105 protein-coding genes and 2 tRNA genes (2 of these 107 running past the window's edge) are annotated in these 115,343 nt (G+C 36.7%); 38 read left to right on the forward strand and 69 right to left on the reverse strand.

The window, feature by feature from the left end:
• A protein-coding gene (pruA, locus tag RNZ47_RS09895; protein WP_311939462.1) for an L-glutamate gamma-semialdehyde dehydrogenase crosses the window boundary here: on the reverse strand, nt 1-1,543 show its 5' portion. It extends 86 nt beyond the left edge of the window; only the first 1,543 of its 1,629 coding nucleotides appear in the window; it begins with the start codon at nt 1,541-1,543; its stop codon lies beyond the left edge, outside the window.
• Nucleotides 1,544-1,690: 147 nt separating this feature from the next.
• Between pruA and RNZ47_RS09900 the strand changes: the two genes are divergently transcribed.
• Complete coding sequence (locus RNZ47_RS09900; protein WP_311939465.1) at nt 1,691-2,416, forward strand: NRDE family protein; 726 nt, start codon at nt 1,691-1,693, stop codon at nt 2,414-2,416.
• The gene (locus RNZ47_RS09905; protein ID WP_311939467.1) at nt 2,409-3,398 is read left to right on the forward strand and encodes a DUF6695 family protein; all 990 of its coding nucleotides are present in this window, start codon (nt 2,409-2,411) and stop codon (nt 3,396-3,398) included. The genes RNZ47_RS09900 and RNZ47_RS09905 overlap by 8 nt, the downstream gene beginning before the upstream one ends.
• Before the next feature lie 18 nt (nt 3,399-3,416).
• On the opposite strand, the gene RNZ47_RS09910 is transcribed toward RNZ47_RS09905, so the two are convergent.
• From RNZ47_RS09910 to RNZ47_RS09930, 5 genes are all read right to left on the reverse strand, one after another.
• Nucleotides 3,417-3,836, reverse strand: a complete 420-nt coding sequence (locus RNZ47_RS09910; RefSeq protein WP_311939469.1) for a hypothetical protein — start codon at nt 3,834-3,836, stop codon at nt 3,417-3,419.
• A gap of 3 nt (nt 3,837-3,839) precedes the next feature.
• A complete protein-coding gene (locus RNZ47_RS09915) occupies nt 3,840-4,055 on the reverse strand; it encodes a hypothetical protein (protein ID WP_311939472.1) in 216 nt (71 codons plus the stop codon).
• 219 nt (nt 4,056-4,274) lie between these two features.
• A complete protein-coding gene (locus RNZ47_RS09920; protein WP_311939475.1) occupies nt 4,275-5,450 on the reverse strand; it encodes an aspartyl protease family protein in 1,176 nt (391 codons plus the stop codon).
• Between the two features lie 357 nt (nt 5,451-5,807).
• Entirely contained in the window at nt 5,808-6,194 is a 387-nt protein-coding gene (apaG, locus tag RNZ47_RS09925) for a Co2+/Mg2+ efflux facilitator ApaG/CorD (RefSeq protein ID WP_311939478.1), read from the reverse strand.
• A gap of 117 nt (nt 6,195-6,311) precedes the next feature.
• Complete coding sequence (locus RNZ47_RS09930; protein ID WP_311939480.1) at nt 6,312-7,559, reverse strand: type IX secretion system plug protein; 1,248 nt, start codon at nt 7,557-7,559, stop codon at nt 6,312-6,314.
• Between the two features lie 170 nt (nt 7,560-7,729).
• Between RNZ47_RS09930 and RNZ47_RS09935 the strand changes: the two genes are divergently transcribed.
• The 6 genes from RNZ47_RS09935 to nqrF all read left to right on the forward strand — a co-directional run bounded on the left by RNZ47_RS09935 (nt 7,730) and on the right by nqrF (nt 13,880).
• Nucleotides 7,730-9,085 (forward strand): Na(+)-translocating NADH-quinone reductase subunit A, encoded by a 1,356-nt coding sequence (locus RNZ47_RS09935; protein WP_311939483.1) that lies wholly within the window; start codon nt 7,730-7,732, stop codon nt 9,083-9,085.
• A 54-nt stretch (nt 9,086-9,139) separates the two neighbouring features.
• Entirely contained in the window at nt 9,140-10,366 is a 1,227-nt protein-coding gene (locus tag RNZ47_RS09940; RefSeq protein WP_311939485.1) for an NADH:ubiquinone reductase (Na(+)-transporting) subunit B, read from the forward strand.
• A gap of 2 nt (nt 10,367-10,368) precedes the next feature.
• Complete coding sequence (locus RNZ47_RS09945) at nt 10,369-11,112, forward strand: Na(+)-translocating NADH-quinone reductase subunit C (protein WP_311939488.1); 744 nt, start codon at nt 10,369-10,371, stop codon at nt 11,110-11,112.
• Between the two features lie 3 nt (nt 11,113-11,115).
• Nucleotides 11,116-11,763: an NADH:ubiquinone reductase (Na(+)-transporting) subunit D gene (locus tag RNZ47_RS09950; protein WP_311939490.1), complete on the forward strand. Its 648-nt coding sequence runs from the start codon at nt 11,116-11,118 to the stop codon at nt 11,761-11,763.
• Nucleotides 11,764-11,845: 82 nt separating this feature from the next.
• Nucleotides 11,846-12,568 carry an NADH:ubiquinone reductase (Na(+)-transporting) subunit E gene (nqrE, locus tag RNZ47_RS09955; protein WP_311939493.1) on the forward strand — a complete coding sequence of 241 codons (723 nt, stop codon included), beginning with the start codon at nt 11,846-11,848 and terminating at the stop codon, nt 12,566-12,568.
• 1 nt (nt 12,569) lies between these two features.
• On the forward strand, nt 12,570-13,880 hold the full coding sequence (gene nqrF, locus RNZ47_RS09960; RefSeq protein WP_311939496.1) for an NADH:ubiquinone reductase (Na(+)-transporting) subunit F: 1,311 nt from the start codon (nt 12,570-12,572) through the stop codon (nt 13,878-13,880).
• Between the two features lie 94 nt (nt 13,881-13,974).
• On the opposite strand, the gene RNZ47_RS09965 is transcribed toward nqrF, so the two are convergent.
• Both RNZ47_RS09965 and RNZ47_RS09970 read right to left on the reverse strand, forming a co-directional pair.
• The gene (locus RNZ47_RS09965; RefSeq protein ID WP_311939499.1) at nt 13,975-14,433 is read right to left on the reverse strand and encodes a Na(+)-translocating NADH-quinone reductase subunit F; all 459 of its coding nucleotides are present in this window, start codon (nt 14,431-14,433) and stop codon (nt 13,975-13,977) included.
• Nucleotides 14,434-14,758: 325 nt separating this feature from the next.
• On the reverse strand, nt 14,759-15,322 hold the full coding sequence (locus RNZ47_RS09970) for a DUF6090 family protein (RefSeq protein WP_311939501.1): 564 nt from the start codon (nt 15,320-15,322) through the stop codon (nt 14,759-14,761).
• A gap of 149 nt (nt 15,323-15,471) precedes the next feature.
• Between RNZ47_RS09970 and RNZ47_RS09975 the strand changes: the two genes are divergently transcribed.
• Both RNZ47_RS09975 and RNZ47_RS09980 read left to right on the forward strand, forming a co-directional pair.
• Nucleotides 15,472-15,849, forward strand: a complete 378-nt coding sequence (locus RNZ47_RS09975) for a DUF8840 domain-containing protein (protein ID WP_311939504.1) — start codon at nt 15,472-15,474, stop codon at nt 15,847-15,849.
• Between the two features lie 7 nt (nt 15,850-15,856).
• Nucleotides 15,857-16,873: an FAD:protein FMN transferase gene (locus RNZ47_RS09980; protein WP_311939507.1), complete on the forward strand. Its 1,017-nt coding sequence runs from the start codon at nt 15,857-15,859 to the stop codon at nt 16,871-16,873.
• Between the two features lie 74 nt (nt 16,874-16,947).
• On the opposite strand, the gene RNZ47_RS09985 is transcribed toward RNZ47_RS09980, so the two are convergent.
• From RNZ47_RS09985 to map, 3 genes are read right to left on the reverse strand one after another with little or no spacing between them, the layout of a single operon-like run.
• On the reverse strand, nt 16,948-17,712 hold the full coding sequence (locus tag RNZ47_RS09985) for a class I SAM-dependent methyltransferase (protein WP_311939509.1): 765 nt from the start codon (nt 17,710-17,712) through the stop codon (nt 16,948-16,950).
• 37 nt (nt 17,713-17,749) lie between these two features.
• Nucleotides 17,750-18,127 carry a GxxExxY protein gene (locus tag RNZ47_RS09990; RefSeq protein ID WP_311939512.1) on the reverse strand — a complete coding sequence of 126 codons (378 nt, stop codon included), beginning with the start codon at nt 18,125-18,127 and terminating at the stop codon, nt 17,750-17,752.
• Between the two features lie 51 nt (nt 18,128-18,178).
• The gene (gene map / locus RNZ47_RS09995) at nt 18,179-18,997 is read right to left on the reverse strand and encodes a type I methionyl aminopeptidase (RefSeq protein WP_311939514.1); all 819 of its coding nucleotides are present in this window, start codon (nt 18,995-18,997) and stop codon (nt 18,179-18,181) included.
• A 122-nt stretch (nt 18,998-19,119) separates the two neighbouring features.
• Between map and RNZ47_RS10000 the strand changes: the two genes are divergently transcribed.
• Entirely contained in the window at nt 19,120-20,385 is a 1,266-nt protein-coding gene (locus RNZ47_RS10000; RefSeq protein WP_311939517.1) for an acetyl-CoA hydrolase/transferase family protein, read from the forward strand.
• 12 nt (nt 20,386-20,397) lie between these two features.
• Here the strand turns inward: RNZ47_RS10000 and RNZ47_RS10005 are convergent, their stop codons facing one another.
• The gene (locus tag RNZ47_RS10005; RefSeq protein WP_311939519.1) at nt 20,398-20,805 is read right to left on the reverse strand and encodes a BT0820 family HAD-type phosphatase; all 408 of its coding nucleotides are present in this window, start codon (nt 20,803-20,805) and stop codon (nt 20,398-20,400) included.
• A 105-nt stretch (nt 20,806-20,910) separates the two neighbouring features.
• Nucleotides 20,911-22,428, reverse strand: coding sequence for a 2,3-bisphosphoglycerate-independent phosphoglycerate mutase (gene gpmI / locus RNZ47_RS10010; RefSeq protein ID WP_311939521.1), 1,518 nt, complete (start codon nt 22,426-22,428; stop codon nt 20,911-20,913).
• A 259-nt stretch (nt 22,429-22,687) separates the two neighbouring features.
• On the opposite strand from gpmI, the gene RNZ47_RS10015 reads away from it, so the two are divergent.
• Nucleotides 22,688-23,071 (forward strand): ankyrin repeat domain-containing protein, encoded by a 384-nt coding sequence (locus RNZ47_RS10015; RefSeq protein ID WP_311939524.1) that lies wholly within the window; start codon nt 22,688-22,690, stop codon nt 23,069-23,071.
• 74 nt (nt 23,072-23,145) lie between these two features.
• On the opposite strand, the gene RNZ47_RS10020 is transcribed toward RNZ47_RS10015, so the two are convergent.
• On the reverse strand, nt 23,146-23,913 hold the full coding sequence (locus tag RNZ47_RS10020) for a M48 family metalloprotease (protein ID WP_311939528.1): 768 nt from the start codon (nt 23,911-23,913) through the stop codon (nt 23,146-23,148).
• Nucleotides 23,914-24,101: 188 nt separating this feature from the next.
• Here RNZ47_RS10020 and RNZ47_RS10025 point away from each other — a divergent pair, with 188 nt between their 5' ends.
• Nucleotides 24,102-24,527, forward strand: coding sequence for a GNAT family N-acetyltransferase (locus tag RNZ47_RS10025; RefSeq protein WP_311939531.1), 426 nt, complete (start codon nt 24,102-24,104; stop codon nt 24,525-24,527).
• 49 nt (nt 24,528-24,576) lie between these two features.
• Nucleotides 24,577-24,649, forward strand: a tRNA-Gly gene (locus RNZ47_RS10030).
• A gap of 335 nt (nt 24,650-24,984) precedes the next feature.
• Here the strand turns inward: RNZ47_RS10030 and pepE are convergent.
• Complete coding sequence (gene pepE / locus RNZ47_RS10035) at nt 24,985-25,692, reverse strand: dipeptidase PepE (protein WP_311939533.1); 708 nt, start codon at nt 25,690-25,692, stop codon at nt 24,985-24,987.
• 115 nt (nt 25,693-25,807) lie between these two features.
• Between pepE and RNZ47_RS10040 the strand changes: the two genes are divergently transcribed.
• From RNZ47_RS10040 to RNZ47_RS10065, 6 genes are all read left to right on the forward strand, one after another.
• Nucleotides 25,808-26,608: a BamP family beta-assembly machinery protein gene (locus tag RNZ47_RS10040; RefSeq protein WP_311939536.1), complete on the forward strand. Its 801-nt coding sequence runs from the start codon at nt 25,808-25,810 to the stop codon at nt 26,606-26,608.
• The gene (locus RNZ47_RS10045) at nt 26,595-27,395 is read left to right on the forward strand and encodes a peptidase associated/transthyretin-like domain-containing protein (RefSeq protein WP_311939539.1); all 801 of its coding nucleotides are present in this window, start codon (nt 26,595-26,597) and stop codon (nt 27,393-27,395) included. The genes RNZ47_RS10040 and RNZ47_RS10045 overlap by 14 nt, the downstream gene beginning before the upstream one ends.
• A gap of 194 nt (nt 27,396-27,589) precedes the next feature.
• Entirely contained in the window at nt 27,590-28,093 is a 504-nt protein-coding gene (locus tag RNZ47_RS10050) for a DUF6702 family protein (protein ID WP_311939542.1), read from the forward strand.
• A gap of 107 nt (nt 28,094-28,200) precedes the next feature.
• Entirely contained in the window at nt 28,201-30,504 is a 2,304-nt protein-coding gene (locus RNZ47_RS10055) for a M1 family metallopeptidase (protein ID WP_311939547.1), read from the forward strand.
• Between the two features lie 69 nt (nt 30,505-30,573).
• Nucleotides 30,574-30,861: a Sec-independent protein translocase subunit TatA/TatB gene (locus RNZ47_RS10060; RefSeq protein ID WP_311939549.1), complete on the forward strand. Its 288-nt coding sequence runs from the start codon at nt 30,574-30,576 to the stop codon at nt 30,859-30,861.
• Between the two features lie 131 nt (nt 30,862-30,992).
• Nucleotides 30,993-33,260: an ATP-binding protein gene (locus RNZ47_RS10065; RefSeq protein ID WP_311939551.1), complete on the forward strand. Its 2,268-nt coding sequence runs from the start codon at nt 30,993-30,995 to the stop codon at nt 33,258-33,260.
• A 3-nt stretch (nt 33,261-33,263) separates the two neighbouring features.
• Here the strand turns inward: RNZ47_RS10065 and RNZ47_RS10070 are convergent, their stop codons facing one another.
• The 8 genes from RNZ47_RS10070 to kynU form a co-directional block, all read right to left on the reverse strand.
• Nucleotides 33,264-33,908, reverse strand: coding sequence for an O-methyltransferase (locus RNZ47_RS10070; protein WP_311939553.1), 645 nt, complete (start codon nt 33,906-33,908; stop codon nt 33,264-33,266).
• Nucleotides 33,908-34,990 carry an amidohydrolase family protein gene (locus RNZ47_RS10075; RefSeq protein WP_311939555.1) on the reverse strand — a complete coding sequence of 361 codons (1,083 nt, stop codon included), beginning with the start codon at nt 34,988-34,990 and terminating at the stop codon, nt 33,908-33,910. Before RNZ47_RS10075 ends, RNZ47_RS10070 begins: the two co-directional genes overlap by 1 nt.
• Nucleotides 34,990-35,526 carry a 3-hydroxyanthranilate 3,4-dioxygenase gene (locus tag RNZ47_RS10080; protein WP_311939557.1) on the reverse strand — a complete coding sequence of 179 codons (537 nt, stop codon included), beginning with the start codon at nt 35,524-35,526 and terminating at the stop codon, nt 34,990-34,992. Before RNZ47_RS10080 ends, RNZ47_RS10075 begins: the two co-directional genes overlap by 1 nt.
• Nucleotides 35,527-35,640: 114 nt before the next feature.
• Entirely contained in the window at nt 35,641-36,423 is a 783-nt protein-coding gene (locus tag RNZ47_RS10085) for an SDR family oxidoreductase (protein ID WP_311939559.1), read from the reverse strand.
• A gap of 84 nt (nt 36,424-36,507) precedes the next feature.
• Nucleotides 36,508-37,950 (reverse strand): aldehyde dehydrogenase, encoded by a 1,443-nt coding sequence (locus tag RNZ47_RS10090; protein WP_311940565.1) that lies wholly within the window; start codon nt 37,948-37,950, stop codon nt 36,508-36,510.
• 7 nt (nt 37,951-37,957) lie between these two features.
• The gene (locus tag RNZ47_RS10095) at nt 37,958-38,401 is read right to left on the reverse strand and encodes a RidA family protein (RefSeq protein WP_311939561.1); all 444 of its coding nucleotides are present in this window, start codon (nt 38,399-38,401) and stop codon (nt 37,958-37,960) included.
• Nucleotides 38,402-38,753: 352 nt separating this feature from the next.
• Complete coding sequence (locus RNZ47_RS10100; protein WP_311939563.1) at nt 38,754-40,196, reverse strand: FAD-dependent oxidoreductase; 1,443 nt, start codon at nt 40,194-40,196, stop codon at nt 38,754-38,756.
• Between the two features lie 110 nt (nt 40,197-40,306).
• A complete protein-coding gene (gene kynU, locus RNZ47_RS10105; RefSeq protein WP_311940567.1) occupies nt 40,307-41,575 on the reverse strand; it encodes a kynureninase in 1,269 nt (422 codons plus the stop codon).
• Nucleotides 41,576-41,692: 117 nt separating this feature from the next.
• Between kynU and RNZ47_RS10110 the strand changes: the two genes are divergently transcribed.
• Complete coding sequence (locus RNZ47_RS10110) at nt 41,693-42,112, forward strand: (4Fe-4S)-binding protein (protein ID WP_311939565.1); 420 nt, start codon at nt 41,693-41,695, stop codon at nt 42,110-42,112.
• Nucleotides 42,113-42,459: 347 nt separating this feature from the next.
• On the opposite strand, the gene RNZ47_RS10115 is transcribed toward RNZ47_RS10110, so the two are convergent.
• On the reverse strand, nt 42,460-43,128 hold the full coding sequence (locus tag RNZ47_RS10115) for a hypothetical protein (protein WP_311939567.1): 669 nt from the start codon (nt 43,126-43,128) through the stop codon (nt 42,460-42,462).
• A gap of 33 nt (nt 43,129-43,161) precedes the next feature.
• On the opposite strand from RNZ47_RS10115, the gene RNZ47_RS10120 reads away from it, so the two are divergent.
• Nucleotides 43,162-43,962, forward strand: coding sequence for a class I SAM-dependent methyltransferase (locus RNZ47_RS10120; protein ID WP_311939569.1), 801 nt, complete (start codon nt 43,162-43,164; stop codon nt 43,960-43,962).
• 158 nt (nt 43,963-44,120) lie between these two features.
• Here the strand turns inward: RNZ47_RS10120 and RNZ47_RS10125 are convergent, their stop codons facing one another.
• The 4 genes from RNZ47_RS10125 to RNZ47_RS10140 form a co-directional block, all read right to left on the reverse strand.
• On the reverse strand, nt 44,121-44,597 hold the full coding sequence (locus tag RNZ47_RS10125; RefSeq protein WP_311939571.1) for a hypothetical protein: 477 nt from the start codon (nt 44,595-44,597) through the stop codon (nt 44,121-44,123).
• A gap of 178 nt (nt 44,598-44,775) precedes the next feature.
• A complete protein-coding gene (msrA, locus tag RNZ47_RS10130; protein WP_311939572.1) occupies nt 44,776-45,435 on the reverse strand; it encodes a peptide-methionine (S)-S-oxide reductase MsrA in 660 nt (219 codons plus the stop codon).
• A gap of 525 nt (nt 45,436-45,960) precedes the next feature.
• Nucleotides 45,961-46,740 carry a zinc ribbon domain-containing protein gene (locus RNZ47_RS10135; protein ID WP_311939574.1) on the reverse strand — a complete coding sequence of 260 codons (780 nt, stop codon included), beginning with the start codon at nt 46,738-46,740 and terminating at the stop codon, nt 45,961-45,963.
• A gap of 3 nt (nt 46,741-46,743) precedes the next feature.
• On the reverse strand, nt 46,744-47,838 hold the full coding sequence (locus RNZ47_RS10140; protein ID WP_311939576.1) for a Nif3-like dinuclear metal center hexameric protein: 1,095 nt from the start codon (nt 47,836-47,838) through the stop codon (nt 46,744-46,746).
• 53 nt (nt 47,839-47,891) lie between these two features.
• On the opposite strand from RNZ47_RS10140, the gene lpxK reads away from it, so the two are divergent.
• On the forward strand, nt 47,892-48,899 hold the full coding sequence (gene lpxK / locus RNZ47_RS10145; protein ID WP_311939579.1) for a tetraacyldisaccharide 4'-kinase: 1,008 nt from the start codon (nt 47,892-47,894) through the stop codon (nt 48,897-48,899).
• On the opposite strand, the gene RNZ47_RS10150 is transcribed toward lpxK, so the two are convergent.
• From RNZ47_RS10150 to RNZ47_RS10200, 11 genes are all read right to left on the reverse strand, one after another.
• Nucleotides 48,886-51,123 carry an ATP-binding protein gene (locus RNZ47_RS10150; RefSeq protein WP_311939581.1) on the reverse strand — a complete coding sequence of 746 codons (2,238 nt, stop codon included), beginning with the start codon at nt 51,121-51,123 and terminating at the stop codon, nt 48,886-48,888. The genes lpxK and RNZ47_RS10150 overlap by 14 nt on opposite strands.
• Before the next feature lie 28 nt (nt 51,124-51,151).
• Nucleotides 51,152-52,168: a type I glyceraldehyde-3-phosphate dehydrogenase gene (gap, locus tag RNZ47_RS10155; protein WP_311939583.1), complete on the reverse strand. Its 1,017-nt coding sequence runs from the start codon at nt 52,166-52,168 to the stop codon at nt 51,152-51,154.
• A gap of 1 nt (nt 52,169) precedes the next feature.
• Nucleotides 52,170-53,048, reverse strand: a complete 879-nt coding sequence (gene lipA / locus RNZ47_RS10160) for a lipoyl synthase (RefSeq protein WP_311939585.1) — start codon at nt 53,046-53,048, stop codon at nt 52,170-52,172.
• A 51-nt stretch (nt 53,049-53,099) separates the two neighbouring features.
• On the reverse strand, nt 53,100-54,344 hold the full coding sequence (locus RNZ47_RS10165) for an NRAMP family divalent metal transporter (RefSeq protein ID WP_311939587.1): 1,245 nt from the start codon (nt 54,342-54,344) through the stop codon (nt 53,100-53,102).
• Nucleotides 54,337-54,888: an RNA polymerase sigma factor gene (locus RNZ47_RS10170; protein ID WP_311939589.1), complete on the reverse strand. Its 552-nt coding sequence runs from the start codon at nt 54,886-54,888 to the stop codon at nt 54,337-54,339. Before RNZ47_RS10170 ends, RNZ47_RS10165 begins: the two co-directional genes overlap by 8 nt.
• Nucleotides 54,879-55,991 carry a glycosyltransferase gene (locus tag RNZ47_RS10175; protein WP_311939591.1) on the reverse strand — a complete coding sequence of 371 codons (1,113 nt, stop codon included), beginning with the start codon at nt 55,989-55,991 and terminating at the stop codon, nt 54,879-54,881. Before RNZ47_RS10175 ends, RNZ47_RS10170 begins: the two co-directional genes overlap by 10 nt.
• 6 nt (nt 55,992-55,997) lie before the next feature.
• Nucleotides 55,998-56,201: a membrane or secreted protein gene (locus RNZ47_RS10180; protein ID WP_311939593.1), complete on the reverse strand. Its 204-nt coding sequence runs from the start codon at nt 56,199-56,201 to the stop codon at nt 55,998-56,000.
• A gap of 122 nt (nt 56,202-56,323) precedes the next feature.
• Nucleotides 56,324-57,112 carry an anti-sigma factor gene (locus RNZ47_RS10185; protein WP_311939595.1) on the reverse strand — a complete coding sequence of 263 codons (789 nt, stop codon included), beginning with the start codon at nt 57,110-57,112 and terminating at the stop codon, nt 56,324-56,326.
• Between the two features lie 11 nt (nt 57,113-57,123).
• Nucleotides 57,124-57,654 (reverse strand): RNA polymerase sigma factor, encoded by a 531-nt coding sequence (locus RNZ47_RS10190; RefSeq protein WP_311939597.1) that lies wholly within the window; start codon nt 57,652-57,654, stop codon nt 57,124-57,126.
• 68 nt (nt 57,655-57,722) lie between these two features.
• On the reverse strand, nt 57,723-58,736 hold the full coding sequence (gene murB, locus RNZ47_RS10195; RefSeq protein WP_311939599.1) for a UDP-N-acetylmuramate dehydrogenase: 1,014 nt from the start codon (nt 58,734-58,736) through the stop codon (nt 57,723-57,725).
• Complete coding sequence (locus RNZ47_RS10200; protein WP_311939601.1) at nt 58,736-59,926, reverse strand: pyridoxal phosphate-dependent aminotransferase; 1,191 nt, start codon at nt 59,924-59,926, stop codon at nt 58,736-58,738. The genes murB and RNZ47_RS10200 overlap by 1 nt, the downstream gene beginning before the upstream one ends.
• 124 nt (nt 59,927-60,050) lie before the next feature.
• On the opposite strand from RNZ47_RS10200, the gene RNZ47_RS10205 reads away from it, so the two are divergent.
• Complete coding sequence (locus RNZ47_RS10205) at nt 60,051-61,385, forward strand: retropepsin-like aspartic protease (RefSeq protein WP_311939603.1); 1,335 nt, start codon at nt 60,051-60,053, stop codon at nt 61,383-61,385.
• Between the two features lie 56 nt (nt 61,386-61,441).
• Here RNZ47_RS10205 and RNZ47_RS10210 read toward each other — a convergent pair whose 3' ends face one another.
• Nucleotides 61,442-61,867, reverse strand: a complete 426-nt coding sequence (locus RNZ47_RS10210; RefSeq protein ID WP_311939604.1) for a DUF1573 domain-containing protein — start codon at nt 61,865-61,867, stop codon at nt 61,442-61,444.
• Between the two features lie 325 nt (nt 61,868-62,192).
• On the opposite strand from RNZ47_RS10210, the gene RNZ47_RS10215 reads away from it, so the two are divergent.
• Nucleotides 62,193-64,826 carry a valine--tRNA ligase gene (locus RNZ47_RS10215; protein WP_311939606.1) on the forward strand — a complete coding sequence of 878 codons (2,634 nt, stop codon included), beginning with the start codon at nt 62,193-62,195 and terminating at the stop codon, nt 64,824-64,826.
• Nucleotides 64,827-64,929: 103 nt separating this feature from the next.
• On the opposite strand, the gene RNZ47_RS10220 is transcribed toward RNZ47_RS10215, so the two are convergent.
• Nucleotides 64,930-65,232: a hypothetical protein gene (locus RNZ47_RS10220; protein WP_311939608.1), complete on the reverse strand. Its 303-nt coding sequence runs from the start codon at nt 65,230-65,232 to the stop codon at nt 64,930-64,932.
• 493 nt (nt 65,233-65,725) lie between these two features.
• On the opposite strand from RNZ47_RS10220, the gene RNZ47_RS10225 reads away from it, so the two are divergent.
• Both RNZ47_RS10225 and RNZ47_RS10230 read left to right on the forward strand, forming a co-directional pair.
• Nucleotides 65,726-66,202: an Hsp20/alpha crystallin family protein gene (locus tag RNZ47_RS10225; protein ID WP_311939610.1), complete on the forward strand. Its 477-nt coding sequence runs from the start codon at nt 65,726-65,728 to the stop codon at nt 66,200-66,202.
• Between the two features lie 96 nt (nt 66,203-66,298).
• Nucleotides 66,299-66,790, forward strand: coding sequence for a hypothetical protein (locus RNZ47_RS10230; RefSeq protein ID WP_311939612.1), 492 nt, complete (start codon nt 66,299-66,301; stop codon nt 66,788-66,790).
• Nucleotides 66,791-66,878: 88 nt separating this feature from the next.
• On the opposite strand, the gene lpxD is transcribed toward RNZ47_RS10230, so the two are convergent.
• The gene (gene lpxD, locus RNZ47_RS10235) at nt 66,879-67,874 is read right to left on the reverse strand and encodes a UDP-3-O-(3-hydroxymyristoyl)glucosamine N-acyltransferase (protein WP_311939613.1); all 996 of its coding nucleotides are present in this window, start codon (nt 67,872-67,874) and stop codon (nt 66,879-66,881) included.
• A gap of 62 nt (nt 67,875-67,936) precedes the next feature.
• Nucleotides 67,937-69,109, reverse strand: a complete 1,173-nt coding sequence (locus RNZ47_RS10240) for an LETM1-related biofilm-associated protein (RefSeq protein ID WP_311939614.1) — start codon at nt 69,107-69,109, stop codon at nt 67,937-67,939.
• A gap of 153 nt (nt 69,110-69,262) precedes the next feature.
• Here RNZ47_RS10240 and RNZ47_RS10245 point away from each other — a divergent pair, with 153 nt between their 5' ends.
• The 3 genes from RNZ47_RS10245 (at nt 69,263) to RNZ47_RS10255 (ending at nt 71,930) form a co-directional block, all read left to right on the forward strand.
• Nucleotides 69,263-69,910 carry a DUF4331 family protein gene (locus tag RNZ47_RS10245; protein WP_311939616.1) on the forward strand — a complete coding sequence of 216 codons (648 nt, stop codon included), beginning with the start codon at nt 69,263-69,265 and terminating at the stop codon, nt 69,908-69,910.
• Nucleotides 69,911-70,025: 115 nt separating this feature from the next.
• Nucleotides 70,026-70,544 (forward strand): DUF4331 family protein, encoded by a 519-nt coding sequence (locus RNZ47_RS10250; RefSeq protein WP_311940569.1) that lies wholly within the window; start codon nt 70,026-70,028, stop codon nt 70,542-70,544.
• Between the two features lie 93 nt (nt 70,545-70,637).
• A complete protein-coding gene (locus RNZ47_RS10255; protein WP_311939618.1) occupies nt 70,638-71,930 on the forward strand; it encodes a tetratricopeptide repeat protein in 1,293 nt (430 codons plus the stop codon).
• A 242-nt stretch (nt 71,931-72,172) separates the two neighbouring features.
• Here the strand turns inward: RNZ47_RS10255 and RNZ47_RS10260 are convergent, their stop codons facing one another.
• Genes RNZ47_RS10260 through RNZ47_RS10275 form a run of 4 tightly spaced genes read right to left on the reverse strand, consistent with a single transcriptional unit; the run spans nt 72,173 to nt 74,904 of the window.
• Nucleotides 72,173-72,928, reverse strand: a complete 756-nt coding sequence (locus tag RNZ47_RS10260; protein WP_311939620.1) for a DJ-1/PfpI family protein — start codon at nt 72,926-72,928, stop codon at nt 72,173-72,175.
• Nucleotides 72,929-72,959: 31 nt separating this feature from the next.
• Nucleotides 72,960-73,760, reverse strand: coding sequence for an anti-sigma factor (locus RNZ47_RS10265; RefSeq protein WP_311939622.1), 801 nt, complete (start codon nt 73,758-73,760; stop codon nt 72,960-72,962).
• A 1-nt stretch (nt 73,761) separates the two neighbouring features.
• Entirely contained in the window at nt 73,762-74,292 is a 531-nt protein-coding gene (locus tag RNZ47_RS10270; protein ID WP_311939624.1) for an RNA polymerase sigma factor, read from the reverse strand.
• Between the two features lie 45 nt (nt 74,293-74,337).
• Nucleotides 74,338-74,904, reverse strand: a complete 567-nt coding sequence (locus RNZ47_RS10275; RefSeq protein WP_311939626.1) for a superoxide dismutase family protein — start codon at nt 74,902-74,904, stop codon at nt 74,338-74,340.
• A 126-nt stretch (nt 74,905-75,030) separates the two neighbouring features.
• Here RNZ47_RS10275 and hemN point away from each other — a divergent pair, with 126 nt between their 5' ends.
• Entirely contained in the window at nt 75,031-76,395 is a 1,365-nt protein-coding gene (gene hemN, locus RNZ47_RS10280) for an oxygen-independent coproporphyrinogen III oxidase (protein ID WP_311939628.1), read from the forward strand.
• A gap of 83 nt (nt 76,396-76,478) precedes the next feature.
• Entirely contained in the window at nt 76,479-77,312 is an 834-nt protein-coding gene (locus RNZ47_RS10285) for a universal stress protein (protein ID WP_311939630.1), read from the forward strand.
• Nucleotides 77,313-77,599: 287 nt separating this feature from the next.
• Here the strand turns inward: RNZ47_RS10285 and RNZ47_RS10290 are convergent, their stop codons facing one another.
• The 8 genes from RNZ47_RS10290 to RNZ47_RS10325 form a co-directional block, all read right to left on the reverse strand.
• Nucleotides 77,600-78,301, reverse strand: a complete 702-nt coding sequence (locus RNZ47_RS10290; protein ID WP_311939632.1) for a sulfite exporter TauE/SafE family protein — start codon at nt 78,299-78,301, stop codon at nt 77,600-77,602.
• A gap of 11 nt (nt 78,302-78,312) precedes the next feature.
• On the reverse strand, nt 78,313-78,759 hold the full coding sequence (locus tag RNZ47_RS10295) for a FixH family protein (RefSeq protein ID WP_311939633.1): 447 nt from the start codon (nt 78,757-78,759) through the stop codon (nt 78,313-78,315).
• Between the two features lie 102 nt (nt 78,760-78,861).
• Nucleotides 78,862-80,286, reverse strand: coding sequence for a cytochrome c oxidase accessory protein CcoG (gene ccoG / locus RNZ47_RS10300; RefSeq protein ID WP_311939635.1), 1,425 nt, complete (start codon nt 80,284-80,286; stop codon nt 78,862-78,864).
• A 97-nt stretch (nt 80,287-80,383) separates the two neighbouring features.
• The gene (locus tag RNZ47_RS10305) at nt 80,384-81,268 is read right to left on the reverse strand and encodes a cbb3-type cytochrome c oxidase N-terminal domain-containing protein (RefSeq protein ID WP_311939637.1); all 885 of its coding nucleotides are present in this window, start codon (nt 81,266-81,268) and stop codon (nt 80,384-80,386) included.
• A complete protein-coding gene (locus tag RNZ47_RS10310) occupies nt 81,265-81,450 on the reverse strand; it encodes a CcoQ/FixQ family Cbb3-type cytochrome c oxidase assembly chaperone (protein WP_311939638.1) in 186 nt (61 codons plus the stop codon). The genes RNZ47_RS10305 and RNZ47_RS10310 overlap by 4 nt, the downstream gene beginning before the upstream one ends.
• 5 nt (nt 81,451-81,455) lie before the next feature.
• On the reverse strand, nt 81,456-83,630 hold the full coding sequence (gene ccoN / locus RNZ47_RS10315) for a cytochrome-c oxidase, cbb3-type subunit I (RefSeq protein WP_311939641.1): 2,175 nt from the start codon (nt 83,628-83,630) through the stop codon (nt 81,456-81,458).
• Between the two features lie 5 nt (nt 83,631-83,635).
• Nucleotides 83,636-83,824, reverse strand: a complete 189-nt coding sequence (gene ccoS / locus RNZ47_RS10320; protein ID WP_311939642.1) for a cbb3-type cytochrome oxidase assembly protein CcoS — start codon at nt 83,822-83,824, stop codon at nt 83,636-83,638.
• 200 nt (nt 83,825-84,024) lie between these two features.
• Nucleotides 84,025-86,400, reverse strand: a complete 2,376-nt coding sequence (locus RNZ47_RS10325) for a heavy metal translocating P-type ATPase (RefSeq protein ID WP_311939644.1) — start codon at nt 86,398-86,400, stop codon at nt 84,025-84,027.
• Nucleotides 86,401-86,506: 106 nt separating this feature from the next.
• Here RNZ47_RS10325 and RNZ47_RS10330 point away from each other — a divergent pair, with 106 nt between their 5' ends.
• Nucleotides 86,507-87,184 (forward strand): Crp/Fnr family transcriptional regulator, encoded by a 678-nt coding sequence (locus RNZ47_RS10330; protein ID WP_311939646.1) that lies wholly within the window; start codon nt 86,507-86,509, stop codon nt 87,182-87,184.
• A 35-nt stretch (nt 87,185-87,219) separates the two neighbouring features.
• Here the strand turns inward: RNZ47_RS10330 and RNZ47_RS10335 are convergent, their stop codons facing one another.
• The 11 genes from RNZ47_RS10335 to RNZ47_RS10385 all read right to left on the reverse strand — a co-directional run bounded on the left by RNZ47_RS10335 (nt 87,220) and on the right by RNZ47_RS10385 (nt 103,662).
• Nucleotides 87,220-89,163 carry a S9 family peptidase gene (locus RNZ47_RS10335; RefSeq protein ID WP_311939648.1) on the reverse strand — a complete coding sequence of 648 codons (1,944 nt, stop codon included), beginning with the start codon at nt 89,161-89,163 and terminating at the stop codon, nt 87,220-87,222.
• A gap of 2 nt (nt 89,164-89,165) precedes the next feature.
• Complete coding sequence (locus RNZ47_RS10340) at nt 89,166-92,384, reverse strand: WD40/YVTN/BNR-like repeat-containing protein (RefSeq protein ID WP_311939651.1); 3,219 nt, start codon at nt 92,382-92,384, stop codon at nt 89,166-89,168.
• 70 nt (nt 92,385-92,454) lie between these two features.
• On the reverse strand, nt 92,455-93,003 hold the full coding sequence (locus RNZ47_RS10345) for a PepSY domain-containing protein (protein ID WP_311939653.1): 549 nt from the start codon (nt 93,001-93,003) through the stop codon (nt 92,455-92,457).
• Between the two features lie 76 nt (nt 93,004-93,079).
• On the reverse strand, nt 93,080-93,652 hold the full coding sequence (locus RNZ47_RS10350; RefSeq protein WP_311939655.1) for a YdeI/OmpD-associated family protein: 573 nt from the start codon (nt 93,650-93,652) through the stop codon (nt 93,080-93,082).
• Between the two features lie 5 nt (nt 93,653-93,657).
• Nucleotides 93,658-95,310, reverse strand: a complete 1,653-nt coding sequence (locus tag RNZ47_RS10355; RefSeq protein ID WP_311939658.1) for a M1 family metallopeptidase — start codon at nt 95,308-95,310, stop codon at nt 93,658-93,660.
• 47 nt (nt 95,311-95,357) lie between these two features.
• Nucleotides 95,358-96,692, reverse strand: a complete 1,335-nt coding sequence (locus RNZ47_RS10360; RefSeq protein ID WP_311939660.1) for a M28 family peptidase — start codon at nt 96,690-96,692, stop codon at nt 95,358-95,360.
• A gap of 34 nt (nt 96,693-96,726) precedes the next feature.
• Entirely contained in the window at nt 96,727-97,470 is a 744-nt protein-coding gene (locus RNZ47_RS10365; protein ID WP_311939662.1) for a nuclear transport factor 2 family protein, read from the reverse strand.
• 107 nt (nt 97,471-97,577) lie between these two features.
• Nucleotides 97,578-99,380, reverse strand: coding sequence for an acyl-CoA dehydrogenase FadE (locus RNZ47_RS10370; protein WP_311939664.1), 1,803 nt, complete (start codon nt 99,378-99,380; stop codon nt 97,578-97,580).
• Nucleotides 99,381-99,485: 105 nt separating this feature from the next.
• A complete protein-coding gene (locus RNZ47_RS10375; protein ID WP_311939667.1) occupies nt 99,486-100,676 on the reverse strand; it encodes an acetyl-CoA C-acyltransferase in 1,191 nt (396 codons plus the stop codon).
• A gap of 117 nt (nt 100,677-100,793) precedes the next feature.
• The gene (locus tag RNZ47_RS10380; RefSeq protein ID WP_311939669.1) at nt 100,794-103,202 is read right to left on the reverse strand and encodes a 3-hydroxyacyl-CoA dehydrogenase/enoyl-CoA hydratase family protein; all 2,409 of its coding nucleotides are present in this window, start codon (nt 103,200-103,202) and stop codon (nt 100,794-100,796) included.
• 10 nt (nt 103,203-103,212) lie between these two features.
• Entirely contained in the window at nt 103,213-103,662 is a 450-nt protein-coding gene (locus tag RNZ47_RS10385; RefSeq protein ID WP_311939672.1) for a MarR family winged helix-turn-helix transcriptional regulator, read from the reverse strand.
• Nucleotides 103,663-103,849: 187 nt separating this feature from the next.
• Between RNZ47_RS10385 and RNZ47_RS10390 the strand changes: the two genes are divergently transcribed.
• Nucleotides 103,850-104,833, forward strand: coding sequence for a glycosyl hydrolase family 18 protein (locus RNZ47_RS10390; RefSeq protein WP_311940571.1), 984 nt, complete (start codon nt 103,850-103,852; stop codon nt 104,831-104,833).
• Nucleotides 104,834-104,854: 21 nt separating this feature from the next.
• Here RNZ47_RS10390 and RNZ47_RS10395 read toward each other — a convergent pair whose 3' ends face one another.
• Entirely contained in the window at nt 104,855-106,624 is a 1,770-nt protein-coding gene (locus tag RNZ47_RS10395) for an AMP-dependent synthetase/ligase (RefSeq protein WP_311939674.1), read from the reverse strand.
• Between the two features lie 452 nt (nt 106,625-107,076).
• Here RNZ47_RS10395 and pflB point away from each other — a divergent pair, with 452 nt between their 5' ends.
• From pflB to RNZ47_RS10410, 3 genes are all read left to right on the forward strand, one after another.
• Nucleotides 107,077-109,302, forward strand: a complete 2,226-nt coding sequence (pflB, locus tag RNZ47_RS10400) for a formate C-acetyltransferase (RefSeq protein WP_311939676.1) — start codon at nt 107,077-107,079, stop codon at nt 109,300-109,302.
• Nucleotides 109,303-109,416: 114 nt separating this feature from the next.
• Nucleotides 109,417-110,130 carry a pyruvate formate-lyase-activating protein gene (gene pflA, locus RNZ47_RS10405; RefSeq protein WP_311940573.1) on the forward strand — a complete coding sequence of 238 codons (714 nt, stop codon included), beginning with the start codon at nt 109,417-109,419 and terminating at the stop codon, nt 110,128-110,130.
• Nucleotides 110,131-110,166: 36 nt separating this feature from the next.
• On the forward strand, nt 110,167-111,435 hold the full coding sequence (locus RNZ47_RS10410) for an L-lactate MFS transporter (RefSeq protein WP_311939679.1): 1,269 nt from the start codon (nt 110,167-110,169) through the stop codon (nt 111,433-111,435).
• A 156-nt stretch (nt 111,436-111,591) separates the two neighbouring features.
• Here RNZ47_RS10410 and RNZ47_RS10415 read toward each other — a convergent pair whose 3' ends face one another.
• Together RNZ47_RS10415 and RNZ47_RS10420 are read right to left on the reverse strand one after the other, a co-directional pair.
• Nucleotides 111,592-113,157: a sulfatase family protein gene (locus RNZ47_RS10415; protein ID WP_311939681.1), complete on the reverse strand. Its 1,566-nt coding sequence runs from the start codon at nt 113,155-113,157 to the stop codon at nt 111,592-111,594.
• Nucleotides 113,158-113,164: 7 nt separating this feature from the next.
• Nucleotides 113,165-115,012, reverse strand: a complete 1,848-nt coding sequence (locus tag RNZ47_RS10420) for a sulfatase-like hydrolase/transferase (RefSeq protein WP_311939683.1) — start codon at nt 115,010-115,012, stop codon at nt 113,165-113,167.
• Between the two features lie 299 nt (nt 115,013-115,311).
• Between RNZ47_RS10420 and RNZ47_RS10425 the strand changes: the two genes are divergently transcribed.
• A tRNA-Pro gene (locus RNZ47_RS10425) sits at nt 115,312-115,343 on the forward strand; it runs 43 nt beyond the window's last position.

Genomic DNA, 115,343 nt, shown 5'->3' on the forward strand with positions numbered 1-115,343 from the left:
TTTGGGCGCTACCTGCTTTATCGTTTGTCCCAGATGCACGTGCCCCACCAAACGGTTGTTGCCCAACTACGGCACCCGTTGGTTTGTCGTTAATATAAAAATTTCCGGCGGCGTTTTGCAACGCTTCCGTAGCCTCGATAATCGCATATCTGTCGGTTGAAAGAACAGCGCCCGTTAAAGCGTATTCGCTAGTTTCGTCAACTAATTTTAAGGTTTCAGAATATTTGTTTTCATCATACACATAAATAGTTATAATCGGGCCAAATAACTCAGTACACATGGTTTCGTACTTGGGGTTTGTGGTAACAATAACGGTTGGCTCAATAAAGTAGCCTTTGCTCTTATCGTAGTTTCCACCTGCAATAATTTCGGCATCCGCATCATTTTTGGCAGCGTCGATATAAGAGGCTAATTTATCAAAAGACCCTTCGTTAATAACGGCTGTGATAAAGTTGCCCATATCTTCTGGCGATCCCATTTTGAAAGACTTCACATCTTCAAGCACGAATTTTTTAACATCGTCCCATAAATTAGAAGGAATATAAGCTCTTGAAGCGGCACTACATTTTTGACCTTGAAACTCGAAAGCACCTCTGGAAATAGCCGTAGCTACTTGTTTTGCAACGGCAGATTTATGTGCGATAATAAAATCCTTTCCACCAGTTTCGCCCACTATTCTTGGGTAGGTTTTATAGTTTTCAATGTTATTTCCTATTTGTTTCCATAAGTTTTGAAAAACAGGGGTGGAGCCCGTGTAGTGCAATCCAGAAAAATGTGGACTCGCCATAACCGTATCGGTAATCATACCTGGGTTACCAAAAACCACATTGATAACACCGGCAGGAACGCCAGCTTCTTTAAAAACATCCATAATCACTTTAGCCGAATATATTTGATTGTTACTTGGTTTCCACACCACAACATTCCCCATTAGCGCCATACACGCCGGTAAGTTTCCAGCAATGGCCGTAAAGTTAAAAGGCGTAACCGCATAGGTAAATCCTTCAAGTGGACGGTATTCAATACGGTTCCAAGCATCGCTTGTGCTTTCTGGCTGATCGAGGTAAATATCGGTCATAAATTGCACGTTAAAACGTAAAAAGTCAATGAGCTCGCACGCCGCATCAATTTCCGCTTGATAAATATTTTTAGATTGCCCAATCATGGTCGCCGCATTTATTTTGGCACGGTAAGGGCCAGCAATCAATTCGGCTGCTTTTAAAAATATACCAGCACGTTGTTCCCATGGCATTTGGCTCCAGCTTTTTCTGGCTTCAAGCGCGGTTACAATGGCTTCGTCAACGTGTTTCTTTTCTGCTAAATGATAAGTTCCAACGATGTGTTTATGGTCGTGCGGAGGCGACATGGTCCTGGTGTTGCCCGTGGTTACATCTTTTCCGTTAATGTACATAGGTACATCAACTTGACTGTTAAACATGTCTTTGTATGCTTTTAAAACAGCGTCGCGCTCGGGCGTTCCCGGTGCATAGCTTTTAACTGGTTCATTTATAGCAACTGGTACGTTAAAAAATCCTTTTCCCATTATTGTGTGTTTTTATTGGATTGTCAAAAAATTGAGCTGCAAATTTACGAATTTTATAGGCATTTTTAAATAGCATCGGTATTAAATTGAAGTTAATATTTATTTATTTTTTGTAAGTTGCCAAACCGTTTTAAGACTACAGCTTTTATGTGTACAGTAACTTTAATTCCTAAAGGTGAAAATAATTTTGTGCTCACTTCAAATCGAGATGAAGCACCGAATAGAGTATCCTTAAAACCTGATTTTTACACTGTTAGCAATACCAAGCTATTGTTTCCAAAAGATGAATTATCCGGAGGCACATGGATTGGTGCGAGCGAAAAAAAAAGGGTGGTTTGTGTGCTTAATGGCGGATTTACTTACCATGAACGAAAAGCACCATACAGGTTGAGCAGAGGCGTAGTTGCTAACCACATTATGGTTGCCGACGATTTATATGATACCATTAATACATATAATTTTGTAGCCATTGAACCGTTTACCATGATAATTGTAGATTGGAGTAAGGGTTTGAAATTTTACGAGCTGGTTTGGGATGGCACCGATAAACATTTTAAAACATTGCCTTTAGAGCCTCAAATTTGGTCGTCGTCATCGTTGTATTCCGAAGCTATGAAAACCGAACGTGTACAGTGGTTTGAAGGTTTTAAGGCGGAGCATGATTTGGATAAAGAATCATTGTTAATCTTTCATACAACAGCTGGAAAAAATAATGATGATTATGGTGTTATTATGGATCGTGGATTTGTAAAAACTACCAGCATCACACAAATTGAAAAGCTGAACAACACTGTAAAAATGCACTACGTAAATCTTTTAAACCATAGCGTTTCATCAAAAACATTTCATATCCCACAAACCGTTAATGAGTAATTCCGGTATTATTTTAACCCTCGCTTATCCAGAAACCGTTGTTATGATTTCTGAAGAGTGGTTCTCGCCATATCTACGCTTTATTGGGGTTGGTAAAAAGAATTATTTGCGCGCAGGACATGCCGCTTTGGTGTTGATTAACAAAGAAACGGGTGTTTTGGAATACCACGATTTCGGACGCTATATTACGCCCGAACCCAACGGACGCGTGCGTGGAAACGATACCGATAACGAATTGCATTTTCCATTAAAAGCCGAGATTGAAGAGGATAGCATTGTAAATTTAGATGCAATATTGGAGTTTTTGGGCACACACCCCAAATTAACACATGGTGATGGTAAAATGATCGCTTCGGTTTGTAATGCCATAAATTACCAAAAGGCTCGAATCCATATTACCAACAAGCAAAACAAGCATTTTATTAAATATGCGGCATTTATTAAAAACGGTTGCAATTGCGCACGTTTTGTAACCGATACCTTGATTGCTTCGATAACGGATTCTAAAATTAAAAAGACACTAAAAAACTCGAAGTGGTTTACACCAAGTACGGTGGGCAATGTGTTGTTAGCTGATACTGAAAATCAGGTTTTTGAGGTATCGGAAACTGGTAATATCTCAAAATTTAAAGGCTCGCAACAAAGCGAAAATGTACGCTGCTTTTTAGACAAATTGAAAGACCATAAAGTCAATTTAGTTGGCACCCAAATACCAAAACCTGTTGATGGTTTACATGAAAAAGCGCAATGGCTTTCCGGAATTGCTGCCGGGGCGTGGTTTGAGCTGCATGATTTGGGAAGTAAAACCGAATATCGTTTTAGGCGTATTTCACCTTATGGGCATATCGACTGCGACGCCGTTTTTAAAGTTGAAGACAGGGCTTTTGATTGCAACTCAGCGTACCAATTTGTGCATTATTCCAATTGTAAGTTTTTCAATGTGGAGCAAAATGGACGGGTTTTTAGGTTTGAAAAATTATAGTAATTAAGTTGTGCTTTTTTAAATAACAAGTAGGTAGTCAGAGATGATTTCACAAAGTCTTTCTGACCATACAAAGCCTGTAGACGAAGCATCAAGACCAAACCAGCCTAACCCAACAGATAAATATAACTGCTTTCTTATGTGCTCAATTTTGTTTAAGTCAGTTTCTCTCCAATATATAATTGCATTGATATCGCTCATTGGCAATTTTTCAATAATAAATGTAGTTCTCCAAAATTCGTCTTTTGAAATTAAATCATTTCCAAATAGATAGATTGCCTTACCAACTAATTGTGCTTTGGATTTTGTTTCTAAGTTGTCAATTATGGAAATTAACTTTTCACCAGCATCTTTTTGATACTCATCATCTTGAAGATTCTTAATTAAATTCTCTCTTTGTTTAGCAGATAATTTTGCAGATTCATTTAAGAAATGCAATAATTAATTAAGAAATCTATAATCTCTGATAGCTATGCCCGCTTTCCAAAATCCTGTTGCAACATTTATAATTGGGATTTCTTTTAAGATTCCATCTGATAAGATTTTATCAATTCCCATTTCTAATACATCCGCTCCAATTTCTTTTAATTCAGTTTTTGAAATAGTGTCAACTAATGATGTAGATAGCTCTTTTTTTTCTTCGTTTTCTGATTCCAAATTTATATTAGTTATTTCGCAACTAAGATATGTTAAAGAATTTCAAAAAGAAAATTTGGATATTATTTTTCCGTGTTAAGGATTGATGCCCTTCGACAAGTTCAGGGTAAACTCATCCTTTTTAAAAATTGAAGAGCTATTAATATTGCTCTGAAGTAAGCATTAACAGATTACCATATCGCTCACCCCTCACAATGATGATGTGTTTGGTTTTTTTAGCTATTCGAAAACTATCTTCTCTAATTCAATAGACTTTTTAACACTTTGATTGTTTAAAAATACAACCGTTATTCTCTGTTTGTTTTTAAAACTGTACCCATTCAAATAGCCAAAACAGTCTTCGTTAATGTTGTTGGTAGAAACATTATTAATTGATAAAATTTTATCGCCAGAGCGCATTCCTAAATGATATGCTTCTGAGTTATCCAGCACCCACTTTACTTTGTAACACCTATTTTGTATGGCAACATCAAATCCAAATGTTTTAAATGGTTCAATATTTTGGTTTGGTTTGTAAGGTTTAAAATAAAACCACCCGTTTTTATAATCGAGAGTTACAGCACCATATTTTAAAATGCGTGCTCCAATTCGTGGTGCGCTAATTTTAGAAAATTGCGAATAAAAGTTAATAAATGTTGTACTGCCTAATTGTAAACTTTTCACTTTTTCTTTGTAACGGTTGGAGATTTTTATATCGTCCATTGAAACGCCAAAAGAGAATTCTCCAGTAAATTTAAGAGCTTCGTTTGGGTTTGATTTAGTTAGCCTTTTTTCCACGTCGCTAGTTTTTGGGCTGTAAAAATCGCCAGAACCAGAATCGAATTCTATATATTCTTTTTTGCCATTTAGTCTTAATTGTAGGTTAGGCAATCCGCGATGGCTTAATTTTAATTTTGTTCTGTTGTTTTTATTAACATCAACAGCCTTTTCATTTTCTTTAAGTCGAAAGGTTTTTGTAGCATAATTAAAATGTAAAATGACTTTATCGAAAAAATCTCGCCCAATCATTCCGTCTAATTCAAAACAGCTGTAAGGATATTTACTATGCAAATCGCTTACAATGGCTTTTCGGTTTTTAAATGACCAGTTGCCAAGTTTAATTTCTGGAACCGTTACTGATTTTATTTCAACTTCTTTTCTGTTAATGTCTACAATAGTGATAGATTTTGTTTGGTTGAAATTAAATTGGTTTTGAACCTCTTCTGAAATTTCAAAAATGCCTCCCGTGTCGACAAGAAATCTGAACGTTTTATTGCCAATTTGAACGGGAATAATTATTTTTTCTTTAATGAGCTCGAAAGACATTTTTCCGGTGTCATTATTTTTTTCAATTTTTTGGGTGTTTGCTTTTTGAATAACAAAACATAGTGCTATAAGAAAAGTTGCTAATTTCATTTTTTGAATTTAGGATGTAATTATTCAAACATATTGATAAATACATTTATGACGTATTTACTGTAGGATATGTTCAATCTCAAATATAAACAAATGCTAGTTAAAAAATTATTGATAAGAATTAAACGGATTTGAAAACGGCTGCAAACTGAAAACTGTTCACTACAAACTAACCCGCGTTAGGGATTGAGGTATTTGTTGGAGCTCGCCGACGCAGGAGGAAGCGACTACCGAAAGCCCGACCACTTGCCCTGAGCGCAGTCGAAGGGTTGTGGTAACGCCCAAATGCTTGATATTTTAAACTGAAATGGATAATGAAGACCCTTCGACTGCGCTTAGGGTGACATTGCGAATACGTTAGTTTATCGCAAAAGGCGCACTTAACTTAAAGGTTGGAATGGTAACCTGAAACTTTTTTGTGGTGGTGAAGTTTACCATGTTGTAATGGCCTTTCATAGCGCCAAAAGGCGAAGTTAACAAACAGCCCGAAGAATAGGTGTGCGATTCGCCCGGTTTTAAAACGGGTTTTTCGCCAATTACGCCTTCGCCGGAAACGATTTCAACATTGTTTAAGGCATCCATAATTTCCCAATGGCGCGCGTTAAGCTGCACCGAATCTTTACTTTGATTTTCGATGGTTACGGTATAGCCAAAGGCGTACTGGGTTTTATAATTTTTATAAAATGAGCCTTCGAAATTGGTTTCGACCGAAATTTTTATGCCACTCGTAACTTGTTGAACCATGTTAACTATTGATATACAATGCGTTTAGTCGGCTAAAATAATGAATATTACACGAGAATAACAAAATTTAACATCAACGATTGAAAATATTAGTTGAATGGTATTTTAATCGGGCTGTTAGTTGGAGATATTTACGGAGTTGCCTTCGCCCAAACCGATAATTTTATCGTAGCGTGCACCCAAATCGCGGTAATATACAATAACTTTATAATTGTTTTCGGTTTGGTAAAAATTGCCGCTTATGGCACCTTCGTCCAGCTTGTTGTTATTTACAGCCACGTATTTGTAGTTGTAAAATCCTTGTTTTAGTAATAGCGGTTTTGTGAATACTTTATTGTACTCATCGTAAATCATTTTGGTGCTTTCATTAATAGCGTAATTGTTAAAGTTACCGTATATATGTATGGTTTTGTCTTTTAAGCCCTCATTTGCCAATAACGAAAAATGCACCCAAACATAATCGGCCTCAATACTCGGATCGTCGGCATCAATATTGGTTATTAAATAATTGCCGTTAATATCGGGGTTATAGGTGTAGGGTTTGCTGGCTCTTTCGGTATTTGTAAATAAATAGTTGTGGTACAGGTCTTGTAAATCTATTTGCCTTACACCTATATTGGCGGCCCTAATATCCTTGTTTTCAAAATACAGATATTCGTTTCCGCCCCAAAAACTAGACTCGGTATCGTATTTGTAAATCAGTTTGTTGCCAATGGTGTATTGTGGTTTTAAATCTTGAATGGCCGTATTTAAATTGTTGTTTTGCACAACCAAGGTTTTTACATTTTGCTTGGGGTTGTTAAATTGCATGCTGTTTGATAAAATAACAATATCCACACGCTGTTTTTCTTCAATAAACTGTACATCCCTTGAGCGTTTTATGCTAACGCCAACATTGGTTTTGTCTTCGTAAATCATAAATTTTCTTGAGAAAACAAGCGCGTCGTCATCATTAAAAACACTTAACAGATAATTGCCGGAAACCTTTAAGCGTTTGGTTTGTGCGTTAGGAATGGTGAGTTTATAGTGCGAGTATATTTGATAGGTGTTTAGGGAATTCTCGTAATTTCGGATGCGCTGATTGTCGAACCCATCCAAATATTCAGATTTTACTAAAATGGAAGGTGTCCAATCAAAATTAAAATGCTCGATTTTATAGTAATAATCTTCTTCATCGCCATTTAGCGCATCAAATTCCAACACTACGTATTCCCCAAGTTTTAAAATTGGGAGTTGACTTTCTTTTGTGTTGCTTTTAAAAGCAATGGTTTTAATATAATCTGGTGGGTGAACTTCCTGTATTTGACCAAAGTGATTTTGGGGAAACCATGTGATAATTAAAAATAGGATAAGATTAAATCTCATTTTTTGCAGTAGTTTTTCGTAAATATAAACAAATTTAATGCCTGAATATTGCGATTGAACTTTAAGTAAACGTTTGCGTGCAAAATTATGTTTAAATTATTATGAAAACTGTATATTTAATTTGTATTTTTGCCCCGATTTTTAGACAACTAACTTCAATAAAAATAAATATGTCAAACGACATTCATATTAAAAAAGGTCTGGACATTAAACTTAAGGGTGAAGCTGAAAAAATCGTTGAACAAGCGGTAATAAGTAACTACTACACCATAAGACCAGAAGATTTTCACAGTGTTATTCCAAAACTTGTCGCAAAAGAAGGTGCCACGGTTAAAGCTGGAGGCACTTTGTATTTTGATAAATCTAACGAGGACATCAAATTTTCCTCACCTGTATCGGGGAAAGTCTTGGAAATAGTTCGCGGACCCAAAAGACGCATTGACGCCATTAAAATTCAAGCTGATAAAGCACAGTCTTATCAAGATTATGGAACCTTTAACTTGGATGCTGCAACTTCAGATTCGGTTAAAGCACATTTATTGGCATCGGGTTGTTGGCCGTTTGTAAAACAACGTCCGTACGATGTTGTTGCAAACCCAGACAAGTCGCCAAAAGCGATTTTTATTTCGGGCTATGCAAGCGCACCATTGGCAGCCGATTTAGATTTTACCCTACAAGGCAAAGAAGCAGAATTACAAGCCGCAGTTACAGCACTTGCTAAACTTACAGAAGGCAAAGTGCATGTATCGGTTGGAAAAAAATCCAATTCACCATTAGCGGGTTTATCTGGTATTACGTTACATAAGGTTTCTGGCCCTCATCCTTCGGGAAATGTGGGAACCCAGATTAATAAAATAGACCCTGTAAATAAAGGCGAAGTGGTTTGGACGGTAAATCCGCAAGACTTGGTTATTATAGGAGAATTGTTGCTTACCGGGAAGTTTAATGCCGAACGCATTGTAGCTCTAGTAGGCTCTTCAGTTGAAAAACCAAGATATTTCAAAACTAAAATTGGTAGCGAAGTGGCTACTATGGTTTACGATAAAGGCATTTCAAAAGACGCCAATGCACGTATAATTTCCGGTAATGTTTTAAGCGGAAAACAGGTAGAGCCAGATGGTAGTTTAGATTATTACAGCAATGTGATTTCAGTAATTCCAGAAGGAGACGATTATGAGTTTTTTGGATGGAACAAACCAATCTTCAACAAAATTTCCACATCGAGAGCCATGACATTTTCTTGGTTAAATCCGAAGAAAAAATACGATTTAAATACCAACACCAATGGCGAGCATCGTGCTTTTGTAATTACAGGAACTTACGAAGCCGTTTTTCCTTTGGATATTTTTCCGATGCAAATACTAAAAGCGTGTATGTATCAAGATTTAGATGAAATGGAAGCTTTAGGCATGTACGAAGTGGCTCCTGAAGATTTTGCGTTAACAGAATTTGTTTGTGTGTCTAAACAACCACATCAAAAAATTATAAGAGAAGGTTTAGACTTAATGCTTAAAGAAATTGGATAATAAAGTGGTCGCTGAGGTTCTCGAAGCGACATTTTAAAATAATAAACTTGAAAAATGGGTTTAAAAAACAGTTTACATAATTTTAAGGAAAAGAATAAAAACAAAAAGTGGATACCGGCATTTAATGCTATCCATACGTTTTTATACTTACCAAACGAGACCACACATAATGGGACTCATATTAAAGTTGCCGACGATTTAAAACGTACCATGAATACGGTTATTATGGCCATGGTGCCATGTTTAATTTTTGGTATGTTTAATGCAGGCTATCAGCATCATTTAGCTTTAGGCGAAATTCAAGCCGTTACCGGAAGTTTCTTTAGTTCAGAATTTTGGACCATGGATAATTTCTTAATCGGTTTCTGGAAAATATTACCATTGGTAATAGTGTCTTACGGTGTTGGTTTGGGTATTGAATTTATATTCGCCATAATTAACGGACACGAGGTTGAAGAAGGCTATTTGGTAACCGGTATGTTGGTACCGCTTATTGTACCGGTTGATATTCCGCTTTGGATGTTAGCAGTAGCCGTAGTTTTTGGTGTTGTAATCGGAAAAGAGGTTTTTGGTGGCACAGGAATGAATATTCTTAACCCCGCATTAACTATACGTGCCTTCCTTTTCTTTGCATATCCAACTTGGATGAGTGGCGATAAAGTGTGGGTTCACGGTGCTGTGGAGCGCGACCAAATGATTGCCGCTGGCGAGAATTTAGATGCCATTTCGGGCGAAACTATTTTAGGAGCTTTAGCACAAGGTAAAGAATTTGCTTATTCGGTCTCGGATATGTTTATAGGATTTATACCAGGCTCGATTGGAGAGACGTCTACCTTATTGATTCTCCTAGGAGGCTTGTTTTTAATATTTTCCAAAGTAGGAAGCTGGAGAATTATGTTGTCATCAGCCTTAGGCGCTATCGCGATGGGATTAATATTTAATGCTGTTGTAGATGCTGGCTGGATTACCGAAAGCAGTAAGTTTTACGGATTAATGAGCACGGTATGGTGGCATCATTTACTCATTGGTGGATTCGCCTTTGGTGCGGTGTTTATGGCTACAGATCCTGTAACCGCGTCGCAAACCACCAAAGGAAAATGGATATATGGTTTCTTAATAGGGTTTATTTCCATACTAATTCGTGTATTCAACCCAGCATACCCAGAAGGTGTTATGCTAGCTATATTATTAATGAATGTGTTTGCACCAACAATCGATCATTATATAGTAAAAGGTAATGTTAAGAAAAGAATGAAACGTGTAAAAGCTAAAGTTGCATAACGATGGAAAATAGAACAGATAAAAATTCATATACTATAATGTTTGCCATAATCATGGTAATAGTAGTTGGTGCTTTATTAGCATTTTTGGCATCGTCATTAAAGCCAAGAATTACTGAAAACGAGCGTTTAGAAAAGCAACAAAACATTTTGTATGCTATGGGTGTTAACGATAACGACGAAACCAGCGCCAATTTTGTGTCGACCAAAGACGCCCCGGGATTATTCGAAAAATATATCAAAAAACAATTGGTAATTCAGGACGGACAAGTAACTGAAGACGACCAAGCCTATTTAATTGATGTTAAAAAGGAACAAGCAAATGCCAAAGCAGGTATCGCAAGACGCCTACCATTGTTTGTTGGAGAAAAAGACGGTAAAACATATTACATAGCACCCATTAGAGGCAAAGGGCTTTGGGACGCTATTTGGGCCTATATAGCTATGGATAAAGACATGGTTGTGAAAGGTGCATTTTTTGACCATGCTGCCGAAACGCCAGGGTTAGGAGCCAATATTAAACAACGTTATTTTATGGACGATTTTATTGGTGAGCATCTAATGAGCAACGGTACTTTTAAAGGTATTAACGTGGCCAAAGGGAATGCCGATCCAAGAAATGAAGATAAAACAGATAATGCCGTAGATGCCATTGCGGGAGCAACCATTACAGGTGATGGTGTATCAGCAATGATAAGAAACGATTTGAAGCTTTACGTGCCTTATTTTGAAAATTTAAAACAATAAAGAATGGGACTATTATCAAAAAAAGACAGCAGATTAATATTAGATCCATTAGCAGATAACAACCCAATTACCATTCAAGTATTAGGTATTTGTTCTGCTTTAGCAATTACTGCAGAGTTAGAAGCATCTATCGTAATGTCTATTTCTGTACTATTTGTAATGGGGGTTGGTAACGTGGTAATCTCGTTAATGCGTAATGTAATACCATCAAAAATCAGAATTATTGCGCAACTTATTGTGGTTGCTACATTGGTAATTATAGTAGATTTAGTGCTAAAGGCCTTTGCATACGAATTAAGTAAAACGCTTTCGGTATTCGTCGGATTAATTATTACCAACTGTATCATTATGGGACGTTTTGAAGCTTTTGCTTTGGCCAATGGAACATGGAGATCTTTCCTTGATGGTATTGGAAATGCATTAGGCTATGCCGTAATACTTATTATTGTTGGATTCTTTAGGGAATTACTGGGATCCGGAACTCTATTGGGAATACCGGTTTTAGGAGATCCAATTGAAAAAACAGGCTTATATGCTATTGGTTATGAAAATAACGGATTTATGTTATTATCGCCAATGGCGCTTATAGTGGTAGGTATCATTATTTGGGTACAACGTACAAAAAACAAAGCATTAGTAGAAGATCATTAAATAAGTTGGCAGGAAGCCGTCAGCGGTGGGCAGTTAAATGCTAACCGAAGACTGAAAACTGAGAACTGAAGACTAAAAGAATATGGAACATATAGAATTATTTTTCAAATCAATATTTATTGACAACATGGTATTCGCTACATTCTTGGGAATGTGTTCTTACCTTGCTGTATCTAAAAAGGTGAGTACAGCAGTTGGTCTGGGCGCTGCGGTAATTTTCGTATTAGCTATAACAGTACCATTAAACTGGCTGCTTGATCAGTATCTTTTACAACCTGGCGCATTAACCTGGTTAGGTGAAGAATTTGCAGATTACGATTTAAGTTTCTTATCATTCATCATGTTTATTGCTACCATAGCCACCATGGTGCAATTGGTAGAAATTGTAGTAGAAAAGTTTTCACCAGCATTATATAACTCACTTGGTATTTTCTTACCCTTAATTGCCGTAAACTGTGCTATTTTGGGAGGTTCGTTATTTATGCAATCTCGTGAAATTGCAACCTTAGGCTTGGCGTTAAACTATGGTGTAAGTTCAGGAATAGGGTGGTTTTTAGCTATTTTAGCTATCGCAGCCATTCGTGAAAAAATCAGATATTCAAACGTGCCACCGGCATTACGTGGATTGGGAATCACGTTTATTATAACAGGCTTAATGGCCATAGGTTTTATGAGTTTTGGCGGGATGTTAACTGGAGGCGACGAAGAAGCGCCTGTTGAAGAAACGACGGTAAAAGTTGAAGAACCCCAAAAGGATTCGGAACAAGAAAAAGTAGTAGCTAACAACATAAAAGTAAACGAGTAATATGATTTTGGCAGCAGGTACATTAGGAACAATTATAGCAACAGTAACAGCCTTTTTGGTTATTACTTTGTTGTTGGTAACATTACTATTAGTTGTAAAACAAAAATTATCGCCATCTGGTCCAGTTAAAATAACCATTAATGGCGAAAAAGAAATTGAAGTGGCTTCTGGAGGCACTTTATTAACCACTTTGAGCGCACAGAAAATATTTTTACCATCGGCTTGTGGTGGCGGCGGAACATGTATTCAGTGCGAATGCCATGTATTGGAAGGCGGCGGAGAGGCTTTACCTACCGAAACCCCTCATTTTACTCGTAAAGAGTTAAAAGATGGCGCACGTTTATCATGTCAGGTAAAAGTAAAACAAGATATGGTTATTACCATTCCGGAAGAAGTGTTCGGAATTAAAAAATGGGAAGCCACCGTTGTGCGTAATTATAACGTGGCATCTTTTATAAAGGAATTTGTTGTTGAAATTCCAGAAGATATGGGATATAAAGCGGGTGGCTATATTCAAATTGAAATACCAGAATGTGAAATTAAATATTCTGATATTGATATTACGGCGCATCCAGAAGAGCATGATTCACCAGATAAGTTTCAAGAAGAATGGGATAAATTTGGACTTTGGCCATTGGTAATGAAAAACGATGAAACAGTAGAACGAGCCTATTCAATGGCGTCCTATCCTGCTGAAGGTCGAGAAATTATGCTAAATGTGCGTATTGCAACCCCGCCATGGGATCGCAATAAAAACGGTTGGATGGACGTAAACCCAGGAATAGCATCATCGTATATATTCGCTCAAAAACAAGGTGATAAGGTAACTATTTCAGGACCTTACGGCGAGTTCTTTATCAACGAATCCGATTCCGAAATGCTTTATGTTGGTGGTGGAGCAGGTATGGCGCCCATGCGTTCACATTTATACCACTTATTCAAAACCCTAAAAACGGGCAGAAAAGTGACTTATTGGTATGGTGGTCGTTCAAAACGTGAACTGTTCTATATTGAGCATTTCAGGGAATTGGAAAAGGACTTTCCTAACTTTAAGTTCTATATGGCATTATCTGAACCTATGGAAGAAGATAACTGGAAAGTGAAAAAAGATATAAATGACGAAGCAGGTGATGGTTTCGTTGGATTTATTCACAACTGTGTGATTGATAATTATTTAAACCATCACGAAGCTCCTGAAGATATCGAGTTATATTTCTGTGGTCCGCCATTAATGAACAAAGCCGTTCAGAAAATGGGAGAGGATTTTGGTATACCAGACGAGCATATTAGATTTGATGACTTTGGAGGATAGATCGCTAAGCGATATTTGATTATAAATAAAACCCAATGCGAAAGTGTTGGGTTTTTTGTTTAAATGGGTGCTTTAAAACAGGGAGATTAATATTCTAAAAGGAAAGTTCTAACTCATATTTTGGGCTATCATTTTCAAGCTCAAAACACTTAGTGTAATCCATGGTATTTGAGACACCATCCAGTTCGCATAAAAAGCCAATCACTGCAATTAAACCATCAAACAACACATCGTTATCGTTTGGGATTTTAGGTTTGTTGTTTTTATGATGAAGTGGTAATTGATAACCACAAGCAGTTAAAAAAACAGCTTCAATCTGCAATAATTCCAAAGGCGAATAACCATTGAACTTCCTCCCTAAATTTTGATGTACCCTTCCTATGTAATTTAACTGCAATGCACCGTGGTAATCAGACAAATGTTGCCATCCATCGGTCTTGTCCAATATATTTCCAACGGCACACTGTTTACAACATTCAGGAAACAGTTGGTTGCTGTAATAGGCCGTATAAAGTTTTTTAATTGCAGATTCTAATCGATTAGAAGTTTTCATAAATTGAAAATTTGGTATATAAATTACAAAAATAATCTGAATTAATAATGTTAAAATTGAAAATTGGCCAACCGTTTTTAAGTGAGATTCATATCGTTTTTCGATTAAAACCTTGTTGAAAGGGTGTAGAAATTAATGTTTCCGCTAGCGGATTAAATAGTTTTAATATACTTTGTTAATCAGTTTTTGAAAGCCTAACAATTTCTTTTAAGTAATCTTCAATCGAGTTTTCTACAAGCATCTCATTAACAATTCTTTCTGTGTAATGCTGTTTTCTTTTAAGCATACTTAAAAAAACAGTGTCTTGTATAAGTTTAAGTTGGCGCTACGTGTCTGGTTTATAAAACAAGCCCTTTTTTATCATATATGGTTCAATAGCAGTATGCCATAATCGTTGGGAAATTATTTCTTCTTCGCTATAATCTTCCAACACATCTTTCCAAGAAACCAAATAGTTTTTTAAAGTATCGTTTGTAATTAAATTAATATCTCCAGAGCTAATTAAAGATTCTATGGTACCGTTTGATGCATTATAGGTATAACCACCAAACATGTTTTTTCCATAATTAAAAATAGAATCGATGGCTTTGGGATTAGGAAATTTATCAATATTCCTTAAAACGATGTTTTGCTTGTTTAATGTGTTAATATGCAATTCTTTTATTCTGTTAAAATCATTCAGATTATTTTTAAAGTCTTTGTGGAGGGCTTTCAAAATAGATATCTCTTTATTTCTATCTTTTCTGTTTTCGTTCCAATTATTAATAGAAAGCGCTATTAAAATACCAATAACGACCAGGATTATTTCGCCAATGGCATATTTGAAGTATTTACCCGTTTTGTTTTGTTCCATAAGATTGTAACGTATTTTTCTAAAGAATTTAATCATAAACCTGCTGTTGTAAGTAAAGGAAGTTAATGGCGGTGTTTAAGTTGATTATAATATCAGTTTTTATAACACATAAAATGTTGCAATATCAAATAGGTTTTAAAGTTAAACAATTTTATCTATCATTTTATAAATAGTATTTTTGTAGCATGAGCAAACCACTTTCAAAACAGGAATTACATAATTTGGCAATGAACCATGTTGGAAAAGACTTGGAGCAACGTGGTTTTGAGTTTATTGCCGTTAATAGTAAACTAAAAAAACATCCGCAATTTGTTTGTATCGATAAAAACAAGCAGTATTATTTTGTTATTGTACGCGCTGTAATTTTGCCGGATAACCCCAATAATTACGATGTAGTTTGGATGGAATCCTTTAAAAAGCATGCCCGGGAAAACGATGCAAAAGTGCTTTATGCGGGCGTTGGATTGGGCAATGTAAATGGCGAAAATCTGCCCATTTATTTAAACGAAGAATATTTGATGGAATATAACGGCATACAGGTTTTAGAAACCAATTTAAACTAGACTCAAGATGGGAGGAGATAGAAAAAAGAGTTTTTGTCTGTTGGAAGGCAGTCGATGTCTTATGATTTTGGTTGTCATTATCTCGTTGGTTTCATGCAAAAAAGAACATAAAAACACCATACTTGAAGGTGCCGTTTTTGGGACGTATTATAGAATGACTTACGATTCCGATATTAACTATCAAAAGCAAATTGATAGCTTGTTTTATGTGATTAATAAATCGATGTCTACCTATCAAGTAAACTCAGATATTTCAAAAATAAATAATAATGAAGATGTTGAGGTTGATACCCATTTCGAAACAGTTTTTAAGGCCTCTAAAGAAATTTATAAAGCCACCAATACAGCTTTCGACCCAACCATAGGCGCCGTTGTAAATGCTTGGGATTTTGGGCCAGAAGGTAAAATAGCCAATCTCGATAGCCTTAAAATTGACAGTTTAATGCAATCAGTTGGATATGATAAAGTGAAGCTGACAAATAAACGGGTTGTAAAGCAAAAAGAAACATTTTTAGATTTTAATGCCATAGCAAAAGGCTATGCGGTTGATTTGGTTTCAGAATTTTTGGAAAGCCAGAATGCAAAAAATCATTTGGTCGATATTGGTGGTGAGTTGAGGGCAAGCGGTATTAATATCGAAAAAAAAACGGGATGGCGCGTAGGTGTGGAAAACCCTAATTTTGATGGCACGCAATCCATAAATCGAGCTATAACTTTAAAGGATGAGGCTATGGCGACTTCCGGAACTTACAGAAAGTTTAAAGTAGATGAAAACGGGAATCGCTATGCGCATATCATCGACACAAAAACGGGCTACCCAAGTAAAACCAATTTGTTGAGTATTTCGGTTATTGCAGATAATTGTATGAATGCCGACGCTTATGCCACGGCTTTTAAAGCTATGGGAATTGAAAATGTGAAATCGTTTTTAAAAGCCCATAAAGAACTTAAAGTGTTTTTAATTTTTGAAAATAAAGAGAAAGCATTGGAAACTTTGGCCTTAAATGATTTTCCTGAGAATTAAATGGCATTGCTACATCAAACTGAACTTGTTTCGGTTTCTCATAATATTTAAAATTGTATTTTGTAATTACGAAACTACTTGTAACAAACCGGAATAATTTCACCTTTTGCCAAACGGTATTTTTCTATCGCCTCCTCGGAAAGATTGGCAGTATAATCCACTTCTTCAACCGTAAAACCAACACTCCGAAGTTTATCAAAATAATCGCGACCATAAATACGTACATGGTCGTATTGTCCAAAAATTTTAGCCCGTTCTTTTCGATCTGTAATAGAATCGTCTTCAAACGTTTCAGCCCGATTCAAATCTTGCGGAATTTGCAGAATAGCCATGCCTTTGGGCTTTAAAACACGATACAGTTCTTGCATCGCTTTGGTGTCGTCTGGGATATGCTCTAAAACATGGTTGCACAAAATAACATCGTAGCTGTCGTCCTTAAAAGGAAGATTGCAAATATCGGCTTTTACATCGGCCAAAGGTGAGTTCAAATCTGTAGTCGTGTAATCCAGATTTTTCATGGTTTTAAAGCGTTTGTAAAAGGCTTGTTCTGGTGCAAAATGCAGTACACGCTTTTCTGCTGAAAAGAAATCGGTTTCATATTTTAAATACAACCATAAAAGCCGGTGGCGCTCTAAACTTAAAGTAGATGGCGAAAGCACATTGTTACGTTGTGTGCCATATCCGTAGGGTAAAAAAGTTCTGAAGGATTTGCCATCAATAGGATCGGTGTATGTATTTCCTTTTAAAAAAAAAGCTACAATAGGACGGATAATGTAGCTTAACCTAATGAGTAAAGGTCTTGGGATTACGTTTAGTATAATTTTGAAGAGTTTTTTCAAATTGTTTCGCGGAGTTTCACAGAGAAATCGCAGAGATTCACTGAGCAGAATTAATAAATCGATTAATTCCGTTTTTTAATAGTTTGGTATGAAAGTTAATTAATAGTCCCAATGGATAGTTTCCTAATTTCATATATGTTAAAATCTGCTCAGAATGAACATCGGTAAAACATTCCACAGTTTTTAGTTCAACCACAATCTTATTTTCAACTAATAAATCAATTCTGTAGCCATGATCTAATTTAATGTCTTTATAAACTATTGGCAATGCAATTTCTTTTTTAACGTGTAAGCCAATAGATTTCAATTCAAAAAGCAAACATTCTTGGTAAGCAGATTCTAATAATCCAGGATCTAAAACACGATGCACATTTATTGCAGCTCCAATAATTTTTTTCGTTATTTTGTCATCCATAATCACTTCGTGTAACTCTGTGATTTCTCTGTGAAGCTCTGTGTAATAACTTTAAAGCACTAAAGCTTTCTGTCTAAACTCCTCTTCCTCGTTACTTTCAATACCTAAAGCTTCGTAAATATAGGCAAATGTAGAAAGCAACTCGGGTTTTCCATTTACTAACGCCACATTGTGTTCAAAATGGGCACTTGGTTTGTTATCTAAAGTGGTAATGGTCCAACCGTCTCTGTGTTGTTTTATGCGGTGTGTTCCCATATTAATCATAGGTTCAATGGCTACTACCATACCCTCGATAAATTTTTTGCCACGACCGCGTTTCCCGTAATTTGGCATTTCAGGATCCTCGTGCATTTTGCTGCCCAAACCATGACCAACCAATTCTCTTACAACCCCATAGCCGTGGTCTTCGCAATATTTTTGAATGGCATAACCCACATCGCCAACACGGTTTCCTTTTTTAAAAGCCCTAATGCCTTCGTATAAAGATGCTTTGGTAACATGTAGTAGTTTTTCTGTTTCGGGGGCAATTTCTCCAACAGCAAACGTAAAGGCGTGATCACCGTAAAAACCATTTTTTAAAGCGCCACAATCTATAGAAATAATGTCACCTTCTTTAAGCGGCTCGTTTGTTGGGAAACCGTGAACTACTTGTTCGTTTGGGCTCATACAAAGGGTGTTTGGGAAATCATATAACCCTAAAAAACCGGGTATGGCACCATGGTCTCTTATGTGTTCTTCGGCAATTTTATCTAATTGAAGTGTTGTTACTCCAGGTTTTACTTCTTGGGCAAGTATGCCTAAGGTTTTAGAAACTATCAATGCGCTTTCTCGCATCAATTCAATTTCTTCGGGTGTTTTTACTACAATCATCTTTTAAAAAATATGTGCAAAGATACTTAAAAATATAATTCTAATTATTTTGGTTTTATATGACTTTTGGCATTTTCTATCATCTTTAAAACAAATAATTTTGTATTACAAATACCCGAAAAATGTACAAAGTAGGTAGTGCCCAAGAAGTAGTAAAAAAAATTAAAAGTAACGATAGAGTTTATATTCAAGCAGCTGCAGCAGCTCCGCAGTTATTAATGAATGCGATGTCTGAAAGGCATGAAGAATTACGAGATGTTGAGGTTTGCCATTTACACGTTGAAGGAGAAGCGCCCTATGCAAACCCAGAAGTAAAAGATAGTTTTCACGTCAATTCATTTTTTATAGGAAGCAACGTTAGACATACATTAACTGCCGGCAACGGATCATATACACCTGTTTTTTTAAGTGAATTGCCTCTATTGTTCAAACGGAATATATTACCGCTAGACGTGGCATTAATTCACGTGTCCGTTCCAGATAAGCACGGTTATTGCTCATTAGGTGTATCGGTTGAAGCGACTTTGGCAGCCATAGAAAACGCAAAAACGGTTATTGCTCAAGTAAACCCTCAAATGCCAAGAACACATGGCGACGGCATAATACACCATACCGAAATTGATTTGTTTGTAGAATGCGATGTGCCCATACCAACACACAATATGGGTAAACCTACAGCTATTGAAAATAAAATTGGGGCTTATGTGGCAAGTTTGATTGAAGACAAAAGCACATTGCAAATGGGAGTTGGATCTATTCCCAATGCTGTTTTGTCGCAACTTACACATCATAAAAATTTAGGATTACACACCGAAATGTTTTCAGATGGTGTTATCGATTTAATTCTGAATGATGTTATTAACGGAAACTATAAAACCATTAATCCAGGTCGCGCGTTAACCACTTTTTTAATGGGTTCAAAACGATTGTACGACTATGTAGATGATAATCCTTTTGTAGAAATGAGAGCTTCAGATTATGTAAATGATGTTTCAATAATTAAGCAAAACCCTAAAATGGTCGCTATTAATTCTGCTATTGAGGTAGATGTAACGGGACAAGTTTGTGCAGATTCAATAGGGTCAAAAATGTACTCGGGCGTTGGTGGACAAATGGATTATATCCGGGGCGCATCACTCAGCGAAGGCGGAAAAGCAATTATTGCATTACCATCAGTAACACGTACGGGAATTAGCAGAATTGTACCGAGCTTAAAACCGGGAGCGGGTGTCGTTACTACACGTGCGCATGTACATTACGTGGTTACCGAGTATGGCATCGCAAATTTATATGGCAAAACTATTAAACAACGCATTAAAGCCTTGGTAGATATAGCGCATCCCGATCACAGGGCATCTATTGAAAAAACGTATTTTGAACTGATTTAAACTTTATTTCATTTATTGTTTGAAGAAACTAAAGAAGCCTTTTTTCTTTATAGGCAGGTTTGGTTTGGTATTGGTAAGCATTTGGTAAACTTCACCCCAACCTATAAAGCCACCAATATTTCTATCGTCAATAAATAAATCGGCATGGATTTTTCTGCTTATTTTACTGCTGTATTCTTCTTCCGAAAAGCTACTATTTACAGCGTAAAAAACAACACCGTTATTTTCGCAAAAAGTAACAGCTTCGTTTAGCCTGTCACCGCACCTATACGTCCATAAAATCAAACGATGTCCTTCTTCCTGTAATTTTTTTAGGGTTTCAAAAGCAAATAGTTTTGGCTTTCCTATTTTTGGATAGGCGTCCTCCACGATAGTGCCATCAAAATCTACGGCGATTATAAGCGTTTGGTTAAAATCCATTTTTCGAATTACAGACTTGAGTTAGACGCAAAAGTACAATAATTTACGCACTAAGTGATGTTTTAGAATTCTAGTACATTAACGCTTTTCAATAAATTTCACAGCTTAAACCAAAGCATGTTGCGTCATCGCTTCAGGTTGCGGAACGCCCATAAGTTTTAAAATGGTTGGTGCCATATCGCCTAAAATACCATCTTTAATGTCTTTTAAATCGTTATCGATTAAAATAACGGGAACAGGATTTGTGGTATGTGCTGTATTGGGCGTGCCGTCTGGATTTATCATGGTTTCACAATTACCGTGATCTGCTATAAGCAGGGTTGAATACCCGTTTTCCAATGCCGTTGTTACCACGTCTTTTACGCATTCATCTACGGCTTCACAGGCTTTTATGGCAGCTTCCATAACGCCGGTGTGCCCAACCATATCGCCATTTGCAAAGTTTAAACACACAAAATCTACCTCGCCCTTTTGTAATTCCGGTACTAAAGCATCGCGTAATTCATAAGCGCTCATTTCGGGTTTTAAATCGTATGTGGCTACTTTTGGTGAGTTTCTTAAAATGCGGGTTTCGCCATTAAATGGTTCTTCGCGTCCGCCAGAAAAGAAAAAGGTAACATGAGGATATTTTTCGGTTTCGGCAATTCGAATTTGTTTTTTGTTGTGTTTTTCCAATACTTCACCCAAAGTTTCATTTAGGTTTTCTTTATTGAAAATAACGTTGATGTTTTTATAAGTATCGTCATAATTGGTAAGCGTCACATAATGCAAATTGAGTTTATGCATGTTTTGCTCATGAAAATTGGTTTGGGTTAAAGCCTCGGTTAACTCACGACCGCGATCGGTTCTGAAATTGAAGAATATTACAACATCATCGTCTTTAATTTGTGCGATAGGATTGTTGGCCTCATCAACTGCAATAATGGGTTTTATAAACTCATCGGTGATATCGTTTTTATAACTTTTTCTGATAGTTTCGGTAATGTTGGTCGATTTTTCGCCAACGCCATTTACCACGGCATCGTAAGCTAATTTGATGCGTTCCCAACGTTTATCCCTGTCCATAGCGTAGTAACGACCGGTTACCGTTGCTAGTTTGGTGTTTGTTTTTTCAATGTGGTTTTCAAGTTCGGTTACAAAACCATAACCTGATTTTGGGTCTACATCGCGCCCATCGGTAAAAGCGTGCACAAAAGTATTGGTTAATCCAAAATCGTTGGCGGCGTCAATTAAACCCAATAAATGGTTGATATGCGAGTGAACGCCACCATCGCTTAATAAACCTAAAAAATGAACATTTTTATGGTTGTTTTTGGCATAGTTAAACGCATCAACTAAAACCTGTTCGTTATTAAGCGTTTTGTTTTTTACGGCTAAGTTTACTTTAACAAGATCTTGATATACAATACGTCCGGCACCTAAATTCATATGGCCAACTTCGCTATTTCCCATTTGCCCCTCGGGTAAACCAACATGCAAGCCATCGGTACGCAACGTTGCAAAAGGGTATTTTTTATATAGTGAATCAATAAATGGGGTGTGGGCATGATCGATTGCTGAAACCTTTGGATCTGGAGAATTTCCCCAACCGTCAAGAATCATTAAGATAACTTTTTTGTTCATTTTTTGTGAGAATTTTTGAGTATCCAAAGATAGTGAGATTATAAAAAAAATCCTCGCTAAAACGCTTCAAAAAGCTTTTAAATAACGGATTTTTACGAGTATCTCAACAAAAAAGCTTTAACATAATAAAATGTGAAATCAATGTTAAAAATATGTTATTAATTATTTTTTCTGTAACAGATCGAGATTTTTGTCGTCTCTTTAGTATATCAAAAAACGAAATCAATTCAAATCAATAATCAAATTAAAATCTTTCATCATGAAAAAAACAATCATTATTTCCGCAATCGCATTATGCTTTTCAGTAGTATCAGTAAATGCAAAATCAATTAATGAAACCGTTAAAGATTACAGTGTAGAAACAGTGGCACAAGTCAGCCCTTTTTGTGTGTCTATTGCAAAAGGCGACTTTGAAACCGTTAAAAAACTTGTTAGTTTAGGGGCGGATGTCAATAAGAAATCTAACGGGATGACACCGGTTATGTATGCTGCTAAATACAACAGAACAGACATTTTGAAATTTTTAATTGCTAAAGGCGCTAAGTTAAAAACCAAATGTCCTAAAGGTTTAACTGCTGTTAAGTACGCACAACAGTCTAATGCCAAAGAAGCTTTAGCTATTTTAGAAGAAGCTTTAGCTTAAAGATATAAATAATTTTTAATAATTATTTAGAGCTAGTCACTCATAAAAAGTCTTGTTTTTAACAAGGCTTTTTATTATTGTTTTTTATACTTTTTAATAGATTCTTGAATTTTCTCAATCCTATTATCTGGGTCTGGATGCGAGCTTTGAAATTCCGGAACTCGATCAGGGCCGGCAGCATCCTTTAAAATTTCCATAACGCCAATCATTTCTTGAGGGTTATAACCCGATTTAAGCATAAATAAAACACCAAGATCATCGCTTTCCAATTCGTCACCACGACCATTTTTAAGTAACGTTTGTTGCCCAATGCCACTTACCAATCCGCCCATATCGGCACCTACCGATGCGCCGGTTGTTACCGTTTGCCAAAAGTCGCTTTCTGCAATTCGTTCAGCAGAATGACGCCCTAAAACATGACCAATTTCGTGCCCCAAAACACCAGCTAATTGGTCTTCGTTTTCTAACTTAGAAAACAAGGCGTAGGTAATAAATATTTGTCCACCGGGTAGCGCAAAGGCATTTATAGTGTTCTCGTCGGCCAAAAGATGAAAGTCGTATTTGTATGGCGTATCTTTTGCCATACTGTTATTAACAAGCTTGTTTCCTACTTGGTCCACTAAGGCTTGATATTGGTTGTTAGCGTGTAAGCCACCGTGTTGTTGAGCCATTTGCGGCGCATGTTGTAAACCAATGGCTATTTCTTGATCCGAGGTCATATTAATGGTTTGCACTCTGCCGGTATACGCATTTCTCTCTTTACTATTGCATTTTTTAATAAATGCAAAAGCGACTATGGCCAAACCAATTAATAATCTAATCTTAAAATTTCTACTTCTCATAAATAGATGTTTATTGTTTTAAATTTACAAAAAATAATCACTGTAATTTGCAACCTGTTTTATTTACAATGTAAACACAGGCTTTAGACGCATTTTTTATGTTAGGGTCACGCATTAAATTTAAATGTTTTTAAAATGATGTTTTAATTAATGGTTAGAAAATATTTATCTTCACATAAAAATAGTTCATGGCTTTTCAGTTTAAAATTATTGATAAAAAGCAGATTGATTCCGTGATACCATTAGTTCAAAAACTAAATGGAAATCAAGTGTCTGACGCTATTTTAAAACAACGTTTCTCCGAAATGGTAAATCAGAATTACGAGTGTGCAGGTATTTTTGAAGGCGAAAAATTAATTGGAATTTCTGGCTTATGGTTTTGCACACGGCACTATTCTGGAAAAAGTGTTGAACCAGACCATGTTTTTATTGATGATGAGTATCGCGGCAAAGGTTTGGGAAAACAATTTTTTGAATGGATTTATAACTACGTTAAGCTAAAAGGTTATGAATCAGTGGAATTGAATACTTACGTGAATAATTATCCTTCGCACAAATTTTATTACAACGAAGGGTTTGAGATTTTGGGCTACCATTTTTTTAAAAAGTTGTAGTTTTTGCTTGCAAATAAGTTGTGAGAATGTATATATTTGCATGGCTAATGCGGGAGTAGCTCAGTTGGTAGAGCGTCAGCCTTCCAAGCTGAATGTCGCCAGTTCGAACCTGGTCTCCCGCTCAAAAAGCTCCATAGAAATGTGGTGCTTTTTTTTATGCCCTAACTTTATTGTAAAACGCATAGCCAGGTGAGAAGTTTACCCTGAGCATTTCGACTGTGCTCAATATAAACTCCGTCGAAGGGAACCTGGTCTCCCGCTCTAAAAGCTCCATGGAAATATTGGGCTTTTTTTTATGCGGATAGGTTATTTTATGGAATTTCGCAATGGTTTTGGCTGGTATGCCCGCGTGAGGGATAGTAGTGGAAAGCCCACAGCGCAGCGAGGACTTGTAGCGGATAGCCCGACCCCACTTCGAGAGCCTCAGCGACCAAGTGGGGGCACGCCCAAAATGCTTTTATTTTAAATGATTTAATTGTGTGCCCGACGCGATTTCGTAGGGTGTTTTGTTATACTCGAAGATTCGCGCTTCTAAGTTGCCTTTCAACACTATGGAATCGCCTTTAACGTGCAGCCAGCTGCCTTCGCGCAAACCAATTACGGGTGGTGTATTGTAGCTCTGAAATTCTTTAATCCGCGTTTCGCGGGTTTCGCCCATGTGTTTGCTGTTCGTATCGGGGTCTAAATAATGCGGATTTATATTAAAAGGCAGCATGCCCAAAGTATTAAAACTGGGCGGATAAACAATGGGCATATCGTTGGATGTTTTTATGGTTAGGCCGCAAATATTGCTGCCTGCGCTTGTGCCCAAATACGGTGTGCCGTTTGTAAGGGTTTCCTTTAAAACAGCTATTAAATTATTTTTGTATAACTGACTTACCAAAACAAAGGTATTGCCACCGCCGGTAAAAATGGCTTCGGCTTTTTTTATGGCTTCAACGGGATTTTTAAACGTATGGATGCCCACTACTTTTTTACCAATTTTAGAAAATGCCGATGCGGCTTTTTCGGTATATTCATCGTGCGATATACCGCCAGGTCTGGCATAGGGTATAAACAACACCGTTTTGGCGTCTTTAAAAAAAACTGTTAATTCATCTAAAATATATTCCAAATATCCGCTTCCGTGAACTGTAGAAGTGCTGGCTATTATTAGGTTTCTCATCTTATTTTGTATATTAGGTAAAAGTAATGAAATGTAGGATTTAACAAAAGTTTAAAGCGGTTTTTCATTTTATTTAAGATTTGAAACGCTTTCTTTATAAAGTAAATTAAACGTATTGAAACAACTACTACTTATTTTTATATTAATTTTTTCCTGTGATTTAGTTATGGGGCAGGATATTGAGCGCGTTGAGGTTAACGGAATTATTCTTGCAGTTAACAGCGATGTGGAAAATATAACGGTTTACAATACGTCGTCCAATAAAGGAACCATTACCAATGGCAACGGCGAATTTACTATTCACGTGGCTTTAAACGATATTATTGAAATTTCGGCACTGCAATTTAAAGCCGTTTCAATCGCCATTACTAAGGACGTTATAGCCTCCAAACAATTAAAAATTTATTTGGCCGAACATGTTAATCAATTAGATGCTGTGTTGTTGTCCACAGGGCTTTCGGGTGATTTGGTTACCGATATTGATAATGCTGAAGAATTGCCCAAAATAGAACTCGATTTGGGAAACATGAATGCTTTGGAGTATTTTGACGATAACGCCTTTAATAACAATATAGTTAGGAATGAATTAAATAGAATTGTAAGCACAGGACAGTTTTACAACGGTATAGACTTTGCGACGATATTTGGTTTGAACAGGTTGTTGAAACGTAAAAACAAAAAAAAGGATTTTTATAAGAAAGATGAAAAACCAAAAGACTTATTGGATGTTTATACCCATGAATTTATTAGTAAAGCCTGTAATATTCCGTTTGAAAAAGTAGACTTGTTTGTAGCGTTTATTGAAACCAATGGCATTAAAGAGGAATTGTATAAACCCGAAAACGAAGTGTATTTAATCGAGTTTTTGATTCAGCAAAGCAAAGAATTTTTGACGTTGAAAGATGCAAAACATTAAATACCTTACTTTTTTATTACTGTTGTTTGGTTTTAAAGTGGCCGTTTCGCAATCCGTTGAAATTTACGGAAAAGTTGAAAGTGATGTGGGTGTTGAAAATATTCACGTTATAAATAAAACGGCCCAAGTTTTTACCACAACCAATAAACGAGGCGAGTTTAAAATTACTGCAAAGTTGAACGATACGCTTGTGTTTTCGTCCGTTCAGCACATTCCAAAATATATGGTTGTTGGTAATCATACCATTTTAAATAGAACATTGACCGTAAAATTAAAAGAGCAAATAAACGAGTTGGGAGAAGTGTTGGTGGGCAAAATATTATCAGGAGATTTGCTTTTGGATATTGAACAGATTGAAGGCGAACCACCCATTAATTTTTACGATGTTGGTATTCCGGGATACACCGGTAAACTGGCTACTCAAAGCGAACGTCGATTGCACGAAGCGGGAGAGTTTAAACCAAAAATGCTTTTGGGGCTTTTAGGTGGTGGAATTCCTTTAAACCCTATATTAAATGGTATTTCAGGTAGAACAAAAGAGCTTAAAAACCGCGTTGAAATAGAGGCTAAAGAAGCCTTGTTGGAACGTATAAAATCGCGATTGCAGAAAGATTTTTTAGCTTTAAATGAACTGGAAGCCGATAAAGTTGCAGATTTTTTCTATTTCTGCGCAGATGATGCTGGTTTTATGGAACGCTGCAACGGCAAGACCGATATTGAAATTCTTGAATTTTTACAAGAAAAATTAAAAGCCTATAAAGCCAATCTTGAATTGGTTACCGATTGATTTTAAGTTGTGAAGCTCGCATTGGGGATAGTAGCCCCTCTGCAAGCTCGGGATAAACTTCTAGCCGACCTCTTGCCTTGAGAGGCGTCGAAGGGTTGGGGCAATACCCAAATTATTAACCTATTTTTTTGGAATGCTTTTTGAAAAGTAAATACAAGTTTCAAAATAATTACTTTAGCAAAAAAAAAACAGACATGCCATTTTCAAAGTCTTTTTTATTCCTTTTAATAATTCCGCTTTTGGGCTTTAGCGCAATGCATAAATATTATGTGAGCGTCACGCAAATAAATTATGTAAAAGAGAAGGCTTCTGTACAAATAATATCGCGGATTTTTATTGACGATTTCGAAAATGTTTTGCGCAAACGTTACGATGAAAACATAACCTTGGCAGGCAAAAACGAACCGAAAACGGTAGATGCTTATATTGAGCGTTACTTAAGCGAAAAAATTAAAATAAAAATTAATGATGAAACTGCAAAAATCAGCTTTATTGGAAAAGAATACAGCGGCGATATTATGCAATGTTACTTGGAAATTGAAGGTGTTAAGGCCATTAAAACGTTTCAAATTACAAACCAATTGCTGTTTGATTTATTTGAAGAACAGCAAAATATTGTTAAAACAAAAATAAACGAGACACATAAAAGCTTTTTGTTTATTCTTCAAAAAGACCACGCTTTGTTAAACTTTGATTAAAATAAAGTTAAAACTCTTTTAAATTTACTATTTTCGAGCGTTTTTTATGATCATACTTTTATCTGAAAAACGCAATTCTTTAAATTATAAATGTTATTAAATTGAACATGAAAAAAATTGCCTATTACTTTTTGTCCGTAGTATTTATTACTTCAGGGGTTTTTGCTCAAAATCAAGAGCAACAAGAGCGCAAAAAAGGACATACAAACACCAATAAATTTAAGCAATTGTACGATGAGTTTTCAACTCCAAATATGTACAGAGCGGCGTCGGGCGCACCGGGTGTAGCTTATTATCAGCAGCAAGCCGATTATAAAATGGATATTGTTTTAGACGATAAAAACGCTAGGTTATCTGGTTTTGAAACCATTACCTATACCAATAATTCGCCTGATGTTTTAAAATATCTTTGGGTACAATTAGACCAAAACCAACGTGCCAAAGACTCCAAATCGCCACTTATAGAAAGCAGTGGTGTGGCTCCGGTTTTAACGCCTTCACAATTCGCAAATGATTACATTAAAGGGCCTTTGGAACGAGGCTTTAATATCGAGGAAGTTAAAGATGCCAACGGCAAGCCTTTAACATATATGATTAATAGAACCATGATGCGTGTGGAATTGCCAAAAGCCATGAAATCCGGCGATAAATTCTCGTTTTCCATTAAATGGTGGTACAACATCAACAATCACGTGGTTGAAGACGGACGCTCGGGTTATGAGTATTTCCCGGAAGATGGAAATAGAGCTTATGTAATCGCGCAGTTTTTCCCAAGAATGGCGGTTTATAATGATGTAGAAGGCTGGCAGAATTCGCAATTTTGGGGACGCGATGAGTTCGCTTTACCATTTGGCGATTACGAAGTAAACATCACCGTGCCGGCAGACCATATTTTAGATGCCACAGGGAAACTTCTTAACAGGAAGGAAGTGTTTACAAAAACGATGATGGAACGTTACGAGCGAGCAAAAAAATCGTATACCGAACCTGTTATTATTGTAAACCAAGCCGAAGCTGAGGCGGCGGAAAAAGGATTTTCAAACCAAACCAAAACCTGGAAATTTAAAGCGGAAAACGTACGTGACTATGGTTTTGCAACATCAAGAAAATTTATTTGGGACATGATGGCCGTTAAAATTGGCGATAAAGATGTTATGGCGGTATCTATGTATCCAAAAGAAGGTAATCCGTTGTGGGAAGAATGGTCCACTAAAGCTGTTGCCAGCACCTTGGAAACCTATTCCAGAATGACATTTGATTACCCGTACCACAAAGCTATATCGGTACATGCCGATCAACAAGGTATGGAATACCCCATGATTTGCTGGAATTACGGCAGACCCGATGAAGATGGTAATTATAGCGACCGTACAAAATATGGCATGATGGGCGTTATTATCCACGAGGTTGGTCATAACTTTTTTCCTATGATTGTAAATAGCGACGAACGCCAGTGGACATGGATGGACGAAGGCTTAAATACGTTTTTACAATATGTGGCGGAACAGGATTTTGGTGAAAAACACCCAAAAGCATTATCGCCTCAACACGAAAGCTTCCCGTCCGATCGTGGACCAGCACATTTAATTGTACCATATATGGGCGGTAACCAAGATTATATTGCTCCAATAATGACCAAAGGGTTAAATACCTATCAATTTGGAAACAATGCATACGGAAAACCGGCCACGGCCTTAAATATTTTAAGGGAAACCGTTATGGGTCGCGAACTATTCGATTATGCATTTAAGGAATACGCGAACCGTTGGATGTTTAAACACCCAACACCAGAAGATTTTTTCAGAACGATGGAAGATGCTTCGGCTTTCGATTTGGACTGGTTTTGGAGAGGTTGGTTTTACACTACCGATTGGGTTGATATAGGTATAAAAGAAGTAAAGAAATACTATGTGTCATCCGAACCTAATGCTTATATGATAGAATTTATGAAGGAAAGAGGTATTAGTGAAAACCAATTAAGGCCATTGGTATACATGGTTGAAGAAGGTAGCGAAGACTTTAAAGAGGACATGAAAAACCAAACACCAAGTGAAGCACTGTCTGTAAAAGAATACATTATGGATAATTTTACGCCAGAAGAACAAAAAAGCATCAAGTCTCCAAAGTATTTCTATAACATTACCTTCGAAAAACCAGGTGGTTTGGTTATGCCTATTATTGTAGAGTACACTTATGCCGATGGCACTTCGAAAACCGAAACCTATCCAGCTCAAATTTGGAGGTTTAACGATAACGAAGTCAAAAAAGCCATCGCTTCGGAAAAAGAAATTGTAAATATTAAAGTAGACCCGAATTTAGAAACTGCGGATATTGATACTTCAAACAATTCTTGGCCTAAAGAAGTTACGCAAAGCCAATTCGATCAATTTAAGGACAAAATAAACGGATAAAAAAATAAAAAAGGCCAACTTTATAAGTTGGCTTTTTTTATTCTAACAAACACTCACTATATTTGTATTGTGATATATCAACCTACATTTCTATTTATAAGCGGTGCAGAAATAGCCTTTATACTATTTATTGTCATCATGGTTTTTGGTGCCGACAAGCTGCCTGAAATAGCCCGTGGTTTGGGTAAAGGCATGCGTACACTTAAAGATGCCACCAACGATATTAAACAAGAAATTACCAAAACCGTCGAAAAGAACGGTATAGACACTAGCATCACTACCGATGTGAAAAAAGAGCTCGATAAAGTAAAAGACGATTTAGAGGATTTTTCAGGCTCGGTAAAACGTAAGTTTTAATACAATTCCTTTAGTTTTCATAACGTTTTTTATCTCTTTGTCGGAAAAAGACTGTTTTATGACGAGTATTTTTATTCCTATCGAGGAAAAGAAATACTTTAAAAGTCCCAAACCTATAATTTTCGTAAAACATGAAAACAAACCTACTTGTAGTTTTTCTGTTAGTTACCTCCGTGATCTTTGGTAAAACAGATAGAGATATCATAAAAGAAATCGATAAAAAAAATGCGTCTGCATTAATTCTATTCAACAATCAGCAAATAGTAAAGTCCTTTAAAGAATTTATTCATGCCAAAGCATTGTCAGATTCTATTCAAGACAATTATGGAAGTGCCACAGCCAATTTTCACTTAGGTAATATTTATTATTTAATGGAAAATTATAAGTCTGCCCAAGAGCATTACCAATTAACATTAGATGTTTTAAAAGAGATTGATGATGATTACTTGGTTTCCAGTTCTTATCTAAACCTAGCTAAAATATTTAGAGACCAGAATAACCACGATAAAAGCATTGAATATTTTGAGAAAGCTCTTCGGTTTTCGGTAGCCAAAAGAAATTTACCTGCTATTGAAAAAGAAAATATCCAAAACGTATATGTTGAAGCAAAGATTAATTTATGTGAATTATATATTGAAAAAAATAACCTAGACGAAGCTTTAATCAACTTATTAAAATTAGGCAGTTATCTAAAAACAGACACCATAAATTCAAGTTTAGAAGGGTATTACAATTATGTGTACGGTATTTATTATGCAAAAAAGGAGCTGTACAATAATGCGAGTAATAAATTTAGGCAAGCCGTTTTTTTATTAAATGAAGACACCGAAGAAGTCGATTTGGATTTACTGAGTAGTATCTACATGCAACTGTCCATTGCTTTGGCAAAATCTGGTAAAAGCACAGAGGCGTACATTACTTTATTGGAACAAAATAACTATAAAGACCAACTTTCCAACGAAGAAAAAAACAGACAGGATTTATTAGTAAAATCCAAATTTTTAATCGAAGATTATAAAAACGAAGCAAAAACAGCTAATATAGCAAGACTACAGCAATTAGAAATAGCCAATAAATTCAAGAAAATTAATATTGTATTTTTTGTAACGTTGTTGCTGTTGGTGGTTTCATTCATCGTTATTTATAAAAGTTATAGCTCAAAAATAAAATTAAGTAAAACGCTAAAGCTAAAAAACAGCGAATTACAATTGGCTAAAGATGAAGCCTTAAAAACTTCGGAGTTAAAAAGCAAATTCATTTCAAACGTGTCTCATGAATTGAGAACCCCGCTATATGGCGTGGTTGGTATAACATCGCTGTTGTTAAACGAGAAAAAGAACCTTAGCGAACGCGACCGAAAATATTTAAATTCGCTTAAATATTCAGGAGATTACCTTTTAAATTTAGTTAATGATATTTTACAAGCCAATAAAATGGAAGCTCAAAAAATAGAGCTTAAAAATGTGTCGGTAAATATAAAATCCTTAATGCAGCGTATAGTTGATTCTTTTGAATATAGATTACAAGAATCGAATAATCGAATTAAATTGTCTATGGACGAAGGCATTCCAGAGTACGTTAAAGTTGATAAAGTTAGAATGTCTCAGGTTTTACTAAATTTAATTGGAAATAGTATAAAATTCACTGAAAGTGGTGTTATTGATTTGAGAATAAAATTATTAAACTTAGGAGATGAAAAAGTGAGTTTGCGTTTCGAAATTGAAGATAATGGTAAAGGAATTCCACAAGATAAATTTAAAACCATTTTCGATAATTTTTCTCAATTAGGAAATGAAAGCAATACCAATTATCAAGGCACAGGCTTAGGGCTTTCCATAACCAAAAACATCATTCAATTATTTGAAAGCCAAATAGAGCTAGAAAGTGAAGTGGGTAAAGGAACCAAATTTAGCTTTAACGTAGATTTTGAAATAGACCAAGAAAGCAAGACCATAGTAGACCTAAATGCATCTAAAAAGGTGGAATTAATTACAGGTAACAAGTTTAAGGTTTTAATAGTTGAAGATAATAAGATAAACCAAATTGTGACTAAAAACCTATTGGTTAAGCAAAATTACGTTTGCGACATTGTAGATAACGGCTTAGAGGCAGTTGAGAGGATGCAAGCTAAAAACAATTATGATCTTATTTTAATGGATATTAATATGCCTATTATGAATGGTAATGATGCAACAGTGGCCATTAGGAAGTTTAATAAAGAGATACCTATTATTGCTTTAACTGCTGCCGATATAGAGGAAGTTAAACAAGATTTCGATATTATAGGGTTTAACGATATTATAACCAAACCTTTTGATAACTATGAGTTTTTTCAAACGATAGCGTCTCACATTCAAAATTCGAATTCGTGTGAAGTAAAATTGGTTAAGGCATCTTAATGTTTAAACCTTTCTACTAATCGTCAAACCGTCTCTTATGGGTAACACTACAGTTTCAACACGTTTGTCGTTTTTTAAAAGCGCATTATATTCAATTAAAGCAGGGGTAGAGGTGTCTTCTTTTTTAAACTGGGTCTCTAAAACTTTACCGCTCCACAAAACGTTGTCGGATAAAATAATGCCGCCGGTATTTAATTTGTCAATAATCGCGTTAAAGTAATTGGCATAGTTCTCTTTATCGGCATCAATAAAAACCAAATCAAAGGTTTTGTCAAGTTTCGGAATAATATCCAAAGCATCACCTAAATGCTGGAATATTTGATTGGCATATTCAGACTTGTTAAAATACTTTCGCTGAAAGTCAAACAGTTCTTCATTGAGGTCAATAGTGTGGAGCTCGCCGTTTTTCTGTAAACCTTCGGCTAAACACAAAGCGGAATACCCCGTGTAGGTCCCAATTTCCAATATGTTTTTTGGATGCACTATTTTAGAAATCATACTCAATACACGCCCTTGGTAATGCCCACTTAGCATCCGAGGTTGCAATATTTTTTGATAGGTTTCCCTATTGAGTTGCTGCAGTAATTCTGGTTCGTCCTCAGAATGTTTTACTACGTAATCGTCTATGTTTTCGGGTATAAAATGCATTAACTTAAAATTCTATTTACTAAATCTTTTTTTGCGCTTTCGTCATCGCCGCATAACCATTGGATAACGTTGTCTTCCCAAATGGCATCGCGTTCAGTTTCGTTAATAATTTTACGTTCAATAGCTAAATCTAAAATTTTACCGGGATACGACGATTGTTTGGCGCTTTCCATTTCACCCAAAGGATAAGGGTCGTCCAATCCCATAAGTACCTGCTTAGAGCCTTGGTTTTTTATTAGCAATTCCAATCCGCCGGTATCGTGTACCAAGGTATCGAAGAAAATATTTTTATGCCCCACTGCTTTTCTGGGGTGGTGTTTGCCCTCAAATAAATCGGGTCTGCCATCAAACCCTTGAATACGTCGCCCTAAATTAATTTGTGCCAATTGGCCGCCATGAGCAAAACAAGTTCTCATGTTCGGGTATTTTTCCTGATACCCATTTAAGGTTAAAAAGTGATAGGCATCGGCACATTGGGCCAACATCCAAATTAAATGAAAACGCCACGAGGTGTTTTCTAATTTTATAAATTTTTCGCCATCGTATGGATGGATTTCTACGGCTAAATTGTACTTGTTGGCCAATTCAAAAATGGGTTCGTTTTCCTCATCAAAAATACAACGCCACGTGCCAATGGTATCCATATAATGGGTTGGCAAACAAAGTAATTGCATGCCATGGGTTTCCACACAGCGTTCAATTTCCCAACAGGCACTCCTAACAAAACCCGGATGCACCACAAAACCACACGTAAATTTATTGGGGTTCTCGTGCTGTATTTTGGCATTGAAATCGTTTTGAAAACGCAATGCTTGCTTCATTTCTTCAACACGTAACCCATTGCCGTACAATTGCGATAAATTTAAAACTACGGCATGGTCAATTTTGTTGCGCTCCATCCATTCCAATTTATCGTGCAAAAAGAAACTGGAATCGGTTACGGGGCGGCTCCAATCTTTTTGAAGCATATATTTCCTGTCCTTGTCTACCCAAAAAATGCCTTTTTCGCGCATAAAATCCGGTATTTCCTCAGGATAAGGAAGTAAATGGGAATGGCCGTTTATTCGAAGTTTTCGTTTCATTAATCTTCCAATTTTACTTTTTTAGGCGGTTGCATCACTTCCCCACAATTGGGGCAAGAACGTTTGTTTTCATCCTTGTAATAATTATCGAAAATTTTAGGCATATCCGTTTCAATATTGTCTAGCGTAAAATCTTCTTCATATAATTTTGTGGCGCAATTTTCGCAAAACCAAAGCAATGCATCCTGCACCCCTTTTTCTCTGGGATATTCAATAACCAATCCTACGGTGTTGGCACCTCGTTGTGGCGAATGCGGCACTTTTGGAGGCAATAAAAAAATGTCGCCTTCTTTAATATGAATGTCTTTGGGCGTGCCATTATCAATAATTTTCAAAACGATATCACCTTCAATTTGATAGAAAAACTCAGGGGTTTCGTTGTAGTGATAGTCCTTCCTGCTATTTGGTCCACCAACCACCATAACAATAAAATCGCCATCTTTCCAAACCACTTTATTGCCCACAGGGGGTTTTAATAAATGTCTGTTTTCATCAATCCAAGCTTTAAAATTTACGGGCGGATATACTTTGCTCATGGTATTTTTATTTTTTGGGCGTGCCCTTGCAGGTCAGGCTTTCCGCTGTATCTTTTGCAAAAAAGCAAAAGGATGCCGCTTCAATCCTTCACGCGGAATTAATTGTGCTTAAAGTTACAAACTTTTTGTGCGTCCACCATCAACCGGAACGTTAATTCCGTTTACATAACTGGCACATTCACTCGCTAAAAACGCAATAACATTTGCAGTTTCTTCAGGCTTTGCAAAACGTTGGGCTGGCGAATAACCTTTCATTATTTCTGCCATAGTATCAATACTTTTGTTTTCATTGACAGCTTTAATTTTAATTATTTCGTTTAAACGTTCGGTTTCGGTAAATCCGGGCAATACATTGTTTACCGTAATGCCAAATGCACCAACTTCGGTTGCCAAGGTTTTGCTCCAGTTGCCCACAGCACCTCTAATGGTATTGCTTACGCCCAAACCCGGAATGGGCTCTTTAACCGAGGTGGAAATAATGTTTACAATTCTTCCAAAACCAGCTTCTTTCATAAACGGGATAGTGGCCTGAGCCAACACATGGTTGCATTTTAAATGCTGAATAAAAGCATTATCGAATTCCTCTAAAGCAGCAGTTAAAATAGGCCCGCTCCTTGGGCCACCGGTATTATTGATTAAGATATGAAACCCGTGGTTTTTCTCTGTAAATTTAATGACCTGTTCTTGTAAATCCCTGGGGTTGGAAAAGTCTGCCACTATATAACTATGGTTTTTAGGTTCTGGTAATTCTGCTAAAACCGCTTTTAGTTTTTCCCGGTTTCTAGCTACCAAAGTAACGTTAGCACCTTCGGCAGCTAAAGCCATGGCGGTTGCTTTTCCTATGCCTTGAGTGCTTCCACAAACTAAGGCGTTTTTGTTGTTTAATTTTAAATCCATTTATTTGAGATAAAAGAGAAAAGAATAAAGAAAACAGAAGGTTTGGTAAATCTATTTTCTTTCGTCTCTTCTCTAGGTTCTTTTTTAATATTTTATACAAACATTTTTTGCTTCGGTAAAAAAACGCAAAGCTTCAAATCCGCCTTCACGACCAATACCACTTGCTTTAACGCCACCAAAAGGCGTGCGTAAATCGCGCATCATCCACGTGTTTACCCAAACAATTCCGGCTTGTAATTGATTGCTCATGCGCATGGTACGTTTTAAATCGTTGGTCCAAATGGATGCCGATAAGCCGTACTTTACTTTGTTTGCCATTTGTAAAACTTCATCTTCCGTATTAAAAGGCATCATGGTTACAACCGGTCCAAAAATTTCTTCTTGGTTTACTGTGCATTCATCGGTTTTAACTTCAATAATGGTTGGCTCTAAATAATACCCGTTTTCGTAACCTTCAACTTTAACTTCACGTCCACCACACAAAATAATACCGTTTTCGGCTTTGGCGATGTTAATATAGTCTTTTACTTTTTTAAGATGCGTTTTGGAAACCAATGCGCCAATATCAGTTTTACTTTCAGATGGATGCCCAACCTTAAGCTGCTTTGCTTTTTCAACAAAATCGGTTTTAAATTTTTTATAAATGGAAGCTTCTACAAAAATACGGCTTCCGCATAAACAGATTTGCCCTTGATTGGCAAATGATGAGCGTACCGTGGTTTCCAGCATATCCTCGTAATCGCAATCTGCAAAAATGATATTTGGGTTTTTACCTCCAAGTTCCAAGGACAGTTTTTTAAACATCGGTGCGGCTACTTTTGCAATGTGTGCACCGGTTGCTGTTCCGCCCGTAAAACTAATAGCTTTAATATCTGGATGCTCAATTATAGCTTGACCTGTTGTTGTGCCTAAACCGTGTACAATATTCAGCACACCTTTTGGGAGGCCAGCCTCATTTAGTATCTCGCTCAAAAGATAAGCTGTCATGGGTGTGATTTCACTGGGTTTTGCAACCACGCAATTTCCTGCGGCTATTGCGGGAGCTATTTTCCATGTAAATAAGTAAAGTGGAAGATTCCAAGGAGAAATACAACCAACAACACCAATGGGCTGCCTTAACGTATAGTTTATGGCATTTTGACCCACGCTTTCGTGACTTTCGCTGGCGAATTGGGTGATGGCATTTCCAAAGAATCTAAAATTACTTGCTGCTCTTGGAATATCAACTGTTTTTGCTAAACCGATGGGTTTGCCATTGTCTTTACTTTCGGCCTCTGCGAAGCGCTGTAAATTGGCTTCAAGTAATTCTGAGATTTTTATTAGGATTTTACTGCGTTCCTCTAAAGTGGTTTGCGACCACGTTGGAAAAGCAGATTTTGCTGCGATATATGCGTTTTCTACATCTTCTTTGGATGAATTTGGCAGTTGCCCGTAAACCTCACCGTTTGATGGGTTGTAGTTATCTAACCATGCATCGTCAATTGGGTTGTGAAAGTTGCCGTTTATGTAGTTTTGGATGTTCTGCATCATGCTTTTAGCTTTTGCCCATAGGCTTGTAAGCCATCACTTTAATTTCCACTACCAAATCTGGGTGCGGTAATTGATGTACTGCAACCGTGGTTCGTGTGGGGCCTGTTTCTGCATCAAAAAACTCTGCGTAGGCTTTATTGTAACCTGCAAAATCATTCATATTGACAAGAAAGGATGTAACATCAATCACATCATTTAAAGTAGCGCCTTCTTTGGCCAAATTTTTTTCGATGTTTATTAAAACTTCACGGGTTTGTATCTCTATATTTAAGTGTTTCGTTCCCATGTTGTCAATAATATCAACGCCTGCAATGGTGTTGTCTGCACGACGGGAGCTGGTGCCGGATACAAATATAAAATCGCCCACGCGCTTTGTGTGTGGGTATGCACCTCTTGGAGTTACTTTAGTTTCTGTGGAGGCAGGAATCTCATTTTTTTCGTTACTCATAATTTATGTTGTCGTTATTTTTTAAATTGTTCATTTTGTCTTGATAAAAACGAACCAAAAAATCATATTGAAATAAGGAAATTGCTAAAGCACCATTCGCTTTCGGAATTACGTGCTTAAAGCTGCGCTTCGCATCTCCATTCCTTCGCTCTTTATTTCTGCATTTCAATGTTCAATTCCTTGAATTGATTTGGGGCTTGACTAATTTGTTGTTTTCTTGTTTTCCTTATGTTGTTTAAATATTTTAATAAATTTTACTCATTACTCATTACTCATTACTCATTACTCATTACTCATTACTCATTACTCATTACTCATTACTCATTACTCATTACTCATTACTCATTACTCATTACTCATGTAGCCCTGCAATTTTATCTTCTTCTAAAATAGCTTCGGTTTCTTGTTTTATTTTTTTCAATATCGTTTTTAAATCTTCTTTTGTTATATCGGGACTTTCGTCTCCGCTCAAGATAGACTTCGTTGAGATGTTGTCATCTGCTAATAAGTTCAAAATAGCTTTGTCCTGTGCGCGTCCTTTTAACATGGCTTCGCGGTAGCCTAAGTTTTCATTGAATGTTACCAAGGCGTATTTTGAAGCATAGTCGTCCGGAAAATGTTCTTCTAAAAGCATTTCCAATTTACGCTTTTCTTGGAACATAGGGTTGGCTGTATGCGATTTCATTTCATAGAAATTATCAATCGCCAAATCCGCAATGGCATCGGTGTCTTTTTTACGCGTTTTTTCGTAAGCCGTAAATGTGGCTTCCCAACTTTTTAAATGTTGGTCTAAAATATTATCAAATATAACCACATCCTCAAAAGAGGCATTCATGCCTTGTCCGTAAAACGGTACAATGGCATGCGCCGCATCGCCCATTAAAAGCGTATTGCCTTTGTAATGCCACGGCGAACATTTTACGGTGCCCAATGGCGACGTTGGGTTTTCAAAAAAATCGTCGATTAAATTGGGCATTAAGGCTAAAGCGTCCGGGAATTCTTTTTGGAAAAATTCCAATACGGCATCTTCAGTGGTTAAATTGTTAAAATGGTATTCACCTTCATCGTAACTTAAAAAGAGCGTTACCGTAAAACTGCCGTCTAAATTTGGTAAAGCTATCAGCATAAAAGTCCCACGAGGCCAAATATGAAGGGCGTTTTTATACGCTTTGTAATCGCCGTTTTCCTTTGGTAGAATGCTGAGTTCTTTATAGCCATGTGTTAAATAATCTTGCGAAAAACTGAATAAAAACTTTTTGCCTAAAAAATAGCTTTTTCGCAGTACGGAGCCCGCACCATCTGTGGCAATAATAATATCGGCATCTTCAATAAATTGATCTTTGGTTTTGTAATCTTGAAACAAAGCCGTGGTTTTTTCAAAACCGACGGATTTACATTTTTTGTTGAAATAAACCGAGACGTTTTTATGTTTTTCGGCTTCGGTTAAAAGTAACGCGTTAAGTGCGCCACGGGAAATGGAGTTGATATATTCATGCTCTCGTCCGCTGTATTTTGATAAATGGGTATGGCCTTTTTTATCGTGGATCATTCTGCCATTCATGGGAATGCAAAGCGACTTGACTTTATCTTCAATACCAACAAGTTTCATGGCTTTAATGCCGCGATCTGAAAGTGCTAAATTTATGGAACGGCCAGCTGAAATATCGACTTTGCGCAAATCCGGACGCATTTCGTAAACGCTAACATGATATCCGCGTTGTCCTAATCGTAATGCAAGAAGGCTTCCGCATAATCCTGCGCCAATGATTAGTATGTTTTGTTGTTTTTCTTTCATTTTTGTCATCCTGAACTTGTTTCAGGATCTCATTGTTATTAATACTTTAATTTAGAGTGGATTCCTGCATTCACTTCGACAAGCTCAGTATGGCACGCAGGAATGACAAATCAATTTAAAATACGCTTCAATTTCTCAACCAAATTATAAACATCTTCAAACGAATTATATAGTGGCACAGGCGCACAGCGAATCACATCGGGTTCGCGCCAATCGCTTATAACACCCATTTCGGTTAATTTGTTATGTAAACTTTTGTCGGCATTTTTAACTTGAATTGATAGTTGGCAACCCCGTTCGTTTGGATGGCTTGGAGTAATAATTTTAATCGTGTCTTCACCTAACTGTTTCAATAAAAACTCAAAATAACCCGTTAGCTTTTTAGATTTTTCGATAAGTTTTTTAATACCAACATCTTCAAACATATCGAGTGACGCTTTTATGGCTGCCATCGATAAAATCGGCGGATTGCTAAGTTGCCAACCTTCGGCGCCCGGAATAACATCAAACTCATCGCGCATTTTAAAACGCGTTTGTTTATTGTGGCTCCACCAACCCGTAAATCGGTTTAGGTTGTTATCGTGCGCATGACGCCCGTGTACAAAACAACCTGCTAAACTCCCAGGACCGGAATTTAGGTATTTGTAAGTGCACCAAACGGCAAAATCTGCTCCGGAATCGTGTAAATTGAGTTCGACATTTCCTGCACCATGGGCACAATCAAACCCTACTTTGCAACCGTGTTTATGCCCTAGCTCGGTTATTTTTTTTAAGTCGAAAAATTGCCCTGTGTAATAATTAACGCCACCAATCATAATGAGCGCTATTTCATCACCTTGTTCTTTTAAAATAGATTCTAAATCTTCGTATCGCAATAATTCCTCGCCTTTGCGGGGTTTCCATAATACCAATCCGTCTTTATCATCAAATCCATGATGTCTTAATTGCGATTCAACAGCATATTTATCGGATGGAAACGCATCACTTTCAATTAGTATTTTGTAACGTGTTTTTGTAGGTTTATAAAACGATACCATCATAAAATGAAGGTTTGCCGTTAATGTATTCATCACGACCACTTCAATGGGTTTTGCCCCAACCACATTGGCCATACTTTTGGTGAGAAATTCATGATATTGTAGCCATGGGTTTTTAGCATCGATGTGTCCTTCAACACCTAAATTAGCCCAGTCTTCAAGCTCTTGGTTGATATAGTTTTTGGTTGATTTTGGCTGTAAACCAAGGGAATTACCGGTGAGGTAAATAAGTTCATTTCCGTGCTTGTCTTTGGGAATATGAAACTGATTTCTGTAGGGCGCTAATTCATCATTTTGGTCTTGCTGTTTTGCGTAGTCAAGACCTAGTTTATAATCGGACAATGTGAAGGGTTTTTCGGTTTCTAACAAAAATAAGAATTATATATTTAGAAACGAACCGATAAATTGGACTAAATATGAGAACAATCTTTTTTGTATATTTAGTAAAAACTTTAAGGTATGGGAAAAATTAGAGAATATTCAAACGGAGAAACAACGGTGGTTTGGGAGGCTGAAAAGTGCATTCATTCGGCGATTTGTGCCAAAGGTTTGCCCGAAGTATTCCAGCCCAGGGACAAGCCTTGGATAAAAATTGACGCTGCAAAAACCGATGCGATTATCAATCAAGTAAAACAATGCCCGTCGGGTGCATTAACTTATTATATGAATGCTGAAGGCGATAAGACAGCCGAAAAATTGGAAACCAAAGTTGAGGTTTTAGAAAACGGCCCATTATTGGTTTACGGCACACTAAAAGTTACCCATAGGGACGGCAGCCAAGAAATTAAAAATAAAACCACGGCTTTTTGCCGATGTGGCGCCTCAAACAATAAACCTTTTTGCGATGGTACGCATGTAAAGGAGGCTTTTAAAGGCTAACATCTAATAAAGTTTGAGGAGGTTGTCTAAAAAGTTGTCATCGTTGTCAGTTTGAGCGCAGTCGAAAACTTAATATTTTGATTTTTATTGTATTTCGACTGCGCTCAATATGACATTCTTATTAAATAACACTTTTTTGACAGTCTCTAGTTCAACTAAAAATTTTAAGTATTTCATAAATGATGGATTCTCAAAATTAAGTTTCACTAAAAAAGGGAAAAGCGCTTTAACCATTGGTTAAAGCGCTTTTCATATATATAGGCGCAAATGCGGAAAAAACTATCTATACTTTATATACGGTCTTAGTCGTAATTTAGATGTTTTCCTTACTATAAAGCCGTAAATTGTTACTCTAAGGTAACTTTTACGTCTGTAAAGTTAAGATTCCAGTTTTCGCCTTGTTTTTTATGCTCTAAAGCTATTTTTATACCGTTAAAATCTTGATGGTTTTCAAAGGTGGTAATCATCGATGGGTCTTTTTGGTTACCTTTTCTAAAAACCCATTCCCGAATTAAATAATCGGCATCGAAATAAATATCATAAGCATCACCAGGGGTATAACCGCCATCATTGGAATAGGTTAAAGTTATTTTGTTCATGTCACTTTTGCTAATCGGCGCTTGTGCTTTAACGGGGTCTGAAATGGTCGTGCCGGCATCCCAAACCAATTGAAACGGCACAAGCAACCAAAATTTATCGTTTATAAAACCTTGGTCTGCTTTTAGGCTCGTACTATCAACAGAAGCTCTGTTATACCTAACCGTTTCATTATTCATCGTCATTCCAACAGCATTGGTTTTTGGGTTCCAGCTCCAACGTCTTTCAAAATGGCTGCTATCTCTATCTACGTTAAAAGTAAATTGAATTTCGGCAACGTTTTTCCAGTTTTCATATCCGTGTGCTTTTGCAATTTTTTCAGCCACAGAAAGTTCTGGTTCAACGGTTTTGGTTTCGGCTTTTTGCTTGCACCCGAAGAAAAATAGGGTTAATGAAACCATGTAAATGAAGTTTTTCATAATTTAGATTTTTTGTAAAGATATCATTTGAAGATGACAACCAATAATAAATATTTTAAAACCAATAAAGCGACTTGGAACGAAAAAGTAAAGGTGCACGCGAAAAGCGCTATGTATAATTTGGAGGAATTTAAAAAAGGAAGAACATCTTTAATGCCTTATGAATTAGATGCTTTGGGTGATGTAAAAGGAAAATCGCTATTGCATTTGCAATGTCATTTTGGGCAAGATACGCTGAGTTGGAGTAGGATGGGAGCGACCTGTACCGGTGTAGATTTGAGTGACGAAGGCATTAAATTAGCACAAGAATTAAATAAAGATTTGAAGCTTGATGCTGAATTTGTGTGTTGTAATGTTTTGGATACGTCGGAGTTTGTAAAAGATACTTTTGATATTGTTTATACCAGTTACGGCGTTATTGGCTGGTTGCCAGATCTAAAACCTTGGGGCAAAATGATAGCGGAGCGTTTAAAAAAAGGCGGCACGTTTTATATGGTTGAATTTCACCCGATAGTTTGGATGTTCGATTATTTGGAAGGCAAGCCCATTATGACATATGGCTATATGCAAAACGAGGTTATTTACGAAGAATATGAGGGCACTTATGCTAATCAAAATTCAAAAATGATTAGTAAGGAATACGGATGGAATCACGGGTTGGGCGAAGTGGTTTCGGCTTTAACCGAAGCGGGTTTGCATGTGGAATATTTAAAGGAACACGACGAAAGTCCGTATAATGTGTTGCCAGATTTAATTGAAACCGAAACAGGCTTGTTTGTTACCAAAGATAAGTTGTATCCTTTGATTTTTGAGTTGAAGGCTAGTAAGGTTTAAAGTGATTATTCTATGGGTTTTGTTTAATAGTCTCGTATAACCTTCAGTTACGGGTTAAATTAAGGTATATTTTCGGTTTAGCACAGACGTTAGCAATTTCGAGTGGATTCGGACGTAGTCGAATCCGGGGTATTGCGGTTATACATTGTTGTAGCACTTTATTTATAGTCATATTTATTCCGCCAAATATCCTCTCCTTTCAAAAAGTCAAGAAGTATTTCAGTCATTTGGTCAACCGTTTCCAAGGGCTTTACCAATAGAATATGGTCGTTATCAGTCACAAGTCCAGAAGCTAATCCATCATCTTCTAAACTTCCACCAACGTCCAAAGCTTTATATCCATCCACATTTTTGTCTTCCAATTGCACAATGTGAAATTCATTCCAATTGATTGATTTCATTGTGCTTTTTATTATTTCAGTTGTTGCCTTTTTAGTTATAATTTTTGTTTTTTCTCCGTAGTCGTAGGTGACAACGAGTTTTAAATCTCGCTTTTCTTGTCGGATTTCACTTTTCTGTATTTCAGTCCTGTTTTCAGCAATTTCGGATGTTTTAGATTTCCGGTTTGAATTCCAACTTATCAATACAATTATTCCAATTAATGCTAAAACTCCGAAGATTATGTAGGTATTCATTCTGTTCATTTGAGTTTTTTCGTAATGTGCTACAACTTGTTATATAGTAACTTTTATTACTCATACCCCGTAAATATAATTAATTTTTTGTAGGAAAAAGGAAAAAGTTTATTAGTTTTAGTGATGATGGGATGTCAATGATTTAAAATTCTGAAACAAGTTTAGAATGACATACATATTAATGATTTTCTTTCAAAAACTCTTTGGGGAAATTAGCCTTAAACCTATTTAATCTGGGAATAGATACATTTTTAATATACGGATGGTTTGGGTGCAGCTTTTCGTAATTTTGATGATAATCTTCGGCCACCCAAAACTTTTGAAATGGGTAGACTTCGGCGGCAATTTTGGCATTTAATTGTTTTGCCAAGTCTTCTTTCTTTTTTAAAATGATTTGTTTTTGCTCGTCGTTTTGATAAAAAATAATCGAGCGGTACTGCGAGCCACGGTCTGGACCTTGTCCGTTTACCTGCGTAACGTTTTGCGATGCAAAATACACATCCACCAGGGTTTTAAAACTTACCACTTTGGGGTCGTAAATAATTTCGACGGCTTCGGCGTGACCGGTTCTTCCGGTGTTACTTGATTCGTAGGTTGGGTTTTTTGTATGGCCGCCAGCATATCCCGAAATGGATTCGTCAACGCCTTTTACACTTTCGTAAATAGCCTCGACACACCAAAAGCAGCCACTTGCAAAATAGGCGTGTGCTTTTCCGTTTTTTAATGGAACTTCAACGGGTTCGGCATTAATTATGGCTTGTTGCTTTTTGTTGACCTGTGCTGTGTTTTGACAACTGAACAATAGGGTTATTGCCAATAATGGGAGAATGTGTTTCATAACTTCTTTTTTCTTTTTCAATAGACGTATAAAGTTACGAAACCTTAATTGTTTTAGAGAGAAAGTTGTTTTAAAACGTTTGATTTCGTGAATTGATTTGGGGCTTTGCACGCTGCTAATTTTATTTTATGTCATAAATGTTAAACGTGAAACCCTAAATTCTGAACCCTAAACTTTGAACCCTGAATTTGGAATTAACGCCTGAGTTTCCCCTCCTTGGAGGGGATTAAGGGGTGGGTTTTTAACATGGGACTTTAATCTTTAATTTACTTATTTACTAAGTAGAGATTAAACGATTTGTTTGGTAAACGATATCGAACCCAATTATCAAATACGTTAACTGTCTGCGGACTGGTTACTGCCAACTGCAGACTGCCCCGCGTTAGGGATTGAAGTGAAAAGCCCACAGCGAGGCAGGAGCGAGGACTTGTAGCGGAAAGCCCGACCCGATAGGGTAACGCCCAAATTGCGCATAAAAAAAGCCTTCGGGAATGAAGGCTCTTTACATTTATGTTTAAATTGGAATTAAAGTTTTGAAAACATTTTATCCATTTTTGCTTTTTGCTCTTCGGCCAAGGCAGCATCAACTAAAATACGCCCACTATGCTCGTCTGTAATGACTTTTTTGCGCGATGCGATTTCAACCTGAACTTGCGGTGGAATGGTGAAGAATGAACCGCCAGATGCGCCTCTTTCGATTGGCACAACCGCCAATCCGTTCTTTACGTTTTTGCGAATTCTGGTGTAAGCGGCAACTAGACGCTCTTCAATTTGCTTTTTGTAATCCTCGGATTTTACGATTAAGGCTTGCTCTTCTTTTTCGGTTTCTGCCAAAATAGCATCTAACTCACTTTTTTTGTGTTTTAAGTGATTTTCGCGCTCTTTTACACGCTCTTTGGTTTCGGCAATAACTTCTTTTTTCTGCTCTATTTGAACCTTAAATTCCTTTATATGCTTTTCGGCCAATTCAATTTCCAGTTCTTGAAATTCAACTTCTTTGGTAAGCGAATTGAATTCTCTGTTATTTCTAACGTTTTTTTGTTGCTCGCTATACTTTTTTATTAAGGCTTTAGCTTCTTCAATAAGGTTTTTCTTTGAAGAGATGTCGTTATCGATTACTTCTAAGCTTGCCATAAGTTTTTCTAACCTAATGTTTAGTCCAGCAACTTCATCTTCTAAATCGCGAACTTCTAACGGAAGCTCTCCACGAACATTTCTTATTTCATCAATACGAGAATCGATGAGTTGTAAATCGTATAAAGCTCTTAAGCGCTCTTCTACAGTTACTTCTTTCTTTTTAGCCATACTTTAAAAATACTTAACAGGATTGGTATTTGTGTTTGATAAAACGACTGCAAAATTACTAATTTTTTTTGTAAGATATGCTACTAAAAGATTTTTTGTGAACTGTTCGCTTTCATAATGCCCAATATCTGCCAAAAGTATGCGGTTTTCGGCCATAAAAAAATCGTGATATTTTAAATCGGCAGTGATAAAAGCATCGGCACCAGCGGCTTTGGCAGCTTGAATGGCAAAACTGCCCGAACCACCCAAAACGGCTACTGTTTTAATGGGTTTTTTTGGTAATGATGAATGCCTAATACACGCGGTTTTCATTTTGGTTTTTACATGATTCAAAAAGAGTTCCGCGGCCATAGGTTGTTTAAACTCACCAACCATACCCATGCCAATATTTTGGTTTTTATTTTCCAGGGTTGTAATTTCGTAAGCCACTTCTTCATAGCTGTGGGTTTTAAATAGCGCTTTAAGGATTTTTGATTCTAAATGTGTCGCGTAGGTAATGGTTATTTTGGTTTCCGCCTCGGTATGTAAAACGCCTTTTTCGCCAAGACTTGGATTTGAGTTTTCGTTGCCTTGGTACGTACCCAAACCATCTACATTAAAACTGCAATTGTTATAGTTGCCAATACTGCCTGCACCCGTTTCAAATAAAGCGGCTCTTAATTGTTCGGCCTCTTGTTTTGGTACGTAAGTGGTTAGTTTTTTTATGGTTTCGCTTTGCGGTATTAAAATCTGTTTGTTGGTTAATTCCAGCTGATTGCAAATCATATCGTTTACACCTTGAAGCGCATTGTCTAAAGCGGTATGTATGGCGTAAATGGCGATATCGTTTTTTATGGCTTTTAAAACCACGCGCTCCACATAATTTTTACCCGTGAGTTTTTTTAAACCTTTAAAAATAATAGGGTGGAAGCTAACAATGAGATTACATTTTTTTTCAATGGCTTCGTCAACAACGGTTTCAAGCGTGTCTAAAGTGACTAAAACACCCGTGATTTTTGCATTTTTGTCGCCCACCAAAAGGCCCACGTTGTCAAAATCTTCGGCGTAAGCCAAAGGTGCGAGTGCTTCTAAATGGTTTATGACGTCTTGAACTATCATTTTATTTTTGGTATGGATTATAAAACAAATATAAATATTATATTTTCGTAGCTGTGAAGCTAATTAGAAAAATATTATTCCCCCTTGTTCCTTTTTATTATTTGGTGACTTGGTTGCGAAATACATGTTATGATTGGGGTATTAAAAAATCTGAATCGTACCGTTTTCCTGTACTGTGCGTTGGTAATTTAAGCGTTGGTGGCACCGGTAAAACACCAATGATTGAATACTTAATCAAGCTGCTGAAAGATGATTTTAAGGTGGCTACCTTAAGCCGGGGTTACAAACGAAAAACAAAGGGGTTTCAATTGGCTGATGAAAATTCGACTGCTGAATCTGTTGGCGATGAGCCGTTTCAGTTTTACAATAAATTTGGAAACGATGTTATGGTTGCCGTTGATTCCGATAGAAAAAACGGGATTAAAAACCTGAGAAATTTAGAAGGTAAACCTGAAATTATTTTACTCGATGATGCCTTTCAACACCGCAAAGTAAAGGCGGGTTTTAATATTTTGCTTACTACTTACAACAACCCGTATTATTCAGATTTTGTGCTGCCAACCGGTAATTTACGCGAACCCAAAAGTGGTGCAAAACGCGCCCATGTTATTGTGGTTACCAAATGTCCGATTGATTTAGGTGATGTTGAAAAAAATGACATCTTAACTAAGATAAAACCAAAACCTTATCAACATGTGTTTTTCAGTTCGATAGTTTATTCAAACGAGGTGTTTTCAAATGATGCTTCAAAAAAACTTGAAACGCTATCAAACTTTACTTTGGTTACAGGTATAGCCAATGCCAATCCTTTGGTTGATTATCTGAAAAGCAAAAATTTAAAATTTGAACATTTCAATTTTAAAGATCATCACGAGTTTTCACAACAAGACATTCTTCATTTAGAAACACAACAGTTAATAATTACAACCGAAAAAGATTTTATGCGGTTAAAGCCGTACGAATCGATAAAAGACAAATTGTTTTATTTGCCCATAACCGTTGTTATAGACCGTGAAACCACGTTTAACGAATTAATCAAACAAGCAGTTAAGCACTCGTAGTCGTGTCTTTTTTAGAAGCCAAAGCGTTGTAAAGTTTTTTCTCAAACTCATCTTGTTTAAATGGTTTTGGAATAATATCGGTAAAACCGGCTTCTTCAAACTCTTGCATTTTATCTTCAATGGTTACAGCGGTTAACGCGAAAATGGTTAGTTCTTTATCAAAGCTCCTTACAATTTTAGTAGCCTCAATACCACTTATTCCCGGCATGTGGATGTCCATTAAAATGATGTTGTAATCGTTGGTTTTAATCATCTCAACGGCATCTTCACCGTTATCGATAATATCACATTTAAGATTCATTTTGGTAAGAATCTTTTTTGTAATCATTTGATTTATTTTATTGTCTTCAACCACCAAGATTTTAACATTGCTTAAGTCTATTTCGGTAGTGTTTCCGCTAAAGTAAGTTGGTGCTTTTTCCTTGGTTTCTTCTATGGCGGTGTATGTTAAAGGGATTTCAAAATAAAACGTGGAGCCTTTCCCCAATTCACTTTTTAAGTAAATATCGCCTTTTAAAATGTCTATTAATCCTTTTACAATGGAAAGCCCTAAACCTGTACCGCCATATTTACGGTTGATTTGTATAGAGCCTTGAGAGAAGCTTTCAAACATATGGTCTTGTTTTTCTTGGCTAATACCAATACCGTTATCCTCTACTTCAAAACGCAGTCTGTAGTTGTTGTTCTTTTGATCGATTTTGTAAACCCTAATCCAAATATCGCCATCTTTTGTAAATTTAATCGAGTTACCAATTAGATTTATTAATATTTGGGAAATCTTTAATTGATCTGCTATAAAGTTTTCGGGTAAATCGGTATCGTACTCAAAATGAATTTTGATATTGTTGTTTAATGCAGAATTGTTTAATGCCAAAACAATGTTGCTTATTTTCTTTTTAAGGTTGAAAGCTTCGGGCTCGATATCAACTTTATTGGCTTCAATTTTATTTATTTGAAGAATATCGTTAATAAACGTTAACAGATAATCACCCGAAAATTTAAGCGATTTTAAATGCTGGATCTGTTCGGGTTTTGGGTTTTCGTCTAATAGCATATTGCTTAAGCCCGTAACGGCATAAAGCGGCGTACGCAACTCATGGGTTACGGTAGATAAAAAGTTGGCCTTGGTTTTTGATGCTAATTCGGCTTTTTCCTTGGCAATAATAAGTTCCGCGTTTTTTTTATGCAGCATATTATTGGTTTTTAACCTGATGTTGTTGTTTTTGTAAAGCGATAGGGTTAATAACGATAATATAGTAATGAGCGCGACACTTAAAATGGATATTAGTGTGCTTAAATCGTTTTTGCTATTGGCTTCTTCTAGTTTTACCGCTTGTTTTTTGTTTTCTAAAATTTGATCGGTCATTAAATATTGAACCTTTTTATCTGGCGATAAATTGGCGCGTTTAACCGCTCTAAGCGAATCGGAAAGTTTTAAATGTGCTTCTAAAAAATCTCTTGAGGGTTTATAATTCCCAATATTTTTATTAATCTCACTTAAAATTAAATACCCTTCGTTTAAAATGCTGGCATAATTTTCGTTTTTTGCAATTTGAATGCCTTCGTTGGTGAATTCCAGTGCTTTTTCGTTATCACCTAAAGCGCTATAAATTTTTCCGTGGTTAACTAATCCGTTACTTTGGGTTTTTAAATAATTATGCTTTTTAGCGAGAACAATAGCCTGTTCGTTAAGTACCCTTGCTTTTCTAAAGTTTTTTAAACGCATATACGTTTCAGCTTCGCGAAGTAAAACCTCGCCTAGGCTTTCGCTCAATTCTTCTTCTTCAAATTTAGATTTTGCAGCTGTATATTGGTCTAAAGCTTGGTAATAATCTTCTTTTTTAAAGTAAATATCTCCAAAAGTTTTATAGGAATAACCAATGTTAACATTGTCGTTTATAAGGCGCTGTATATTTAATGCATTATTTAGCGATTTTATGGCATTGTCTTCTTCCTCAATTATAAGTTGTAGTTTACCCTGTATGGTATAGATGATCCCTTCACTTTTTTTGTGGTTAGCCTTTATTGCAATTTCTAAGGCCTCTTCAAGCTCTTTTTGAGCCTCGTAATAATTATAGTTTTCTATATCGTAATTAGCCTGTGTAATACGGTAGTTAATGTTGTTCTGAATAATTTCAGGGTCGTCTTCAACGGTGTTTTGGGCACAAACGCTGAGGCTTATCAACATTAAAATTGGATATATGTAGTTTTTTATCTGGAGCATTTTTATTCAATATTCATGACAAATATAATTATTTTGTCGATAAAAGAGTGTTTTTTTCCGATAAGTTGCATATTAGGTCAATAATTCTTTTAGAATATCCAGTTTCATTATCGTACCAACCTATGATTTTTACCATATTTCCAATTACGGATGTCATTTGGGAATCAAATATACAGGAATGTGTGTTTCCAACAATATCGATGGAAACTATGGGGTCTTCGGTATACTCTAAAATATTTTTATAGTGATGTTTTGAAGCTTCTTTGAATGTGCTGTTTATGGTGTCGATGGAAACTTCATTTTTTACATTAAACGTGATATCGGTTAATGAACCGTTAATAACAGGAACCCGAATGCCACAACCGCCAATAACGTTGGCAAGGTCGGGAAAAATTTTTGTTAACGCCTTTGCTGCCCCTGTTGTTGTTGGAACAATAGATTGACTTGCTGCCCTGGCCCGACGTAAATCGCGATGAGGTTGATCGTGTAAGCTTTGGTCTGTTGTATACGAATGCACCGTTGTTATGTAGGCTTGATTGATGCCACAAAGCCTGTCGATAATATCAATCATTGGTGCGGCATTGTTGGTGGTGCACGATGCGTTGGAGATGATGGTTTCGGTGCCATCAATAATAGTGTCATTTACTCCAACAACTATGGTTTTAATATCATCTTCAACGGGCGGCACAGTTAAAATTACACGTTTTGCACCATTGTTTATATGATGTTGTAAGTCGGTTTTAGTTTTAAATTTCCCTGAAGCCTCAATTACAAAATCAATATCAAAAGGCAACCAATCTATATATTTTGGATGATTGAAATTTAATAATGGGATGCTTCTATCATGTACAATAATGTGATTGTCATCAAAAGAAACCGTGCCATTAAAAAGCCCGTGTACGCTATCGTACTTAAGTAAATGATTTAAGGTTTTTGTATCGGCTAAATCGTTAATAGCGACAACTTGGATGTTTTTATGGTCTTGGAGTAGTCTAAAAACACGTCTGCCAATTCTTCCAAAACCATTAATGGCAACTCTAATCATATTAGTTTATATGTTTTTGAGCTTTGTAAGACGAACGTACCAAAGCACTGCTTTCTACATGGCGGAAGCCAAGCTCTAACCCAATATCTTCAAATTCTTTAAACTGATCTGGGTTTATAAATTGTTTTACGGGCAAGTGCTTTTTACTGGGCTGAAGGTATTGCCCAATGGTAACCACATCCACATGGTTTGCTTTTAAATCGTGAAGTGTTTCGATAACTTCTTCTCGGGTTTCGCCCAAACCAAGCATAATGCCAGATTTTGTTCTGCGTTGCCCTTGTTGTTTCAAATACTTTAAAACCCCTAAACTTCTATCGTACTTTGCTTGTATGCGCACCTCGCGTGTTAACCGTCTAACCGTTTCAATGTTGTGTGAAACCACTTCTGGTGCGACATCAATAATTCTATCAATGTGCTGTTCAATGCCTTGAAAATCTGGAATTAAGGTTTCTAAAGTGGTATCGGGATTCATTCGGCGCACCGCTTTCACGGTTTCTGCCCACATAATGCTTCCCATATCTTTTAAGTCGTCTCTATCCACACTGGTTAAAACAGCGTGTTTGATTTTCATGAGTTTAATCGAGCGTGCTACTTTTTCGGGCTCATCCCAATCCACCGTTTCCGGTCGCCCTGTTTTTACCCCACAGAATCCGCAGGAACGCGTGCAGATATTACCTAAAATCATAAAAGTTGCAGTGCCTTCGCCCCAGCATTCACCCATATTCGGGCAGCTTCCGGAGGTGCAAATGGTATTTAATTTGTATTTGTCTACTAAACTTCTCAGTTCGGTGTATTTTTTTCCTGTTGGAAGCTTTACACGAAGCCATTTTGGTTTAGCTTGACGTTCTGGTAGTATATTTGAAGCGGTATCTGTATTCATCTAATATCAAATTTCAATGTACAAAGATACAAAGTATCTATTAAAAGTATCTTATAAAGTGGTTAGAAACCAAATACTGAATCCTATTAAAAAAATGATGCCTAACCAACTTAAAACATGCAATTGTTTTGATGGTCGCCACGCTTTAGGCGTGTGCTTGCTCGAAATTAAAGTGTAATTTGCAATGGCATAAAAGGGCGCCGTTATAAACGATAAAATGGTGGCTATTTTTATAAGCAAGCCCATTTCTGATGCTAAAAAGAAAAAGATGGCAAGGGTGCCAACGGCCAATACAGCCATCCAAAATGTATAATTGAATTTTGAAGTGTTGTTAAAAAGTAATTGGGTGGATTTTTTCATGGCTCGTGGCGATGCGTCTAATGTGGTAAGCGTTGTACTAAACATGGTTGTAAATGCCGCAATACCAATAACAACATAGGCCCAATTGCCTAAACTCACGGTGTACATGTATATGAGTTGTCCAGAAAAAACACTCGCAGAATTGCTAAATGTTTCTCCGCTGTTAAACATTACTAAAGTGCCTAAAAACAAAAAACCAATACCTAAAACGATGGTGCTTAAATAGCCGACATTAAAATCGAATAAAGCCGATTTGGTATTGTAATTTTTGGTGTCTTTGTTTTTTTCGATGGCCCAAAGCGATTGCCAAACCGCAACATCCAAAGGCGCTGGCATCCAACCCATAAAAGCGATTAAAAAGGCTATTTCCAAAGCGTTTTCCGGGAGTATTTGTTTAATAGAAATAGGATTCGCGTTATCTATCAAAGCCATGGAAACCGCAATAATTGTACTTATGGTTAATGTGATGATTATAATTTTCATCAGCCTGTCGAGCAATTTGTACTTTCCAATAATCAATAAGGATAAACAAATAATTAAAATAATAACGGTCCAAATTTCTGTGCTGGTAACAAGTCGATTTCCAATTTTAAAAGCTTCAAAATCACCAAAAAGCGTGGATGCTAATCCAGCAGTTACAATGGTTACAGCTGCTTGAATTGTAAACATGGTGGCAATGTTTAAAATAAAGTAAAATGCCAAAACGAATTTTCCTAATTTATGGTAGCCGTCTAATAAGCTTTCTCCCGTTGCCGTGGCATAGCGCGGGCCAAATTGAAAAAACGGGTATTTAAACACATTTACCAAAAGTAAGGCCCAAACCAAGCCCAAGCCAAAATCGGCACCCGCACGAGTAGATTGCACTAAATGCGAAACCCCAATGGCGGCACCGGCAAATAATAAACCCGGACCCAGGTTTTTGAGTTTGCTAATCATTGCTTTTATTAATAATTTCAGCCAGCAACTTTTTAGCGCGCAGAAGTTTCACCTTTACATTGTTAATGGGTTCATTAAGTTCTGCTGAAATTTCTTTATAACTTAACTCTTGAAAATATCTTAAATTAATAATTTCTTGATAATGGGGTTTTAGCTTTTTGATATCCCTAAGCAGTTTAGCCAAATGTTGCTCGGTAATAAGCTTGTCTTCAGGTGAAGGCGATTCGTCTAAAACTTGAAAAGCATCGCGGTCGTTTTTGGAAATAACTTGGGAAATTGAGTTTTTTTCCTTCCGCAGTAAATCGATATGAATGTTTTTTGAAATGGTAATCAGCCATGTTTTAAATTTGTACGATTCGTCAAAGGTTTCAATTTTGTCAAAAGCTTTCGAGAATGTTTGAATGGTAATATCTTCGGCATCATTTTCATTCTCGGTACGTTTTAATTGAAACCCATAAACGCTATCCCAAAATACATCTAACAAATAATTAAAGGCCTTTTGGTCGTTTTTTTTGGCAAGTTTAATGGCTTTCTCTATTTCCAATGGTTAGGTTTTGAAACAAGATTGTTTATAAAGATAGTTAATTGCGCCATAATTAAAAAGATTTCCAAGACAGGAAAAAAGAATATGAGGTCTTTTTCATCCAGTTTTTTTGTTGAAAACCACATGGTGAAATACTGTACAATAATTCGGAATAAACACAACGAAACTACCAGTTGCCAATTAAATTGAAACGCTAATAATATGATGGTCAAAATCCAGAATAGAAAGTTGAAAACGTAAATTGAAGCCAATAAAACTTTATGGTTTTGTTTGTAGTGTTTGGCCGTGGATATGTGACGTCTTTTTTGCCTAAACCATGATTTGTATTGGGTTTCGGGATTAGATTTTGTAAAACTGTTTTTTGTAAAACAAATTTCGGTATTCGTGTTGTTGGCCGCTTCGTTGATAAACAAATCGTCGTCGCCCGATCGAATTTTCATGTGATTCATAAAACCACGAGCCTTAAAAAACTCTGTTTTGGTGTACGCTAAATTTCTACCAACGCCCATGTACGGCATGCCCATTTTTGCAAACGAAAAATATTGAATGGCTGTGATTAAGGTTTCAAAACGAATGAGTTTGTTTAAAAATGAATTCTTAATTTTTGTATACGCACCGTAACCCAAAACAATGGTTTTATCTGTGCTGAATTGCGAGGCCATTTCGGTAATCCACTGTTTTGAAACAGGCTTACAGTCGGCATCGGTAAATAATAAATGATTGTGCGTGGCGGCTTTTATGCCAAGTGTTAAAGCGTATTTTTTGTTGCCCCAAAACGCTTCGATGTTTTTTACATCAACTAATTTTAAGTTGTTGTGTTTTGATGCAAAAGCTTTCATAATGTTTAACGAGTCGTCTTGCGAGGCATCATTAATCAAAACAATTTCAAAATTATCATAATCTTGGGCGATAATAGAAGGAAGAAATGTTTTTAGGTTTTTGGCTTCATTTTTGGCGCAAACAATAACCGAAACGGGAATGTTTTTCGAATCTGTTTTTTGGTGTTTTAAAAATGCGAATCGTCCTAAAAAAAATAAATAATATATAACTTGAAAAAAAACTACAGCAATAAATGTGTAGAACAAAACGTCAAGAATACCCATGAAAAATTACGAATGTTGAGGGTCGTTGCAGTCTTTAAATTGGTCTGGTGTTTTTCCGCAAAAGCCACAAGCTTCACCATCTTTATTCAGCATTGGGTTTTGGCTTGCACAGGTACCGGCAAATTTGCCGTCTTTTTTAGCCCAAAGTTTTATGGCAATTCCGGCAATTCCTAATCCTAATAAAATAATGGTAATTAAAAGAAGTTTCATGGCTGTAAATTTTATGCAAAGATAATGATTTTGTGGCTAATTTTTAAGAATTATAATGGCATAAAAAAGCCTCATTTTAAAAATTAAAATGAGGCTTTTTGTTTATTAGGCTGCTATTAACCTTAATGTAAACTAACTTGTGCCACAGAGTTTTCTACCGAAGCAACGCTGTTGCCACCTTTGGGTTCAATGGTGATTTTTAATGCTAATGCATCTTCTGTATAAGGCAACGATTTAAGTTGTCTGTCCGATTCGCTTAAAATTCCTAAACTCACCATTTTTCCTTGTAGTTCAGCCCATATTTGGTAGCACTGTTCTTCTGGTAATTGCGGTAAGGAAACCACATCAATCATTGATGTTTTCTCTTTAGGGTTTATGTAAGCCACTGTTTTTAAGTCTTTGGCGCGTTCGTTGCCTGTAATGATATACTTCTCGGTTTCCGGGTTGTTAAGCTTTAAAAGCTGGCGCATCACATCGTCTAGCATTTTGTTGTTTTGCGCAATATCGCTACGTAAATCAAAAATCTCATCAACAACCACTTGGTTTTCTTTTGAAAGTTTCTGATTTTGAGTGTAAAACAAATACGATGTTCCGGCAAAAATCAGTGCCGCAATACTGGCAGCAACACTAAATTTATACCATTTTTTGTATTTGTACGATGGTTTTAATTTAACAACGGGTTTCTCGTCAAGCTCTTCTAAAATATTATTTAAAAGGCTTTTGGGCGCTTCAACAGCATTACTTTTGGCAACTATTTCTAGGTTGTATTGTAAGGTGTTGTAGGTGTTTTGTACTTCTGGGTATTTTGAAATATAGGTTTCAACCATTTCTGTTTCTTCAGAAGTGGTTTTACCTAAAAGATATTTTTCCAATAGGCCAGAATTAAAAAAAATATTTATTTTCTCATTCATGACTTTATTTTTTAGGGATTATAGATTTTTTTCAATTCTCTTAATCCAATTTTCAATCTCGATTTTATAGTTCCCAGCGGAATATCTAATTCCTCACTGGCTTCTTGTTGCGTCATGCCCTCAAAAAAGAGTGCATTAATTACTATTTGATACTTTTCATCTAAGCTACTAAGGTGCTTTTTTATGTCTAAAACATCCTGATTTAATTCGCCAAATGATACTTTATATACGGATGAAGTTTCCATTTGGACTTCTTTTTCGGTTTTATTCTTTAAAGAACGGATTTTATCGATAGCCGTATTATAGGCAATTCTATACAGCCAAGTAAACAGTTTTGCTTTGTCTGAATCGTATTTTTTTGAGTATCTCCAAATCTTTACAAAGGTTTCCTGAAGTACATCTTGTGCCGTGTCATCGTCCGCTATTACCTTTTTAATAACGCCGTACAAGGCATCTGCATAGTTTTCATACAACAGGGTAATGGCTTTTTTGTCGCCATTTTCAAGAAGCGTAACTATGTCTTTTTCTATGGGTGTAATCAAGATAAATTTGGTTTAAACAAGATGTTTATAGGTTAGTAATACCATCAAAGTTATAAATTTCTTTTAGATTATAAGATATTTACTTCGGCTTCTATTGAAATGCCGAAAAGTCTTTTAATTGTTTTTTGAATTAATTTTGAAAGATTTAAAATATCCGAACCTTTGGCGTTTCCATAGTTTACAAGTACCAAGGCTTGTTTTTTGTGTACGCCATAATCGCCAAAACGCTTGCCTTTAAAACCTGCTTTTTCAATAAGCCAACCGGCTGGGATTTTTATTTCATCGTCGGCAATGGTATAACTTGGGATATCTTTAAAATTTTCAACCAACGCATGGTAATCTGCTTTCGAAACTACGGGGTTTTTAAAAAAACTACCGCTATTACCTATCTCTTTTGGGTTTGGTAATTTGCTTTCGCGGATGGCTATAACAGCTTTTGAAACATCTTGAATGGTTGGATGGGTAATATGCATCAAATCGAGCTGAGAAGTAATGCTGCCGTACGCAATATTAAGCTTGTGATCTTTTTTCGTGAGTTTAAAAGTAACACTTGTAATAACATATTTTTCTTTTTCCTCCTGTTTGAAAATTGAATTTCTGTAACCAAAATCACAATCGGTTTTGGAGAATGATTTTATTTTTTTTGTTTCTAAAGACAGGCCTTCGCACGAAACAAATGTATCTTTTAACTCAACACCATAAGCACCAATGTTTTGAATGGGTGCCGTACCCACATTTCCGGGAATTAACGATAAGTTTTCAATACCTCCAAAATTGTGTTTTAGGCACCAAAGCACAAATTCGTGCCAGTTTTCGCCGGCATTGGCTTTTACGGTAACCGTGTGGTCATCTTCAGAAATTATCGAAATACCCTTTAAATTAACGTGGATAACCAAGGCTTCTTGGTTTTTGGTAAGCAACATATTGCTACCGCCACCTAAAATAAGTTTGTTTGGATACGCATTTAGCGCTAAAACTTCTTTTAACTCATCGAGATTTGAAACCGCTACAAAATGTTTTGCGAGTACATCAATACCAAAAGTATTGTATGGTTTTAAAGATATATTTTCTTTAATGTTCACTAGTCTTTATACACTTTTAATGCTTCTTTTAAAACATTTACAGCTTTAATTAAGCTCTCTTTTTTAAGTACGTAGGCAATACGAATTTGGTTTAAGCCAACACCCGGAGTCGAGTAAAATCCGCCAGCTGGGGCAACCATAACGGTTTCGCCATCAACATCAAAATCTTCTAACAACCATTGTGCAAAATCATCTGAATTTTTAACCGGTAATTCGGCAATACAATAAAAAGCACCTTTTGGTTTGGCAACTTTAACGCCGTCAATTTTTTGTAATTCGGAAATTAAAATGTTTCGTCTGTCTACATATTCTTCAATCACATCGTCAAAATAACTTTGTGGCGTTTCCAAAGCGGCTTCACTTGCAATTTGAGCTAAAGTTGGTGGGCTTAAACGTGCTTGTGCAAATTTTAATGCGGTTTGGATTACGGATTTGTTTTTAGATACCAAACAGCCAATTCTTGCGCCACACATACTGTAGCGTTTTGAAACCGAATCGATCATAATGGCATATTCGTCTAAACCTGCTTCTTGCATTACAGAGTAATGTGTGTTTCCGTCGTATGCGAATTCGCGGTAAACTTCGTCGGCAATTAAAAACAAGTCGTGCTTTTTAACAATAGCAGCCAATTTTTGAATTTCTTCCTTGGAATACAAATAACCTGTAGGATTTCCAGGGTTACAGATTAAAATAGCCTTTGTTTTTGGGGTGATTAATTTTTCGAATTCTTCAATAGGAGGTAGTGCAAAATTATCTTCAATCTTAGAAATAACGGGCACAACGTTTACGCCCGAAGCTGTTGAAAACCCGTTGTAATTGGCATAAAAAGGCTCTGGGATAATAATTTCGTCATCCACGTCCATAATGCTTCCAAAGGCAAATAACAACGCTTCACTGCCACCCGTGGTTACAATAATATCGATGTGAGAAACATGAATATCATGCTTTTTGTAATACGCCGAGATTTTTTGTCTGTAAATTTCAGAACCTTCAGATCTTGAATAGGCTAAAACCTCAATATTACTGTCTTTAACGGCTTGCAATGCAATTTCCGGTGTTTTAATATCGGGCTGACCGATATTTAAATAATATATAGACTTACCTTCTTTTACCGCTTGTTCGGCAAACGGAACTAATTTACGTATAGGCGATTGAGGCATTAACTGCCCTTTTTTTGATATTGTTGGCATTTAAAAGTATATTAATATGCAAAGTTGAGAAAATTATCTTAAAGTTTTTTTAAAAAACAGCTATAAATCATAAAGCTATTATAAAGATTAGTAAATTGATGAAAGAAAAATATAAGCCGCACATATGAAAAAAGCCTTTGCTCTTATTTTATTGTTTTTTTGTTTGAGTAACTCCGCGTATTCGCAAGGAAAGTTTGTTATTCAAAATAAAAAAAGGTCGGATAGAATAAAGTTTAAGCTCATAAATAATTTAATTGTTATCCCCGTTGAAATTAATGGTGTTGAACTATCCTTTTTGTTGGATACTGGTGTGAGCAAACCTATTATTTTCAATTTTTTAAATGTGTCCGATACTTTAAAAATTAAAGATACCAAGAAAATCTATTTAAGAGGTTTGGGCGAAGGCGAATCGGTTGAAGCCTTAAAATCCAGAAATAATGTCTTTAAAGTGGGCGATGCCATTAAGTTAAACCAGGATTTGTATGCGGTATACGATGCCAATTTGAATTTTGCACCAAGGTTGGGCGTTCCAGTTCACGGGATTTTGGGTTTCGATTTGTTTAAAGATTTGGTAATAGAGATAAACTATATGCATAAATACATCAGGATAACAGAGCCCACGAGTTACCGTTATAAAACCTGTAAAAAATGCGAGATATTTAGTTTGGAATTTTACAATAACAAGCCTTATATAAATGCCGAGATTAAAATAAAAAATAAACCAATTCCTGTAAAATTATTGATTGATTCCGGGGGAAGTGATGCCTTATGGTTGTTTGAAGATGATACCTTGGGGATAGTTTCCAGCAACCGGTATTTTGAAGATTTTTTAGGGCACGGACTTAGCGGCAGTGTTTATGGAAAGCGTTCTAGAATCGATGAGTTTTCGTTGAAAAATTTTGTGCTTAAAAATGCAAATGTGGCTTTTCCGGATTCTTCTTCTATTTCCCATGCTAAAAAAATTACAGGACGCAATGGCAGTTTAGCCGGTAATATTTTAAAACGTTTTAATATTATTATGGATTACCGAAATGCCAAAGTAACCTTTAAAAAGAACGGACATTTTAAAGAAAAATTCAGCTATAACAAAAGCGGTATAGAATTGGCGCATAATGGTGTTAGGTTTGTAAAGGAAAGAGAAAGTTTTGTGCCAAATAACAACCTGAGCAACGACACCAACCAAAATGGGACAAGAATTGTTTTTGATGCGCGCTACAAATTTTCATTAAAACCAGCGTACGCCATTGTAGAGTTGCGTGTAGATTCTCCGGCACACCGCGCTGGATTGCAAAATGGTGATGTTGTGTTGTCCATTAACGGTAAACCTGCCCACCAATATACCTTGCAACAATTAATGTATTCGTTTTATGACGACGATGGAAAAAAAATAAAACTGAGAGTAGACAGAAATGGCAGGGTTTTAAGCTATGCATTCCTGTTGGAAGATTTTTTTAAATAAAAAAGTCTGAACATAAATAATGCTCAGACTTAATTTTTATAAAGGGTATGGCTTTATTACTGCTCCATAACACTTTTGTTTTTCTTATCAAGTACACTTGCCTTGCTGGAATCGACAACAAGACCTTTAATTTTTAAGGCAACCGTTGGTGTTTCAGCATTAGAGATAACGGTGATTGTTTTTCTAATTGGGTTTACACGTTTAGTGTCGTATTTTACTTCAATTTCCCCTGTTTCTCCTGGTAAAATAGGTCCTTCAGGTTTTTTTGGTATGGTACAACCACAAGTAGAAGACACTTTCGAGATTATAAGAGGCGCATTTCCTGTATTTGTAAATTCAAAAACGCGTACACCATCAGCTCCTTTTTCAATAGTTCCATAATCAATTGTATCCGATTTAAACTCTATTTTCGCCACTTTATCTTGGGCGTTTACAGAGAAACTAATCAGTCCGATAAATAAAATTGTAATTAATTGTTTCATTACTTTTAATTTTAAATTCATGTCAAACATAGGTACTTTTTCCACAATCTACAAAAATAATAGACGTAATACACGTTTGTTAACATATTCAACTTAGTTATAAGTACATACCACTTTTCGTTTTATACAAGAAAACCATTAAGATTTAGCTTATAATTAAATGCCCATTATGGGCTTTCGTCTGTTAATATTTATTTTTTTGTTGTCAGACGTAATTTGCATACTAAAATCTGATGGCATAAATAAAATTAATAGCTGTGCGCATTTCACAGAAAAAGAAATATAAGTACTTTTGCACATCAATGTTCAAAAACTATTCCAAAGTATGCAAATTCCATCAAAATACGATGCAAGTCAGGTAGAAGGTAAATGGTACGATTACTGGATGAAACACAATTATTTTCATTCAGAACCAGATGAAAGAGAGCCGTATACCATAGTAATTCCGCCTCCAAACGTTACGGGCGTATTGCACATGGGGCATATGCTTAACAACACCATTCAGGATGTGCTGATTCGTCGGGCGCGTTTACAAGGTAAAAACGCTTGTTGGGTTCCGGGTACAGATCACGCATCAATTGCTACCGAGGCTAAGGTAGTTGCTAAGTTAAAGGAGCAAGGCATTGATAAAAACGATTTATCTCGCGATGAGTTCTTGAAACACGCTTGGGATTGGACCCACGAATACGGTGGTGTGATTCTCGAACAGTTGAAAAAACTAGGCTGTTCTTGCGATTGGGATAGAACAAAATTCACCATGGATGACGATATGAGTGAAGCCGTTATTAAAGTTTTTGTGGACTTATATGAAAAAGGCCAGATTTACCGCGGTTACCGTATGGTAAATTGGGATCCTGAGGCAAAAACTACATTATCGGACGAAGAGGTTGAATATGTTGAAAAACAAGGAAAGTTATATTACGTAAAATACAAGGTTGAAGGAAGTAATGAAGCTTTAACCATTGCTACCACACGCCCTGAAACCATTTTAGGCGATACCGCTATTTGTATTAATCCAAACGATGAGCGTCACCAAAATTTAAAAGGTAAAAAAGCCATTGTGCCCATTTGTAACCGCGTGGTTCCAATAATTGAGGATGATTATGTTGATGTTGAATTTGGTACAGGTTGCCTTAAAGTTACACCGGCTCACGACGAAAACGACAAGGCTTTAGGCGATAAACATAACCTTGAGGTTGTTGATATTTTTAACGAAGATGCGACTTTGAATTCTTTTGGAATGCATTACGAGGGCAAAGACCGATTTGTGGTTCGAAAAGAAATCGTAAAAGAACTTGAAGAAAAAGGGCATATTCTTAAAATTGAAGATTATAACAATCGTGTTGGCATTTCAGAACGCACCAAAGCCATTATTGAACCGCGATTATCAGATCAGTGGTTTTTAAAAATGGAAGATTTGGCAAAACCAGCCATAAAAGCGGTTTTAGATAAAGATGCCGATATTAAGCTATTTCCTAAAAAGTTTGAAAACACCTACCGCCATTGGATGGAAAACATCCGCGATTGGAATATTTCGCGTCAGCTATTATGGGGGCAACAAATTCCCGCATACTATTACGGCGATGGAAAGGAAGACTTTGTAGTAGCTGAAAATATGGATGAAGCGCTGCAGAAAGCAAGGGTAAAAACCAACAACCAACAGCTGACAGCCAGCGATTTGCGTCAGGAAACCGATGCGCTCGATACCTGGTTTTCATCGTGGCTATGGCCCATAAGCGTGTTTGATGGCATTAGAAACCCTGAAAATAAAGACATAAAATATTACTACCCAACCAACGATTTGGTTACCGGACCCGATATTTTATTCTTTTGGGTGGCGCGTATGATTGTTGCGGGTTACGAGTATAAAAACGAAAAACCTTTTGAGAATGTTTATTTAACCGGTTTGGTTCGCGATAAGCAACGCCGAAAAATGAGTAAATCTTTAGGGAATTCTCCCGATGCCTTAAAATTGATTGAAACGTACGGAGCCGATGGTGTTCGTGTGGGCTTATTGTTGAGCTCTGCTGCAGGAAACGATTTAATGTTCGATGAAGCTTTGTGCAACCAAGGCAAAGGGTACGCCAATAAAATATGGAATGCCTTTAGATTGATAAATGGGTGGGAAGTAGCCGAAATAGAACAACCGAAATCTTCTATAATAGCCATAGAGTGGTTTGAGGCTAAATTTCAAAAAGCATTAATTGAAATTGAAGATCATTTTAGCAAATACCGTTTAAGTGATGCTTTAATGAGTATGTATAAGTTGATTTACGACGATTTTTGTGGATGGTTTTTGGAAATGATAAAACCGGCTTATCAGCAGCCTATCGACCAAAAAACTTACGATGCTGCCATTTTTATCTTAGAAAATAATTTAAAAATATTGCATCCATTTATGCCGTTTTTAACCGAAGAAATTTGGCAACATATAACCAAAAGAACGCCCGAAGAGGCATTGATTGTTTCTAAATATCCAGAAGCTAAACCTGTTAATGAGGTTTTGATCTCCGAATTTGATTTTGCTGCCGAAGTCATTTCGGGCATTCGTACCATTAGAAAACAAAAAAACATTGCGTTTAAAGATGCGATTGGGTTTTCAGTAATAAATAATGAAAACGCCGCCAAAACCTTTGATGCGCTTATAGCTAAACTGGGTAATCTTAAGGCTGTTGACTATGTTTCTGAGGCTGTTGAAGGCGCTTTAACCTTTAGGGTAAAATCTAACGAGTATTTTGTGCCCATGGCCGGAACTATTGATGTTGAAGCTGAGGTTAAAAAGTTAACCGAAGAATTACATTACACCCAAGGCTTTTTAAAATCGGTGCAAAAGAAGCTTTCAAACGAACGCTTTGTTGCCGGTGCGCCAAAGCAAGTAGTGGCTAGCGAAAAGAAAAAAGAAGCCGACGCTTTGGCTAAAATTGAAACCTTAAAAGCGAGTTTGGCGAGTTTGCATTAGAAATTTTTGAAGGAATAGGTTAATTAATTCCTTGAAATTTCCGTTGAGGACATTCTGAATTAATTAATACTAATGTTGTTGGGCATGGTCCAATTATTAAACTTTACGCAGACATTGCTGCTGCCCCAATTACACCAAAAATAAAAATTAATAAAATAATTCCAATAAATGATATAACTAATCCAGCAATTGCTAATCCTTTGGGAGATTTAAATACACCAACAAACGAGAAAATAAGCCCTAAAATCCAAATAATCCAACCTATAAAAGGAACCCATCCAATAAACAATGCTATTAATGCTAAAACAAAGCCAGCTGTTCCTATTCCGTTTGACTTTTTTTCTTCTTGTTTAATAATAATTGTTTGACCAGAATTATTTTGGTTACTGCTTTCAGTGTCTGTCATTTTATTATTATTTTTAAATTAACAATAATTGTCTTCAATAATTTGAGTGAAAAGAAGAACATTGAATTTACACTCTTGAATCAAATTTAATGAATTCTTGATTATGTTTTACAAATTTAATGTTGAGTAAAATCATCATTCCCAACACAAAGATAAAGCTCCATTTCAATACCGAAACAACCCCGATAACTATCGGGACCGCTCGATTGAACTAAACGAAGTTGTAAATGTTTTTCTGAAAAAATGACGTCTGTATAGCTTTTATTTGCTTCTTATTTGATGACGTATCTACATCAAAATTTTTCGCTTGCTTCTAGCTTATAAGTGTAAAAATGGACATTATGACATTTTTTTAACTTAAAAACTGTCAAATATTCATAAATAAGTATAAAAACCCTTATTATTCGTTATGGCATTTAATTTGCTCAATAATGGTTGAAATCACTCGAGATTTTAAAAAAAGATTTAATGTTTAATTTAAAATTTTGTAATTATGAGCAATTTAGTTAATGTTCCTAAAAACGGAAGTTTATCAAACACTAATTCAAATGTAGGCTTCCCAAATTGGTCAAGTTGGTTAGATGATGTTTTTAACAGAGAACTGCCATCGGTTTTTAATTCAAACTTTAATACGGGCATGTCTTTGCCTAAAGTAAATATAAAAGAAACTGCCGATGATTTTACGGTGGAAATGGCCGTTCCGGGTCTTAAAAAATCCGATTTCCAAATCGACCTAGAGAATCAAGTATTATCAATCTCTACAGAAACCAAGGAAGAAAGCGAGCATAAAGATGAAAACTTTACACGTAGGGAATTTGGCTATTCATCTTTCAAAAGAACCTTTACCTTACCGGAAAGCGTAGACGAAGATAAGATTGATGCACGCTATAATGATGGTATTTTAAGTATTTTGTTACCCAAAAAAGAAGAGGCAAAACAAAAGCCTCCTAGAACCATTAAAATTTCATAATAGTTTCACTAATTATTTTATGATTTATTAAAAGAAGGAGGCATAATTTGTGCCTCCTTTTTTGTCAAAACAATGTTTAACTAAAAAGGTAATGCAATGAAAAAGTATATATTATTTTTAACTATGGCCTTGTTGAGTGTGAGTTGTAATGGACAAAAGGATACTAATAAAAAAGCAGAAATTAAAGACAGTATTGAAACATCCATACAACAACCTAAAGGCTCTTGGAATGTAGATAAAGAATTTGACGAATTCGGGAATTTAATACGATATGATAGTATATATTCTTGGTCTTCCAACAAACAGTTCAATGATTTGTCACAATTTGGAAAAGATAGTTTGGTGAAATCATTTGAGTCGAAATTTTTTAGAAACTTTTCCCAGTTTAAAAATCAAGGATTTGAAAATATGTTTACAGCAGATTCGCTATTTAGCAAACACTTTTTTAATGATGATTTTTTTGGAAGCGATTTTGGAAAAGACTTTATGGATATTGATAAAATAAGACAACAGATGGTAGAAAGACAAAAGAGGTTTTTGGAAAAATATCAGTCTGAATTTAATAAACCCGAAGACGAAAACGAATAAACACGTTTTGTTGAGAATAGTCATCGGATATGGATTGTTAAACATCAATCTATATCCGATTTTTTTTTGTGAATTATATAAAACGTATTTAGTTGTTTTTCATAAAACGCCTAACGGCTACCCATTGTTTCAACATATCCCTCGCTTCTTGCGCTGGGTAACCCAAAACGGTTTGTCCTGCTTTTACATTGTTCATTACCCCAGAACCGGCACCAACGGTAGCCCCGGATTCTATGGTGGTGTGGTCTTTAATTGAAGCACTACCACCAATAATTACACCATCGCCCAAAGTAACGGAACCCGCAAGTCCGCTATGTCCTGCCATAATGCACGAGCGTCCCATAACGCTGTTGTGCGCTATTTGTACTAGGTTGTCAATTTTACAGCCATCACCAATAATAGTGGAACTGAATTTAGCACGATCAACACAGGAGTTTGCACCGATTTCTACATAATGCCCAATAATAACATTACCAATTTGTGGTATTTTAACCAATCCACGACCATCGTCACTTGGGCGATAGCCAAAGCCATCGGCACCAATACTTACGTTGGTATGAAAAATACAATGGCTACCAATAGTACAGCGTTCGCGAATTACGGTTCCAGACCATACTACAGTGTTATCGCCAATGGAGGTTTCATCAAAAACACAAACGTTTGGGTATAAAACAACCTCGTTTCCTAAAACAACATCTTTTCCAACATAACAGTTGGCGCCAATTTTACTGCCTTTCCCTATGGTTGCCGTTTTATGGATAACCGCAGTTGGGTGGATGTCAACTTCAAATTCTGGTGTTGAAGGATTAAATAGTTCCAATATTTTTGCCATGGCTAAATCGGCATTCTTCACTTTTATTAACGCCCGATTTTCTCCGGGTTCAACATTCAAATTGTCGTTTACAACGGCAGCACAAGCTTCTGAGTCGACCCAATGCTTAACATATTTGTTGCTTCCAATAAAGGTTATATGATTGTTCTTTGCATTTAGCAGTTGCTCTGGGCCATCAATTATTTGGTTTGTGTGCCCAATTAATTCACCTTTTAAAATGTTGTTTAAGTCGTTAATCGTGTAAGTTATCATATGTGATTTTAATGTTTAGATTGTTGTAAATCTAACAGAAATAAAATCAATAAACACATTTATTATTCTTCAATCCTATTATCATCAAAAGCCGATGGTAATAATTTAGGAATAAATTTAACCACTAAAGGCAGTAATAGCGCACCGCCCGGAAGTAAAAATATAGCAAGACTTGGTATCGATTTAAAAATATCCAAAAGTTGTTCTTGTACTTTTTTTTGTTCTTCTTTATTTAAATCCCTAACGGTAGATTGGGAAATAAGCACCATAAGTTCTTTGCTGCCAACCAATTCTTTATACAGTCTTTTGCTATTTCGGGAGATTAAAGTGGTAACCACTTTACTGGAATTGTCATAAAAACTTTTTACCACGTTTTTAGAGCTAAACAAGGCAATATTATCTTTATTTATGTTGTAAAAATCATTTACGGCTTTAATGGATTCGTTTACAGAAGACAAGCTAAGCTTTAAATCATTACCGAGTTTTAGCAGGAATTCCTGTTCTGACTTTTCTATAATCTTATCGCTCCAAGTTGCCATACAGGCTAAGTCAAGTATATACTTTTTTTGCTGCGGAGTTTTTATAAATTTGATAGCCGATTTGTAATCAACATGCGCTTTGTTCTCATAACGCAATGACGATTCAAAGAGTTTAATTAAACTTTCATCATATTCTGTTTTTTCTTTCTTTGAAGTGATTACGTTTAACGAAATGGCTTCAATACTGGCTTCCAAATTTTTCAGGTAATCCAATGAAAATCCATCGTTCTCAATAAAAGCTCGATATGCGAGCACATCAATATAAAGCAGGCCATTAATTAAAAAATAATTAAAGTTTTTAGTGATGATGTTGTCATCGATTTGAGTGCGTTTATGAATGATATTTTCCAATTGTTCGCTGCTGGAAGAGCTTCCCAACAATTCCTTGAAAAAAGAAAGTTTATGCTCTCCAATTTCTTTATAGAAGTTTAGCACACTGTCCAAAAAATTACTCTCATGATTCAGCTTTTGGTGTGTATATAAAAAAGACAAGCACAAATTTAGCTTGCACATTTCCGCTTCGGTGAGGTTAAACTCTTTAAAATGATTGTTTATTACTTTAAGATTGGTGCCGTAAATAAAACCGGTATCTCGCAGTATATTATAAAAGCCATCCTCAGAGTAATTCAAAAATTGGGTATTACTTTCTAAGAACTTTAAAAGCTTTTTAATCCAACCTACGGATGATGGGTTCATAATTCAATTATATATAGACTGTAAAAGTAATCTTTTAGCTGAATAAGTGCGCAATTTATTTCTTTAACAAAATTTTAACAAAACCGCTCTTTTCTTTTTTCCGTAGGTATGCCTGAGAGTCAAAATTTAATAATCTCAAAAATATCAAAAATCATGAAAAATTTAAAAAAAGTATTAGGAATTGGAGTTATAGCGGTAGCTAGTATCTTCATTATTGCAGCCGATCATATTGATGCGCCAGCTGTACAAGGTGGTAATAGCGATATTACCGATTTTTATGCCTTTCAGGCCGAAGAAGTAAACAATTTGGTTTTTGTGGCCAATATTCAAGGCTTGTTAAGTCCAAGTGCAACATCAAATGCCACATTTGATGAAAATGTTTTAGTGGAATTTAATATTGATAACACGGGCGACAATGTTGAAGATTTAGTTATTCAAGCCATTCCCAGAAATGGTAAAATGTACTTCTTTGGCCCTGTAGCGCCATCGCAAATAGGGTTGGCCAGTTCTATTGAAACCGCATCAACAGTTGGCGGCGTTGTAGATATTACAACAGGATCGAGCGCTATTGTTGCTACCAAAGGCGATATGAGCTTTTTCGCTGGTCCTCGCGATGATCCTTTCTTTATGGATTTTGCGCAATATTCGGCAATTATTGGAGGCACAGCAACCAGTTTTAATATGCCGGGAGCGGACACGTTTGCAGGTACCAATGTAATGTCTATTGTAGTTGAGGTTCCAAAATCAATGATTGGTGGTAGCGGAACCATTAACACCTGGGTTGAGTCAAAAAGAAAATAATATTTAATCGTTTATAAAATATAAAAACATGAAAACTTCAAAGAAATTTCACAACCACTTAAACCATTTAAGCACTGTGAGCAAAACTATAAAAGTATTAAGCGTCGCCTTCGCAATGTCGTTGGTAACATTTAATTGTACAAGTAATGATGACACCGTAATAGTAGAGGAAGCACCGGATTTTTCGGGTGTCTACATGCAAGAAGATCAAATGGGCAGGCCTGCCGTAAACACGGTATTTGTATCAGCCGCGGCAAAAGACCAGTTTAATGTAACCGCGCCATCAAACCAAAGTGCTGCATTTCAAAGCATGTTTCAAGCTAATTTGGAAGGTTTGAGTCCCGCATTCGCGAACCCTGGAGATACTAATGCACTAGGGCAAACCTCGGCAGCATTTACAAGCCTTTTGGCCACCGATGTTTTAAACGTATCGCTTGACGGAACCACCACATTTTACGATGGCACCAATGTTTTAACTGGTCGTGCTTTGGCAGATGACGTTATAACGGTTGAGCTATTATTGATTTTTGGCGGCGAAGATTTTACCGAAAACCCTGGGTTATCAAACGATAACGTAGATGCCAACGATAAACCTTTTTTAACCTCATTTCCTTACTTAGCCTCACCATGGTAATGGCTACTTCATCAGGGTATATTAATTTTAGTATGCCCTGATATTTAACCTGCACAAAACCGTAACAAACAAAAACCACAAAAAAACAGAACAATGAAACCTATAAATCCATTAGTATTACTCGTGCTATTGCTGCTTACCGCAAGCTGTAATACGGAATCGAAAAAAATCACAGACGAAACCGATTATAATTTTTATTTAGAAATTACTGAGAACGAGATGTTGCAACTCGTAAAGGAAGATTTGAAATTTTGGGAAAAAAAGTATGAAAAAGAACCAAATCAGTTTCCTTATTTATCGAAAATCGCGGCATCTCAATCTCAAATATTTGCTAAAACAGGACGCATTGAAGCTTTAATTGAAGCTGAAAAAAACCTGATTGAAGCAAACGAGTTAAGTCATTATAAAAAAGTGGGATATTTAAGAGCCTTGTCAAGAAATTACATTTCGCAACACCGGTTTAAAGAAGCATTACAATTTTTACAAAAAGCTGAAACTATAGGTGAAGGCTTGATAAGCACCCAAAAAATGTTGTTCGATGTGCATTTGGAATTGGGTAATTACCAATTGGCAAAACAATACTTAAATGAGATTATTGATACGTCGGATTTTGATTATTTGATACGCTTATCAAAATGGTCCGATCACCGCGGTAATTTAGATGCTGCCATAAAATATATGGAACAAGCCAAAGTCATTGCCGAAGCTTCAAACATCCCTTCTATAAAACAATGGGTTTATACAAATTTAGCCGATTATTACGGGCACGCTGGAAATGTTAAAGCATCTTACAATCATTATTTAAAAGCTTTGGAATTGAATCCTGAAGATGCCTATGCCAAAAAAGGCATTGCTTGGATTGTGTATTCCTATGAAAAAAATCCAGATGAAGCGCTTCGTATTTTAAACGCGGTGACAAAAACACACCATGCTCCAGATTACCATTTGTTAAAAGCTGAAATAGCTGAATATAAAGGCGATTCTAATTTAAAAGACACGCAATTAAAATTATATAAAGTGGCTTTAAACAATAACATGTACGGTGCTATGTACAATAAACATAATGCGCTTATTTATGCTGAAGATTCCAAACAAACCGTAAAGGCCTTAAAGCTTGCAAATACAGAAATTAACAACCGGCCAACACCACAATCTTACGATTTATTGGCTTGGACCTATTACAATCAAGGCGATGTTAAGGATGCTTTAAAAATTATGGAAAACCATGTAGTTGGGAAAACGTTTGAACCCGAAGCCCTGTTTCATTTAGCCCATATTTATAAAGCTAATGGTAAATGGGATGAGGTAAAAAAATTGAAAAAAGAATTATTGGGAAGTGCTTTTGAGTTAGGGCCGATGGCAGCTCAAAAAGTACAAAAATTATAAAAAAGCTTTAAAAAAGGGATTGAAGTGTTTGATTTTTTTGATGGTTGATTGTTTGGTTGAAAGTTGCCCGATTATAGAAATATAATTGGGCGCTTTCTTTTAACGGAAACATTTCACATTATTAATAAGTAAATTTTGGGGGATTTTAGTTTTTAAAATAGAAATGGTCAGGGTTGTACATTGGTTTAAATCTTTAAATCAACTAATTCTCTGTGAGAAATACATGTTATTTTCTAAAGTGCTTATTGGTTCCAGCTTTGAAGCCGGTCAAGATATAAATAGCTTTCGACAAACTTTCTGTGTTCTGCGCTAGTCATTTTTTCTAGTAAATTCAATGCAGAAATATAACTTGCCAAATTTCCGTTTGAAGAACTGAATTTTCCATCTTCTACAAAAGTTACTAAACTATCGTTTTGGACCCTTAAATTTGGGTAATCCTTTTGCAATTGTTTTCCTCCACCAATCCAAGTAACGATTTTCTTTCCGTCCGCAATTCCTGATGCACCAATTAATTGAGCTCCTGCACAATTGCTCACAATAAATTTAGTTTCTTTATTTTTCTCTTTTATAAAATCTACAATTTTTTTATTGTTAACTTGAGCATACATATCATAAGCACTCGGTACGAATAAAGCTGTTAATTTTGGGCAATCTTCAAATGAGTAGTCGGGAACAAATCGCATTCCTTCTTCTGTCGTGATTAGATTTTTCGTTTCAGCTATTGATATAACATTGAAAAGTTGTTTTCCGTCTTCGGTCGGTTTTGCGAACACATCAGATGTCGCAATTACTTCGCTTTGTAAAACCCCATTATACATCAAAAGTCCGATTGTAGGTAATTCAGCTTTGAATGGTTTTAGATGCTTTGTTAGCGTGTCCGGCTCTTTTTCAGAATAATTTAAATTTTCACTTTCGGAATTTGTTTTAGATTTCTCCGAATTACAACTAATCAGAATAGTCGCGAAAATCATTGTTATTAAGAATCCAAATTTTCTCATTTATCAAGTTTTCTTATGTAGTGCGCTACCGCTAACCAACCACACCCAAAGTATAAAGTTGTTCCATAGTTGGTGTTTCGCTTCCGCCGGCCGGTTCTAAAGTAATTCCAAAAGCTTCACTTTCGTTTAAGTTTTCAATTTCAAAGATTTTGTTTTCGTCTGTTGTAAAACTGTCAATAGTTCCTAAACTTGTTGGTGTAAGCGGACTCAGCTTTAAAGACCAAACCTGGTATACTTTACCTTCCGGTGGGTCGGGCAAACCTTGGGCATCTAAAAAGATGCGCTGTGTGTTTTTATCCCAATACACTTTGGCATACGTATTTGCAAAATCGCCCTGACCGGCCAAGGGCACTTCGGTAATGTTTTCATCCCTTAAAACCGATATTAAAGTATGGGCTTCTTCTAAATTGTTTCTGGCATCGGCAATCTGCATTTCTAAAATAGACTGCTGTGTTTTAGCTGTTTGAACCTCGTATTTTAATTGTTTATTTTGGTTCATTGCCCAAAATAATCCAGCCGCCAAAATTATGGATGCCGCCCAACCTGTGTAGGTTAGCCAATTGTATTTGGGTTTAGCTATTGAGATTATTTTAGAATCATTTTTGCCACCAAAGCCTAAAGTTTGCTTAATACGGTCTAAAATATGCTTGGTGTCACTTGGCGAAGCGGAAGCCGTTAACTTAACAATGGCGGCTTCAATATTTAAAACTTCTTGTAAAATTTCAGGATGTTGTTGCATAAGCGCATGCACGTCCTTGTTTTCTTTTTCAGAAAGTGCGCCAGCTACGTAAAGCTCTAAAATTCCAGATTCTATGTATGCGTTAATATCCATATTAATTTAAAACCATGCTTCTTAATTCCTTAATGCAATTCCTGTTTCGGGTTTTAATAGTCCCAATGGGCATATTAAGGGTTTCTGATGCTTCGCTTTGTGTATAGCCTTTAAAATATAGCAGTTCGATAACTTCTATACATTTTTTAGCCAGTTTATCTACAAACTTTTTTATACCAATGGCATCTGTTTTATTATCCAGATTATCGCTGGTTTCAAGTATATCTACGAAAAAATCGGAGTTGAGGTTTTGTTTTGAGTTCTTAAAATTTTTAGAACGTGTTTTATCAATAGCGGCATGTCGTGCTATGTTTAAAATCCAAGTAAAAAATCGGCCTTTTTCACTATTATAACTATCGGATTTATGCCATGCTTTTATAAAAACATCTTGCATAACCTCTTCCGCTATATCGTGGTCTCTAACAATATTAAAGATAACACCATGCATGCTATGGCTATACATATTGTAAAGACTTTCAAAAGCTTTTTCGTCTTTTTGCTTAAAATTTGCTACTAAGGTTTCTAAATTCATTTAAGGTGTTTGCTGATTGTGTTGTGGTTGTTTTCTAGATATTACTTACTCAATAATACCCGCACAACTAACTCTAGCACCAGCTGCCCCCGATGGTTGCGATGTAAAATCGTCTGCTCCAGCGTGTACAATAACAGATTTACCAATAATGTTTTTGTTGTCGTCTTCGCAACCAATACACCATTCGTCTGTAGAAAATGTAATGGTACCGTTGCCGTTTTCGTCTGCTATAAAATTACCAATATCACCTTTATGATACCCCGTCGCATCGCCCCATTTCCCATGTGGTTGCGCGGTAGGATTCCAATGTCCACCAGCTGATGTGCCATCATCCGAAGTGCAATCGGCTTTTTCATGGAGGTGGATGGCGTGACTCCCAGGTTCTAAACCTTCAATAATGGCAGTCATCGTTACCGTGCCGTTTTCTTCTTTAAATACGGCATTGCCCGTAACGTTGCTGTTGCTTTTTGCATTTAAGGCAATTTTGAGTTTTTTTGGAGTTTCCACTTTTACTTCAACTGTCTCTTCAATGTTTTCAGTCTTTTTTTTATCGTTTTTACAAGCGAAAATACTTAGGGTTAAAGCGATTAAAAGGAAGCTTATTTTTTTCATTTTTATTACGTGTTTTAATTTATCCGAAAGTTAAGTAATAATTAACGAAATGCAAATATTCTGCATGACATATATCATATTTTATAGCTAAGTGATGTTGTAATTTTGCTGTATTAATAGTTAGGTATGTTAAGCAATTTAGTAAATAAATACAATATTGCGGGCCCTCGGTATACAAGTTACCCAACGGTGCCGTATTGGAATAATGAGACGTTTTCGTTGGAAAAATGGAAATCTTCTTTGGTAACATCGTTTAAAGAAAGCAACTCCAAAGAAGGTATAAGTTTATATATTCATCTGCCTTTTTGCGAAAGTTTGTGCACCTTTTGTGGATGCAACAAGCGCATTACAAAACAACATAGTGTTGAGTCGCCTTATATAAAAGCGGTTTTAAAAGAATGGCATTTGTATTTGGACTTGTTTGATGAAAAGCCAATAATTAAGGAGATGCACCTAGGTGGCGGCACCCCAACTTTTTTTAGTCCGGATAATTTAAAATTGTTAATTAACGGTATTTTAAAGGATGCCGTAGTGGCTGAAAATTACGAGTTTAGTTTTGAAGGCCATCCCAATAATACAACAAGAGAGCACTTGCAGGCCCTTTACGATGTTGGGTTTAGGCGTGTAAGTTATGGTGTGCAGGATTACAACGAAACCGTTCAAAAGGCCATTCATAGAATTCAACCATTTGAAAACGTAAAACGGGCAACGGATTTGGCACGAGAGATTGGATACACATCGGTTGGTCACGATATTATTTTCGGGTTGCCGTTTCAAACTTTAGAGCACGTAAATGAAACCATATTAAAAACCAAGGCATTGCTGCCAGACAGGTTGGCATTTTATAGTTATGCACATGTACCATGGATAAAAGGAAATGGGCAACGCGGTTTTAAAGACACCGATTTGCCATCGGCCGAATTAAAACGCGAACAATACGAAATGGGCAAGGAATTGCTTGCCGAGGTTGGTTACCACGAAATAGGCATGGATCATTTCGCATTAACCACAGATAGCCTTTATACATCGATGCAAAGCGGCAGTTTGCACAGGAATTTTATGGGGTATACGGCATCAAAAACACAGGCTATGGTTGGATTGGGTGTCTCTTCAATTAGTGATAGTTGGTATGGTTTTGCTCAAAACGTAAAGCGTATAGAAGATTATTACGAGTTACTAAAAGAAAATAAAATACCGGTTTACCGCGGGCATATTTTAAACGAAGAAGATTTAATTATAAGAAAACATATTCTTAATTTGATGTGTCAATTTAAAACCACATGGACACAAGATCAGCTTTATTTTAAAGAATTGCCGGAAACACTTTTACAATTAAAAGAAATGGAAGCCGACGGACTGCTTATTATAAACCGAAATAGTATTGAGGTTACAAAAGCAGGCCAACCATTTGTTAGAAATATTTGCATGGCGTTTGATGTGTTATTGCAACGAAAACAACCCGATGTACAATTGTTTTCAATGACTGTTTAATTGAAAATTACGCCTCAATAATGTGGAGGTATAGATTATAAATTTTCATTTTCGCGAAAGCGGAAACCTAAAATAAGAGCCTTATGAAAAAAATTATTGTACCTATAGATTTCTCTGAACATTCAGAGTTTGCCTTAAAAGCTGCAGCTAAATTAGCCAAGAAAAACGATGCCAAAATTTATGCACTGCACATGTTGGAGTTGTCTGATGCGATACTTACCAACACGCCCGAGTCTATACATCCAGAGGCTTTGTTTTTTTTAAAATTAGCAGAAAAGAAATTCAATGAATTTTTGGATAAAGACTATCTAAAAGATGTAAAAGTTACTCCAATAATTAAGCACTTTAAAGTTTTTAGCGAAGTTAATGATGTGGCAGAAAAGCACGGGGCAGACCTTATTGTTATGGGGTCGCACGGCGTTAGTGGTTTAAAGGAATTGTTTATTGGCTCGAATACCGAGCGCGTGGTTCGCAACGCCAATATACCGGTTTTGGTTGTTAAAAATGATTTGAATGAAGTTAATTTTGAAGACGTGGCCTTTGCCTGCGATTTCTCGGAAGCAACGATTAGCGCTTATTTAAAAGCTTCAAAATTATTTGAAAAAATGGGTGCCAAAATGTATTTGGTATATGTGAATTTACCAAATGATAGATTTAAAAGTTCATTGGAAATTGAACGTCAGGTGGTCAACTTTTTCACTAAAGCCGATAGAAATTTAGACCGTATGAAAGATGTACATTATGTATCTGATTACACGGTTGAAGACGGAATTTTAAACTTTTCAATGAAAATGGGGGCCGACTTAGTTGCTGTTCCAACACATGGCAGGAAAGGCTTATCTCATTTCTTTCAAGGTAGCGTTGGTGAAGATGTAGCAAACCATTCCACCTTACCGGTAATTACGTTTAAGATTTAATTATTTATTTAAGAAGAAAAAGAGGCTGACTGCAAAGATAAGAAAATGTAGTTTGTCATTCTGAACGCAGTCGAAGAATCTTATGTATCTGCTATCTAAGATATTTCGACTGCGCTCAATATGACACTATAAATTACTTTTTTGTCCGCCTCTTTTTTTATGAATTTGAATGCAATTAACCCAAGTGTAATTTTTGTTTTCAAATTAAAACATTCACAATTAATATTTAAAATAGCATCTTAAAACCTTGCAGGATATGTCCATTATTACTAATCGGTTTCAAGTTGTTAATGGCACTCTATATCACCAGAAGCTATTTCGGTAATTGGAGCGGGAGAGAGGTACGGAATACCCAGGCCCAAACCCCGAACAATAAACAACAAACCAATTACCACAACAAACACAGGAATGGCTTTTTGTATGCGTTGTTTAATGGTGGTGTTTAAAAATTTCCCTAAGTAAATAGCCGAAGTCATCAGCGGAATTGTGCCCAAACCAAACAGCATCATATACAAACTACCTTGCAAAGCATTTGCTGTTGTTATAGATGCAAAAACAGCCATATACACCAATCCGCAAGGTAAAAATCCGTTTAAAAAACCAATGGTTAAAAAGGTGTCGGCCGTTTTCTTTTTTAAGGCTTTTCCTAAAGCGGATTTTACTTTGGAAATAATTTTATAAATAGGTTTCGAGAAATTATACTTATTAAAGGATTGTACAGGAATCAAAACCACAACAATCATTAAAACACCTATAACGATAGACAATTGTTGTTGTAACCCAAAAATGTATAGGCTTTTGCCAACCAAACCAAAAACGAGTCCGATGAGGCTATAAGTCAATAATCTGCCAAAATGATAAACCGAAATTTGTATTACTTTTTTAGCCGAATTACTGCGGTCTACAGGTAGCATAAATGCAATAGGACCGCACATACCAATGCAATGAAAACTTCCTAAAAGACCTAAAATAAGCGCAGACCAAAGCATGGTTTTAAAGTTTAATACACAATTTCTTTTTTGTAGAGATACGATTTTCCGCTATATTGCCAATCAACTATAATGTTCCAACGACCATCCAATAAACGCTTGTCAGGTATGAGCAAATTGTGGTTTGACAGTGAAATAGCAGTTTCAAAGTCAAATTGTTTATTAGATGGTCTATATAGGAACACTTTTCCTGTTATATTTTCAGCTTTTAAGGTTTCTGGAAATGTTAAAACAATGCCTTTATCGGTTTTCTTCCATTTTATATTCGTTTCTAAAGCATTAGCGTTTTTTTGTTTTTCAATATCATTTTGAACTTGTAATTCTTGTTTGTAATAATCTTCGGTAACCAAGTCGTGGTCGTACTTACTGTCTGTATTCATGGTAATAATAAAGTACATGATAAAGCTTATAAAACCTATAAACGCCAATACAATTCCTGTTCCCCAATTAAATTTCATAATCTTACTTCCTGCGAAAGCAGGAATCTTTTTTATTAAACTTTATTTTTTTTTTCAGATGAGTGGACTGCCTACTGAAGACCGAACACTATTAACTTCTTTTTAATTATAACTCCGTGGTGCTAAAAAGTTTACCGTTGTGGTTTCAATTAAATCTTCGCCACTGTACACATCAATGGTTAATTTGTTCTTATCGCCTACCAACTCACTTTTGTCAATTTCAATAAACAGTGTCCCTTCGGCCAACCCTTGCTCTGGTACAACAAAATTACTATTAGCTGAAACCAAAATAATGTCACCTTTATATTTTCTGAGTTTAAAGCTTATGTTTTCAATTTCCCTGGAGGTTTTGTTAACCAATTTATAAGTGAAAACGTTACTGATAATGTTGCCTTCTTTATGTTCGTACAATTGTCCTGGTAATCGTAAAACCCGTGCTTCAACATCGTTACGTAATAAAAGCATGCCTATTAAAAGCCCCGTTAAAATAGTGAGTACGGCTATGTAGCCTTTCATTCTGGCGGTAAGCTTGAACTTTTCTTTTTTCTCTATTTCATTTTCACTGGCATATCTAATTAAACCTTTTGGGAGGTTGATGCTTTCCATAATATGGTCGCACTCGTCAATACAGGCAGTACAGTTTACACATTCTAGTTGCGTACCGTTTCTTATATCAATGCCCGTTGGGCAAACGTGCACGCATTGAAAACAATCGATACAATCGCCATGGCCTAGGGCCTCACGATCTTCGTTTTTTCTGTACTTTTTTCTGCCTTTTTCACCTTCACCTCGTTTGTGGTCGTAGGCAACAACGATTGATTTGTTATCAAGCAAAACACCCTGTAATCGGCCGTAAGGACAAGCAATAATACACACCTGCTCCCTAAACCAAGCAAACACGAAATAGAATACTGCCGTAAAAATAATAAGCGGAAACAACGTACCTAAATGCTCGAAAGGTCCAGCAGTGATATATTTTATTAGTTTATCGCTGCCTATTAAATAGGCTAAAAATATATTGGCAATTAAAAACGAAATGATCAAAAATATGGACCATTTAAAAACACGTTTTCTTGTTTTTTCGGCATCCCACTTTTGTCTGTCTAGTTTGCGTTGTTTGTTTCGGTCGCCTTCAATCCAATATTCAATCCGACGGAAAACCATTTCCATAAAAATGGTTTGCGGACAAATCCAGCCACAAAAAATTCGTCCGAAACCAACAGTAAAAAGCGCGATGAAAATAACGCCAATTAGCATGGAAATAACGAATAAATAAAAATCCTGAGGCCAAAACGGAAAACCAAAAATATTGTAACGGCGCTCTAAAATATTGAACATTAAGAACTGGTTGCCGTTAATTTTTATAAACGGTGCGGCAAACAAAAAAGCCAGCAAAACATAGCTGACTATTTTGCGCTTTTCGTAATACCTACCGCTTGGTTTTTTTGGATATACCCAAGCACGCTTCCCTTCATCGGTAAGGGTACCGATGCTATCTCTAAATGATTCGTTTTCTGGAGTTTCCAAAGTGTTGTTTTTATTTTGTCAGACCTGTTAGTCCCAACGTTTCGGATTAACAGGTCTGTCTTTTCTATTCAAATGGCTAAATTAGCAAGCATATGGTTTATTCGTTATCGTCGGGAACCCAAATATCGCCTTCGGCTGCTTTTGGTTCTGCGGGTGTTGTACCTTGAAATTGCAGCACATAACTTGATACTTGGGCAATTTCGGCAGGTTTTAAACTTTGTTTCCAAGCAATCATGCCTTTTCCGGCACGACCACCTTCCGATACGGTTTTAAACACGTTTTTAATACCGCCCCCTAATATCCAATGCTCGTCGGCAAGGTTTGGGCCAATACCGCCACCGCCATCGGCTTTATGGCAGGCCACACAGTTAAGGTCGTAAATGGCTTGTCCCGCTTTTAAATCGGATGCATCGGTTAATAGTTCAACGGTATTAAAATCAACTAAATCCTTAGCTGTTTTTTTATACTCTTCAATATCTATTTTTGCCTGTGCTATTTTAGCTTCCAATTCTTGATATTGATTAGGGCCGCTAAAAACATGGTACCTTAATAAGTAAACAGCGGCAAAAACAATGGAGGCGTAAAAGCCCCAAAGCCACCACGGTGGAAGATTGTTGTCCAATTCCTTTATGCCATCATAATTGTGGTCTAAAATAATTTCGTGCTCTTCTTCAACTGGTTTTTGCCCCAATAATTTTTTATACGTGTTTTTTATCCACTTAAATTCCGGTGCTTTACTTCTTTTGGCATCATATCTAGCTTTAGCTTCTTCATCTAAACTCTGATATAAAATATTATCGACAGATGCCACAATAGCCTCCATGGCGATAAGCACAAATAGTATTAACAATAAAAACAACAATACGATGGGCTGCTCTATAAATGCTGGTTGATCTGCAGAATCAACAAAATATTCAACAAGTCCGAAGATGATAAAAAATACAACAGGTACTCTTACCCAAGATGGTATTAAATTTCTCATAGTTCAGTTTGGTTTTGGTTATCTAATGGTAAGTTACTTACTTTGTTTATGTAGTCTTTTTTAGCAGTAAATACCCACCAAAACAGAGCTACAAAAAAGATGAAAAATATAAGTAAGGAAATGATTGGGTATATTTCTATACCTGTAATACTTTCCATATGGTTTTTTACAAATTTTAGCATGGTGTTTAGTTTTGAGCGGTTTCTACTTTAATATCGGTTCCTAAGCGTTGTAAATAGGCGATAAGGGCTACAATTTCGCGATTTCGCATTTCTACAAAATCTTCGCCACCTGCTGCTTTATCGGCTTCGTAAGTTTCAGCAAAATCGGGGTCCGTATATAGGTTATTCTCAATTTGAGTGCCTTGCTCCAACATAGCCTGTTGTGCGTTGTCTATATCTTCATCTGTATAAGGCACGCCTAAAGTGACCATGGCTTTCATTTTTGTTTCGGTGTTCGATTTGTCAAGTTCATTTCTAACCAACCATTGGTACGCTGGCATTATAGAACCCGATGATGTGCTTTGTGGGTCGTACATGTGGTTTAAGTGCCAGTTATCAGAGTACTTTGCGCCTATGCGGTGTAAATCCGGTCCTGTACGTTTACTGCCCCAAAGGAACGGATGATCGTACACATATTCCCCGGCTTTTGAGTATTCGCCGTAGCGCTCTACTTCACTTCTAAAAGGTCGAATCATTTGTGAATGACAGCCCACACAGCCTTCGCGGATGTAAATGTCGCGTCCTTCTAATTCCAAGGGTGTGTATGGTTGTACGCTGCTTATTGTTGGTATGTTGGATTCTACCATAATGGTTGGCACAATTTGAACTATACCTCCAATTAAAATGGCAATGGTCGCGCCAATAGTTAATTTTATAGGTTTACGCTCTAACCAGGTGTGCCAGCCTTCGCCCGCAGTACGGTGTTTTGATACGTTTTGTAAAGCAGGAGCTTCAGCCAATTCGTCTTCTACTTTGCTACCATTTACAACGGTTGCAATAACGTTGTATATTAGGATTAGCATCCCTGTTAAAAACAAGGTTCCACCAATGGCACGCATCCAATACATAGGCATTATTTCGGTAACGGTTTCTAAAAAGTTTCCGTAGGTTAATGTGCCATCAGGATTAAATTGTTTCCACATACTCGCTTGGGTAAACCCTGCAACATATAGCGGAAGGGCGTACATGATGATTCCTAAAGTGCCAATCCAGAAATGTAAATTTGCCAATCCTATGGAATATAATTTGGTTTTAAACAATCTTGGTACCAAGTAATAAATCATTCCAAAGGTCAAGAATCCATTCCAAGCTAAGGCACCAACGTGTACGTGGGCGATAATCCAATCGGTAAAGTGGCCAATGGCATTTACGTTTTTAAGTGATAACATAGGCCCTTCAAAAGTTGCCATACCATAACCGGTAATTGCTACCACCATAAATTTTAAAACGGGGTCGGTTCGTACTTTATCCCATGCACCGCGTAAGGTTAGCAATCCGTTTATCATACCACCCCAAGATGGCATTAATAGCATGACTGAAAATGCAACGCCCAAGTTTTGAGCCCATTCTGGTAGGGCTGTGTATAAAAGGTGATGTGGTCCAGCCCAGATATAAATAAAGATTAAAGACCAAAAGTGAATGATTGATAATCTATAAGAATATACCGGTCTGTTTGCCGCTTTAGGAACAAAATAATACATCAATCCTAAAAACGGTGTGGTTAAGAAAAATGCCACGGCATTATGTCCGTACCACCATTGTACTAAGGCATCTTGTACACCGGCGTACACCGAGTAGCTTTTCATGGCACTCACAGGTACTGCTAAACTATTAAAAATATGAAGCACCGCAACGGTTACAAAAGTGGCAATATAAAACCAAATAGCAACGTATAAATGGCGTTGTCTTCTTTTAAGAATGGTACCAATTAAATTCCAACCAAAAACCACCCAAATTACAGCAATGGCAATATCAAAAGGCCATTCCAGTTCGGCATATTCTTTTGATGAAGTATAGCCTAAAGGTAGTGTAATTGCAGCGCCAACAATAATAAGTTGCCAGCCCCAAAAGTTAATTTTACTTAAGGCATCGCTAAACATTCGTGCTTTAAGCAAACGCTGTGACGAATAATAAACACCAGCAAAAATAGCATTGCCCACAAAGGCAAAAATAACAGCATTGGTGTGCAAAGGTCTTAAACGACCAAAACTTAACCACGAAATACCGTCGGTTAGATTAGGGAATAAAAACATAAATGCCAGCAGTAAACCTACTAACATCCCCACAACACCCCAGAGCATGGTGGCATATAGGAAATTTTTAACGATTCTGTTATCGTAATGAAACTGTTGTACTTCCATAATAATTAATTGGTCTTTTTAGTTTTTAACGTTGGTTTTGGTTGATTTTTTACAAGCTCATCTTCAAAAAGCATGCGAACGGAAGGTGTGTAGCTGTCATCAAATTGTCCTTTTTTAACCGCATAAATAAATGCCAAAAAAAACACGATAGCAACAACTATGCTAATACTCAATAAAATATATATAACACTCATACCTAATTTGAAGTTACGGAACAAAAATAGTTTTATGCCTTTTTCGAAAACATGACTTTTGTCATGTTTAAGTCATTCTTTTTAATGTTTACCCTTTTTTACATTGATGGTATTTTTATCCTTTATGTAAAAAAACTACTATTTTTTCTAAAAATAATTCTTTTTATCATAAATACAAAAGAATAGGGTTTACATATTTTCTATTCTAATTTTCTGCCTAAAATATTTGTTGCAATGGTTGTAAATACCACAATGCTTATAGAGCTTAAAGGCATTAATATGGCTGCCACTACAGGGGCCAATTGCCCTGTGGTTGCAAAATAAAGCCCAATGATATTGTAAATAAACGATAGCGCAAAGCTCCACTTGATGATCTTTATAGCAGATTTTGAAACCTTTATGTAATTGAATAATTGATTGAATTTTGAAGCATCTAAAATGGCATCGCAAGCCGGTGAAAACACGTTGACATTTTCTGAAATGGCTATACCAACATCACTTTGTGCCAGTGCGCCGGCATCGTTTAATCCGTCGCCAATCATCAACACTTTCGCGCCTTCGGTTTGATGGTATTTTATGTATTCTAATTTATCTTCCGGTTTTTGGTTAAACAACAACTTGGTTTTTGTTGGCAGCAATTTTGTTAAATTATCTTTTTCGCCCGCATTATCGCCAGAAAGAATAACCAAATCGTAATCCTTTTTTAGGGTGTTGAATAATTGCGATAAGCCTTTTCTGTAGGCATTATAAAATGTAAACTTCCCTTTGTATTGGTTATTTGTGCTAACGTGTACCGTGGTGTTTAAGGTTGTTGCATCTGTGGTGTGGCCCACAAAAGGCGCAGAGCCTACTTTAATGTGTTCCTGTTTGTACTGGGCTTGAATGCCTTGGCCTAGGTGCTCTTCAAAAGTATCCAACGATACAATATTGTGTTCGCTTAAAAGATTGTACAACGAGCGGCTTAATGGGTGGTTGGAACCTCGCAACGTGCTTTTTAAAAGGGATTCTTCCGAGGCTGAAAGTGTTTCACCTTCATAATTTATTCTTGTTTCCTTATTTGCCGTTATGGTGCCTGTTTTATCAAAAATGATGGTATTTATTTTTGCCAACTGCTCTATCACACTGGCATTTTTCAGATAGAATTTTTTCTTCCCCAGAATACGTAAAATATTCCCAAAAGTAAAAGGTGCAGATAGTGCGATGGCGCAGGGGCAAGCAATGATTAAAACCGATGTAAAAACGTTTAACGCTTTGCTGGAATCTATAACCAACCAATACGAGGTGGCTACCAAAGCAATTAATAAAATAGTGATTGTAAAACGTTTGCTAATGCGGTTTGTAATGTCTGTAAAAGCCAATGCTTTATCGGTTTTAAAAACATCGTTGCTCCAAAGTTGAGTAAGGTAACTTTGCTCTACCGATTTTAAAACATCAACCTCAATAGTGCCATTAAGTTGTTTGCCACCCGCAAATAGCTTATCGCCAGATTGTTTCGCCACGGTTTTAGATTCGCCAGTAACAAAACTATAATCTATACGGGCGTTTCCTTTAATTAAAATGCAATCTACCGGAATTAGCTCTTCGTTTCTAATAAGTAGGCGGTCGCCTTTTTTAATATCGTATACTTGGGTAGATTCTTCATCACCTTCCGGTGTTATTATTGTAATCCCGATAGGGAAATACGATTTGTAATCGCGCTCAAAAGATAAGAACGAATAGGTTTTTTGCTGAAAAAACTTACCCAATAACATAAAGAAAATAAATCCGGTTAAACTATCAAAAAAACCAGAGCCGATATCGAGGATGATTTCAGCGGAACTTCTTATAAACAATACCGATGCCCCAAGCGCAATGGGCACATCAATATTTAAAATATTTGCGCGTAATCCTTTATATGCCGAAATAAAATAATCTTGTGACGAGTAAAAAATAACGGGCAACGAGAAGGCAAACATGAGCCACCTAAAAAGGTATTTGTATTGTTCCAACCAAAATTCGCCCACCTCAAAATACTCCGGAAACGACAAAAACATGACGTTCCCAAAAGCAAAACCGGCAATACCTAATTTGTAAATAAGCGATCGATCTATTTCTTTTTTGCCTACGCTGTAATCGTCTAAACTTATATAAGGTTCGTAACCAATACTGCTAAGTAATGTAACGAGGTTTTTTAATTTGAAGGTGGTGGAATTGTAAGTGATCCTAACGGATTTTTCTCCAAAATTGACCATGGAAGCGCTTACGGAGGCATTTAATTTGTTCAAGTTTTCGAGAATCCAAATACACGAACTGCAATGAATGTTGGGAACGTACAAGTTAACAACCTGCGTTTCCCCATCATTAAACTCCAGCAATTGCTCGATAATTTTAGGGTTTTCTAAAAAGTTGTATTTGCCCTCAACATCTTTTGGCGTGGTTCCTGGCGCTTGTTGTAAATCGTAATAGCACGTTAAATCGTTTGCAGAGAAAATTTCGTAAACAGTTTTACATCCATTACAGCAAAACGATTTGTCATCATATTTAATTTCAGTAAAAGTCGCCTCTAAACCACAATGAAAACATGTGTTTTTGCCCATTATATTTGCTCATTTATACCTTTTGCAAAACTGTAAAGTTAATGAGAAATTTAATATGATATTTGTCATGTTTTGGTTATTTTTGCTAATCATTTAATTATTTGATATGAGTAAGTGCGAGCAATGTATTATTAAGCAGTTTAATTCTCTTAAAGCATTGACAACCGATGAGTTAATGCGAATTTCGGGTTGTAAAACGTCTATGTTTATTAAAAAAGGAGAAGTGATTTTTGAAGAAGGAGAAATGCTAAATGGCGTGTACTGTGTGAAGGATGGTATTTGTAAACTATCTAAACTAAGTGCCAACGGAAAAGACCAAATTGTAAAAATGGTTGTTAAAGGACAATTGTTGGGACAACGATCGCTTATATCTGATGAAAGCTCTAATTTGCAGGCTGTGGCCTTAAACGATATGGAAGTTTGTTTTATTCCGAAAAGCGAAATCATCAACGATTTAAAGAACAACTCGAAATTTTCGTTTGAAGTGTTAAAAGAAATGGCGAGTGATTTAAAAGAAGCGGATGACGTTATCGTTAATATGGCTCAAAAATCTGTGAGAGAACGATTGGCCGAAGCCTTAATTTATATTCACGATAGTTTTGGCACCAACCCCGATGGCTCGTTAAGCGTTTTGCTTTCCAGAGAAGATTTTGCCAACATTGTTGGTACAGCTACCGAATCTGCCATTCGGGTACTCTCTCAATTTAAAAAAGAAGGTTTGATATCCACTGTAGGCAAACAAATAAAAATCGAGGATATTGAAGCGTTAAAACGCGTAGAATAAAAAAACGCTCTGAAAATTTTCAGAGCGTTTTTGTTTTAGTTTGTTTCTGCTTCAATTTCTTTTGAAGGTATTTCGCCATCAATAGGCTCGTTTTCTTTCTTAAGATACGTATCTAAAAACTTAAGGATTCTGCTGTAAGCTTCAATCTGATTTTCTTTTTTAACAAAACCGTGGCCCTCATCTTCAAATAAAACATATTCTACGGGTACGCCGTTTTTACGAACACCTTCAACAATCTCGTCAGATTCTACTTGTAAAACCCTCGGGTCTTTTGCGCCTTGTAGCACAATTAATGGTTTGGTTACTTTATCGGTGTGGAATAAAGGCGAAATTCTATGTAATCTGATGGAATCTGCTGTATGCGGATTTCCCAATTCTTTATAAAGCGCATCTTTAAACGATTCCCACCACGGCGGAATACTTTTAAGCGTGCGCAACCAGTTTGTTACACCATATATATTAACACCCACGGCAAACTCATCTGGAGTGTAGGTTAATGCAGCCATCGTCATATAACCACCGTACGAACCTCCCATAATGCCAATTTTGCTGGCATCAATTTCCGGTTGGGCGGCTAGCCAATTTTTACCTTCAACACAATCTTGTAAATCTTTTTCACCATGGTTTAAATCGTCCATTTGAAAAAAAGTTTTTCCATAACCACTGCTTCCGCGGTTGTTTACGGCAAGTACAGCATAACCATGATTGACCAAATATTGCGTTAATGAGCTGAAATTTTGTCTGCTTTGGCCACCCGGACCTCCATGAACCAAAACCAAAGCGGGAACCTTATGGTCTGCCGATGCTTGGTGCGGTAAATAATAAATAGCCGGAATTTCTACACCATCAAAAGACTTATATCTTATCACTTTGGCTGTTACCAGATGGTTGGCATCAATGTCTTTGTTAAGGACATCGGTGATTTGATGCAGTTTTTTGGTTTCAAGATTATAGGTAAATAAATTTGACGGACTGTTTGAACCGCCAACATACATGCGCATCATGGTTTCGTCTCTGGAAAAACCGACGCTGGTAATGCTACCGTTTTTAAAATCGGGAAGTTCTAGGTTTTTACCGGTTGACATTTCCTTTATTTCTATGGTATTTTTGGCATCTTCGTTTATAAAGCTCACCATATATTTTTCGTTATGCGTAAAATAGATGCCGTTAATATCCCAAGATTTTTCCAATACTTTTTCTTTTTCACCGGTAGTGATATTGTATTTCATGACATACGAAAACTCCGAGCCATCGTCGGTTGTGTAATAAAGCGTTTCATTATCTAAAGTGAAATCCTGTACGGCATTTGAACTTTGGTTTTCGTTTATTTTCTTTAGCGATTGGTCGGTTCTGTTAAAAATAAAAATATCGCTATCGTTGGTATTTATCGTTTTGCTTAACGCGAATAAATTTTTGTCGCTTGAAATGGCATTGAGATTATAGCCTTCATCATTTTGATAAATTATTTTTGAAGTCATGTTGCCAATATCCATTTCGTAAACATCCATAAAGCGTTTATCTCTTTTGTTAGAGCCGTAAGCAAAACTTTTACCGTCGTGTGCCCATCCGTAAAATAAAGCCCTTGCGCCTTCGTCGGGTGTAAGTTCCGTAATGGTTCCATCGGTATCGCGCATATAAATATGGTAAATTTCATCGCCATTGCCATCGGCTCTGTAAAGCATGCGCTCATCATTTGGGAAATATGAAATGGCAAAAACGGATGAAGAATCCGATGCTGTAATGGGTGTAAACTCACCACCGGTTGTAGGTACGGTGTACATGTTGTAAATACCAGACCGATTGCTGGAAACGAGTAATTTTGAATTGTCCAGAGAAAAACTCCCACCGCCAACAGCTTCGTTATCCATAAACTGTTCTATGGTGTATTGCTTTAAATTTAAAGCAACTTCTTTTGTTTCATTGTCTTTTTTACAGCCAACAAATAAAACTAAAAGGATTAGGCTTAGTAATTTATTCATAACTAATTTAATTTAAATGATTTAGTGGTTTTAAATGGTGATAAGTTAATGATTTCCATTGATTCTTTATAGGTTTTCCAATCGTCATTAAAAAAGGCATTGGTTTTATCCAGACCCTCTTTTAAAGCGTTTTTGGCATGTTCGATTAAGGTATTTTCGGTTGAGGTTAGCCCATTTTGCCTCGACCTCACATAGCCATTTGCCAATCGGATGCGCTGATTAATGTTAACTTCTGGATTGCGCGTAATACCTTGGCGTTTATCTTCTTTCCCTAAATATAAGGCAATTAAATCATCTATTTTTTTTATGATGTCGTTTGAAGCTTTTATTTCATCTTTATATGTTTCTTTATCTAGTTTTTTAAGTTCCGATTGATATTTTTTTGAAACATTTTTGCTTTCAACCAATTGCTTAACGGCATCTGCCATAAGTTGCGACAGACTTTCAACAGATTTGGAAGCCTTGTAAATTTCGTCGATACTGCTTTGGGTTATGTTTAGGCGCGGATCGCTTTTTACAGTAATCATTTCCTCTGAAATTTGATCTCCAAACCGCATCACAATTTTGTAAACACCTGGTTTTACGTCTACACCACCATTTTCGTTATTACCTTTTCTAATGGTTCTCGACGGTCTGTCCGGACCTTTTTCATCCATATTCCAAGTCCATTTATGAATACCGGTTTCTTTCGGTGCTTTTTGTTTTAAAGTCCGGATTAAACGATCGCCATTGTAAATTTTCATGGTTAACGAGTCCCATTTCACTTTAGTTTCGTCTTTTTCATCATTTTCAGTTAAATCATTTTCAGAGGAGTCGTCATCTTCATCTTTTTTATCAGACCCTTCTTTGTCATCAACGGTTACATAATATGACATTTGAGCACCGCTATTTCTGTTTTTCCCATGATAGAGCGCATCGGCACCAAATCGGCTTCCCGTGGGTTGTTGATAAGCAGCTTGATAGGCGATAGGTGGCGAGAAAAGTTCTAACTTTTTAGTTAAAACTTGTTTGTTTTTTGCCATGGATCGCAACGGGCGAATATCATCCAAAACCCAAGCAGCACGACCAAACGTGCCTATAATTAAATCGTGTTCGCGTGGATGGATTACCAAATCTTTTACCGAAACGGTCGGGAAACCTTCGGTCCATTTTGTCCATGTTTCTCCGGCATTAAGTGATAGGTATAAACCATCATCGGTTCCTAAAAACATGAGGTTGGGTTCTTCAATATCTTCAACAATCGATAGTGTATAACTTTTAACATCGTTGGCATCAACAATACGCGACCATGTTTTACCGTAATCTTTGGTGCGGTAAGCATAAGGTGTGTAATTAAAACGCCTGTAATCATTAGCGATTAAAAGCGCTTCGCCTTTGTTTTTGTTTGAAGCTTTTATTTGCGGAATCCAACTTCCTGCGGGCAAACCTTTTATGTTTTTGGTGACTTCGGTATAGCTTTGTCCGCCATTTTGGGTAATGTGTACACGACCATCATCTGTACCAATCCAAAGCATATCTTTTTCAATAGGCGATGGTTCAATCACTAAAATGGTACAGTGGTTTTCGGCACCGGTGGCATCCATGGTCAATCCGCCACTTTCACTCTGTTTTAGTTTTTCAGGGTCGTTGGTGGTTAAATCGTCTGAAATGAGTTTCCACGTTAACCCTTTATCCGTTGATTTGTGAACAAATTGACTCCCGAAGTATAAGGTGTTATTATCAAAAGGGTCTATATTTATGGCCGCATTCCAATTAAATCGAAGTTTTACATCGGCATCGGGATGCGTTGGTTTTACAACGTAATTATTGCCTGTTTGCCAATCGTATCTAATAACATTTCCTTGCTGGTACATCGACCAGCCAAACCGTGAATCTTCTTTATCCGGCACCACATCAAAACCATCGCCAAAACTAATTTCTTGCCAATAGCTGTTGCGAATACCTTGCGCTTTCCACACATAAGCTGGCCCTCTCCACGAACCGTTATCCTGCATGCCACCGTAAACGTTGTACGGTATATCGTTATCTACATTAATATGGTAAAATTGAGCGACCGGCAAATTGCCAATGAAGCGCCACGATTTACCGCCATCCTTTGTAATGTTAAGTCCGCCATCATTCCCATCAATCATAAAATTACCGTTTTTAGGATGAATCCACCACGCGTGATGGTCTGGATGCACGCCATTATCAACATTGTAAGCAGGCATGAGCTGCGTGAAGTTCTTGCCGCCATCTTCTGAAACATTAACGTATGTGTAAATGGAATACACACGATTTTCGTTTTGCGGGTCGACATAAATTTCAGAATAGTAAAACGGACGATCGCCAATATCGTCTTTATCGTTTATTTTTTTCCATTTAAAACCGCCATCTTCACTTTTGTAAAGCGCATTTTTTTTGGCTTCAACCAAAGCGTAAACGATATGGGGTTTGTTTGCGGCTATGGCAATGCCCATACGTCCTAAGTTTCCTTTGGGCAAACCGTCTTCGTCTGTGATTTTTTTCCAAGTTTTTCCGCCATCATGCGTCATGTGCAAGCCAGAACCTTCGCCACCCGAATTAAAAAACCAAGGGTCGCGTTTGTGTTCCCAAAGGGCTGCAATCAATTTATTGGGATTTGTAGGATCCATTACCAAATCTGCAGCACCGGTTTTGTTGTTTGTAAAAAGGATTTTATTCCAAGTTTCGCCGCCATCGGTAGTTTTAAAAACACCGCGTTCGGGATGTTCGCCCCACGGCGAGCCAATTGCGGCAACATAAACCGTATTCGGGTTTGTGGGGTCGATAATAACGCGATGAATATGGCGCGTATTCTCTAAACCCATAGAGGTCCAAGATTTGCCGGCATCGAGCGAACGATAAATGCCATAACCGCCGTTTAGGCTATTTCGCGGGTTTCCCTCACCGGTTCCCACCCAAATTACACTCGGATTGGATTGTTGAATGGCCACAGCCCCAATGGAAGCCGTTACTTCGTTATCAAAAATTGGATTCCAAGTAATGCCGCCGGAAGTTGATTTCCAAAGACCGCCAGAAGCGGTACCAACATACATGATGTCTGGGTTTTTGTGAACCACATCAATGGCGGTAACACGACCGGACATGCCACCAGGACCAATGTTTCTTGGTGCCATGTTTTTAACCAAATCCATGGAGAATTCTTGGGCAGTAAAAATAGTAACGCACAATAGCATCACTACAGTTATGAGTTTTTTCATAATATAGTTAAGTTAGTTAATTGAAGTTTTAAAGTTAAGAAAAACGAACTGTATATGTTTTAAACTTAATTTAGCTCTTTATTTTTTTTATTTGACGGGGTTTGAGCCATAACCAAAAACCACTAAAAGACAGCAATATTAGCGCCAATGAGGTTGCCGACGAGTAAAAAAGTTTTACTGGTTTGGATTGGTTTTTAAACAGGTAATCTAAAATAGAGCCATCATGAATCATCTCGATGATATCTGCTGTCCGTTGTTTTTCAGAAATAATTTGACCCGAGTAGCAGTCTATTTGTAATTCCGTAAAATGATTTTCAAAACGTACTTTGGCTGTGCCTTTATTGGGTCTGTAATCAATTCTGTTGATTTCAGACGATAGATTCGTTTTTTCAATATATGCAACCGCATTGTTTTTAATGACATCTAAAGAAATTAAATCCCGATTATTGGCTATAGATTTTTGGGTGCTGGGTTTAAATTGAAGTTGGTCCTTCCAAGCAAGAAGCAAACCTGTAGCTCCCATTATAAACATAAACACAACAAACGGTACCGCAACAAACCGATGCAGTTTTCGGTAAATTCTAGATTGTTTTGCTAATGTTTTGGTTTTTGCTTTCAAAAAAACAGGAGATTTAAAGCTGCCGAAAATAAGAAATTAAAACACGTTTATTCTTAAAGAGTTGTTAAGAAACTTATTACCAACCGCCTCTATCTTTAATATTTGATTCGCAAAGTCGTATAATTTCTGCTATGCGTTTTTCTCTTGTAGCCTCTCTTTTCGCTTGGTTTAACCAATACAAATACCCCTTTCTGTAAGACGGTGCAAAGTTTTTGTAATGGTTAAACGCTTGTTTGTTTTTATTGAATGCGTTTTGAAGTTCTTTTGGAATCACCTCATTTTCAACATCATCTAAGGCCGTCCATGACCCATTTTGTTTTGCGATTTTAATTATTTCAAGACCGCTTTGATGCATTAAATTTGAAGCTTTCAATTCAATAATATATCTTTTGTTTAAAGCGCTCCACACACTTTTTTGGTTTCGCGGTGTAAAGTATTGCCGCCGTTTTCCGTTGCCCAAACTTTTTACGGTTGAGTCGATCCAACCATAACAAAGTGCCACTTTTACGGCGTCTTCCCACCGCATTGAAGCTTCTTTGTTTTCAACTTTATAAAAAATAAGATATACGCCTTTTACCGTGCTATGGTTTTGGTGTAGCCATTCGCGCCATTCTATATCGGTTTTAAAATAAAGCTCAGGGAGTTCCATGGAGATTAAAGCTTTTTTGCTTCAACGTAAAAATTTCTATTCACAATTAAAGACGGGTTATTAGTCTTTAAAGCCATCGTTTTCCAATCTGCTTTCGGAAACAGCCATTGCGCATCATTTTCCATTTCAACTTGAATGGGCATGTCAAAACCATCAACAATATTGGTCCAACGGTATTTTAGTTCTTTATTTTTAATCTCATATTCTAAAGTGGGGATTTTCGTGGTTCTTAAATACTGATTGAAAAATTCGGTTAAATCGATACCGGTTTCTTTCGATAGAAAGTTTTCTATTTGTTGCGTGGTTACCGTTTGATGGTAAAACGTTACGTTCATTTTACGTAAAATATGACGCCATTTTTCATCATCTTCAATAAGCTGTCGTAAGGTATGCAACACATTGGCGCCTTTGTAATACATATCTGTGCCCGATCCTTTTTTATTTACACCGTAATACTTCCCAATAATGGGTTTGTCGTTAACAATGTTTTTTCGGGTGCCGATAACGTAATCTGCCGAAGCTTCTTTTCCGTAATAATAATCCAGAAACAGGTTTTCTGAATAGGATGTAAAACTTTCGTGAATCCACATATCGGCAACATCTTTATTGGTAATGCTGTTGGCAAACCATTCGTGGCCGGCTTCGTGGATAATGATAAAATCGAATTTTAAACCCCAACCGGTTCCCGATAAATCGTTGCCCAAATACCCTTTTTTGTACTGATTGCCGTAGGTTACAGAGCTTTGGTGCTCCATGCCCAAATACGGCACCTCAACCAGTTTAAAACCATCGGCATAAAACGGATATTGCCCAAACCAATGCTCGAAGACTTCCATCATTTTTGGGGCGTCTTTAAAATGAATTTTGGCTTTTTCAAGATTATCGCGCAATACGTAATAATCCATGTCTAAATTTCCTGCCATGCCATCGTAAACTTCGGAAAAGTTAACGTAATCGCCAATATTCATATTAACACCGTAATTATTGATAGGGTTTTTTACAAACCAATGGAAGGTTTTGGTATCGCCAATGCGCTCAACAAGTCGTAACCTGCCGTTAGACACGTTCATTAAATCTTTTGGTACGTTCACGCTGATGAGCATGCTATCCACTTCATCGTACATGTGGTCTTTATTTGGCCACCAAACACTCGCGCCCAAACCTTGGCAGGATGTGGCTATAAAATGGTTGCCATTAGTATCTTTTTTCCAAGATACACCACCATCCCAAGGCGCACGAATAGCTTCCCTTGGTACGCCTTCGTAATACACGGTTACATTATTAATATCGCCTATGTTTTGATTGTCGATTAGTGTGATAAAATGCGCGTTTCCGTCGTGTTTTATGTTTAAATCTTTTCCGTTTTGAGTAGCTTTTGTGAGTTTTAAAGGCGGTTGCAAATCGATTTGCATCACGGTATGATTCTCCAAAACTTTATATTGAACGGTATTTTTTCCTTTAATGGATTTTTCTTCCGGATTTACTTTTATATCCAAATGATAATAGGTTAAATCCCACCAAGAACGTTCGGGTGTAATGCTTCCGCGTAAGGTATCTTGCCTTGTAAATTGATGTTTTTCTAAAGATATGTCTTGTGCTTCAACTGAAACAAACGGAAATATTAAAAAGATTATTAGTAATCGGAAGCCGTAATTCATGAGTTTAAATTTTGCTTAAAATTAATTAAAAAGAAGTTTAAACGAGTTCAATCTCTAAATATTTTGTTTGGAAAAACCACTGCGCTTTCAAAACCGTTTTCTCCAACGGAAGCGATACCAAAAAAGTAATTGTCAATAACTATCCCATTTAAAGTAAATTCTGAAACATCTCCAACATAGCGACTATGGTCCCAAGTAGGCGATGTGGTATCTCGCCAATAAATTTTATAACCTATGGCGCCATCAACCTTATCCCATTTAAACTTTACCGATGGCTGTACAATACCGCCAATGGCCACATTGTTTGGTTGTGGAGGTGCAGCGGCTAAACTCGCCATATTTATAGCGTTTACCGCAGTTAGTTTTTTGGCATACTCAAAATTAACATGCTCGATGACATCGCCATATTTTATGCCGTTTTCTTCGCGAATATCTTGATGTTGTTGGGTGTAGTTTTCGTGGGCTTCCATAATCCTGATGCCCGCAAAACCCAAGTCGTTAAACGGCCTGTGATGTCCGCCACGACCAAATCGATCCAATCGGTACACCATCATCGGGTTCATTTCCGGCATATAGGTTTTTGTGGTTTTATGGATGTATCGAGCCAATTGGCGTGAAATGCCATCGACTTCGCCACCGTAAAAACGACGTGCATTTCTTTCACGTTCGGTTTCGGTTGGAGGCGTAGGCTCGGAGAAAATTCTAAAGGTTCTATTGTCAATTACGCCATCAACGCCTTTGATGTTTCCAATCATATCGTTGTTTAAAACGCCAATAATATCCCAACCTTTTTCTTTCGCGTATTTTGCCAATCCAGCACCGCCAAAAAGCCCTTGTTCTTCGCCCGAAAGCCCAACATAAACAATACTGTTCTCAAATTTGTAATGTGATAAAACCCGAGCCGCTTCAATGGTGCCTGCCATACCAGAGGCATTGTCGTTTGCTCCGGGCGCATCGGTTGTAAAATCCATCGTGTCGCTGGCACGCGAATCAATATCACCACTCATAATAACATAGCGATTGGGGTATTTTGTGCCTTTTTGGACAGCCACAACATTAACCACCCAAGCATCGTGAGGCACGCGACGGTTTCCTTTTTTGGTTACAAAATCTTTTTGATAAAAAACCTCTAAACAATGGTTGCAATCTTTTGAAATGGATTCGAATTCAGATTTAATCCAACGTCTTGCTGCACCAATACCACGTGTTTCGGAAAGGGTGTCGCTAAAGGTGTTTCGTGTACCAAAATCGACTAGGGTTTGGATATCTTTTTGAATGCGGTCTGCCGATACCGCATCAATAATGTCATAGATTTTTTGATGGGTTTGCGAAATGGAAGTAATGGTTAAAAAGCAAAACCCAAATGTGATTAGAACTTTCATATTAGTCTTTGGTGTAAATTAATTTTATAGGTGGTTATTGAATAAATGTTACTCTATATATTTTCTCGTTTTTAACCTCGTAAATGGCAATAGCGTAAAAAATATTACCGTTGGCTGTAACTTTTTCTTTATCAATTATTTTGTTGCCCAATACCATTCTGTTTACAATTTCGGCATTTAAATCGGAGGTTTTTGCAAACATCGATCCGTACTGTTTTTTAATCGCATCTTGTCCTTCTGAAATTAATTGGTTGGGGAATTTGTACAGTTTTATATCGGTTGAATAGGTGTTGACAAAAGCATCGATATCCCGTTTGTTGTAGGCTTCCAATTGTTTGTTTACTATGGCTTCCGGATTTGAGGTTGTTTTTGCGTTATTGATAAAGGTCATCGATTTTATACCTTCTTTTCCGGTTTTGTAAATGGTAACATGCCTGTTGGTTGCATGGTTTACAGTGCTTAATTCTTCATCGATTACGATGTTGTTTAACACCATGCGGTTAAGCACTTTTACATTTGATTTCTTGTTTTTTTGAAAGAAATGGGCATAGTTTTCCTTTAATTTATCGCGCCCAAAATACATGGTGTCATTAGGAAATCGGCTTACTAAAACACCGTTGTCGAAAGCGTTACCAAATTCATCTAAATCTCTATTGTTAAAAGGCTCAATGTGTTTTTGAACCATGTTTTCAGATAGCTTTTCACTCAGTGATTTTGTATGGGTTTGCGAATAACCCGAAAGGGATAAAATGAATAAAATAAACAGATTTAGTTTCATTGCAAGTTGATTGATGTTCTAAAGATAGTAAAATAAAAAAACGCTCAAGAAAATTAATTCTTAAGCGCTTTTCTCATTTGAGTTAGTCACACAATGTTTTTAGAATACTAAAAACAATATTTATTTTCAGTCTTTACTTTTTCAGCTATTTCGTTACGTAAATCTACGATATCCGGATAGTTCTGGTATTTTGTAAAGCGTTTAAGACCCATTAAAAGCATACGTTGTTCGTCACCTTCGGCAAACGAAATGATGCTTTCTTTTCCTTTTTCTTCAATAATGTCAACCGCATGATACAAATATAATTTAGACATGGCGATTTGAACAGATTGCGCTTCTTCGCCAAAGCGCTTTGCGTTTTTCTCTGTTCTTAAAATTGCAGATTCAGCCATATAAATTTCAATCAATATATCGGCGGCGGCGATTAATAATTGTTGGTGGTCTTCTAATTGCGGACCGTATTTTTGTACCGCTCCACCAGCAACCATTAAGAATGTTTTCTTAAGCTTTTTAATCATTTCTTTTTCTTCTGAAAACAACTCGGAATAATCCGGTGTTTCAAACGATGGTATGCCCATCAATTCTTCTTGTACGGCTTGCGCTGGCCCAAGCAAATCTACGTGTCCTTTCATGGCTTTTTTAACCAACATACCTACTGAAAGCATTCTGTTAATTTCGTTGGTGCCTTCGTAAATACGGGCGATACGGGCATCTCTCCAAGCAGCTTCCATTGGGGTTTCTTCTGAGAATCCCATGCCTCCAAAAATTTGAATGCCTTCATCTGCTGCATTTTGAACATCTTCGGAAACGGCAACTTTTAGTATGGAACATTCAATAGCGTATTCTTCAACACCCTTAAGCTCTGCTTCTTGATGTGTGTTTCCGGCCGATACTCGCAAAGCAATGCGGTCCTCAATATTTTTTGCGGCGCGATAAGTTGCCGATTCACCAGCATAGGCACTGGTGGCCATTTCAGCTAATTTTACTTTAATGGCACCAAACTCCGAAATAGGTGTTTTAAACTGTTTGCGTTCGTTGGCGTACTGAACAGCTGTTGTTAAGATTCTGCGTTGCGAATCCAAGCAAGCGCCTGCCAATTTTATACGGCCAACATTTAGGGCATTCATCGCTATTTTAAAGCCTTCACCACGACCGGCGAGCATGTTTTCAACAGGTACAACCGTATCGTTGAAGAATACCTGACGCGTAGATGAGGCACGAATACCTAATTTATGTTCTTCTTCGCCCATGGTAATGCCGTTGCTCGCATCATTTTCTACAATAAAACCTGTTATGTTTTTATCGTTTTCTATACGCGCAAAAACAATCATTAAGCTACAAAATCCGGCGTTTGAAATCCACATTTTTTGTCCGTTGATTTTATAACTTTTACCATCTTCGGATAGGGTTGCTGTGGTTTTACCGGAATTGGCATCACTACCGGCTCCGGGTTCGGTTAAACAATAAGCGCCAAACCATTCTCCCGTAGCTAATTTAGGTACGTATTTTTGTTTTTGCTCCTCGGTGCCATAAAGCGTGATTGGCATGGTGCCAATACCAGTATGCGCTCCAAATGCGGTGCTAAAAGAACCTGTGCCACTAGAGATATAATCGCAAACCAATAGGGTGGATACAAAGCCCATTTCCAAGCCACCGTAAGCTTCGGGAACGGCAACACCCAGAAAACCGAGTTCTCCGGCCTTACGCATAACCTCTTCGGTTAAAGCAAAATCTTTTGCTTCAAAGCGTGGTTTGTGAGGAATAATTTCGCGGTCGTTAAATTCCATAACCGCTTCTTTCATCATGTTTTGTTCTTCCGAAAAATCTTCTGGCGTAAATACGTCTTCGCAGTTAGTTTCTTTTACTAGGAATTGTCCGCCTCTTAATAGGTCTTTTTCTTTTGCTTCCATTGTTATTTTTAGATTCTAGACAGCTAGACATTAGATTCTAGACTGTGTGTTGTTGTTATAATATGTTTAATTAGTCTAGATTCTAGACTCTATTCGTCTATATTCTTAATTCAAAAATTCAAATATCCCACAAGCACCTTGACCGGTACCAACGCACATGGTTACAGCTCCGTATTTGCCTGACATGTTTCGTTTACGCATCTCATCAAAAAGCTGTACCGAGAGTTTTGCGCCTGTGCATCCAAGCGGGTGACCAAGTGCAATGGCACCACCGTTTACGTTAATGATATCCGGGTTTAAGTTTAACTCACGAATAACGGCTATAGATTGTGAAGCAAAGGCTTCGTTTAGTTCTATAAGTGCTAAATCGTCTTGTTTTAAACCAGCTAATTTCAATGCTTTTGGAATGGCTTTTACGGGACCAATTCCCATAATCCGTGGTTCCACACCTGCAGCGGCATAATTAACAAGTCTTGCTATGGGCTCAAGATTTAATTCCTTTACCATGTCTTCGCTCATAATCATTACAAATGCAGCACCATCACTCATTTGTGACGAATTTCCAGCTGTAACACTTCCGCCTTGTGCAAATACAGGTCGTAATTTTGCCAATGCTTCAAGATTGGTTCCTTTTCGTGGTCCTTCGTCTTTGGTAACCGTGTAAGATTTCGTGGCTTTTTTACCATTTTCGTCTATATAGGTTTGCTCTACTTCAATAGGAACAATTTGGTCTTGAAAACGATCTTCGGCTTGCGCTCTTAAGGCTTTCATGTGTGAATTATATGCAAACTCATCTTGATCTTCACGAGACACCTTAAACTGATTGGCAACAGCTTCGGCCGTGTTTCCCATGCCCCAGTAATAATCTTCATGACCCGCTTTTACGGTATCGTAATTTAATTCCGGTTTAAAGCCTGTCATCGGAACAGCACTCATACTTTCTGCGCCACCTGCGATAATACAATCGGCCATACCAGCTTGAATTTTTGCGGTTGCAATACCAATAGTTTCAATGCCTGAAGCACAAAAACGATTTACTGTTACACCAGGAACATCCACACTATCTAATCCAATTAATGAGATAAATCGAGCCATGTTTAAACCTTGCGAACCTTCTGGCATCGCGTTACCAACAATAACATCGTCGATACGTTTTGTATCGAAATCCGGTAGCTCTTTCATCATGTGCTGAATGGTTTCAGCAGCTAATTCGTCTGTTCTTTTAAAACGGAACACGCCTTTTGGTGCTTTGCCCACGGCGGTTCTGTATGCTTTTACTATATATGCTTGTTTCATAATAAGCCCCTACTAGCTTCCCCAAAAGGGAAGAAATTTTTACGGGTATTTTTATTTGTTATTCATTATTTTTCGAGCGCTATATCTCCTTCCCTTTGGGAAGGTTTGGATGGGCTTCTAATTTCTCAATGGTTTTCCTTTAGTTAACATGTGTTGAATCCTTTCCAAAGTTTTACGTTCAGTACATAAACTTAAAAAGGCTTCTCGTTCTAAATCCAAAAGGTATTGTTCGCTAACCAAAGTAGGTTCGGATAAATCGCCACCAGCCATAACGTAGGCCAATTTATTAGCGATTTTTTTATCGTGTTCGCTAATGTAATTACTGTCTTCCATGGCATCGGTTCCCACTAAAAACATACCTAAAGCCTGTTTACCAAGTACTTTAACGTCAGTGCGTTTTACAGGCTGGGTGTAACCCATGTCTGCCATTAATTTCGCATGTTGTTTGGCAACCGCAATTTGGCGGTCTTTATTAACAACTACGATATCTTTTCCTTTTTGAAGAATGCCCAAATCGAAAGCTTCGTAAGCCGAAGTTGCCACTTTAGCCATACCAATAGTTAAGAAATATTCTTGTAACACATTTAATTGCACATCGCCTTTTCTAAAAGTGTCTTGGGCCCTTAAAGCCATTTCTTTTGAGCCACCACCACCAGGGATGACACCAACTCCAAACTCAACCAATCCGATGTAAGTTTCGGCGGCAGCAACCACTTTATCGGCGTGCATCGATAACTCACAGCCGCCACCAAGTGCCATGCCATGAGGCGCGGCAACGGTTGGAATGGCAGAATAACGCATACGCATCATGGTGTCTTGGAAATATTTTATAGCCATGTTTAACTCGTCATATTCTTGTTCGGCAGCCATCATGAAAATCATGCCAATGTTTGCACCAACTGAGAAATTTGCAGCTTGATTACCAACTACCAATCCCGCAAAATCTTTTTCGGCTAAATCAATCGCTTTATTTAAACCGGCTAAAACATCGCCTCCAATGGTATTCATTTTCGATTGGAATTCTACATTTAAAATGCCGTCGCCCAAATCTTCAATAACAACGCCTGAGTTTTTAAAGACTTCATTCGATTTTCTGATGTTATCCAAAATAATAAATGCATCCTGACCAGGAATTTTTTCATGAGATCGCTTAGGAATATCATAGGCATAGGTTGCACCATTTTTTACTGTATAGAAAGAGGTGCACCCAGCGGCTAACATATTGTTAACCCATGTGTTGGGTTCAAGTCCTTCGGCTTTCATTAATTCAATGCCTTTTTCCAAACCAATGGCATCCCAAATTTGGAATGGACCATGTTCCCAGCCAAAACCAGCTTTCATGGCATCGTCGATTTTGTATAAATCATCCGTTATTTCTGGAATTCTATTTGAAACGTAAGCGAATAATGCAGCAAAACTTTTACGGTAAAATTCGCCTGCTTTATCTTTTCCTTTTACTAGAATTTTAAAACGGTCAACAACCTTGTCTACGGTTTTAGTTAATTCTAAAGTGGCAAATTTTGCGCGTTTGGCTGAACGATATTCTAAGGTATTCAAATCTAGTGATAGAATCTCTGAAGATCCATCGTCTTTTCTTACTTTTTTATAAAAACCTTGTCCGGTTTTGCTTCCTAACCATTTGTTTTCCACCATTTTGTTGATGAAATCTGGCAATTCAAATAACTCTAAACGCTCATCTTTCGGACAGTTTTCCCTAATGCCGTTGGCCACATGAACCAAAGTGTCCAATCCCACAACATCAACAGTTCTGAAGGTTGCCGATTTTGGACGACCAATTACCGGCCCCGATAATTTATCGACTTCTTCAATAGTTAAATCTAAATCCTTAACAGCGTGAAATAGACTTTGAATACTGAAAATCCCGATTCGATTCCCAATAAATGCCGGCGTATCTTTAGCGATTACCGAAGTTTTTCCTAAGAATTGCTCTCCATAACCATTCAAGAATTCTAGCACAGACGCATCTGTTTTAGGCCCTGGTATGATCTCAAATAGTTTCAGGTAACGCGCAGGGTTAAAAAAGTGTGTTCCACAGAAATGCTTCTGGAAATCTTCACTTCGCCCTTCGCTCATGAACTTTATTGGAATTCCAGAGGTGTTCGAAGTAATTAACGTACCTGGAGTTCTGTGTTTTTCAAGCTTTTCGAAAACCTGTTGCTTAATATCCAAACGCTCAACAACCACCTCCATAATCCAATCTACATTTGCAACTTTAGCAATGTCGTCTTCAAGGTTTCCCGTGGTAATTCGATTTTTAAAAGAAGGATGGTAAAGCGGTGCAGGTTTCGATTTTATTGAAGCCGCCAAGGCATCGTTAACTAATCGGTTTCTAACAATTTTATCCTCCAAAGTTAAGCCTTTGGCTTTTTCGATATCGGTAAGTTCTCTTGGAATAATGTCTAATAATAAAACATCAACGCCAATATTGGCAAAATGACAAGCGATACCGCTTCCCATAATACCTGAACCTATAATGGCTATTTTTTTTATTCTACGTTTGCTCATGGTGTTTTTTCTACTTATCGTTGTTTTGATTGTATATTTTTTTATTGGCTACCATCTCATTGATTAATTCGGCAACCTCATAAAAATTCTTTAGTTTTTCTTCACAAATATTTCCTTTAATGGCTTCGTTAAAGGTGAGGACCTTCTCTTTGGAATAGTCTCTTTTTTTTCTGCCAAACTCGGTTAAATGAATGAGTACGCTACGGCCGTCATTCGGATTTGATTTCCGTTCAATTAAACCACGAACTTCCATGGTTTTTAATATGCGCGATAAACTCGTAGCTTCCATTCCCATTTTAGGCCCCAAAGCGGTTGAAGGTGTCCCATCAACAGGGTCTATGCTCAATAATGTAAAGGCCACTGCCATGGTAGCATCAAACTTTGAGGCCTCTTCGTTGTACATTTTTTGAACAGTTAACCATGTGGTTCTTAACACGTAATCAATCGTTTTGTCTTTCATTTGAGAGTAGTTGGTGCTCAAATATATAAAAAATTTGTTATGCACGCATAATAAATTTGATAAAATTGAATACCAAGCATAAAACGCAACTTTTAGTAATTTGTACCATAATATAATATCTTTGGTTTTTTACGCTGCCAAAAGAAATTTGAATGAAAAATAGAATTTTACTTTTTTTACCGTGCTTATGTTTGTGGTGTCGTGCAGTAAAGACGATGTACCTAAAGACGACGGCCCGAAAACAGATGGCAGAACAGCGATGGTAGTGGGGTATTTACCTTATTATAGGTTTGCTTTGAGTGATAAAATTGAATATTGTAAGCTTACCCATTTGAATCTGGCTTTTGCAAATCCTGATAAAGACGGGAATGTTATCATAGAATCGGTTACCCAAGTAGTTATGGATGCAAGACAGGCAAATCCAAATATAATTATTTGTGTTTCTTTGGCCGGTGGTGCTTTAACTGTTGAGCAAACCACAAATTGGTCCGATTTAATTGATATTCCTGCAAACCGACCTGCATTTATCTCAAATATTGTAAATTTTGTGTTGGATAACAATTTAGATGGTGTTGATGTAGATTTGGAGTGGAACCATGTAACTTCAGGTTACAGCGATTTTGTGATAGAATTGGATGCTGCTTTAAATGCACATAACAAATTAATTACCGCTGCTTTTCCACATACCCGATATAGCCATGTTACCGATGCTGCATTGCGGGTTTTTGATATGATCAATATCATGTCGTATGATGCCACAGGGCCGTGGTTGCCCTCATTCCCGGGGCAGCACAGTTCACTTAATTTTTCAAAAGAAGGGATTCGCTTTTGGAACAATACCGTAGGCATTTCTGCAGAAAAACTCACCCTAGGAGTTCCTTTTTATGGCTACAATTTTGTTAACGCTAACACCGTTAATGCCGTAACTTATAATCAAATGGTTAGAGATGATGTAAATAATGCTCATTTAGATCAAGTAGGAACCACGTTTTATAATGGGATCCCAACGATTAAATCTAAAGTTAATTTAGCCTATGACGAGGCTATTGGAGGCATAATGATTTGGGAACTTGGTCAAGATTCTTTTGACAATTATTCGCTGTTAAAAACCATTCACGATGAATACACCGCTTTAGGCGTAAAAACCAGCGGACTTTGTGGTAACAATTAAAGACAATAAGAGTTTAAAAAATTACGATCTATAAATTTTCTCAATCAAATCTTTATAAATTTCTTTAATTGCTTTTCGCTTCATTTTCATGGTTGGCGTTAAATGTCCACCATCAATGGTCCATAAATCTGGTGTAATTTCAAACTTCTTTATATGCTCCCATTTGCCAAAATGTTTGTTGGCATCGTCAATTTCTTCCTGAATACGATCGTGTAAAGTTTCGTTGGCAATAAGGTCTTTTGAGGAACTGAATTTAATGTTATGTCGTTTCGCCCATTCTTCAACAAACTCAAAATTAATTTGAATTAAAGCTGCCGGCATGCGTTCGCCTTCTCCAATTACCATAATTTGTTCAATAAATCGCGATTGTTTAAAACGATTTTCAATTAACGCGGGAGCTACGTATTTTCCACCGGAGGTTTTAAACATTTCTTTTTTCCTATCGGTAATCTTTAAAAACCCTTCACTGTCCAATTCACCAATATCACCCGTATGAAAATAATCACCGGTCATAACACTTGCTGTTTTTTCGGCATCTTTATAATAGCCTAACATCACATTGGGGCCTTTAACCAAAATCTCTCCGTCTTTAGCTATCTTCACTTCAACATTATCAATCACTTTTCCAACGGTTCCAATTTTAAAACCGCTATCGCGTTGGTCGTTTACCGATATTACCGGCGATGTTTCGGTTAATCCATAACCTTCCATAATGGGCATTTCGGCAGCAGCAAATATGCGTGTTAACCGAGGTTGTAAGGCTGCACTACCGGAAACCATTAAATCTAAATTATTACCAAGACCTTCCTTCCATTTGCTGAAAATAAGTTTTCGGGCCAGTTTTAACTGTGTTTCGTACCACCAACCATTTTTTCCGTAGGGTTCGTATTTTAAACCGAGCTCTACCGCCCAAAAGAAAAGCATCTTTTTTATGCCCGATAAATCGGCGCCCTTGGCTATAATCTTGTCGTAAACTTTCTCGTATAAACGCGGTACCGCCGTCATGACGTTGGGTTTAATTTCCTTAAGATTGTCGCCCATGGCCTCAATAGATTCGGCAAAATAAATCTCTACACCACAGTATTGGTATAAGTATAAAATCATACGTTCAAAAACGTGGCAAACCGGAAGAAAACTCAACGATTTCGATTCGCCGTAATCAAAGGGTACACGTTTTTCACTATCTAAAACATTTGAAACTAAATTGCTGTGCGACAACATTACGCCCTTAGGTTTTCCGGTGGTTCCGGACGTATAAATCAAGGTAGCCAAATCGTTGGATTTAACCGCTTTTTTTCTATCCTCAACTTCATTTTGGTTTGTGTGATCTTCACCTAGCTTTAACACTTCGTTCCAGTTGTTTTCACCGGAAACTTCATCAAAAGTATACACGTTTTTAAGTTTGGTATTGGTTTTAATGGCGTTAAGCTTTTTAATAATTTCAGCATCCGATACAAAGCAATACATGGCTTCAGAATGATTTAAAATATACTCGTAATCTTCCGAACAAATCGTAGGATAAATGGGAACGTTTTGAGCGCCAATTTGCAAAATGCCAATATCCAAAATATTCCATTCGGTGCGATTGGTGGACGAAATTACCGCAATTTTATCATTTGGTTTTACCCCTAATTTTAACAATCCTCTGCTAACCGTGTTCGCTTGATTTACGTATTCTTGAGATGAAATTGACTTCCACTCGCCATCGTATTTAGTGGTAAATGCCTTTTTTAAATTATATTTTTCTAGTTGATAATATGGAAAATCGAAAATTCGTGTAATCTCTGTCATTTGCTATGTGTACTTAGTAGTCTCGCAAAGTAAGAAATTAAATGTGATTTTCAAATACACAAAGTAAATACCATATAAATGGGTTGACAGTTAAAATAAAAACCATGTTTTTGTCATAAACATATTTAATTTTTAGAAAAATCGAGAAAAGCTTAAAAAAATTGATATAGTTTTTTAATTATTACGAATAATGCATAAAAATCTTAAACTTCTTATATTAAAAACAATGGAAATCGAGCTTCCGTTGAAGTAAGTTTTATGTTTGGATTAAAACACTGAAATTTTTGTTTTTTAAAGATATTTTTTCAAACGTTTTCGTAAATAAAAACGCTTAAACCACCTTGTTTTTAGGGCGTTTAATGACAAATGTCAGTTTTATAATTAACTGTGGTAGCTACCTTTGGGGATTTAAAAGACACATAGATTTTACAACATATTAATAAAATAAAACAATGGAAGTAAAGCAATTTAAAAACGGGATTTGGACTGAAAAAGTCAACGTAAGAAATTTTGTTATAAATAATATTACGCCTTACCACGGCACACACGAATTTTTGGTGGGACCAAGTGCAAAAACCCAAAAGTTATGGGAAGTTTGTAAAGCAGCCACCAAGGAAGAAAGACAAAACAATGGGGTACGCTGTGTGGACACCGAAACCATTTCAACAGTTAGCGCCTTTAATGCGGGTTATATCGATAAGGAAAACGAAGTGATTGTTGGCTTGCAAACCGATGAGCTACTTAAAAGAACCATGAAGCCTTTTGGTGGTTTTAAAGTGGTACAAAAAGCACTGGCTGAGCAAGGTGTAAAGCCCAATGAGGCCATAACCGAATTGTTTTCAAAATATGTTAAAACCCATAACGATGGTGTTTTTGATGCTTACACAACCGAGATTAAAAAATACCGCTCTTTGGGATTTTTAACAGGTTTGCCCGATAATTACGCACGTGGAAGAATTATTGGCGATTACCGTCGTGTGGCACTTTACGGCATCAACTTTTTAATTGAAGCCAAAAAAGAAGATTTAGAAAATATTACCGGCCCTATGACTGAAGCTGCAATTCGTTTACGCGAAGAGGTTTCAGAGCAAATAAGGGCTTTAAAAGAAATGATTGCCCTTGGCGCTAAATACAATTTGGATTTAGGGCGTCCAGCAGAAAACGCTAGAGAAGCGGTACAGTGGACTTACATGGCGTATTTGGCAGCCGTAAAAGAGCAGGACGGTGCAGCCATGTCATTGGGTAATGTATCTACTTTCTTAGATATTTATATTGAAAACGATTTGCAAGACGGTGTAATTACCGAAGAAGAAGCCCAAGAATACATTGATCAATTTGTAATGAAATTACGCATGGTGCGCCATTTACGAATGGGCGCTTACGACGATATATTCGCAGGCGACCCTACTTGGGTAACCGAAGCTATTGGCGGCATGTTTGAAGACGGCAGGACGAAAGTAACCAAAACATCGTTTCGTTTTTTAAACACATTATACAATTTAGGGCCATCACCAGAACCAAATATGACGATTCTTTGGTCTGAAGATTTACCGCAGAACTTTAAGGATTACTGTGCTAAAGTATCGATTGACACGTCTTCAATTCAGTTTGAAAATGATGCATTAATGCGAAAAAGCAGAGGCTCTGATGATTACGGAATTGCCTGCTGTGTGTCGTATCAAGAATTAGGAAAATCCATTCAGTTCTTTGGAGCTCGTACCAATTTAGCCAAAACCTTATTGTTGGCTATAAATGGTGGTCGTTGCGAAGAAACCGGGGTACAAATCGTAAACGGTATTGAAGCCTGCGATTGCGAGTATTTGGATTTCGATAAAGTCATGGCCAACTTCAAAATAGCCATGAAAGAAGTGGCACGTGTTTATAATGATTCCATGAACATTATTCACTACATGCACGATAAATACTATTATGAAAAAGCGCAAATGGCTTTAATTGATACCAATCCCAACATCGATATTGCTTATGGTATTGCCGGTTTATCGATAGTGGCAGATTCACTTTCGGCCATAAAACATGCCAAGGTAAAACCCATTAGAGATGAAGATGGTTTAACGGTTGATTTTAAAGTTGAGGGCGAATTCCCTTACTATGGTAATGATGACGATAGAGTAGATGCCTTAGCAGCAACTGCGGTTGCCGATTTTAACAACGAATTAAAGCAACTACCGGTTTATAAAAACGCTGAGCCAACCATGTCTGTTTTAACTATTACATCAAATGTGTCTTATGGTAAAAAAACCGGGGCAACACCAGATGGAAGAGCTAAAGGTGTACCGTTTGCACCTGGGGCAAACCCAATGCACGGGCGCGATTCTAACGGAGCGATTGCATCGTTAAACTCGGTGGCCAAAATTGATTATGAAGATTCTCAAGACGGTATTTCAAACACCTTTTCCATTGTACCAAAATCTTTGGGCGCGGACAAAACCGATCAAATAGAGAATTTGGCAACTATTCTTGATGGTTATTTCTCAAGAAATGCACAACATGTTAATGTGAATGTCTTGAATAAGGAAACCTTATTGGATGCTATGGAGCACCCGGAAGAATATCCACAATTAACCATTCGTGTTTCTGGTTACGCTGTAAACTTTGTAAGATTGACCAAAGAGCAGCAACTTGAAGTTATTACACGTTCTTTTCACGAATCTATGTAGTTATTATTAATATTTTGAAAGCACCTGAATAATGGGTTAGTCAATTTTATTCAGGTGCTTAATTAAAACCTTAAAGTCATCAAAACAGCCGAAAACATATTAAGAGTACACTCCATCGAATCTTTCGGGACTCACGATGGCCCCGGAATACGCTTTATCGTATTCTTGCAAGGGTGCAAATTAAAGTGCTTGTATTGCCATAATCCAGATTCTATTGAAACCTCGGGAGGTAAAGAATATGATATTGAAGAGTTGGTGCAAATGGCGCTTAAAATGAAACCGTACTTCGGAAAAAAAGGCGGTGTTACCGTTTCTGGTGGCGAACCTTTATTGCAATCAAAAGTATTAATTCCTTTTTTTAAAAGATTGAAAGAAGAAGGCATCCACACCAATATTGATACCAATGGTAGAATATTAAATCATTTTTCAAAAGAATTATTAGACGATTATGCGGATTTAATCATGTTGGATATCAAGCACATGACGGAATCGGGTTATAAATACATCACCGGTAAACCTGTAAAGGAAATTGCTTTTAATCTAGCAAAGCACAGAGAAAATTCAGGTAAAAAAATGTGGTTGCGCTATGTTTTAATTCCGGAAATTACCAGTAACCCGGAAATTTTGCATGCTTTGGGGAATCATTTCAAAGACTATAAAACCATTGAAAAAATTGAAATTCAGCCGTATCATAAATTAGGCATCCATAAATGGGAAGCTTTGGGATGGGATTATGAGCTTAAGGATGCTCGCGAAAACACCGAAGAAGAATTACAAGCGGCCCAAGACTTATTGAAAAATTATTTTAAAGAAGTAAAGATTAATTAAAAGTGTTTTAAAACGGACACTTAAATTGTAAAAATTATGCAAACACAAAAACTAAAAAACCGTTGGTTAATTGCTGCTTCGGCTGTTGGGATTCATATTTCAATTGGATCTGTTTATGCTTATTCGGTAATGACAAATCCCGTAAAAGATATTTTTGATGTTGATGGCAGCGTTATTAAATGGGCCTTTAAAATCGCCATTTTATTGTTAGGTTTATCCGCAGCATTTTTGGGGCGCTGGGTTGAAAAAGTAGGACCAAGAATAAGTGGTACCACAGCAGGGATTTTTTATGGCGTAGGTATTTTAGGTTCCGGTTTAGCGGTTCAATTGGAATCTTTATGGCTGTTTTACCTCTGTTACGGCGTTATTGGCGGTATTGGTTTGGGTATCGGCTACATAACACCTGTTAGCACATTGGTAAAATGGTTTCCAGACAGACGTGGTTTGGCCACAGGAATGGCCATTATGGGGTTTGGTTTTGCGGCCTTAATTTTCGGCCCTGTTATGCAATCGCTATTTGATGCTGTTGGCGTATCCAATGCCTTTTATATTTTAGGAATTATTTATATGATTTTAATATTGTCTTCTGCCAGATATATTGAAAGACCGCCAGAAGGCTATTTACCAGACGGTTTTAAACCCGGTGAAGGTAAAACCATAAAAGCCGATATTTCTAACATTGATGCCAATGCTTCATTAAAGACTTCTCGTTTTTATTACATCTGGATAATGATGTTTATAAACATAGCATGTGGTATCGCCATCATATCTGCAGCAAGCCCAATGATGCAGGAAAAATTAAATTACACACCCATGGAAGCCGCAGCCATTGTTGGTTTAATAGGTGTATTTAATGGCGTAGGACGCATTTTATGGTCTAGTCTTTCAGATTATTTAGGACGCGCAAACACTTATATTATATTCTTCGCCTTCCAAATATTGGCGTTTTATTTCTTACCAAAAATTTCCATGGAATTAACATTCTTAGTCGTTTTGTTTACCGTAATTACCATGTATGGTGGCGGTTTTGCAACTTTACCAGCATTTTTGGGCGATTTATTTGGCACAAAACAATTAGGTGCAATCCACGGCATGGTATTAACAGCTTGGGCATTAGCTGGTGTTGTTGGCCCTACAATTTACGATTGGGTTAAAAACACAACAGGCTCATTGGATACCACTTTAGAAGTCTTTGCGGGCTTATTTATGATAGCCTTATTTGTTTCGCTATTAATGAAAAGAACAGTAAACAAAGCCTATAAGGTAATGGACGAAAAAATAGAAAAAAGCATAAAGTTTGTCTAAACTTTATTATTTATTTGAAGAGAAAAGCACTTTCATTTTTATTGAAGGTACTTTTTGTTGTTAATAGCGCTTAAAATTTATGCGTAACTAATCATAAAAATAGTTGATAAACCTAAAGCTGAGCGTTCTCAAATTCCATTTTAAAAAAAGCGAGCTTTACTTCCAGTACGAATTAAAAATATCTTGAAGCGGTTCATATTGCACATCGGTATCACCATAAGTTTGTCGCTGTTTTTTTAACTCAACTTTCATGTCTTTTATGATTTCTGAATAAGCAGAATCGTTATACGCATTGTAATTCTCGTTGGGGTCTTTTTCTAAATCATAAAATTCCCAAGCAGGTGTGGTGTTTTCTTTTGAAGAACCTGTCATGTCTGAAGAATGGCCATAAAAAAGGGCTAGTTTGTATCGTTTATTTCTAATTCCAAAATGCGCAGGCCGAATTGTGTGATTGGTCCAATATCTGTAATAAGCCGATGCTCTCCAATTTTCAGGGGTTTCGCCTTTTAAGTTTTTGCGAAAACTTTGGCCTTGAAAGGATTTAGGTTTTTCAATACCCGCATAATCAGCAAACAATGCTGGAAAATCGATGTTTAAAATAATATCGTCTAAACGTTTTCCGGCAGTAATTTCTTTGGGATACCGAATTACAAAAGGCATACGGAGCGATTCTTCATAAATTAAGCGTTTGTCAAAAAAACCGTGTTCGCCTAAAAAATAACCCTGATCTGCGGTATAAATTACTATGGTATTTTCGGCTAAACCTGAAGCTTCCAAATAATCTAAAAGCTTTCCAATATTATCATCAATGGCTGCCCCGGAACGCATAAAATCTTTAATAAACTTTTGATAGGTTGCTTTACGGGCAGTTATGCTGTCCATCTCATTGGTGTAAAAAGGCAAACCGGGATATTTGCACCACCATTTTTCGGGATCGTTTGAGGCTTGTTCGTATCTCCATGCTAAATTCTCTAATTTTTGGCCAACAAAGCTCCGTCCGGTTGTTTTAGGCGAAAAGTCAAATAATGAAGCTGGTTCTGGAATTTCAACATCATTATACAAATTGTTATAACGTTCAGGAAAATCAAAAGGCTCGTGCGTTGCCTTAAAATGCGTCATAAGCATAAACGGTTTGTTTGGGTCTCTTTTGTCCAGCCAATCCACGGATAATTGTGTAATCACATCGGTTGAAAACCCTTCGTGCACATCCCAGGCTTCAGGTGCTTTGTTAAAATTTTCAGCAGTTCTTAAAATAGGGTTCCAATACCGACCTTGGTCGTGCAAAATGTTGTAATAATCGAAACCAGAAGGTTCTTTTTTTAAATGCCATTTTCCAATAATGGCCGTTTGATAGCCGTTTTTGTTCAGCACTTTGGCAATGTTTAAACTATCGGGATTTAAGGCGTCACTTAGGGTGTAAACGCCATTTTTATTACTGAATTGTCCCGTAAGAATACTGGCTCTGCTTGGTACGCAAATGGAATTGGTACAAAATGCATTGTTTAAAACCACACCTTCTTCAGCCAATCGTTTAATGTTTTTGTTTTGAACATAATCCTGCAAAATACCACCGTAAATGCCCCATGCTTGTGAGGTGTGATCATCCGACATGATGAACAGAATATTTGGTTTTGTTACGGTTTCTTTTTCTTCAGATTTACAGCTAAATAGTAAAAATATTCCAATTAATGCTATCGTGATATGATGTGTGGTTTTTTGCATTTCTATACTATTTTATTATGATTTCATCTATAAAAAACCAACATAAATTACCAACGCCAATGTGCCCTTCGGGAATGTCGCCTATGTTTTTTATGGTCAATTTTATATATCTGGTTTTTTCGTTTGTGCTCATGGAAAGGGTATCGGTAAAATTATGTTTGTTATTGATTGTTTTTGAAATTTCAGATTGCATGGTTTTACTGAAATTTACGCCATCATTGGAAAAAGCAACTTCGAAAAACTTTGGACTAAACACCCAATTTGAAGGATTGTGTAAATAGCCAATAGCCACTTCTAAAATGGTCTTCGTTTCATTCAAATCTAAAATAAATTCCAAATCATTTCCTTCTTGTCCAATCCATTGTCCAGAACCATAATCTAAATAACCTCGTTTTCCGTCAATTAAAATCTCAATATTTTTATATCGGTTATCAAGTTCGGTTGTCGCCTTTATTTCACCGTTTATTCCAAGGTGATTTAAAGGTTTTGTTTTTTTAGGAATATCGGTTTCAAACCCGTGTTCCCAGGCTAGAAATTTGGTTTTAAGTGCTTCAACCTTTTCGGGATATTGGGTTGCTAAATTTTTTATTTCTGAAATATCATCATCTAAATTAGAAAGAAATAGAGCGTCCTGTTCCAAATCTAATTTGCCTTTATTTGAAGTGTCTTTAGGGTAACCCATAAGTTTCCAGTTGTTGTTTCTAACGGCCCATTGATTGCCGTATTTCCAGAAAGCTTCTGTTCGTTGTGAAACGGAGTTTGGTGTTTTAATCATTTCAGATAAATCCAAGCCATCAACATCTTTAGGTAAGTTATTAAAACCGCAAAGTGTCGCTAGTGTTGGCAACCAGTCTATATTCATAAAAAACTCATTATTGACAACGTTTTGAGGTAAATTGTTTGTCCAACTTAATATTGTAGGAAGCCTAATGCCGCCTTCAAACAAACTGCTTTTTGCACCGCGATAGGGCCCGGGATTTCCGCCGCCATTAAAGGCACGTGTTTCGGTTGAATGGCCATTATCGGATTGATAAACAATTATGGTGTTATCCCGTATTCCGAGTGTTTCTAATTTGTCCATTAAAAAGCCTATGCGTTCGTCGATGGTTGAAATAAAAGCGGCATAATCACCTCTAGGTTTTTCAACATCTTTATAATAATTTCGCCATTTATCGGTGGGTTGATACGGATAATGTGGCATGTTGATGGCGTAGTACATAAAAAAAGGTATTTCTTTATGGTCTTCAACATATTTTAAAGCCTTATCCGAAGCTAAATCAGGAAAATATTCGCCGTCGTAAAACACTTCTTTTCCATTTTCGTATAAATCGTGGACATTGGGACCAGCCCAAAAAAAGTAATGCGAATAGTTATCAATACAACCTCTTAAATGCCCGAAAGAATAATCGAAACCTTGAGCATTTGGCGACGTTTCTGCACTCATGCCCAAGTGCCATTTGCCAATGTGTCCCGTTTTGTAACCATTGTCTTTAAATAGTTCGGCAAGCGTGTATTGATCATTTGGCATACCATGCGAATTCGGAACGTGCGAAGTGTTACCGTTCACGCCAGCATTTTGCGGATATTTACCAGTTAACAATGCCGCTCTTGATGGCGCACAAACAGGAGCTGCCACATAAGCTTGGGTAAAGCGCGTGCCTTGTTTTGCAAGCTTATCAATATTTGGACTATAAATATCTGAGGCACCGTAGCAACCTAAATCTATAGCGCCTTGGTCGTCGGTATAAATAACAATAACATTGGGTTTGGTTTGGGTAAAACAGTGCAAACTAATCCCTATTAAAAGTAAACTGAGCTGTATTTTATTTGGAAGAAAAATGAAATTGATTTTCATGGTCTATTTAGTAACTCTTTAAATTTAAAAATAATATAAATTAATGTCATGTTTTTTTAGACCAATAACATGGCTATTGGTACATAAGGCAAATTTGTTGAGTTTTGTAAATCGCTCAAGGGGTAATTTAGTTATATTGAAGTGGTTACTTGCTGTTAATGATGCGTTATTTGGGTTAATACATGTTGCGATTTGATAAACCGTTTTCCGAAATTGTTAAAATAGTTTGAATTTGGGTTTAATTTTTTAATAATAATGTTGCAGTAAAAAAAGCATTTAGTATTTTTGAAGTCGATTTTCGGGATGTGGCGCAGTCCGGTTAGCGTACACG

The sequence above is a fragment of the Hwangdonia seohaensis genome (assembly GCF_031932625.1).
Classification (GTDB): domain Bacteria; phylum Bacteroidota; class Bacteroidia; order Flavobacteriales; family Flavobacteriaceae; genus Hwangdonia; species Hwangdonia seohaensis.

Bases quoted from the DNA above. Each gene is read 5' to 3' on its own strand.
- RNZ47_RS09980 (WP_311939507.1), top strand. From the start codon at position 15,857: ATGGGAGGAGATAGAAAAAAGAGTTTTTGTCTGTTGGAAGGCAGTCGA.
- RNZ47_RS10360 (WP_311939660.1), bottom strand. From the start codon at position 96,692: ATGAAAGTTCTAATCACATTTGGGTTTTGCTTTTTAACCATTACTTCC.
- RNZ47_RS10025 (WP_311939531.1), top strand. From the start codon at position 24,102: ATGGCTTTTCAGTTTAAAATTATTGATAAAAAGCAGATTGATTCCGTG.
- RNZ47_RS10120 (WP_311939569.1), top strand. From the start codon at position 43,162: ATGACAACCAATAATAAATATTTTAAAACCAATAAAGCGACTTGGAAC.
- pepE (WP_311939533.1), bottom strand. From the start codon at position 25,692: ATGAGAAACCTAATAATAGCCAGCACTTCTACAGTTCACGGAAGCGGA.
- RNZ47_RS10095 (WP_311939561.1), bottom strand. From the start codon at position 38,401: ATGAGTAACGAAAAAAATGAGATTCCTGCCTCCACAGAAACTAAAGTA.
- RNZ47_RS10015 (WP_311939524.1), top strand. From the start codon at position 22,688: ATGAAAAAAACAATCATTATTTCCGCAATCGCATTATGCTTTTCAGTA.
- RNZ47_RS10265 (WP_311939622.1), bottom strand. From the start codon at position 73,760: ATGGATATTAACGCATACATAGAATCTGGAATTTTAGAGCTTTACGTA.
- RNZ47_RS10210 (WP_311939604.1), bottom strand. From the start codon at position 61,867: ATGAAACAATTAATTACAATTTTATTTATCGGACTGATTAGTTTCTCT.
- RNZ47_RS10310 (WP_311939638.1), bottom strand. From the start codon at position 81,450: ATGCTAAAATTTGTAAAAAACCATATGGAAAGTATTACAGGTATAGAA.
- pflB (WP_311939676.1), top strand. From the start codon at position 107,077: ATGGAAGTAAAGCAATTTAAAAACGGGATTTGGACTGAAAAAGTCAAC.
- RNZ47_RS09965 (WP_311939499.1), bottom strand. From the start codon at position 14,433: ATGAAAACTTCTAATCGATTAGAATCTGCAATTAAAAAACTTTATACG.
- RNZ47_RS10080 (WP_311939557.1), bottom strand. From the start codon at position 35,526: ATGAGCAAAGTATATCCGCCCGTAAATTTTAAAGCTTGGATTGATGAA.
- nqrF (WP_311939496.1), top strand. From the start codon at position 12,570: ATGATTTTGGCAGCAGGTACATTAGGAACAATTATAGCAACAGTAACA.
- RNZ47_RS10285 (WP_311939630.1), top strand. From the start codon at position 76,479: ATGAAAAAAATTATTGTACCTATAGATTTCTCTGAACATTCAGAGTTT.
- RNZ47_RS09900 (WP_311939465.1), top strand. From the start codon at position 1,691: ATGTGTACAGTAACTTTAATTCCTAAAGGTGAAAATAATTTTGTGCTC.
- RNZ47_RS10230 (WP_311939612.1), top strand. From the start codon at position 66,299: ATGAAAAAGTATATATTATTTTTAACTATGGCCTTGTTGAGTGTGAGT.
- RNZ47_RS10250 (WP_311940569.1), top strand. From the start codon at position 70,026: ATGTCGTTGGTAACATTTAATTGTACAAGTAATGATGACACCGTAATA.
- gpmI (WP_311939521.1), bottom strand. From the start codon at position 22,428: ATGAACAAAAAAGTTATCTTAATGATTCTTGACGGTTGGGGAAATTCT.
- RNZ47_RS09970 (WP_311939501.1), bottom strand. From the start codon at position 15,322: ATGATTAAATTCTTTAGAAAAATACGTTACAATCTTATGGAACAAAAC.
- RNZ47_RS10370 (WP_311939664.1), bottom strand. From the start codon at position 99,380: ATGGAAGCAAAAGAAAAAGACCTATTAAGAGGCGGACAATTCCTAGTA.
- RNZ47_RS10165 (WP_311939587.1), bottom strand. From the start codon at position 54,344: ATGATTAGCAAACTCAAAAACCTGGGTCCGGGTTTATTATTTGCCGGT.
- RNZ47_RS10275 (WP_311939626.1), bottom strand. From the start codon at position 74,904: ATGAAAAAAATAAGCTTCCTTTTAATCGCTTTAACCCTAAGTATTTTC.
- RNZ47_RS10335 (WP_311939648.1), bottom strand. From the start codon at position 89,163: ATGAATAAATTACTAAGCCTAATCCTTTTAGTTTTATTTGTTGGCTGT.
- map (WP_311939514.1), bottom strand. From the start codon at position 18,997: ATGATTGTAGTAAAAACACCCGAAGAAATTGAATTGATGCGAGAAAGC.
- RNZ47_RS10050 (WP_311939542.1), top strand. From the start codon at position 27,590: ATGCCATTTTCAAAGTCTTTTTTATTCCTTTTAATAATTCCGCTTTTG.
- ccoN (WP_311939641.1), bottom strand. From the start codon at position 83,630: ATGGAAGTACAACAGTTTCATTACGATAACAGAATCGTTAAAAATTTC.
- RNZ47_RS10205 (WP_311939603.1), top strand. From the start codon at position 60,051: ATGAAAAAAGCCTTTGCTCTTATTTTATTGTTTTTTTGTTTGAGTAAC.
- lpxD (WP_311939613.1), bottom strand. From the start codon at position 67,874: ATGATAACTTACACGATTAACGACTTAAACAACATTTTAAAAGGTGAA.
- RNZ47_RS09940 (WP_311939485.1), top strand. From the start codon at position 9,140: ATGGGTTTAAAAAACAGTTTACATAATTTTAAGGAAAAGAATAAAAAC.
- RNZ47_RS10185 (WP_311939595.1), bottom strand. From the start codon at position 57,112: ATGAATGAGAAAATAAATATTTTTTTTAATTCTGGCCTATTGGAAAAA.
- RNZ47_RS10045 (WP_311939539.1), top strand. From the start codon at position 26,595: ATGCAAAACATTAAATACCTTACTTTTTTATTACTGTTGTTTGGTTTT.
- RNZ47_RS09950 (WP_311939490.1), top strand. From the start codon at position 11,116: ATGGGACTATTATCAAAAAAAGACAGCAGATTAATATTAGATCCATTA.
- RNZ47_RS10295 (WP_311939633.1), bottom strand. From the start codon at position 78,759: ATGAAATTTAATTGGGGAACAGGAATTGTATTGGCGTTTATAGGTTTT.
- RNZ47_RS10385 (WP_311939672.1), bottom strand. From the start codon at position 103,662: ATGAAAGACAAAACGATTGATTACGTGTTAAGAACCACATGGTTAACT.
- RNZ47_RS10350 (WP_311939655.1), bottom strand. From the start codon at position 93,652: ATGGAACTCCCTGAGCTTTATTTTAAAACCGATATAGAATGGCGCGAA.
- RNZ47_RS09935 (WP_311939483.1), top strand. From the start codon at position 7,730: ATGTCAAACGACATTCATATTAAAAAAGGTCTGGACATTAAACTTAAG.
- RNZ47_RS10420 (WP_311939683.1), bottom strand. From the start codon at position 115,012: ATGAAAATCAATTTCATTTTTCTTCCAAATAAAATACAGCTCAGTTTA.
- RNZ47_RS10240 (WP_311939614.1), bottom strand. From the start codon at position 69,109: ATGAACCCATCATCCGTAGGTTGGATTAAAAAGCTTTTAAAGTTCTTA.
- apaG (WP_311939478.1), bottom strand. From the start codon at position 6,194: ATGGTTCAACAAGTTACGAGTGGCATAAAAATTTCGGTCGAAACCAAT.
- RNZ47_RS10375 (WP_311939667.1), bottom strand. From the start codon at position 100,676: ATGAAACAAGCATATATAGTAAAAGCATACAGAACCGCCGTGGGCAAA.
- RNZ47_RS10005 (WP_311939519.1), bottom strand. From the start codon at position 20,805: ATGGATTTTAACCAAACGCTTATAATCGCCGTAGATTTTGATGGCACT.
- RNZ47_RS09945 (WP_311939488.1), top strand. From the start codon at position 10,369: ATGGAAAATAGAACAGATAAAAATTCATATACTATAATGTTTGCCATA.
- RNZ47_RS10215 (WP_311939606.1), top strand. From the start codon at position 62,193: ATGCAAATTCCATCAAAATACGATGCAAGTCAGGTAGAAGGTAAATGG.
- RNZ47_RS10175 (WP_311939591.1), bottom strand. From the start codon at position 55,991: ATGGGTATTCTTGACGTTTTGTTCTACACATTTATTGCTGTAGTTTTT.
- RNZ47_RS09930 (WP_311939480.1), bottom strand. From the start codon at position 7,559: ATGAGATTTAATCTTATCCTATTTTTAATTATCACATGGTTTCCCCAA.
- nqrE (WP_311939493.1), top strand. From the start codon at position 11,846: ATGGAACATATAGAATTATTTTTCAAATCAATATTTATTGACAACATG.
- RNZ47_RS10070 (WP_311939553.1), bottom strand. From the start codon at position 33,908: ATGCATTTTATACCCGAAAACATAGACGATTACGTAGTAAAACATTCT.
- RNZ47_RS10245 (WP_311939616.1), top strand. From the start codon at position 69,263: ATGAAAAATTTAAAAAAAGTATTAGGAATTGGAGTTATAGCGGTAGCT.
- RNZ47_RS10110 (WP_311939565.1), top strand. From the start codon at position 41,693: ATGGGAAAAATTAGAGAATATTCAAACGGAGAAACAACGGTGGTTTGG.
- RNZ47_RS09975 (WP_311939504.1), top strand. From the start codon at position 15,472: ATGAGCAAACCACTTTCAAAACAGGAATTACATAATTTGGCAATGAAC.
- RNZ47_RS10290 (WP_311939632.1), bottom strand. From the start codon at position 78,301: ATGCTTTGGTCTGCGCTTATTTTAGGTCTTTTAGGAAGTTTTCATTGC.
- RNZ47_RS10380 (WP_311939669.1), bottom strand. From the start codon at position 103,202: ATGAGCAAACGTAGAATAAAAAAAATAGCCATTATAGGTTCAGGTATT.
- RNZ47_RS10090 (WP_311940565.1), bottom strand. From the start codon at position 37,950: ATGCAGAACATCCAAAACTACATAAACGGCAACTTTCACAACCCAATT.
- RNZ47_RS10200 (WP_311939601.1), bottom strand. From the start codon at position 59,926: ATGCCAACAATATCAAAAAAAGGGCAGTTAATGCCTCAATCGCCTATA.
- RNZ47_RS10000 (WP_311939517.1), top strand. From the start codon at position 19,120: ATGTACAAAGTAGGTAGTGCCCAAGAAGTAGTAAAAAAAATTAAAAGT.
- RNZ47_RS10415 (WP_311939681.1), bottom strand. From the start codon at position 113,157: ATGCAAAAAACCACACATCATATCACGATAGCATTAATTGGAATATTT.
- gap (WP_311939583.1), bottom strand. From the start codon at position 52,168: ATGATTAGAGTTGCCATTAATGGTTTTGGAAGAATTGGCAGACGTGTT.
- RNZ47_RS10150 (WP_311939581.1), bottom strand. From the start codon at position 51,123: ATGCTCCAGATAAAAAACTACATATATCCAATTTTAATGTTGATAAGC.
- RNZ47_RS10075 (WP_311939555.1), bottom strand. From the start codon at position 34,990: ATGAAACGAAAACTTCGAATAAACGGCCATTCCCATTTACTTCCTTAT.
- RNZ47_RS10220 (WP_311939608.1), bottom strand. From the start codon at position 65,232: ATGACAGACACTGAAAGCAGTAACCAAAATAATTCTGGTCAAACAATT.
- RNZ47_RS09990 (WP_311939512.1), bottom strand. From the start codon at position 18,127: ATGGATGACAAAATAACGAAAAAAATTATTGGAGCTGCAATAAATGTG.
- RNZ47_RS10135 (WP_311939574.1), bottom strand. From the start codon at position 46,740: ATGGCTAAAAAGAAAGAAGTAACTGTAGAAGAGCGCTTAAGAGCTTTA.
- RNZ47_RS10325 (WP_311939644.1), bottom strand. From the start codon at position 86,400: ATGGGCAAAAACACATGTTTTCATTGTGGTTTAGAGGCGACTTTTACT.
- RNZ47_RS10085 (WP_311939559.1), bottom strand. From the start codon at position 36,423: ATGGATTTAAAATTAAACAACAAAAACGCCTTAGTTTGTGGAAGCACT.
- RNZ47_RS09905 (WP_311939467.1), top strand. From the start codon at position 2,409: ATGAGTAATTCCGGTATTATTTTAACCCTCGCTTATCCAGAAACCGTT.
- RNZ47_RS10365 (WP_311939662.1), bottom strand. From the start codon at position 97,470: ATGAAACTAAATCTGTTTATTTTATTCATTTTATCCCTTTCGGGTTAT.
- ccoS (WP_311939642.1), bottom strand. From the start codon at position 83,824: ATGAGTGTTATATATATTTTATTGAGTATTAGCATAGTTGTTGCTATC.
- RNZ47_RS10140 (WP_311939576.1), bottom strand. From the start codon at position 47,838: ATGATAGTTCAAGACGTCATAAACCATTTAGAAGCACTCGCACCTTTG.
- hemN (WP_311939628.1), top strand. From the start codon at position 75,031: ATGTTAAGCAATTTAGTAAATAAATACAATATTGCGGGCCCTCGGTAT.
- RNZ47_RS10115 (WP_311939567.1), bottom strand. From the start codon at position 43,128: ATGAAAAACTTCATTTACATGGTTTCATTAACCCTATTTTTCTTCGGG.
- msrA (WP_311939572.1), bottom strand. From the start codon at position 45,435: ATGAAACACATTCTCCCATTATTGGCAATAACCCTATTGTTCAGTTGT.
- RNZ47_RS10125 (WP_311939571.1), bottom strand. From the start codon at position 44,597: ATGAATACCTACATAATCTTCGGAGTTTTAGCATTAATTGGAATAATT.
- RNZ47_RS10355 (WP_311939658.1), bottom strand. From the start codon at position 95,310: ATGAATTACGGCTTCCGATTACTAATAATCTTTTTAATATTTCCGTTT.
- RNZ47_RS10305 (WP_311939637.1), bottom strand. From the start codon at position 81,268: ATGAGAAATTTAATACCATCTTGGGTAAGAGTACCTGTTGTATTTTTT.
- RNZ47_RS10395 (WP_311939674.1), bottom strand. From the start codon at position 106,624: ATGACAGAGATTACACGAATTTTCGATTTTCCATATTATCAACTAGAA.
- RNZ47_RS10055 (WP_311939547.1), top strand. From the start codon at position 28,201: ATGAAAAAAATTGCCTATTACTTTTTGTCCGTAGTATTTATTACTTCA.
- RNZ47_RS10180 (WP_311939593.1), bottom strand. From the start codon at position 56,201: ATGAAACTTCTTTTAATTACCATTATTTTATTAGGATTAGGAATTGCC.
- lipA (WP_311939585.1), bottom strand. From the start codon at position 53,048: ATGAATACAGATACCGCTTCAAATATACTACCAGAACGTCAAGCTAAA.
- RNZ47_RS10065 (WP_311939551.1), top strand. From the start codon at position 30,993: ATGAAAACAAACCTACTTGTAGTTTTTCTGTTAGTTACCTCCGTGATC.
- RNZ47_RS10255 (WP_311939618.1), top strand. From the start codon at position 70,638: ATGAAACCTATAAATCCATTAGTATTACTCGTGCTATTGCTGCTTACC.
- RNZ47_RS10270 (WP_311939624.1), bottom strand. From the start codon at position 74,292: ATGAATTTAGAAACCTTAGTAGCAAATTTTAAGCAAAAAGACGAAAAA.
- RNZ47_RS09920 (WP_311939475.1), bottom strand. From the start codon at position 5,450: ATGAAATTAGCAACTTTTCTTATAGCACTATGTTTTGTTATTCAAAAA.
- RNZ47_RS10390 (WP_311940571.1), top strand. From the start codon at position 103,850: ATGTTTGTGGTGTCGTGCAGTAAAGACGATGTACCTAAAGACGACGGC.
- RNZ47_RS10410 (WP_311939679.1), top strand. From the start codon at position 110,167: ATGCAAACACAAAAACTAAAAAACCGTTGGTTAATTGCTGCTTCGGCT.
- RNZ47_RS10260 (WP_311939620.1), bottom strand. From the start codon at position 72,928: ATGAGAAAATTTGGATTCTTAATAACAATGATTTTCGCGACTATTCTG.
- RNZ47_RS10100 (WP_311939563.1), bottom strand. From the start codon at position 40,196: ATGAAAGAAAAACAACAAAACATACTAATCATTGGCGCAGGATTATGC.
- RNZ47_RS10330 (WP_311939646.1), top strand. From the start codon at position 86,507: ATGAGTAAGTGCGAGCAATGTATTATTAAGCAGTTTAATTCTCTTAAA.
- RNZ47_RS10340 (WP_311939651.1), bottom strand. From the start codon at position 92,384: ATGAAAAAACTCATAACTGTAGTGATGCTATTGTGCGTTACTATTTTT.
- RNZ47_RS10225 (WP_311939610.1), top strand. From the start codon at position 65,726: ATGAGCAATTTAGTTAATGTTCCTAAAAACGGAAGTTTATCAAACACT.
- RNZ47_RS10020 (WP_311939528.1), bottom strand. From the start codon at position 23,913: ATGAGAAGTAGAAATTTTAAGATTAGATTATTAATTGGTTTGGCCATA.